This is a genomic window from Tautonia rosea (assembly GCF_012958305.1).
Lineage (GTDB): Bacteria > Planctomycetota > Planctomycetia > Isosphaerales > Isosphaeraceae > Tautonia > Tautonia rosea.
Genome location: NZ_JABBYO010000016.1, coordinates 1 through 115,343 on the forward strand (window position 1 = coordinate 1; position 115,343 = coordinate 115,343).

The window sequence follows — 115,343 nt, forward strand, 5'->3', positions numbered from 1 at the left end:
CGATTGAAGGCACGTGGTATGCCTTCGACTGCCAGCGCTGAAGGGAGCATGGTCGATGCCGCACGACCGACCAAATCTTGAGACTCTTCCCGTTACTCGTCGCGAGCTTCTCTGCCGATCCGGCATGGGGTTTGGGGCGATGGCCCTCGGCGGCCTCTTGACTGAATCGGGAGTGCTGGCCCATTCGCAGCAAGCAGATGCGACCGTGCAATCGTCGCTTGCACCCAAGGTTCCTCCCTTGGTTCCTCGTGCCAAGCGGATTATTCATTTATTTATGAATGGTGGACCTTCGCAGGTTGACACGTTTGACCCGAAGCCGATGCTTTCCCGGTACGCTGGGAAAGAACTTCCCACCGAGAACCTCCGGACCGAACGTCGTACTGGAGCGGCCCTTGGCTCTCCGTTCAAGTTCAAGAAGTTCGGGGAGAGCGGAATCGAGGTGAGCGAGCTTTTCACAAACGTTGCCGAGTGCATCGACGACCTCTGCGTGATTCGTTCCATGCATGCAGATGTTCCGAATCATGAGCCTTCTCTGATGCTCATGAATTGCGGCGATGCGCGATTGCCACGACCGAGTGTTGGCTCATGGGTGCTTTATGGGTTGGGAACGGAGAATCAGAATCTTCCAGGATTTGTGGTCCTCTGTCCGGGAGGATATCCGATCGCCGAGTCCTCGAACTGGAAGTCGGCCTTCTTGCCCGGAATTTATCAAGGAACTCACATTGATCCGAATCACACGAGTATTGATAAGCTTATTGAATACATCAAGAATGATCGGCTCGCGACACCGGCACAGCGAGCTCAACTCGATCTGCTCGCAGCGTTGAACCAGCAGCATCTGGAACGCCGTCAGCGCGATGCCGAACTGGAAGCCCGTATCCAGTCGTTTGAACTGGCCTTTCGCATGCAATCAGAGGCAGCTGATGCGTTTGATGTCTCGCGGGAGCCGGAGCACGTCCGCCAGCGTTATGGGGAAGGAGTTCATGGAAGGCAGTTACTCATCGCACGTCGTTTGCTCGAACGTGGTGTTCGCTATCTTCAGGTGTATCACGGCAACGGTCAGCCCTGGGATAACCACGACGACATCGAGGATGGGCATCGTCGGCTTGCGGGTCAGTGCGATCGGCCGATTGCGGCCTTGATCAAAGACCTCAAGGAACGAGGAATGCTTGATGAGACCCTGGTGATCTGGGGAGGAGAGTTTGGACGGACCCCAACCGTCGAGCTCCCCACCCCCGGAGCTAACGCTGGCAAGATGAATGGCCGGGACCACAATCATTACGGGTTCACCATGTGGATGGCCGGAGGTGGTGTCAAGGGAGGGCATGTTCACGGCGCAACCGACGAGTTCGGCTTCAAGGCGGTCGAAAACCCTGTGCATATTCACGATCTGCACGCCACCATTCTCTTCCTGCTCGGTTTCGACCACGAACAATTCACTTACCGCTACGCCGGTCGCGACTTCCGCCTGACCGACGTTCATGGTCGCATCGTGCACGAGATCATCGCCTGACCTACTCAACCAGGAGTCGAACATGAGGGCGATTGTCCGTCATGGCTGTGGTCTGATGCTTGCCCTGGCGCTCGTCGTAATGGGATCGTACGGTGCCTTTGCCGATGATGTCGAAGGCATTCGACCGAGTCCCATCAATCCTTCCTACTGGGAATATCAAGGGGAAACCGTCATCCTCCTGGGCGGCAGTGACGACGATAATCTCTTTCAATGGGAAGAAGAGAATCTTCGAACCCACCTCGATCGACTGGTGAATGCGGGAGGGAACTACATCCGCAACACCATGTCCAGTCGGGATGAGGGAAACCTCTGGCCCTTTGCTCAGAGAGATGATGGCCGTTATGACCTCAATCGCCCAAGTGAGCCATACTGGAAGCATTTCGAAACCTTGCTTCGGCTCGCTTACGAACGAGACATCATCGTTCAGATCGAGGTCTGGGATCGGTTCGACTTTAGCCGCGAACCCTGGCTCGTCAATCCCTACAATCCAGCCAACAACCGGAATTACTCTGTGGAGGACTCCGGCCTTCAAGCGGAGTACCCGAACCATCCGGGTCAGAATGACAATCGCTTCTTTTTCAGCGTACCGGCTCTCGACAAGAACACGGTGATTCTCCCCTATCAGCATGCACAGGTTGATCGAATGCTGTCGATCAGCCTCTCTTATCCAAACGTTTTATATTGTATGGATAATGAAACCAGTGGTCGACCCGAGTGGGGCGTATACTGGAGCAATTACATTCAGGAAAAGGCTCGGCAACACGGAGTGACGGTCCACACGACCGAGATGTGGGACCCCTGGAATCTCTCCCATCCGATGCATCGCAACACGATCGACCATCCCGATCAATACACGTTTGTCGATATTTCTCAAAACAATCATCAGCGCGGTCAGTCCCACTGGGACAATATGCAGAATTTTCGGAGCCGCCTCGCAGATCAACCGAGACCGATCAATTGCGTGAAGGTCTATGGAGCCGACACCGGGCGGTTCGGGACTGACCAGGATGGTCTTGAGCGATTCTGGCGGAATCTGCTTGGTGGGCTCGCCTCAACGCGTTTTCATCGTCCCGACTCCGGCCAGGGCTTGAATGATCGTGCTTTGCAGCATCTCCGATCGGCTCGGATGCTCGCCGAGGCTTTTGATGTCACCAGAGCCCAGCCGGATCATCACAGTCGATTGCTCTCTGACCGCGATGAGAACGAAGCGTATCTGACACGTATTCCAGGCGAACAGTACGTTGTGTTCTTCACCGATGGAGGTGGGGTCACGCTCGACCTCTCGAGAGAGGAGGGGACATTCACAATGCGATGGCTTGATGTCGGTCGAGCAGCATGGCAACCTGCAACCGAGGTCCAGGCCGGGCCCTCTCTTCCTCTTACCCCCCCGGGTGATGGTATCTGGGTGGGCTTACTGGAAAGCTTGCCCTGAGCGGGGTCGGCGTGACGCTCGGGGATCGACTGTCAGGAGTGTTTTACGATGCACCTTGCCGTCACGGGAGCAACCGGATTCCTGGGCCGATCCATCGTCTCGATCCTGGTCGAGCAAGGCCACACTTGCCGCTGCTGGTATCGAATGACCAGTGATCGCGGGGGCTTCGACGCGGTTGCCTCGTCTCTTGAATGGGTTCCCGGTTCATTACGTGACCCCGAGAGCGAGACGGCCTTGCTCAAGGGATGTGATGGCGTGGTGCACGCTGCACTCGACCGGCCCGGCTCTGGATTCATCGGGGCTGAAGGCGATCTGCTCAACTTCGCCGAGGCCAACCTGATGGGTTCGATTCGCTTGTTCCAGGCTGCAGAACAGGCTGGCGTTTCTCGATTCGTCTTCGTCTCGACCTGTGCGGTCTACGACACGATCCTCGACGATCGACCACTCGACGAAACCCACCCCCTCTGGCCAGGGAGCCATTACGGTGCGCATAAAGCCGCATTGGAAGCCTTTGTTCATAGCTTCAGCAAACGCGGTTTACCGATCTGCAGTTTGAGGCCAACCGGCATCTACGGCCTTGCCCGACCAATCAATCAAAGTAAATGGTACGGTTTGATTCGAGAGCTGATGGAAGGGCGTGATGTCACGGTTTGTCGCGGAGGCAAGGAAGTTCATGTGGACGACGTGGCGCGGGCCGTCGCCCTGCTGCTCGAGGCACCTGACGATCAGGTGATCGGGCAGTCTTTTAACTGTTATGATCGTTACGTTTCAGAATATGATGTGGCGTCACTCGCGCGTGATGCGGGCGCACCGGGGCGGGTGATCGGTGAACCCACGAGGCCCAAGCATCAGATTGAGACCGAGAAACTTCGATCGCTTGGAATGAGCTTCGGTGGCAGTCCGCAGCTGGAGCAATACGTTCGGTCCATCGTTGCCAGTATTGGGTGATTTCGCCTGAAGTTATTTCCAGGCGTGAACAACCATGCGGCCGAAGGTGCCGCGTTTGGCGCCAAGAACCGGATAATGAACATCGGTGACGGCCGGATAGGCCTCGATGCGGGTAAATCCTGCCGTGCGGAGCATGGCCTCAAGCGCGGGCTGGTTCGGTCCGCACCAGTTGGTCGGGTCGTTGGCACATTCCTCCGAGCCGTAGAACGCGATGGCCGGCCGCTTGATGTCGAGCAGGTCGACATGAGTTTCGAGGATGATCTGTTCGCGGGTGCATGCGGCGACCTGACAGATTCCGGCGAGCGGATTTGGCAGGTGGTAGAGCACTCCGAGGAACAAGACGAGATCGAATACGCCCGGTCGATCAGGGGTCATCTCGAGCACTTCCATCGTCACGTCTTCGACGCTGGAATTAAGGGCTCGACGGGCGTAGTCAAATCCTCTCCGCCCAATTTGGGGAGCATTCCAGACGCCGCCGTCAAGGGCCACCACTCGGCTGGCCCCTCGACGTTCGGCCTCGAAGGAAAAGAATCCGTCCCAGGCTCCCACATCGAGCACGGTCTTTCCCCGCAGGTCCTTGGGAAAGTGGATTTGTTCGAGTTTCGTCGCCGTATCATCAAGCCCAGGAGTCGTGATGCCATTTCCCAGGTCAATGCGGTGGAACCAGGGAATTGTCGTCAACTCATCGTCCATGAGTGTTGAGGGCATCGCTCCGCTCCCCTAGGCGACGCAGATCGAATTTCGGCCCAGTTCGGACCTTGATCAAGAGCCGGACGGTACCGAAAGTGGACCTTCAGAGCAAGGCGACTCGGAATCAGTCGTTCCGCTCCAGGTCTCGCAGGCGTTTTCGAAACGTCCGGAGCCACGAGGTAGGCAAGAGCTCCACCTCGACCGCTCGACGTAACAACTCAGGGTCGTGTCTCTCGATCGTCTCTAGTCGCGCGGCTTCGGCAACCGTGAAGTCGTACGGGGATCGAACAATCCGATCAATTGGATCGCCCAAGGCCACATGTCCCTCTCGTATCACCCGGAAGTAAAATCCAAACCGACCATTGGAAAGCATTCGCTTGACCATGTCCGTGCGATCGAATCGCAGGTTGAGCTTCCCGCAAGGGAGACGGGGTTGTGAAACCTCGAACTCGGCGTCTCCAATGCGGAAGCGATCGCCAATCTTGACCTCGTCTTCCCGCCACCCTCCTGAGCAGGTCAGATTTTCTCCAAACGCTCCCCAGGAGAGTTCGACGCCTGGCAGTTCGAGTTGCCAGGCGTCGTAATGCTCTACGGGATACGCATAAACGGCCTTGTCAGGTCCACCGTGAACTGAAAGATCGGCCTGTTGATCACCATCAAGATTTTCGAATCGAACGGCTACGGGCCCCTCAACAGGTCGCTTGATGATGGCGGTCGAGGTGGTCCGCCCCCGCCGTTGGAGGATTCGGGGACGGCCCACGTTGACGGAACAAACCCGACTCATTCGTCCGATTCTCCCGTGGCCGTGTCCTCGCTCGGATCGGCCCGGAACTCGTGAATCGGGGTGGAGACGTGGTAGGTGAGGCCATCGACCTCGTACGTGAGATCGAAGAACACCGCGATCGAGCCCGATTCCGGGCGATCCAACGTGTAGGTCCAGGACGAGCCTGAGTCGTCACGCTGGGATTCGACCGATTGCTTCGTGTATGAATCATCGCGAAGGTCGCGATCGTCCGATTGAGCCACCCAGGCGACGACCGATTTCGGACGAACGTTCGAATCAGTGGTCAACACGAAGCGGGTCGAGCCGTTCTCATCAACGGCCTTCCACTGGAACTCAGGAGCCTCCGTGTCGGTCGCAATGTGACGAACCAGAGCGCCGACGGCGTTGACGGCATAGTCACGATGCTCGTCAAGGCCGTGGCCAGCATTCGGAAGGTTAACGACGTACGAGGGTCCCTGGATCTTGTCCCAGTAGAATCGCATCGAGTCGTGGGTCCAGTAGCGGTCATTGGTCCCGTTGATTTGAACGACGGGGACAGTGATCCGGTCGAGGTAGAAGTACGGATCGACCATTTCCCAGAGCTTCGCGCCGTCCTCAGTCTCAAACGAGCTGGTCAAGCCTCGACGAGTGTAGTCGTCAATCTGCTCGCTGTACTTTCCCCAAAGGGCAAGTTGGTTTTTGGTGTTTTCCTTCATGTTCAGGGTCGGGATCACCATCGGAGCGATACCGACCACCCGGTCATCCATGGCCCCGGTAAGCCAGGTCGTCCAACCCCGTTTTGAGGCCCCTGTCACCACAAATCGCTTGACGGGTCGGCCGCGCTGATTCGCGTGCTCCTGAGCCGCATCCATCGCCTTGACAGCGCTCTTGACCATCGGTTGCAACAGGGGCCAATCCTGCTCACCGGATTGAAGAAAGTTGACAAATGTCTCAGCGATCAGGTCGTCTTCGTAACGATCTCCCAGCAGCGGCTGGTTGGGGACCTGCGGTAAAACGGCGACCCTGCAGCCCGCCGACCGGGCTAGTGCGAAGGCCAGGAGGTCATCCGTGGGCTTGTGCTCCGATCGGCTGCTGCCTCCGGTAATGAACAGCACCATCATGTCTTCATGATCGACCTGAGCCGGCTCGTAAATGCGAAACTGATGGTTCCAGGGATTCTCTCTCCAGGTCTGCGAGGTCAGCGTTAAATGGTGGACGGTCCCCAGCGCCGTGGTATCGTTTTTTGTCTGTTCCCAGGAGTAACTCGGATCGGGAGCCTCGACGTACGAAGGCAAATCGGCATGAATGACAGGTGTCATCAGCGCGATCAATGCTGGCACAGTCAACAATCGGCACATGGAGCGGAACTCCCTGAAGGTAGTCGAGTCAATGGATCGCGGGCACCCCAGAGTATAGTCTTATTCCACCGAAAGGTGCCCCTGAGAAGTCGATCCAGTCGGAAATTGACAACCCCCATCATGAGCTCGACCAGACGTTGATGCAACATGCCTTGCCATTCACTTGAGGTCATTCGGAATAGCCTCGAGCGTTGTTTGGGTGTTAGACACCTCCTAGCCGACTTGCTTGCATCGCCATCAGTTGTGTGAGGATGGGACGAAACCATTCATCCTGACACAAACGCACTGCGGCAGAGCTCCAGGCTTCCGACTCCGAAGGACCGTGACCAAGCAAATGATGGTCTTCGGGGTCAGGAAGGATCATCCACTCGCCGCTGGACTGACAACGGGCCAAGGCGTCCGGGAAAAGGGTTCGCACCAACTCCTGATCCGCCATGACTTTGTTTCCTTGCTTTGAGGTGCCTTGAACGGATTGAAGGCTGCGATACTGGAATTGAGCCCAGGATTCCGAGCCGTAACTCATTCTCAGTGAACCGGATCGGATCGCCGATCGCACCTGCCGAGCAATCCGATCCAGACCGAACTTCAGTGTCAGTTCCTCAAACAGGGCCTCGGCATGTTCGAGATAGAGGCCCAAACGTCCGGCCAGTTCTGGGGGGTCGCATCCCTCAGCGATCAAGAGCAAGGCACGACGCTTACGCAGCGGCAACCGTCTGCAAATCCTCGGCCTTCCCGGACTTCCGAGAATCTGCACCTCAAGCTCACTGTTGAGCCGGATCGTTCCCCGAAATCCGAGCTGGATCAAGGGGTGATCGTCTCCGAGGATCAAGGAGACTGTCTCCATTGTCCTTATCCCTTCGTGGTTCCGAGACGACTCGCCAAGGTACGGACGTTCCCCGATCGCCGCCCTGATCCGGTCGGGGGGCGATTCAACAACGACTCGACCTCAATCGGGACCATCCTGGCGATCGATGGCCCGGCGACCTCCGGAGCCAACCTCCGGTGCCGACTTGCGTCACACTCCCATACGTCGCCCCCCAGAGACTGTCAGAGCCTTTTTCAGATTTCTTTTCAGCGCGTTGGTCGACCTGGCGCAGCGGCCTCCATAACGACGTTGTCTGCCTCGTCTTCGAACCGGATTCCGAGTGTGAGCGCTCTTTCCAGAATCTTGGTCGATCTCGTAGACTCGACAAGTGTCTGATCCGATTTAGAGACAATCTAGGGCTGCAAGGCGAGGGAGGTCCTGTCATGCGAGACGAGCAGGCCCATCTCAGCCGAATTTCGACCGAGTGGGATCTGGTCTTCCAGGCACATCACGGTCCTCCCGACGAGGTTTCAGCCGCCCAGACGAAGCTCATGGTTCGTTATGCCGGCGCCGTTCATCGCTATTTGCTCGGGGCGTTGCGAGATCCGGAACTGGCCTCCGAGCTCAATCAAGAATTTGCCCTCCGATTCCTTCGAGGAAGTCTTCATCGGGCCGATCCAAGTCGAGGACGGTTTCGAGATTTCCTGAAACGTGCGCTCCGGAATTTGATGATCGATCATTACCGGAAGCAGCAGCGGGCACTGGGTTCAATCGACGGCCCTAATGTGCCCGAGCCAGTTGCTCCAGACGGCGGTCCTTCCGATTTCGATCAGCAATTCACCGAGAGCTGGAAGCGAGAGTTGATGGCCCAGGCCTGGGCCGCGCTGGCCAGGCATCAGGAACGGACCGGACAGCCTTTGCATACCGTTCTTCAGCATCGTGTGCGTCATCCGAACATGAAATCTCCGGAACTGGCGTCGCTGCTGTCGGCAATTCTGGGGAAGCCGGTCCAGGCCGGCTGGGTGCGCGAGGCGATTTCGAAGGCCCGAGACCATTTCGTCATTGCCTTACTCGATGGTGTGCGAGCCTCGCTTCAGGAACCTAGCCGAGAGGCGATCCTCGAAGAACTCGCAGACCTGGAATTGCTTGAATATTGCCGACCGACCCTGGAGCGACGCGGGATCATTCGCTGATCTCCGGCTTGTCCAGGCTCAGGGAATCGTACTGCCAGGATGCGGCCGGTTCAAAGGCAGATCGATCAGGCGTGATGGCGAAGCCAAACCCGACGCATTGAAGCGACCCGATCGAGAATCGGCCGTCTTGAACGATTGGGCCGATAAGTTGTCCCTGGCGGCCGTAGAGATCAGGATGAGCGTGCAGGGCAGCCTGGCGATCGACCTCAGGGAGATACGAGAGTCCCGGGTGATAGTGGTGGCCATTACGCTCAACGTGTGAGAATCCGAGCGTTGCGGCAAGACAGAGATCGGCCTGGACTGGGATCACACCTACCGAGCAAAGATCCTCACCCGTCATCACGAACTCTGACCTCCGTCCGCGATCGTTTCTCCACCAGATAAGTCCCGCATTGAGGATCGCCTTGGTTGGTCCTTTGCAGTTCTTGCTTGTGACTCCCCGATAGCCAAGTTCCATCGCCTGCCGGGCGGAATCGATCGTTGCGTCAGATTCGTCAATGATCACGGGTCGCCACTTGGACACGGCTCGGAGATCTGCCCCTTGATCCGCCCGGAGTGCGACCGATCGATCCAAGGGTTGCTCGATGACGAGGACATTTTCCCTCAAGGTTCGAAGGCGAGTGTCGGCTCGAAGGGAAACTACAAATGATCGAAGTACACAAACATCCTCATACAGTTCATTGCCATCGAGCGTCAGACGGTAATCCGCGCCTCGATGCCGTTCAAGCACTTCGGCAATCGATCTGAGTCGTTCGAGATCAGCCTCGGGATTCGCAGAAAGCTTGACCTTGAGATATCGAATCCCGGAGCGTTCCACATAGGTTTCCAGCGCTTGAGGCAAGCCATCATCGATCTCTTCGTTCGGCCTGAGCTCACAGACCCTCAAGGGATCGGCAAGCCCGACCGTGTGTCGCACAAAAACCTCGCTGCGAGGGGTTGCTGGGAGCCAGTCGGCTGGCCGGAGACCAGCCAGAGACGGCGCAACGCGACCAGGTTCGATGGCGAACAGGTCATTCCGTACGGCTTCGCCGAAACTCAGGTTTGCCACGCGGGCCAGGGCGTCCATCAGTGCTCGTTCGACCAAACTGACGCCGAACCCCACGAGCAGGTCGGGGTATCCTCGTCCCATTGCCTCGGATCGGCAATGGGAATCCGCCTCCTGCCAGCACTCGAAGAGTGTGATCGGCACTTTGGAAGCCTGTGCAAACGCGGATTGAGCCAGACCGATCCCGCCGATCAGGTCAGCAATCTGCTCGCGGTAGGATCGTCCCGGAGTCTTGTCGAACCAGCCAGGAGGAAGACAATCTCCCGACCAGCCTCGGTGCACGCGACCATTGACCTCAATCAGGACTTCGAGAATCGCCTGAGGGCATCGGCTTAACGTCGTTCTGCCATAGCAGAACGGCAAGCGAGTCACGGAGTTTCTCAGGCCGAGCCAAGACTCCTTCAAAGAGAATCGTAGGGACATCTTATCTCGATCAAGAACCAGGGCAGGGGGGAGCGAGCCACACGTCTTTTAGGTCGAGGGAACATGGTCAATCAAGGACCTGGCGTATTGAACTGGAATTGCGAACAATCCGAGCTTTCGGCTGACCTTCTCTGAGGGGTCGAGGCTCAATTCAACCTTCTCATCAGGGTTGAGGCTCGATCTGATGAACCTCCGGGCGACATTCAAACGGAAGGGGTGCCCTCAGGATTCGCGGTTCAGGCATTCAGCAATCATGACACCCTTTGTACGATTGGCATTGATCTTCGAACTTGGGCTTGCCGTCGTGGCCTTCGGGATCGGCTGGCCACTCGGAATCGACCCCTGGAGAACGCTGGAGCCGAATCTCAAGGGATGGGTCATCGGGATTGGCTCGGCTGTCCCGATGTTCGTACTTCTTGTCGTGTGCGATCGTGACGATTTCCCCGCGATGATCCGCATTCGGAGGTTGCTTGAACAGTTTCTCCTCCCACCGCTTCGAGGTTGTCGGTGGTGGGAGCTTGCCCTCATCGCAGCTGCAGCAGGTCTTGGCGAGGAAACACTCTTTCGAGGATTGCTTCAGGAAGCGTTGCTCGGGTGGCTCGGGGTCTGGCCAGCGCTGGCGATTGCCTCGATCATCTTCGGCTTGCTTCATGCGTTGACCCCCACGTACGCGATCCTTGCCACCGTGATCGGTGCTTACCTCGGGATGCTCTCCCTGATGACCGGAAACCTGCTCGTCCCGATTGTTGCTCACGGACTCTACGATCTGATTGCCCTGATTTACTTCCTCCGAACCTCGCCAGACGATACGATCAGGCTGTCTGAGCCTACCCCGCCGGAGGAGTTGCCTTCATGAGCCGCGTCACCTGTCAAATGATGATTCCCTGTCTGGCTGTCCTGGTGTGTCTGGGTGCCGACGATCCAAGGGAACTCTCGGAACGACCGATCACAGTCCGAGGCATCTACGGAGGTGTCCCTCGTCAGATCCTTGAGCGTGGCGAGACCCTGGCGGATTATGGCATCAACGCGATCTGGATCGGCTCGGGAGGACTTCGAAGTGAGGACATCGCGACCATGCGTGAGCAGGGTGTGCGGGTCTTCGCGGAGTTCAACACAATGCATGTTGCCTCGTTCCTCACGGAGCATCCCGACGCGACCCCGATCGGACCCGATGGCCGTCCAAGCCCTCCCCCCGAAGGTTGGCAAGGGGTTTGCCCGACCCATCCCGGCTATCGGTCGGATCGCATGGACGAGTTCCGCCGCGTGCTCCGCGACTTCGAGATCGACGGAATCTGGCTCGATTACCATCACGCGCACGCGAGCTGGGAGCGAGATAAACCGCTGTTGCCCGAGACGTGTTTCTGCGACCGTTGCCTCACCCAGTTTCAGCGAGAAACCGGACTCGATCTTCCCGACGTTCCGACCGCCGGACGGGCGGCGCTGCTCCTCGGCCCAATGAAGGAGCACTGGGTTCAGTGGCGATGCGACGTCTTTACCGACTGGGTCCGAGCTTTTCGAGCCATCCGAGACGAAACCCGACCCGAGGCGCTGCTGGGAACGTTCCATTGCCCCTGGTCCGACTCGGACTACAACAACGCCATTCGGAACTCGCTAGCCATCGACCTGAAGGCTCAGGCCCCACTCTTCGATGTGCTCAGTCCGATGCCCTATCACGCTCGATTCGGTCACGCGGACGATCGTGCCTGGATTTCTCGGCAAACGGCCTGGCTCGGTGAGTTTCTGGGAATTTCCGGGGCCCCCAACGATCGGATCGTCATCTGGCCGATCGTCCAACTCTCCGACTGGGGAGCGTCGGTTTCCCCCGAGGATGTAACTGACGTGCTCGACCACGGAACCCGAGGTCCCTCGACCGGTGTCATGGTCTTCGCCTGGAGTGGACTTCAGCAAGATTGGGACAAGGTCAAGAAACTTGGTGAGTTCTACCGTAAGCTGGCCCGCAACTCGTCTGGAGCGGATTGAGATTGCAGGCAGGGGATTGTTTTCGAGGGAAGGGTGAGAACCTAAGCCTCTTGTCCGTTGTTGATTGCTTGCTCCTGGCCTCTCAATTTCATTGAGTTCCGCCACGATCCGTGGAGAGATCAATTCATGAGCCCGACCGCTGACACGACAGGCCCTGGAGCCTCCGAGCGGTCGAGTCGGCTTGGCCCGAGCCTCTCCGTACTTGGTCTCGCGCTTTGGGTCGTGACAATCGCGCTCTATGTGCTGTTGAAGCCCGCGCCGAGTGTTCCGGGAGCACCGTTTCGTCAGGAAACGGCCGTTCAGTTATTGCTTTCGCTCGTACTCTCCGGGCTCGGGGTCTTTGCCGCATCAATCGTCGCGGCACTTGGGCTCTTTCTGAGCCTGAGCGAGCGTCGGAATCGGCCGGGATCGCGGGCCACCCGTGGAGTTGTGCTTGGGGCGATCGGTGTCGCGGCCCTGGGAATCGTCGTCGTCGAGATCCTCCGGGTCGCCTTGGAACGAAGCTGACTACTCTGCGGTGGTTCGGCGGCGATCTCAGGAGTCTGCTCCACCCCCGAATTGCGATCGATCGAGCGTCTCGTTCGGAATGGGTTTGTTGATCGAGGCGAGAAACCCGTAATGACGGGCGAATCGCCACTGGCGATAGCGAGCATACCAGGCTCGACGAGCAGGGTCTCGTTTTCGCCTGGATCGTGACGCGTCCATAAGTGCTCTCCTTACGATCCCCAAAGAAGTGGGACCTCTCTTTCAGAAGAGTAGAGCAGTATTTGCCAATTCGGACAGAAAATCCTGGTGACTGGACAGAGAAACGCCCCGGCGCAACAATGATTCGGAAAAGGCCCTCGGTTCGACGCACCACGCCCCGTTCCGACTCTTTGTTGGCATGTCGGCTTGATCCGGGATCATGCGCCGGATCACTTGACGTGTGCGCCTTGCGGATCTCCAATGGTTGCCGACTACTATGAGATGCTCGGCATTCGTCCAGACGCCGATCGAGCCTCGATCGAGGAGGCGCTCGCACGCTGCCAGCCGAAATGGTCGGCCGGAGCGAGAAATCCGAAACATCGTCATACGTTTCAATCGTATCTCGACCAGATTCCCGCCATCCGCGCGGCCTTGCTCGGAGATCTCGCCACGCGATCGGGCTACGATGCCGAATTGGCAGCCCAACGACGGCTTCAACTCGATCGCAAGCTCGACGAACTCCAAAGACTGATTCGGCTTCGATCTGCCAAGGGAGGGCTCACGGTCTCCGATCGTGACCGGTTGAAGGCCGAGGCTCAGCGGCTGGGAGTGCCCGACGACGCCTTCGCCCGACTCCTTGAGCCGATCCCCCCGTTACCCGAGCGTCCTCCCGAACCGATCGAGTCGGTCGATCCCCCGGCCGACGTCATTGACTCGGCGACTCGAGGGCAGATCCGGCGGACTCTGGATCACCTGCGTCGCCTCGACCTTTATGATGCTCTTGGCCTCCAACGAGACGCCCCTCAGTCCGAGATCCTCAACCGAGCCGATGAGGAACGGCAGCGATGGCGGCAAAAGTCTCGCGTCTCGGCCGAGATGACTGCGTGGCTCGAAGTCATTGCGTACGCCCAGTCGCACCTCGGAACCCCTGAGGCCCGATCACGCTACGACCGGACCCTGGAACGCGAGGCGGAGGATCGCTTTCGGATGGCGATCCGCTTCTGTCTCGACGGTGAATCCCGAATCGCCTCGGGAACACGATCCGCCTTGCTCGACGAGGCTGCCAGCCTGGGAATCGCTCCCGATCGGGCCCTCCGCCTGATCCGAAGAAGCTGCCATGAGTTGGGGATTGTCGGTGATCAGGCTGTTCCCTCGGATCCTTCGCCGTCGAGTCCGATGCGATTGCTACGGTGTCGATCATGCCAGGGAGTCACCGAACTGACGGAATCGGGTCGGAACACCCGGTCCTGTCGTCATTGCGGCGATTCGCTTCGATGGGAATGCCCGATTTGCCACCGGGATCATTGGGTTGATGAACCGCGATGCCCTTGTGGGTTTCGCCTGGAACTCCGCGAGCCGATGCTGCAACATTTCGAGGCGGCGCAGCGAGCCCACAAGGCTCGTGACTATGCCTCGGCTCTGGCCCATTTGCACCGCATTCAGGAGTTCGCCCCCGACCATCCCGGCACTCGGAAGGCCGTCGAGAAAGTCAAGGAACGACTCGCGCAGATCGAACAAACTCGATCCACCTTTGAGCAAGACCTGGCCCGCAGGCATCTGGTCGCTGCACAGATCGCCCTTCGGAAATGGGCTGCCCTGGTTGATCCGACCGATCCTGAAGTCCGCTCGGCCTTTGCCGAGGTCAATCGGGGACTCCGCGAGGCAAGGTCGCTGACCGCTCGTGGCGTGTCGTTGATCGGGACGGACCCGAACCAGGCCCGCTTGCTTCTTCAACGCGCCCTGCAATGGTCGGTTGATCTGACTGAGGCCGCAGAAGCTCTCCGTCGCTGTCCCCCCGATCCGCCCTTTGAGCTTCGGGCCGAGGTCGAACAGGATGCGGTCATGCTTCGGTGGTCGCCACCGGCCACCGACGGACTCGGACCCGTTTCCTTCCGCGTCGTTCGAAAGTCGCGAGGAATTCCCCATTCACCCGATGACGGCACACGGATCACCGAGACCCGAGCGACCCAGTGCAGGGACCCGAACGCAAGTCCTGGAGAAGTTGTCGGTTACGCCGTGTTCTCTCATCGAGATGGGATTCACTCGGTCGTCCCGAGCGGTGTTGGCCCCGTCTTGATCCTGGCTGATGTGATCGACGTTCGGGTCGAAGCCCGAAGCGGTGAGGTCGATCTGGCCTGGCGGCTTCCTGTCGGGGCGAGTGAGGTCCGCGTCGTTCGGAAAACCGGAAGCCCTCCGGCTCACCCGGACGACGGCACGCCAATCGACGCACTCCCCGAAGGAACGTGCGACCGAAACCTCACCGACGACACGGTTTATCACTACGTCATTTATGCCGTTTACCGAACTCCCGAGGGTAAACCGCGGCTCTCCAAGGGGATTCTACTTGCGGCAATGCCCCATCCCCCCCTGGCGGTTGTCGAGGCACTTCGTCTCGAACCGATGCCCGATGGAGCAGGGGTCCGAGTTTCCTGGGCCCCTCTGGAACGCGGTCAGGTCCGCATCCTCCGCACCGACCGTCCCCCTGCTGTGCTCGAAGGTCAACGGGTTCCGACCTCAACTGCCGAGGGATTGGAGGGGTATCGTTTACCGATGGCCGGTCCCGACCACGCGATCGACCGGAAGCCCCCCGCCTCGGGCCTCTGCTACTACGTCCCGCTTACCTCCTGGGGAGGCATGTGCACGGTCGGCCGGCCGATCGCCTATACCCACCTCCCCGACCCGAGTGACCTGCGAGCCGTCCGAATCGGTAGCTCGGGGCGCGTCCACCTTCGATGGCGATGGAGTCCGTCGAGTAACCAGACCCTGATCGCTTGCAAATCGGGAAGTCCTCCCCTGGGCCCCGACGACCCAGAGACCCTTCGGGTCTTCGTCACCGAGCTGGAGTACAGCCGGAGTGGTTACGCCTCCATTGACCTTCCTCCCGGAGAAATTGATCCCTACCATATCACGCTTTATAGCGTATCGGAGATCGATGGCCAGCAACTTGTGTCGCCGGGCCTTGAGCCAACAGCCCGGACGATTGTGCCGGGACCTGTCCCGGAAATCAGTCTTTCCTACACAATCCGACGACCACGATTGGCCAGCCGGTCCTGGACCCTCACCTTGAAGACCGAACCCCCGGGCGCTCCGATCCCGCCCTTGGTGCTTGTTGGCCATCCCCGGACTGTTCCCCTCTCCGCCGACGACGGTGAGATCCTCTCCGAGTTTCCCTCTAGCCGAGGCGGTGATTCGTTCCGATTCATCCCAGATGGACAAGTTCAATCCTGTCGCCTCCGCCTATTTGTCCACCCCACTGCCCCAGCCGATGAAATTTCCCCGATTCGCCTCCGTCATCCGGAGGCCGAACGGACGCGTGTCTGAATTGTCTCTGACCTTGATTGGCTCGGTGGGGATGGGTGACGGAATTCGATGAGAGAATCGTGCCATCGAGATGCTGTCGCGCGAAATCTGCACGCATGGTCGCATCATGTCGCGTGGAATCACCTTGGGATCACCCTGATCTCTCAATTCATTGCAACGTTAATCTCCAATTGAATTTGCGATCAAACCATTTTCCCGTCTCAACCGAATTGGAGCGAATGATGAAGGGGCAGCGAGGCGTGAAACGATCCGATTCCGTTACACAGCGAACGTGACTCGCTATAATGGTTCGGTTTGAGCACGGACGGCGACTCACGCCCGATCCCCGGCCGTCCCCGCCGGGAAAGTGAACCGGGCTCCCCTACGCGGCAGGACCAGACGACCATGAATCGGTTGCAATCCAACGCAGACGACTTTTACATCAACGTCAATCTGAACACGGAAATGGAGCTCCCGACCGCTCGGGACACGGTGCTGCACTTCTTTGAGCAGATGAAGAAGGGCTTCCCGGAGCTTCAGAACTTTTACACGAGAGAGAATGGCGATCTCGTCCTTGAAGGTGACAAGGATCGAGGAAGCTATCGATGGGTGGCAATCGAGCAGCGCCGGCTCTGTTCCGGATTCGTCAATCCACCGACCCCCGAGGACGCATATCGCCAGCACGAAATGGTACTGGACCTCGCTCCTCACCTCCTGACGATCAGTGTCCTGGACTGCGAGGCCCTCGACGTGATGTTCGGGTTCGATCTGACCTACGAGGGGAACCACGACGAAGTTGTGGCCGAGGCCCTCGGGATGGGATGGGGGCCGGAAGGGCTCGTGGACATCGCCGGGGGGCGAGTGATCCACTACGAGCCGTCGATCACGCTGGCCCTGGAGGAATCGTGCCGGTTGCAGTGCCGATTGAGCGTTGAGACACGGACCAACGCCTACCAGATCCGCACCGGCGAGTATCCCGAAGACCAAATCAGCGTCTACTTTACGATTCGACAGTACTGGGGAACCGGCCCAGAGCGAGGCTTCGTCGAGTCGTTTCAGCGCCAGTGTCAGATCGGCGAGGAGTTGGTTCAGCAACGGGTCATTCCTCGGATCGTCCAGCCGCTTGCCCAGGCGATTGCTTCGAAGTAAATCGAGAATCGATCGTTCTCTGACAAGTGCGCAGGGGCCTTGCCTCACCCCTTCAATCAACCGAGAATCTGAAGCGGTCTCCCTCCAGTTGTCGACCAACCGGGGTGAGGCCGCTGCCCTGCGCAGGTGGTTGCCACGGAATTGATCTGCCCTCTCGGCACCGACCCCCGGAACCCGTTGTCATGCCTCGACTCAGCTCTCTGGCTCAGAACTTGACGACCGAGACCGCGTTCAGCGTCCTCGCCGTTGCCCGATCACTCAAGGCCGCTGGCAAGGAAGTGATCGAGCTGGAGATTGGCGATAGCCCCTTCCCGAGCACTCCTCACGCCAAGGCCGCTGGCATTCAGGCGATCGAGGAGAACCGGACCGGTTATTGCCCGAGCCTTGGCTTGCCTGAGTTCCGCCGCGCGGCGGCAAGCTTCGTGGGGCGAGAGTTCGGGATCAAGGCCGAGCTAGACCACGTGATCGTGGCTTCCGGGGCCAAGCCATTTGAAACCTACTTCGCCGAGGCATTGCTCGAACCTGACGACGGAGTGTTGATCTTTGGGCCGCAGTTTCCGACGTACATTCCCAATCTTCAGCGCGTCGGGGCCCGGCCGGTGATCGTACCTCTCCGGGCGGAAGACCGATTCCGCCCCCGGCCAGAACAGGTGGCACAATTCCTGAAGAACGATCACCGCCCTCGCGCGATCTTCCTTAACTCACCGCACAACCCGACCGGAGGTGTGGCAACCGGCGAGGACCTGGACGCCATCGCCGAGCTTCTCCGAGGCTCGGATTGTGTCGTTCTTTCCGACGAGCCCTACTGCCACATGGTCTGGGAAGGGAGGCATGAGTCGTTACTCGCCCGGCCCGGCATGATGGAACACGTTGTCGCGGCCTATACAATGAGCAAGTCGTACAGCATGAGCGGCTGGCGACTCGGCTTTGCCGTGGCTCATCCTGAGATCATTCAGGCGATGGGCAAGCTGATCAACACCTCTGCGTCCTGCAGCCCGCCTTTCGTGCAGCTCGGAGCCTTGGCGGCACTGGAAGAAGACCTTGAGACGCGGAACGATTACATGGACCGCTTTCGTCGCAAGGTCGAGCGTCTGTCAGACGGTCTCGCAACGATCGAAGGGATCACCGTCGAACGCCCTGCGGGAACTTTTTACGTCTTCCCCGATGTCAGGGTTCTTTGCAACCGGCTTGGCCTGACCTCTCACGGTCTCGCGATGTTCTTGCTTGAAGGAGCAGACCAGAGCTTCGGCGTGGCCTGCCTCGGGGGCGAGTGCTTCGGTAGTGCCGGAGCCGGCTTCCTGCGATTTAGTTGCGCAGAGCCGGACGAGAAGATCGATCGGGCGTTGGAGTTCCTGCCCGAGGCCCTTACCCGTCTCGACCGAGCCCGTGCGTATCGAGAATCGCATCCCGAGCACGTACTCGAGCAGCCCTATCCTGGCTGATCGGATCAACGACCAGGGGGACGCGATTGGCCGAGCCTCTCGACCCGAGCCAGTTGATTCGTCGGCTTGGCGTCGAAAACCGGTGCGGGCAGGAGCAAGGGATCGGCCACAATTCGATCCCCTTCTGCGAGACCACTCAGGACCTCGGCATAACTCGGGTTGCTCACACCTAGGTCGAGCTGTTTCCAGGAAACCTCTCCGCCACGACCGGCGATTGCCGCATAGGGCTTTTTCTCGAACCAGCGAATGGAACCGACAGGAATCCGGGTCACTTCGATCCGATCACCGAGATGGAAGGCCACTTCAGCGCTGAGGCCGGGGCGAATTCCCTCGAAACCGCTCTCAATGCGAACGGTAGCCGAATAGAGCTTCACGTCCGAGACGAAGTTGGCCGGGGCCGGAATGGGCTTGATCTCTTTGATGGTCCCCAGAAGGGGGCGATCAGGAAACGCATCGATCCGAATGGTTGCGGTCATTCCTTCCTGAATGTGCCGGTATTTTGATTCGTTAATCTTTACCTGGACTTGCATATTTTCGGGATCGGGAAGTTGAATGACCGCCTGATTTTCTCGGACCGTGACTCCTTCGGCAATTTGATCCTCGACTCGTCCCCAGGTGTTGGTGCTTCGGGCATAAACCACCACGCCTTCGGATGGGGCGTAGAGCTGGCAGTTCTTGATAGCTCGCTCCAGTCGCTTGAGACGCTCATCTTCAACCTGAAACGCAGCCCGCTGACTCAGAAGGTCGGAGCGAACGGCTTCGAGCTTTGCCTCAAGGCTCTTCAGAATTCGCGTGCCGGTGTATTCAGTCAGACGTCGACGCATTTCCTGGGCGTTTTCGTATTCAATCTGCCATTGCTCGAAGACCAAGCGGTCGCCCAGAAGCTGCGAATCGGAACGGAGCCCCTGTCGAAAGAGATCTTGTGACCACTCGTAGGTTGAGCGGGCTTCTTGCTCCTTCGTCCGACAATTCTCTAGGTATTGATCCACGAGACGAATGTCTTGTAGGTAAATTCCGTCTCGATATTCGCGCAGTTCGATTTCGGCCACCTGGAAGATCGTCTCGGCTTGCTTGACCCAGGAGAGCGCCTGAGCGTGTCGGATGCGTTGAGTCGCCAGCTCGTCCTCGAAGGGAGCACTGTCCAACTCACACACCAGTTCGCCAGGTTTGACTCGAGTGCCTTCCTCGATGAGCCAGATGATTCGGGTGGAGCCGGCCTGTTCCTCAAACTCGCCGCCTCGATCCGACGAGTTGGGCGTCATCGTCATTGAACGATTACTGGACTGACCTGGCGTGCTCGAAGCCATCCTCAAGGGCATGTGAGGAGTCACTCGATACGAAAAGCTCCGAATGTTGGGTCGATCGGCCAGGGCCGAGACGGCTGAGCCGCCCCCTCCACCGAACCCGGAACCGCTTGCCCCTCCAGATCGTCCTCCACCTCCCGCCGAGCCGGCCCCTCCGGTCCCCCCGACCCCGCCTCCGACTCCCCCGACTCCGCTTCCTGTCCCCGCGACGCCGCCAGCGCCACCTCCGATTGTTCCTGAGCCTCCTCCCAGGTTACTTGATCCTGATGAGAAGGAGGATGAGCCACCACTTCCGCCGCCACCCCCGCTTCGCCCCCCCCCGAACGATCCGGAGCCTCCGGAGGGTCCCCCGACCGTGCCGAGGACTGCCTCCACTTCGCAATAGATTGTGGTGTTGTTGGCGCTTTCCAGTTCACCACTCTCGATCAGGAATGACCGCACGGGACCGCGATCAACGATCACGCTTGTGAATTGTAATCCCTCACTCTCAGAGGATAGCCAGGGGAACTTTTCGTCATTCACCCACCAGACGAGAATTCCCGAGCCCACGAGCGAGCACAGAAGAAGCAGTGTCAGCGCGATTCGAATCGCCTGGGAACGCCGTAGGTCCGAACGTTTCCTCGGTGCGGGGACATTGGACGACTGCCGAACGACCGTCGACATGCGAGCCTCTCCCTGAAGAACGGGACCGGACGATCGGTAGAATGACGCGTCACGATTCCGACGAGTGCCGGGATCTGAAGGTCGACTTGAATGATTGCGTGAAGAAGAACACGATCGGAGAATTCCCCTTTGAGTCATACCCGGGACATGACCGAAGGTCAAGCATCCTAGAGAACTTCGGGAGAATATCGGCGTTTGACGCACCCAGGAATGACCTGACGATCGGATTCGTATCCTAAGCCCTTTGGGCTGCTTTTCTTGAAGAGGGTTGCGCTCGGATCGATCCTGAGGGCGATGACGGTGATGATTTGAGCACGCGACGTGCCTATGCTATTCTAGCAAGCGATTGAAGCGGCCCGGCACAGAAACTGAACACTTCCCGGGTCGGTTACGTGAGCCTTCCGTCGACCCGGAATAGATTCGGACGGCTCGCGTTTCGAATTTCGACGTGCTCCGCACCTTGAGGAGAACTCCGTAATGGCCGACTATTCATTGCCCCCGCTTCCCTACCCCTCCAACGCGCTCGAGCCGCACATCGACGCCCAGACCATGGAAATACATCACGGGAAGCACCACAACGCCTATGTGACCAACCTCAATAATGCGTTGAAGGATCACCCTGATCATCAAGGCAAGCCGATTGAGGAGCTGATCGCGAACCTCGATGCCCTGCCCGAATCGATTCGGACCGCTGTCCGAAATAATGGAGGGGGGCATGCCAATCACTCCCTGTTCTGGACGATCATGCGGCCGAACGGTGGCGGACTTCCGTCTGGTGAACTCGCACAGGCCATCAATGACGCCTTTGGAAGCTTCGACGCGTTCAAGGAGAAGTTCTCCCAGGCCGGTGCGACCCGCTTTGGCTCCGGGTGGGCCTGGCTCATTGTTGACACGTCGAATCACGGCCGTTTGGCGGTCGTCTCGACTCCGAACCAGGATAGCCCGTTGATGGATGGCTCTGGCATCCCGATCTTGGGTTGCGACGTTTGGGAACACGCATATTACTTGAAGTACCAGAACCGTCGCCCCGACTACATCAGCTCCTGGTGGAACACGGTCAATTGGGCCGAGGTCGAGAAACGATTCAAGGCCGCTCAAGGCTGATCAAGATTCCGTCGGAGTCGGGCAGGCTAAGAACGCGAGACTGGCGAAACGATTCTGAGATGCCAGTCTCCCGTTTCGACAGAAGATGCCCAGGACAAACGAGGACGCCGCTGAGCTTGCTTGACGAGTTGCTCTAATGCCCCTTCTTCAAGCGAGCGTTCTTGGAGAAGGGGGTTCTTTGTTCCTGAACCAACTGGGTTGACCAAGGACGGCGATTCGGTATGATCTCGACGCCCTACGGGTCGGACCCACTGGGGCATTCTTTCGTCTGCGCCAAGCCTCCGGGCCCGTCTCGATGCTCAAATCGAGCCTTCATCTCGATCGACCCCACCCGGCCCGGTTGTACCGTGCTCATTCTAGCCCTTTTGCACTATGCGAAGGGGCCATTGACGCCCGGTACCTTTCAGGAAGGGAGGGACTTGCCGATGGATCGGCTCTTGTTGAAGCGTAGTCTGATCGCCGTGAGCGGTCTGGCTCTGATGGTGAGCGCAACGGGTTGCCGCGATCGGAACTTGAATGTTCCCCCGCCGGCGCATTACACGGATGGTGTTCAGAGCATCCCCGAAGCAGCTCCATATCCCGGTTATCCACCGATGTCGAGCGATTCGACGGCAATCGACCCCTACGCCAGGGCCAATCTCGGCACCCCTCGAACGTTTGATCCGGCGACGACACAAACCTCAGGGGTCTCCGAAGGGATGGGTCATTCCCCTGGCTCCCCGGCGGCTCCAACCTACGCTCCTTCGGCCGGTTTCGGCGTACCGCCGGTTTCGGGACTGGCGGACCCGGTGAATGCCAGCGGGCCGTTCGCCTCTCCCTCGTCGCCGAATCCTTACGCGGCTGACCCCTACACAACAGGAGCTGGAGCGGATCCTTATGCCGGTATGAACACCGGTCAAGGAGCATCAAGCTTCATGCCTCCTGCCGGAACAAACGGGGACACGTCACTGCCCGTCCCGAATCAGTTTCCCGGCCTCGACGGTCTGAACAGTACTCCTCCGATTCCGGACCGACTGCCCGAAATGCCTTGATTTTGGTTGTGGGGAGTCTTCTGATCGGCCGATCCTCCTCTGATCGCACTTGCAACCCCATTCCGGGGGGTGATGCCTCTTCTGATCGACGAAACGGCCACCCCCCTGGCGACTCGCCGTGCAGCACCCATGACCGACCCGCGTGATTCCCTCCCGACGATCCTCTTTGAAGACGTTCATTGCTTGGCAGTGAATAAACCGGCGGGGATCCTGACGCAAGGAAGGCCGCGTGAGGGAACAAGTCTGGAGGGGCTTCTGCGACGATATCTCGATCCGGACCAACCGGATCGAGTCTATCTCGCCGCCATTCACCGGCTTGATCGTCCCGTGTCCGGAGTGATGATCTGGGGCAAAACTCCCAAAGCTGCCCGACGACTCCACGAGCAGTTCGCACGTCGAGACGTCGAGAAACACTACTGGGCCATCGTGCCCGGTCAGCCGACGCCGGAGGAAGGTCTCTGGGACGACTGGCTTTGCGAGGAAGACACCGGGCTTGGACCAATCGTCCAGGTCTGCCACCCTGAAACGCCGCGCGTTCGGCACGCCCTTACTCGATACCGTGTCGATCGATCAGGCAGACTACCTGAAGGGTGCAACCGTCTGCTCCTCTGGCCCCGAACAGGCCGGACTCACCAGTTGCGCGTCCAGGCCAACGCTCGGGGTCTTCCAATCCTGGGAGATGCCACGTATGGCTCAGATCGACCGTTCCCGATCGGCATTGCCCTTCATGCCCGATCGTTGAAAATTCGTCATCCCATCCTTCGCACGGAACTTCGATTCGAGTCCCCGGTTCCCGAGCACTGGCGAGACGCGGGGATCGTGCTATCGGAAGATTGAATTGAGCGGCGATTGAGTTGGGAGAGCGAACCGAAGGATGGGCGCTTGTACTCAGTCCTCGGCAATTGCAATCTCAAGAACCTTGAACTTGATGGTCCCCTGGGGGACCTGAATCTCGGCCACTTCACCGACCTTCTTTCCGATCAGGCCTTCGCCGATGGGGCTGCTGGTCAAGATGCGGTTGCGGTCGTAATCTTCATCGCCAGGGCCGACGAGGGTGAACTCTTCCTCGTCGTCAAGGTCGAGGTCGATCACCTTCACCTTGGAACCGAAGACAACCCGGTCGGTCGGCAGATTGCTCCGATCGACGATGTAGGCTCTCCCCAGTTGGTCTTCGAGCAAGGAGATTTTGGCCTGAAGCTCACCCTGCTTTTCCCGGGCCGCATGATATTCGGCGTTTTCGGACAGGTCCCCAAAAGCCCGGGCTTCGGCCACCTGCTCGGTAATTTTAGACATCTCAACATTCTTGAGATGATCGAGCTCGGCCTTCTTCTTCTCGTACCCTTCTTTCGAGATGGGGATGCGGTCCGTGGACATGCCGCGAATCTCCTGGTGCGATGCGATCCCGTCAAGCACGAGGAACGGGAACGTCAGCGAAGACGAATCGAAGCGGCCTCTGCCGCCGTAAAAAAACGAGCCCAATGAGCGACGGCTCAGGGGCTCAGGAAGCATTGAAATGCAAAAGACCGCGACCCGGACCAGAGGCCCGGGACGCGGCTCAGGGCAAATCATTTCTCAAAACAGACTAGTCCTTGGTCGTTCTCAACGCAAGGCCAAGCCGTCCTGAGACCTCGACCACGATGGGCCGCTTATTCATGCCGGAGGGCCTCGATCGGGTCCATCTTGGCCGCTCGATTGGCGGGGTACAGGCCGGCAACGATGCCGACAAGCACCGAGACACCAAACGAGAGCATCACGGAGCTGGGAGTTACGACCGCCTTGATCTCGGAGAACTGGGTGATCAGCGGGGGGACAAAGACACCAATGGCGACTCCAATGAGGCCACCAATTCCCGAGAGCACCACCGTCTCGATGAGAAACTGCTGCGTGATGTCACGGCGCTTGGCTCCCAAGGCGCGACGAATCCCGATCTCCCGGGTCCGCTCGGTCACGGTGGCGAGCATGATGTTCATGATGCCGATACCGCCAACGATCAGCGAGATCGCAGCAATCGAGCCGAGCACAAGGCTGAAGATCGCTGCCTGCCGTTTGGCCTGCTCGAGGAGTTCGTACGGGACGACCATGTCGACGTCCTTCTTATCCTCGTGGAACGGCTGAACCGCCGCCTCGATGACGGGAGCGGTCATCGGAACCTCATCGATTTCCTTGACCTGAAGCGTGATCTGAGACAGCTGTGTCTCCTCAGCCTCCTGAGAACCGGCTCGGCTCGAAAGAATTCGCTCACCGAAGCGGGCTCGGCAGGTGTTCAGCGGAATATAGACGTCCTTGTCGTACTCCTGAGCGGCCATACTCCCGCCGATCGCTGCGGTCGAACCTCGAGGTTTGGTCACACCGACGACCGTGTAGTAGTCGGAACCGATCTTGATCGACTGTCGAAGCGGATTCTCGAAGGGAAAGAGGGTTCGAGCCGTTTCGGCCGCGAGCACGCAGTAATTTTCATAGTGCTCGTTATCTGAAGGGAGAAGGAACCGACCACGCTCAATCTGAAGGCGATTGAATTCCTGATAGTCGTGCGTCGTGCCAACGACCCGAGCTTCCATCGCGTTGTTCGAGCGCCGCACTTCTCGCTTGATTTCTCGGATCGGCAATGCCTTGGTGATCGTGGGAACGGTGGCAAGGATCCGATCGAAATCATCGTATTTCAGGCCGTAGTTCAAGACCCGAGACGGACGCCCCCCCGACTTCTGGCTCTGGGCATCCTGGCTTGGCTTGACCGATCGGTAAATGATATTTGTTGCACCGAGTTGCGCGATTTGCTCCTGGGCGTCTCGAGCAGCCCCTTCACCGACAGCCAGCATCATGATGACGGCGGCCACACCAAAGACGACCCCAAGGATCGTCAACGACGATCGGAGTTTGTGCAGGAGGAGGCTTTTTACCCCCAAATTCACGCTTCGCCAGACGCGTCCCATCGGTCGGTTCTCTCAGCTCGGGGGATCGATCAGACAGGGGCGAGTTGCGAACCCGGCAAACCGGTGCCGAGTCCGAGGCCGACGACCTCTGGCGGCGCGTCTTTCATCCGGTCGCTCGGGGCGTCAGAAATGATCTGACCATCCCTCATCCGGATAACGCGTCGGGCATGCTCGGCGATGTCGTCTTCGTGAGTAACCATGATGATGGTCTTTCCGGCCTGATTGAGCCGTTCAAGCATCGCCATGATCTCATCGCTGGTCGCGCTGTCCAGGTTCCCGGTCGCCTCGTCTGCAAGAATGATATACGGATCATTAATCAGGGAACGGGCGATGGCCACACGCTGCTGCTGACCACCGGAAAGCTGATTCGGTCGGTGGTCCATTCGGGAACCCAGACCAACCATTTCGGCCAGTTCCAGGGTCCGATCCTCGTCTTCCTGAGTCAGCTTCCCTGACCCCTGGTACGTCAGCGGTAGCTGAATATTTTCATGCACAGTGTACTGCTGAATGAGATTGTACGCCTGAAAGATGAAGCCGATAAATCGACTCCGGACTTCCGAAAGGTCGTCGTCGCTGAGGTTCGCAACGTCCTGATTACCGAGCAGATACTGACCACTCGTTGGGCGGTCGAGGCAGCCAAGCAGGTTGAGCATCGTGCTTTTCCCAGAGCCCGACGCTCCCATGATGGCCACGTACTCGCCCGGGTAAAAGTCGACTGAAACGCCTCGGAGCGCATGAACGATGATTGCCTCCTGGCGACTGGAGGCTTTCCCCATGACGTACTGCTTGCGAATGTCCCGAAGCCGGACGATCGGCTGGACTCGGGATGAGTCCAGCTGATCGCCCATGAGTGGGAAGTTTTGCATCTGGGTCACTGTTGCGGCCCTCCACCCCCTGGACCGCCACCGCCACCAGGACGTCCTCCACCACCGAAGCCGCCACCCCCGCCGAAGCCGCCACCGCCACCGGCTCCCATGCTCTGACGCATCTGATCCATTTGCTGAATCTCGGCGTCGGTAAAGCCGGCTTTTTTCATGATGGCCTTACGCTCATCGTCGGAGGCATCGCGGAGTTTCTGACGATCTTCAGGGCTAATGTTCTGGAACTTCTGGAACATCGCCGGATTGGGCCGACCGCCCCCCGCACCAGGGGCCCCACCCTCAGCCTTGGCCGCTTCACGAGCCGAGGGCTGTTCGCTGGCGGTTTTGGCCGAAGCAGCCTCCTCGTCACTCCAGTTGCCGAGTTCCTCAGAGCCCTTACGTTCGCCACCAGCGCCGAAGGCGTCACGATTCTCAGCTTCGGTCATGATTGCCCGAGGGTTCAGGGCGACGCGCTCGCCTTCTTCAAGCCCTTCGGTAATCTCGACGTACTTGGTGTTGGTCATCCCGACCTTCACCACCCGATTGTCCCATTTCCCATCACCCTGATAGACCCAGACGTGATGAGCACCGCCGTATTCAATGATCGCCTGGACAGGAACGCTCAGGACATCCTCCAGGCGGGCGATGAGGATCGTCACCTCGGCGGTCATGCCGGGGCGAAGCCCTTCATTCGTATTGTTGATTTTGACGAGAGTCGTGTAGACCTTCACATCGGAGCTGAAGAAGCTCGTCGGGTCGGGAAGCGGCTTGACCTCCATAACAGAGCCGACCAACTCGTTATTCGGGAAGGCATCGACTCGGATCCGGGAACTCATGCCTGGCTTGACCTTATCGATCATCGACTCATGAACCTTGGTGTTCACCTGCATGTTGTCGATGTCCGGCAGCTTGAAGATGGTCTGCCGCTCTCGGACGGTCGCGCCTTCCATGATCGAGGGCCCGTCCTGGCTGCCCCAGCGGCCTTCTTCCTGGTGATAGACAACAATCCCGTTGCCAGGAGCGTAAATCTTGCACTTCTCGATCATCCGGCGGAGACGCTCTTCCTTCTCCTTCTCCAGCTCGAAGGTCGATTGCTTGGCCAGTTCGTCGGCCCGAGCCTTTTCGACGTCACCTTCGAGTGATTTGATCTGCTTCTCGAAGGTGTATTCCTTGAGCACCTCAAGACGCTTCTCAGCCTGGTCCAGATTGAACTCGGCTCGCTGCAAGTCGTACTTGTCGCTCAGGTTCTGGGCCTGACTGATGTAACCAAGCTTCAGCATGTCTTCCGACCAGTTGAGCCGGTCCTTCGAGCGTTCCAATTCTGACTGAGCGAGCTTGATCTCGCCCATGATGGTTTTTTCTTCTTGCGGGTAAACGCCCTCAATGTATTCACGAACATTGATCTCGGCGACCTCTCGAGTCTTGATGGCATTCTGGTAATCAGCCTGGGCTCGCTCTGTAGCGATCTGCTGATTGGCCAGGTTGTCCTTCAAGGCGGCCGAGTCGAGCTCGCAGACGAGTTGATCCTTCACGACCCGAGTTCCCTCGGGGAGGATCATGATGATGGTTGTCTGCCCCTCGACCTCGCTCTTGGATTCGAGGTTGTTGGTACTCTCCAGATTCCCTCTTTCGCGAACGGTGACGACCAAGGGGCCTTTTTTCGACTCGTAGGTCAGGACCGTCGGTGCCGCCGGAGCAAGCCACTTCGAGAGGCCGGGCAAGGTCGACAGCGTGGAGCCGCCGACCTCATCCGTCGATGTGAGTGCGAAATAGCCTCCGGTACCGACCACGGCCGCGGCCATGGTCAGCACCGCAAGGCGTCGGCCGAGCTTAGAACCCGAACCCCGCTTCTTCGGCGCCGGCACCCGGCTGGCCGAAGACGGCGGCTGGTTCGAGTTCTGGAGCGGGGGCAGGTCGTGCTCCGGCGCCGAGGCCGGCGGCTGAGGGGCTTGCTGAAGGGAAAAGTTCATAGAATGCCTCCCACTCCTCGTAGGGCATGATGCCGAGATCGCGATAAAGATTCAGGCGAGTCGTCTGGAACTGGACCCAGCGTTGAATCAAGCCGTTCTGGGCCGAGTTCACGCTGTTCAGTCCTCGAAGCAAGGTCAGCACGAGTTGGCTACCTGCAGAAGAACCACCTCCGCTACGAGGCGGCTCAAGGAAGCGCTGGAACGACTGGTCCAGCGTAACAAGAGCGACAACGTATTGCGTCTTGCTAATTTCGTATTGCTGATATTGTAGCTGGAGATTGCGGATGGTCTGACGGAGCGAGTTCTTCAAAGAGTCCTCAATCTGCATCAGACCACGACGAGCTCGCTGGTAGGCAATTTGTGCGGAGAGGAACTGATTCCGTTCGGCGACTCGAATCAAGGGCAGCTCGGCCTGCAAGGTGAGGGAGAACTGCTTGCTCTGCTGATCGAATCCAAACGGATTGTTCGTTGTTGGCGGGGTAATGAACTGGTTGGACAGTGTCGTGTTGAAGACACCGAGCAACTGGTTGGCCGTCACGGCCAACTGTCGCCATGCATCATAAAGCTGTGCCCGGGCATTCATCAAGTCGAGTCGGTTTTCCAGGGCAACACGTTGTGCCGATTGAAGCAGATCTTCCAGCCGCTCGTTGGCGAGAACGAAGATTTCCCGTTCCTGAGCAATCAAGCGGTTGATCTCCTCGCGATCTTTCACGTCGAGCGCGGGGTTGAGCAAGGCAATTTCGCGCTCGGTCGCTTCGAGATCACGACGCAATTCGTCTTGTTGCTCCGGACCGAGGAGCCCCTGACGCATGGCGTCGAGCAAGAGCGTTCGCTTCTGTTCTGCGGTGGCTCGGGCGAGTTGACGATCGGCAACCCGTTGCTGAATGGGTCGACGCTGGCGAGCAATTTCGGCTGCCTGTCGATACAAAGCGATGACAGGACGACCGTCGATGACCACGTCTTCCAGTGGCGGCAGCTTTTCGACAAGTTCTTCGAGCAAGGGACGAGGTTTCGTCTCCAGGCCATCAATCTCATCGAAGACCTGCCGAAAGCCCTGGAGGAGGTTTGTATCAGGCAGAATCGGGAGGTCTGGAGGCAGGCCAAGCTGCTGCTTGAAGTTGTCGAGCTGGTTCCGATAGGTCACGCTCGACTGCAGCAGACTCAGCCGCTGGCTCTGCAAGTCGATCTCGACATTCACAAGGTCAAGCGGGGCAACAGTCGAAGCGGCACCTCGGGAAAGTTCCTGGAAAACCTCAAGCACCCGCTCGTATGCCGCAACGTTCTTCGTATTGTTCTCGACTGCCTGGAGCACCCCCAGCACGGTCAGGTAGCCTGTCAGCGGGTCACCACCGCCACCGCCTGAGAGTCCGCCACCGGCCAGTACGCTGACAAAGAACTCCTGACGGAATCGGCCGAAGTCTCGAATTGCGTAGAGCAGGTTTCGCTCGGCCTGCGTCAAGGGTTCCAGCGCGAAGGCCCGACCACCACCCCGCAGGAACCGGATAACGATGTTCAACGGGAGGAACGATTGCGAGGTCGTCGAAACTGCATTCGGACCTCCGAAATTGATCACCGTCTGGTTGGCGAAGTTCCCTGTCACCGAGGTGCCGAACGAAAGCAGTTTGCCGAAGCCCGCCAACGTGCCGACATTTAACAGCGAGGCCGGGGTGCCGGTTTCCTGCGTCCGGTAGAGGTACGAGTTTCCAGGGTTCGGGCCAGTGAATCCGCCGAAGGTCGGACCGCCTGGAGAGGCTCCGGCGGCAAACTGCGGCATGAACTGGAACCGCTGAAGCGTCACGGCGAGACCCTGAAGGTAAAGATTCTCCAACTGAAATTGATAGGCACGACTGTTCTGAAGGGCCAGGGTCAAAATTTTACGACCATCGACAATGTACGGTTCCACGTCCTCGCCGTAGCCGTACGCCGCCGCTTCGTCAAAGACGATTGCCTCTGGCTTGAGGATGTCGATCAGGTCGCGTCCCGTATCGGGAGGCACATCGACAATCCCCGAAACTTCCTCCGGGGTGAGGCCCGGACCGAACGGATCCCGGGGATCGATGTCGCTCCCTGGACGCAGCGGATCAGGAATCTGCAAGGCAACAGCCTGCACGGCGTCATCCTGCCTTGGCTGAAGGGAAAGGTCGTCCGGTAAAGGGGTTGCGTCGATGGACGGGCGGCGTGGGTCAGGAGGAGCGAATTCTTCTAGCTCTCCATCAGGAATAGGCGACATCCTGGGGTCGCTCGGCCCTTCATTCGGGTCGAGAGGGAAGGGGGAAGGAGATTCGGGCGGCGGAGGGGCTTCCTCGCGGACCGTAGGCCCGGTGTCGATGGTGACATCGACGAGGCGTCTTGGGCCTTCCTCGCGGCGCCACTGCTCCAACAGGTCGAGGTACCCGGTCCCCTCGGCCGGGGAAATCAGGCGGTGTCGGGGCATCTGTGGCTGTGGCGAAAGTTCTTGTGCTGCATAGTCATCGGGCGGGGCAGGGGGGCGATCAGGATCGTACGGATCGGCGAATCGAGACATGGCCGGTGGGGTAATGGTGAACAGATCAACCCGAAATCTCGGGTCTCGGCTCTTTTCGAAAATCGCCTCGGTCACATCCTGGTCCGCCCAGTTGCGGAAGAATTCCCGAGTGCAACCCGTCGAGGCCGCCAACGCCGCGATGACCATCGCGAGCCGAGCGCTCCAGCCTCCGGTCGTCCTCCGCGTCTTGGACGTGTTCACGATCCTGATCCTCCGCGCTCTGAAAGCCCTGGCAAGCCTCGCGGTCCAACCCTTCGCCGGACCTGGAAGCCTCCTCGACTCGAAATCCGAGAGGGGTCCCGATGGACCAACCCTCCGACTCCTTGGTCGTATCTCGATTTTGGGTATCGGTTGCTCCGGTTGTTCGGGATGAGCCGATTACGACAGCCGAAGTCTGCTCGGCCCTCATCGGGCCGTTCAGCAGCCAGCGGGCCGGGGCCGAAAAACCATTCCAGAATCAAAGGACCGCGCGGGGCCATTGCGCCGGCTTGGCGGGATTGAATCGTTGCCTGCTCTCGGGGAGTTTTCCCTCGGAGACGAACGAATCAGTAGGTCCGCGGCGCGTGTTGGTCCCGGTCGGTGCCTTGCTTGCCGCCGCCTGGGGCCGTGGCATGGACGCGATCGGTCTTGGAGGTTGAGGAAGGAGTCTCCAGATGCCTTTCGGCTTGCCCAGTAGCCGCCCACCGGCATGGCGCCGACGTCGGCACCGCGCTCAGATCGGCGGCCCGTTGTCTCTCGAACGACGTGACCTGCTCACCGTGATCAGCTTGATCAACGGTGTTCAGGCCGGACCAGATGCCCTGAGCATCGATGGTTTCCCTACTGCGCCGCCCCCTCCCCGTGTCGTTCCACCGACGGCGCTCGGCATTCAATTCACCTCGACGACCAACCAGACCCGTGCCGGGTACAGTGTGGCGGTCGCCGGTGACGTCAATGGAGACGGGTTTGACGATTTCCTCGTCACCCGTCAGTTGACCAGCCTCTTGAGCGATCCCGAAACGGAACGAATCAGCGGCATCGTCTCACTCGTCTTGGGGTCCCGAGCCGCTGACCCCACGGTCTCGCCAACGAACTTTCTGTCACTCATCAATGCCCGAGGCAATGACGGCGTCAATCCGCCCATCTTGCCGGTCAACGAACGCGTCGCGGATCTGGCTCAACTTGGCAACCCCATCCAGAGCTCTCCCGCAACCGGGGGACCGACCTTCCCCTTCGATGGTCTGACCTTTACCACGAGTCTGACCTCGAACGACGACTTCGGCTTCGCCGTTTCGGGACTGGGAGACGTCAATGGCGATGGTCTGGCTGACTTCGCCATCTCAGCCCCCGGTGCCAATGCCGACTCGGGTCGGGTCTACGTGGTTTATGGCTCTCGTCAGTTCGATCAGATCCCCGACGGCCTGGATACGGTCGACTTCGATCGACCAGCCGATATCAATGCGGCCGTTCGTTTCACTGTCATCGAGAACAACCAGTTCCCCGGCGCCCGCTTTGGTGCCTCGGTAGCTGGTGTTGGCGATGTGATCAACAACACCTTCGCTGATTTCGCCGTGGGTGCCCCTCGGGCTGACGTCGGAGTCGGATTGGTCGATAACGGTGCGGTTTATCTGTTCAATGGTCAAACCTTCCGGACCGCGAATCCTCCGGCCGTGGTCAACCTGGCCGGGTTTGGCTCGGTCGGGAATAATCGAGGGATCCTCTTCGCAGGTGCCGCAACCGGTAGCCGGGCTGGTTTCTCGGTGGGTCGGGGTGGCAACTTCGACGGCAACCCGGGTGGCGAGTTGCTGATTGGAGCCCCGTCTTCGCCTGGATCACTTGATCTCAATGAAGGTCGAGCCTATGTGATCTACGGTGCCTCGAACCTGTTGAGTCAGTTCATTACAAACGGGGTGGCGCCGACCGTCTCGCTTGGTGCCTTGAATCTGACCGTCAATAGCACGACGGTCGAAGGTGTCTCCTTCGCCGGCGAGGCCCCTGGCGATCTGACCGGCTTCTCCGTCGCGGGCGTGGGCAATTATGACGGCACCGCTCCCGATGATATCCTGATCGGCTCTCCTGGGTTCGGTCCGGATACGGGACGAGCGAGTCTGGTGATGGGAGGACCTCGCCCAGCTCTGGCGAACCGCAACCTCCCGCTCACCGGTCTGAATCCGGCAGTCTTTGTTTCGAGCAACTTTGTCGGCATCAATCCTGGCGATGGGACCGGATTCTCGGTGGCCGGCGTCCGCTCGCTCAATGACGACAACCTTTCCGAAATCCTGATTGGCGCTCCTGGATTTGGGAATGATGCCGGTGCAGCGTATCTCGTTGCCGGCACCTCTCAGGCCTTGCCTGCGAACGTTAGTCTAGTGAGTGTTGCCGCAGGGGCAGCGGGATTGCCTCCCGGCATTCAGTTGACCCTGCCTCGGGGTGAGGGGCGTCTGGGGTGGTCCGTTTCCGGGGTGTCTCCCTTCAGCACGAGGAACGCAACGGTCGACTCTGACCGACGGGGCGACTTCTTGATTGGAGCTCCGCTTGATGCTCCGCCGTTCCCCGGATTCGGGAGCGCGTTCCTGCTCCAAGGGGCTTTTGTTCCACTCGCCACCCCAGCGCCCGGTCCTGGCCCTGGCCCTGGACCTGGACCCGGACCCGGACCGATCCCCGGTCCGATTCTTCCGACCGTCCGGTTCGAGTTCCCGGGGGTCAATGCCGCTGCTCCGCAATACGGCGAAGCCTTGGTGCCGACTCCCGAGACCCTCTCGGCGGGACTCTCCTTCTATCGCCCGCTGCCATTCGGACCGGCGACCTTCCGTCAGTTCTACGCTCGGCCGGGCTTCGCTCAGCGGTTCACGAACTACTTCCACCCGGAATCGGCCGTCAATCGCCCGGTCTCCTCGCCGTACAGTAACCGGCCCGATGGGATCTTCACGCTCCCCAGAAACGTCTTCACTCGGGGACGATTCAAGGTCGGTGAGATCCCCGGACCGATCAACCACGGCGTGCGAACGATCCCGCTTCAGCAATTCCGATCCGCAACCCCGGGACTCATTCCAAACCGGGCGATCCACCTGAACCGAGGCGGGCTCCGCTAAGTCGCAATTCGAAGGTCGTTCGCATTCGCGACACGGCCGTCCCATGCTCCAGCCTGGAGCATGGGACGGCCGTCAGTCATTTGAGGTCGCAGGGCAAGTTACGTCCCGAACGACAGGTTCGCTCAGATCTTCCCCGCGAGCCGTTCGGCAAGCCGCTCCAGGGCTGGGCTTCTATCCATTGCATCGAGATGCACATTGATCAGCGTGTAACTCTCCGTATTTTCCCACGCCTGTGTCAGGGCGACGTCGAGTTCGTCCTCAGTTCGAGCCTCCAGGCCAAGTCCCGCCCCGAGCAATTCGGGAACTCGATGGTACGACCAATTCAAGATGTCGTTGAACGGTCCATCGAGGATAAACCGTTCAGTCGTGTAACCCTTGTTGTTGAGCACCACGACGATGGGCGCCAGACGATTGCGGACCACCGTTGAAAGCTCCATCCCGGTCATCTGGAACGCCCCGTCTCCCACGATGACCAGTGGACGCAAGGCCCGGTTGGCTAGCCCAGCTCCGACCGAGGCCGGGACCGCGAATCCCATCGACGTGTAATACGCCGGACTGAGAAACTCCGTGCTCCGACTGATGCGGAGCTCTGCCGAGCCGAACAGTGAATCGCCAATGTCGGCGATCACCATCACATTCTCATCCATCAGATGATTGAGTCGGGTAAAAAGTCGAGCCGAGGTCATCGGTACTCCCGGCTGCGCCGACCAGGGCGCAATCGGCAATGGCCGAGACGGGGGAGCAGGCACATTCAGGGAGAGTCCCCGTGCTCGCAATCCCCTCAGAAAGTCATCGAGCCGAACATCCCGGTAATGATGATGGCGAATTCGCAGATCCTCACTCGTTGCATCGATGCATCGAGACGGGTCCAGCTTGGCCGTGAAGATCCCTAGATTGATGTCCGTGAGGAAGCATCCGAGCATCAGTAGGCAGTCTGACGCCTCCACATATTCCGTGACGGCCGCTCTGCCCATCGCCCCTTCGTAGATTCCGGCAAAGAGCGGATGCTCTTCGCTGATGACACTCTTCCCGAGCAAGGTGGTCGCGATCGGCAATCCCGTTTCCTCAGCCAGTGCAATCAACTCGCGTTGGAGTCCAAATCGGTGAATCTCGACGTCGGCGAGGATCATCGGCCGCTTGGCCCGTCCGAGCATCGCCTCGGTTTCGTCGAGCGCCTCGCGAAGGGCATCGGGATCGCTCGGAGGCAATGGCCCCGGAATAGTATGCGGATAGACCTGCTCGACGTGCAGCATGTCGCGCGGCACTTCGAGATAGACCGGCCGCTTGTACCGCAAGGCCGCCGCGAGTACCCGGTCAATTTCCGAAAAGGCCGTCAACGGATCATCGAGCACTGTTGCAGCAGCCGTAAATTGCTTGAACACCTGATACTGCGTATCAAACTCCTTGACCTTATGGTGCAACAGCGGATTCCGCTCCCGCTCCGAGAGACCTGGCGATCCCGTCAACACGACCACCGGCGACTTCTCGGCATAGGCCCCGGCAATGCTGTTGCACGCGCTCAGGCCTCCAACGCAATAGGTCACGGCCATGCAGCCAAGGCCTCGGACCCGAGCATAGGCATCGGCCGCGAATCCAGCGGCGTCCTCCCGCGTCATGCCGACGACCTCGATCGGACTATCGTCGAGCATCTTGTACAGGTTGAGGATGTAATCCCCTGGAATGCCGAACAGATGTTCGACTCCATGCGACTGCAACCGATCGATTAGGTAGCGGCCGACCGTCGTCGGCTGACTCGACGCGTGCAATCCGTCTCGAGACGGTGCGGCGATGTTGCTAGCCATGGTCGTTCCCTCGATTCGTCGTTGGTTGAGCGTGTTTATCGGCCGTCTATCCGACTCAGATTGATCCGGGGCCCTTCCCAACGAGTGAGCGGCCCCAATGCCCACGCGGGAACCGGGTGCGGAAAGACATAAACCCACGCCTCCCGACCCCTCAGGGTGCGCAAGGTAACACGGCGAAACTGTCCGTCCCCCACACCTTCATACGGATCGAACACCTCAATCAGTTCGATCGGCTCCACCGATCGCACATGGCCTTCGACCCATCCTGCGGTTGAATCCTCCCAATCGATCAGTGCTGGATATGGCCCCAGATCGTACAACCTCCCTCGAACCGCGTCGTCCTGCCAGCCTTCCCGAACAGCCTCGCGAACATCCGAAGGCCCCAGGGTCCCGTAGGCAAACAACCATCTCGGTCCGGTCACTCCCGAGGAAACGTCCATCGGTCATTATCCCCTTCCCAGCAAATCAACTTATTCTCCAAACCAATCACCCATGTCGATCTACGTCAAAGGGACCTGAGCCTTGACCGCACCTCCAGCGAGTCCGTCTCCGCGATGCGTGCGAAGACATTATATATAGGCTCTCTCCCGGCAGGTGAGGAAAACCCCATGTCCTTATTCTCGATTCATCACCGGACTTAGAGCGTTTGTTCTTGCGTCAGAACTTCCGGTGGCACCGACTTCGATCGTTCGGGAAGTGATTGCGCCAACGCGTCGGTTCGAGGCCCTTCCAGGTTCGGTTCCCGATCGATACCGCCGACCTGGAACGTGCAAGCTCAACGACTCGCGTCGGCTGATCGGTTCTGGTATCTTTCTGGAGCGTGAGATCACACCATGGATTGATGGAATTTTGTTTGAGATTCATGCCATGCGCTCCTTGACCTTCCGGCTGGGTCTTGCGGTCCTGTGCGCCGTGATTCTGAACGGTTGCGCAAAAAAACAGATCAACTCCGAGGGCAAGAAGCCCGATCAGTCGGACAAGCCCCCGATGGTGGCCTCGGTCGGGAGCCCACCAACTGAAGAGGAATGCTGGGAGTACGGCGAGGGGTTCGAGGATGCAATCTTCCAGGCCGATGGCGAGGCCATCTCTCGGATGATCGACTGGCAAGCAGTCGTGGACGAGGCCACGGACGGGGTCGATGCCCCGGCGGCAGTGAAACGTGATTTTTCACAAAGCTTTGTTCAGTCCAGCTCAAGTGGGCAAAGCGGCCTGGTCTCCACGTTGATCGAAACCATCAACCAAGGGGGACGGTTCTCACCGATTCACGTCATCGGCGGCAAGGCTCAGCATGGCGTGCGATTCCGATTGCTCACTGCCGACGGGGGACTCAACTACCTCGATTTTTTCTTGGCCCGCCGGAACGATGGCTCAATCAAGGCCGTGGATGTTTTTCCATATTCCGTCGGCGAGTCGATCGCTCAGAGCACAAGACACTTTTATCTTTCCGCCGTAGCCGAATCGCAGCGCAACCTGATCGATCGGCTTACCGGCAAGGAGCAGGTTCTTCTGAAACATCTGCCCACGCTTTTGCAGATGAACGAGAATCTGCGGACCGGACAGTTCGAGGCCGTGCTCTCCGCCTACCGAAACTTGCCCGAATCGCTCCAGCGCGATCGTCTGTTCCTCGTTCCACGCTACACGGCGGCAGCCGAAATTGACGACGAGGAATACGCCGCAGCTCTGGCCGACTTCCGCAAGTTCTATCCCAACGACCCCAGCGCCGATCTCTTGATGATTGACGCCCATTTTCTCCAGGGCGATTTCGACGAAGCCCTGGCCGCGATCAATCGGCTCGACCAGTCGATTGGAGGCGATGCCTATCTACATGTACTCCGGTCGAATATTCACCTCGAACGTGACGACCATGCCGCGGCGAAGAGTGCCATCTCGCAGGCCATTGACGAGGAGCCCTGGCTCATCGAGGCGTACTGGAGTTTGCTCGGCCTGTCTCTCTCGGAGGAGGACTTCGAGGAAACCGCCCGCCTGCTCGATCTGATTGCCGAGAACTTCGAGATCGAGTTCAACGACCTCAGCGAGGTCCCTGAATACGCCGGCTTTGTTGCCTCTCCGCAGTACGCCGAATGGGTCGCTCGACAGCCAACCTCCACATCCATTCCCGACGAGCACACAGGCGATTCGAACGACTCGACTGGTTCCAATCCCTCCGACTTCTGATTCCTTGCTCGTCCATGCTCGGGATCCAACACAACCCATCCTAGCCTCGATCCATCGAGCCGGATTTGCTTTCCGCAAACATCCGGTACGTTGCAAGTTGGTTCGGCTTTTTTCCAAAGTGAATTGGCCCGAGCCCAGAGAGCGGGTAGGCTCTCGATGTCGAACTAGACCGATCACCGAAGCGAGACGTGAGATGGACTGGAAGGCGATCCGAGACGCCGAGTTCCCCGTGGCCGAGCGCTGGGCCTATCTCGATCACGCCGCCATCGCCCCTATCCCCCGGCGGGCCGGCGAGGCGATGCGGGCCTGGGTCGCCGAACAGGAAACCAACGGTTGCATTCACTGGATGACCTGGCGAAAGGAGCTGGAAGTGGTTCGCCAGCGGGCCGCTCAACTGATCCATGCCGAACCTACTGAGATCGCCTTCATCACCAGCACAACCATGGGCATCGGCCTGGTAGCCGAAGGCTTCCCCTGGTTTGAGGGGGACAATGTTGTCACACCGGCCGAGGAGTACCCCTCGAATCTGTTCCCCTGGATGAACCTTGCCTCGAGAGGAGTCGAAACGCGAGCAGTCCGAAGCCGGGACGGTCGGATCTGGATCGACGATTTGCTTGCCGCAATGGATGATCGCACCCGATTGCTCGCCATCAGCCATGTCGAGTTCGCGTCAGGATTCCGCAACGACCTCGACGCCCTGGCCGAAGCCTGCCATCAGCGTGGGGTCGCGCTGTTCGTCGATGCCATTCAGGGGCTCGGACCCTTGACGATCAACGTCCGCAGGACGCCGATCGACTTCCTCGCCGCCGATGGGCACAAGTGGCTGCTTGGACCCGAGGGAGCCGGACTTCTGTTTGTCCGATCCGACTGGATCGAGCGCGTTCGTCCAATCCTCGTCGGCTCGAACAGCGTGACCAGTTCCTACAACGACCCCGAACCCGCCTTCACCTTGAAGCCCGATGCTGGTCGATGGGAAGGGGGTTGCTACAACGTCGCTGGATTGCTCGGCTTCGGCAATAGCCTCGAACTTTTCCTCGAACTCGGGCCAGAACGTGTTTCCGAGCGGATTCTTGATCGGGCCGAAGGTGTCCGCGATCGGGCCCGATCAGCAGGCTGGACAGTCCTCGGTTCCGACCTCCCCGCGGATCGCTCGGGGATCGTCGTTCTCGATCGTCCGGGGACCGACCCCAACGCGATTGTCCGCAACCTTCGCGTCTCAGGGGTCGCGGTCAGTGCGCGACGGGGTCACCTGCGGATCAGCCCCCATCTCTACAACACTGACGACGACCTCGACCGCCTGGCTGAGGGACTTTGCGAGTTTTCCTGACCGCACCCGTTGCCTACGAGTTCCTACGCTGCTCGTTCAATCGTATTGTCGGGGATGTTCGATCATGGAACTCTCGTCTCGAACGGCCGTCTTCACCGGAACGTTCGACCCGATCACGCTTGGGCACCTCGATGTCATCTCCCGAGGGCGATTACTCTTCGAGCGATTGATCGTGGCAATCGGTATTAACCCGACTAAGCAGGTCCTGTTCCCAATTGAAGAACGGGTCGATCTTGCCCAACGCGTCCTCGGGCAGTTCGACAATGTGGAAGTCCGGGCTTTCGAAGGCCTGACCGTCGATTTTGTGCGGAGCATTGGGGCCCGAGTGATCCTCAGAGGCTTGCGAACGCTTTCCGACATGGAATATGAATTCAGCATGACCCTGACCAACCATCGGCTTGATCCGGGGATCGAAACCGTGTTTCTGATGGCCGACGGAGAATATGCTCACGTCTCGAGCTCCTTGATTAAGCAGGTCGCTCGCTACGGTGGGCCGGAGGCCCTCGCTCGTTTCGTACCCGAAGCACTGGTCACACCGATTTTGGATAAGGTTCGAAGCTCGATTGGCTAACCTAGCCTGATACTCGGTCTCTTCCTCCATCAACAAGGATGCTTTCCCCGATGCGACCCACCGAGACGATCGCCTTGCGCCGAGAGCCTGGCCATGTGATTCGGAGTCTCGTAGCCTTACTGCTTCGAGTGGGCCTCGGCATGATCTTCCTCATGGCCGGTTTGCAAAAACTTGACGACATGAGCAAGGACCAGGATCCTCCTCTCGCCGAGGTCGAGGACCTTGTGGTCGATTCTGACGAAGCGGAGGCGCCGGCCACACCCCCGGTCGCAGTCGAGTCTAAAGCTCCGGCCGAACCTCGCTATCCCGAGACGATCCGTAGCATGTTTGCAGACACATGGCTCGGCCGGGATCTCAAACCCGCGCTCGACCTCTATACCGCGTTTCTTCCCATGCTCGAAGTCGCCGTGGGAGCGCTCCTGATCGCTGGGCTCTTCACCACGCTCTCAGCATTCCTCTCAGGTCTGCTCTTGCTAAGTCTCACCTTCGGTTGGATCGTGCTTCAAAACACAAGCATGTACCCGACAATGATAATATACTTGCTTGTCAATTCAAGCATTTTGTGGCTCTCACCAATCACGAGTAATTATCTCTCGCTCGACGGCCTTCTCTTCGGCTGGTTCTGGAAGCCGAGCGATGAGGGAGAATATCGTCGAGAATATGAGGCCCCGATTCGGTCGTGACCGGGGCTTACTGACACCATTCAGGAAATCGACAGGCCCCCACTCATTCCCCCTCAGGACGAGTCGGCCCACGACTTCTTCGGCTCGATCAGTCGAACGCCTGCTCGACGAGGGCAACGACCCTGCCAGACGGCTCTCGCACGTAGAGTTCCCGAACGCCGAAGTCCGACTCGCGTTGCGGCACAACGATCTCCAGACCTTTCAGACGGGGCAACAGTTCATCCAGGTCAGAGACGAGCATCGAAAGAATCACCCAGGGTGAGTGATCGCTCGATTCGACGATTCCAGGACTTTGGGATTCTACGCTCGCTCGGGTTCGATAGAACACCTCTGCCTCATCTCGGCTCACCCGGACGAAATCGAGACCGTCTTCTCCTGGGATTTGCAAGGTCACCTCGAAACCGAGGCGATCGACCCAGAAGTCGAGACAGGGCTCGATACGATCCACCAGGAACACCGGAGTCATCCGGCGAAAGGTCGAGCGTGGCCGATCGGTCAGCGCAACCGCCTTACGAGATGCGGTCGGGGCCTGCATCGTGCCTGTACTCATCAAAATCATCCTTCGCGAATCGCTTCGAAAAACGGAGGGAAGACTAGCCGGGTACGAAGTATGGCTGAGATGTCGGGGCGACGGATTGGGAGTCGAAGGGGAGCGAACGGGCCGACTCCGCGAGAATCTCGTGCAGCACTCCCGGACATTTCTTTAATGAGTAGCGAACCGCGAGCCGAATTTCTCTTCCCTGACGAGCTTTTCCAGAACCTCAGCCCAGAACACGAGTTCCGCCACGAAGATTCCGGCGGGCTGGGGGCGAATATACTCTGGTACTGCCCGGCATTCCAACCGCCTTGCCTGTTCCATGAGCAGGACGGGCTGATCAGCCTCTCTCGGTTGACTCGACCTTGGCGATGTAGATCGAATGATCATTCCGAAACGGATCGGGCAGGGGTAAGTCGATCCTGGGCGAGTTCGATCGCCTTGATCATGCCTCGGGCCTTGCTGACCGTTTCTTCGTACTCGGTCGCGGGATCGCTATCGAAGACGATTCCGGCTCCTGCCTGGATGTCGGCCAGATTGCCTTGCACGACCAGCGTCCGCAAGGCGATGCACGTGTCCATGTTCCCGGTCGAATCTATGTAGCCGACGGCCCCGCCGTATGGTCCTCGACGAGTCGGCTCAACCTCATCGATGATTTCCATCGCCCTGACCTTCGGCGCACCGCTGACCGTCCCGGCGGGCAACCCGGCCCGAAGGGCATCGAAGCAGTCCTTGCCGGCTTCGAGCGTTCCCACCACGTTCGAGGAGATGTGCATGACGTGACTGTAGCGCTCGATTTTCATGACTTCGGTCAACCGCACGCTCGATCGCTCGGCGACGCGACCGACATCATTGCGGCCAAGGTCGATAAGCATGACGTGTTCGGCTCGTTCCTTCGGGTCGGCCAGTAACTCCTCGGCCAGGGCTTGGTCCTCCTCCTCGTCCTTGCCTCGGCGACGAGTCCCAGCCAACGGTCGGATCGTCACCTCTCCGTCTTCGACACGCACCAGAATCTCGGGAGACGAGCCGATCAGGCAAAACTCTTCGAACGGCAGATAAAACAGAAAGGGGCTCGGATTGACGACCCGCAAGGCCCGGTAAATATCAAACGGCTCCGCGGTTGTGTCGACCCGAAACCGCTGGCTCGGTACCACCTGGAAAACGTCTCCGGCTTTGATGTATTCCCGACACCTCCGCACCGCATTTTCGAACTGCTCACGCGTCATGTTCGAGGCGGGTTCCAGCTTGGGGGCACCTTTAGTGTCAAGATCGACCGGAGGCAAGTCGGGACCCGGCCCTGAAAGCCGCTCGACTAACTCCTTCAGTCGTTCAGCGGCTCGATCATATGCGATCGCTACGGACTCAGGATCGTTCGGGATCTCGGGCCGCGCCTGAGCCACCACCAGAACGGTCTTTCGAATATGATCGAAGATCACCATCCGGTCGAAAAAGGCGAAGGCAAGATCCGGCAATCCCCGATCGTCTCGAGGTGGGTTCGGTAAGCGTTCGGTGTACCGAACCGCGTCGTACGAGGCATAACCAACCGCCCCACCGCAAAAGCGTGGAAGACCCGGCAGATGGATCGACCCGTACTGCCGGACCAGTTCTCGAAGATTCTCAAAGGGGTCGGCTGATTCGAATTCCTGGGGCTTCCCAGTACCATCGGTCGGGACGATCGAAACGTGAAGTCCTCTGGCCTCGAATCGCAGGAACGGCTCGGTGCCGAGGAAGCTGTATCGTCCGACCTTCTCCCCTCCGACAACGCTCTCAAACAAAAAGGAGGGGCCGGGCCGGGCGATGCGAGCAAATGCCGAAACGGGGGTCAATCCGTCGCTCGTCAATTCCCGATACACCGGAAAGCCCGGTGCCTGGCCGATCAGCGTAGCAATGTGATCAAGGCTGGGATGGAGGATCGGCCTGGCGGGTCGCGAGTCGCTCATGAGCGGAGATCGATTTTCGAAGACTTCGAGACAGGAAGGCACCTCAGTATGACCGGTTGACTGATCTTATCAGCCTCCTGATTCCTTCGGCAAGCTGGGCTCCCGCCAGCTCTGGCTTCCATCAAGAGATACGCTCGGCTTCAATCGGTGTTCCTGCGCTGGCAATCCCGGTTGCTTGACAGGTCGGGGGGCATCATTACAATGGAACGCGATCGTCAATGCTGATGAAACACGACCCCCCCGCGCCGTGTCCTTGACCGATTCTCGCGGAGGGTCCGGCCGATCTCGCGGCGGGGTCCGCCGGTTCTGATCGGGTCCGGGGACCGCGGCGATGAAATGCCAGAAGTGCTCCAAGCCGGCGACCTACCACATTACCGACCTCGACCCCGAGGCTCCGGGTACGTTCGCCGTCTTCCATTTTTGCGATGAGCACGCCTTGCAGCATCTCGCTCCCGCTGCATCTCAACCTGAAAGCCTCCCGGTCGGGCAGCTTGCCAAGGACCTGGTTTCCGGCTCCGGCTCGACGCTCGAATCCTCGCCGGCCGATGCCCTGAGCTGCCCGAACTGTCAGATCAGCTTTGCCGAATTTCGGAGCACCGGCCGCCTCGGTTGCCCTTACGATTACGAGGTCTTCCGAGATGAATTGATGCCCTTGCTCGAAAATATTCATGGCGAAACCCGCCATTCGGGGAAGGCTCCCAAGCGAGCGCCTCGAACGAGCCGACTCCAAAATACTCTGATCCGGCTGCGGAACGATCTGAAGCGCGCGATTGCCGCCGAAGATTACGAGGCCGCCGCCCGGCTTCGTGATGAGATCCGCACTCTCGAACAGGAGCAGGGGCGTTGACCCGAATCGGCCTCGTCGGGATCGTCGCCTGCTTTCCCATGACCCTCGCCCGCAACCCAAGGAGCTGCCTGCCATGACTTGCCAGCGCTGCTCCCGGGAAGCCTCGGTTCATCTCTCAGAAACGGTGGATGGTCAGCGCCGCGAGTTGCATTTGTGCGGACCTTGTGCTCGCAAGGCCGGACTGACTCCTCCGGATCCGCCTCCCAACGCCGCCCTTGAAGCCATTGTCGATCACCTGATTGTTCAGCACGTTGGGGAACTCGTTGGAGAGTTGGCCAAGACCTCCTGTCCCCTCTGCGGATTAAAGTTCATGGACTTCCGCACCGGCGGTCGCCTCGGCTGCCCCAATGATTATGAAGCCTTTGCGACGGGCTTGCTCCCGCTGCTCCGGACGGCTCACGGTGCCTCAAGACACGTCGGAAAAATTCCCCGCAAACGAACCCCGCCGAGCCGCTCTCCTCGACTCCGGCTCCGCGCCCGGCTTCGGGAGGCCATCGCCCGAGAAGATTACGAGCTGGCCGCGACCATCCGGGACCAGCTCCGCCAAGAGGATGCCGACCAATGAACCTTGATGCCCTGACGCGCACCTCCGGCGAGTGGCTTCGCGGCACTGGACCCGAGAGCGACATCGTTATATGCTCCCGCATCCGGCTCGCCCGCAATCTGGCCGATTTCCCTTTCACCAATCGAGCCAGCGACACCGAGAAGACCGAGATCGAACGCATCTGCCGGGCCACCATGGACAAGGCCGGCCTGGAACTCGATTACCAGTCGGTTGTTAACCTCGATACCCTCGACCGCCAACTCCTCGTCGAACGCCAGCTCATCAGCCGAGAGCTGAGTACCGGCGAAGGTCCCCGAGGGGTCGCCATCGGCCCCCGGGAAAACGTCTCGGTCATGGTCAATGAGGAAGACCATCTCCGCATCCAGGTCATGAACTCCGGCTTCAGCCTGGCCGACGTCTGGGAACAGATCAACATTCTCGACGATCAGATCGAGGAATATCTCCATTACGCCTTCAACCCCCAACTCGGCTACCTGACCGCCTGCCCGACGAACGTCGGCACCGGAATCCGGGTCGGCGTCATGCTTCACCTGCCCGCCCTGGCCAATACCAAGCAGATCGAAAAGGTCTTTCGAGCCCTCCACAAGCTCAACCTTGCCGTCCGAGGGCTCTACGGCGAAGGGACGCAGGCCGACGGCGATTTCTACCAGATCTCCAACCAGCAGACCCTCGGTAAGAGCGAGCGCGAGCTGATTCGCAACCTCTCCGAGGTCGTTCCCCAGATCATCAACTATGAACGTCAGGCCCGCCAGGAGTGGATCGGTCAGCGTCGCCAGCACCTGCACGACCAGGTCAGCCGCGCCTACGGCGTCCTCAAGACGGCTCACACCATCTCCAGTTCCGAGACCATGCACCTGCTCTCGAGCGTCCGCATGGGGGTGAATCTCGGCTTGATCGACGACCTCGAAATTCGAACCGTCAACGAGCTGTTCATTCACACCCAGCCGGCCCACCTTCAGAAAATCCAAGGTGAGCCGCTGGAAGTCGACGAACGCAACATCGCCCGAGCCGGCTACATCCGGCGCCGCCTGGCCAGCGACAACCAGGCCGCCGAGGAACGTGATTGATTCTTGAACATCGATCGGGGCACCATCTGATTCTGCCCCGCTTGCTGCGTTCATGTGTGGACACTGTCACCACAATCAGACGACCTCGTAAGAAGATCGACTCGAATCTCCGAAGCGACCTGTCATTCCTTTAGGTGACACCGCCGGAAGTCGAACCAGGGCCGAATACGGCAAGATTCACGATCGACTCTCGCGGAGCAATTGTTTGCACTCGGAAGGCCGTTTCACGAGGTCAACCGACCCCGTCATTTCGTGATGGATGTCGTCCTCAGGTCCGACCCTCAGGATTCTGACTCACTTTTCTTGATGCTGTGTGGCATGCGCGATGCTCGAAGGTCTTCCGATCGACCCTCATACCGTACTCGGCATCGCACCGGACGCTGACGCCGAGACTATCCACGAGGCGTTCCGTCGAAAGTCGAAGAAGCATCATCCTGATGTTGGCGGCGATGAGTGGGCATTCCGAATCGTCGTCCGTGCATACGAACTTCTGACACAACGACCGACTGGGTTCGTCGCTTCTCCCTCTCCTTACGACTTTGACGACCCCGATCTCGACCACGACTCCCACGTTGACCCTTCTCGCGACTGGGCCGCCGAATCCGAACGCGTGCGTCCGGGGGTCCGGGACAAAGACTATCCCCCCGCTCGCATGGTCCTGGTTGAGGTCCTCTGGTTCCGCATGGAAATCTCTGACATCTACGCCCTTCTCGACCGTACGGAGGCCAGTTCGTTTAGTGGTTCTCTCCACCTCACCTGGCCTGATCCCGACACTCCTCTCGACCAGCCTCTCGACCCGGTCGAACTTCACGCTGTCCTCCGCGAGTTGACCGACGCGTTTGACCAACTTCGCTCTCGTCCTAACGTCCTCAACGCCTCCAGCCGCGCAGACCTGGGTCGCTTCGAGGCCTGGCTCAGCTATGACTCCGGCCGAGACGCCTGGAACGCCTTCACCTCCCTGCGCCCCTCCCTGAATTCTCGAGGCCTCGGCGTCCGACAGCTCACCCGAGAGCTCACCATCCCCCGTGAGCCTCCCTCGCGTTAGCTCCGAGGGTCATTGCTGCTGAGGGCTCTCGTCGGCATCCACGATACCTGCCATGAAGTCACCAATCTTCACAGCTTCAGCCTGTTGATGATCGTTCTGCGTGTTCTGGCTGTTTCTCGTCTCGACACTTTTTTGTCAGGCTGATCCGCAAACCTCTCGGTGGATCGGGGACAATGAAGACAAGCCTGATGCCGTCGATCGAGGTCGCGCCCTCGACTTCACTGGAAGCGTCGGGCTTGATCAATCAAGCCGACGGTCGAATGAATCGAAGACTTCGGAATGCTCATCGAGCTTTTTCGAGAGAGGAGAGTTCAGTGGCAATCTCGGGTGTGTTCCAATCCATTGCACCAACCTCTCGACGGACAATCCGTCCGTCGGGATCGATCAGGAAGGTGGCTGGGATGCCGCTTGTGCTGAACTCCGCGGGAGGGTTCGACGCGGCGACAAGAACATCAGCCTCTCCAACATCCGTACGATCGAGGAAGCGTCGGACCGGATCGAGGCCGTCATCAACCGAAACGAGCACGACGGCCACGTTCGCGTTCTTGAGTTCTGGACGCTCTGAAAGGGCAATGAGGGACGGCATCTCCATCATGCAAGGAGGGCACCAGGTCGCCCAGACATTGAGCAAGACCGGACGACCTTTGTAACTGGCGAGGTCGACCGGTGCACCGTCGGGATTCACGACCTTCCACGAGTACTGGGTCCTACCACCACCACCACCGGCATTGGTCCCGAGCATCTCTCGGTACAGGACAAAACCTCCGGCAAGAACCGCCAACGCCATCAAGAAGATCCGGAGGCGCTGAGTCGACTCAAGCTTTTGGGCCGAGGATGGCGATCCCGATTCGTCCGGCGTCATCTCAGGGGCCGTGGAAGAGTCTTTGGACATAGGGGCCCACCTTTCGGGAGTGAGAGAAGTGGCTTGCATTCAACCGAGTCGTCTCCGAGCCCTGTACGAATCGGACCGCTCTGTGGTTCGAATTGGGCCGATCCCTTATTCAGTTCCCCGGGTCGCGGCGACCGGGGCAAGCAAGTTGTCGACCGGAGCATAGTCGTCATTGAGGATGATTCCTCGCGATCGGACGCGGAGCGCATCTCGATGCTCAGGCGTGTAGGGATCAGGATGGAACGGCTCTCCCGACTGCTCGAATTGAGGGTCGCTCGAACGTTGTCCCAACTCATTCAGATCGATTGGCGATTCAGAGGCGACCACCACGAAGGTCTCTCGAAACCCGTTGCCGGGTGTGTCGGTGCCGAAGACCTCGACCTCGGGGAACGTCAGCCTGGCCGTCTCCGTCCAGGCCCCGAGGAAGGCCCCGAGGCTCCTCGCCTCCATCACTCCTTGGGCCGCGATTCGAGTGATCTGAGTCGCATCGCTCCCAACAGCGCGGGCGGCTTCGGCCACTTGCCGAGCCAGGTTGTCGAGTTCTCCCCGGATCGCCCTCTCCCCGAGGGCCTCGGCCACGGCGTTTGCATAGTCCTCTGAACCTCGGCGGACTCCGAGCTCTCTGAGCTTCCGGGAGATCGCTTCAGGCTGCCGGGCTTCGGCTCGCTGGGCTGAGGTCATCTTTCGCTGTTCGTCGGCCGGAGTCGAGAGGCGATGAGCCAGCAAGGCAGGACTTTCCTTCAGATCCGCCTCAACGGCTTGCAGCGCCGCATCGATCTGCTGGGCCAGTCCTTCGACGTCCGTGTTGGGGTTGATCGCTTCAAGGAGGTTGACAATCGTACGGGTTCCACCGAACCAGACCTCGACAATCGCCTCGGCAACCTCCTCGGACTGGCGAGTGACTCCAGCCGAGCGAAGTAACTCGACGGTCGCGGCGACCTTTTTCTGAGTTAACATAGCGGTCAGAGCATCCGCCGTGGCGTTCTGATCACGCTGCGCCTGGGCTCGGGCCAGGGTGTCGAGCGTGACCTCGGTCAGTTGGTCCGCATCTCCTCGGAACGGCGTTTCGAGTGCGGCGATGGGATCGCGTAGGGCCGCTTCAATGTCAGATCTGTTCCGGGATCCCACCCCCTGAAGTGCGTTCTCGACCGTCTCACCGATCAGGCCAAACCGACTCCCTAGCGGCTCCCCTCGCCATGCAGTCCGAATGGCTCGGGCTAGTACCTCGGCCGAGTCTTGCACGTTTCCGGCATTGCGGAATACAGCGGTGACCGCATCGATCTGTGCCTGCTCCAGCGCCCGCTCGGCGGCGATCTGGTCAGCCCGGTAGACATCAATGATATTGATCATGTATGCCCCGCGAGGGTCGAGCAACTCAGCGAGCAGATCGTTGAACTCACGGGTCGTCAGGTGCCAGGGAACCGAGAAGTCATTAAACGCGTCGCCAAAAATCAGGTCGTAGGGTTCAGCTCCTCCGAACCGCTCGACGAACTGACGAGCGTCTCCCCAGTGGGTTTCTATTGACGTGTCTTCGGGCAATCCCAAAGCCACATGATTGGCCCTGGTCACGGCTGGGTCGATCTCGGCTACATCGCAGTGGGCATTGGGGTAGAGATGCTGAAGGTACCTCGGAAACGTGTACGAGCCTCCCCCCAGGAAGAGTGCCCTTAGCGGTACCTGAGATGGATCATCCAGCCCAAGCCTGGCTGCTTTTGCCTCGGTAATTCGTCGCGCCACCTGAGCATAAATGAATTCATAATCATATTCAATATGCTCTGGATGGCCCAGGATAAAGTAACCGTGGATCAAATTATCCAGCACCAGGGTTCTTCGGATCGCCGTGGGAGCATCCCCAGAATCGCCGAGAACTTCCTCGGGGTCGCTGGGTATGGGCACCACCTCACTCTCGACCTTGATGTAGTAATAATTGCTCTCATCAAGGTACGCGATCCCGTTCTCAGCCGCGGGATCCCCCGAGACATTCCGAATGCCCCAGGCAACCCCCTGGCGCTGAAGCATCGGCATTGGGGCGAGTGCAATGAACGAGAGCCCGAGCGGGATCCCCGCCCAGGTGGCGTGGCCAATTCCTCCCAGCAATGTGGCAACCAGGGCCATCACCGTTGAGATGGCCAGGAGGACCCCCTTGGTGCCGAGCAAGTCGATCAGAAGAAATCCGGCCAGGAAGGTCCCCAGGATCGAGCCGACCATCCCCCAGGCATAGACCGATCCGATCGCCGTGCCGGTGCGGTTCGACCGCCTTAAGCGATCCACGGCCAGCTTTGTCACGACTGGGCTAACCGTTCCCATGGTAATCGACGGCAGGAAGAACATGACCGCAACGACGGTCAAGACGCGTAACGCCCAGGGCACGCCATCCATCGAAGACACATAGGTCAGCAACGACGATCCTGCCAACTCGGGACCGAAAAACGCCGGCGGCGTTTCCAAAAAGAGGATCACCAGAACCATGGCCGAGGCAATCAGGAAAAGCCAACTCGCCTGTTTTTCGCTCGAAACGGCGTCAGCCACCTTGCCTCCGATCAAGTTCCCGAGGCTCAAGCCACCGAGCATCACGCCGATGATGCTCGTCCATCCATAGACGCTCGATCCGAGATGCCGGGTTGTCATCCGACCGGCGACCATTTCCAGGCTCATGAACGCCAGGCTAATGAGGAATGCCAAAGCCGCCAGATCTCCCAGTCGAGTGGGACGGTCCGAAGACCTTGAATCGTCGATACTCGGTTCGCTCGTGGTCGAGATCGCAGGCAGGGTCCGTCGAACCGAGAGGATGCGGACCACTCCCACTCCTCCCGCAATCAAGGCCAGACCATGCCCAATGAGGACCAGGAGATTCGGAGCGATCGTCCTTGAAACCGATTCAAGCGAGGGAAGGGCGTCGTCAACCCTCTCGATCGAGCCGACCGCCAGACTCCCGGCCGCGAGCAAGGCGACGAGACCTCCCAGCGTTCCCTCCATCAAGCCAACGGCCGGAACCAGTAAGGCGGCGGCGACAACGGTCACGATCACCGAGGTCGGGAACTCGTAGATCAGGACGAACCCGGTCAGGAAGGTCCCGACGATCGAGCCGACCGCCCCCCAGAAGTAAACATCTCCGATCGCGCTTCCTGTTCGTTCGGCCTGATCGACTGCCACCTTGGCCACCACCGGGCCGATCAACCCAAGAACGGTAGCCGGAACCAGGAAGTTGAGTGTCACCACCACCAGTGTCCGAAAACTCCAGGGCATCACCTCCAGACCAGGTGTTCGGCCGACGATCGAGTTCATCCACAAAGTCCAAAGGGTCAACACCGCTCCGATCGCGAACAATGGCCCTACGATGTGTCGGACCGCGGTCTGGTCGGCCAGTCGTCCACCGAGGAAGTTTCCCAGGCAAATCCCACCCAGGATTACCCCGATGACGCTCGTCCAGACATGGAGCGACGCTCCGACATGCCGCGCCACCAGCCGGGCGGCGACAAGCTCCAGCGACATGATGCAGAGACTGGCGAAGAACGCCAGAGCATACGGAAGAAAGCGAGCCAGCGGTCGGCCGGTCATCGACATCGGGCGGGGCTCCGGTCGGAATTCGGGCAGGGCAGGGAAGGTGCACTAAAGGAATCGGGGCGACCTTCCCAGGATATGCAACCACGAGTCGGTCAAACAACCGACCCCTCCGGAGCAACCCCTCATTCTTTTTTCGGGCCAAGCCGTTGCTCTTGACCGAGATCCGGGGAAAATACTCTTTACTCAACCTCTGGACCAATCGGCCTGGCCCTCCACGCGATCTCGCATCGACTCGGCCGATCGGTTCCCTCGATCGCTCAACGCCGCTTACCTACGGCGTGAGGTCGTTCGATCCCCCCTTTGCGTCGGGCCGGTTGTCGCCCCGACCGCTTCCGAACCACGCCGTGATCCAGGTCGAAGATGATCCTTTGCGTTACCTTGAATCCCTGCCTGGACAAGACCCTAAACGTTCCCTCCTGGAGGCCCGGAGATTCGGTTCGTGGCCTGTCCATGTCGGAGGTCGTCGGAGGCAAGGGAAACAATGTCGCCCGGGCGTTGAAGCGACTTGGTCGCGAGACCAGACCAGTCACCTTTCTGGGAGGACCGGTCGGAGACCGCTGCGCCGCCTTGCTGCGAGACTCCGAAGGATTCGATCCTCTGATCGTTCCATGTCAGGCCCCGACTCGGACAATCCTCACGGTCCGAACCGAGGGATCGTCTGAGCAAACCGCCTTTTTCGATCCTGATCCCGAGATCCAGACCGAGGAAGCCGACGAACTGCTCCAAGCCGTCGATCAGGCCATCTCGGCCGGAAGCATTGAGGCAGTCACCCTCTCTGGCTCTAGCCCTTCAGAAGCCACGCACGGGCTGTATCTCGATCTGATTTCGATGGCCCGGATGCGTCGTCTTCCCGTTTTCCTTGACACCTACGGCCCACCGCTCGAAACCATCTGGGGATTCTGGCCCGACGTCATCCAGCTCAACCGCCGGGAGTTGAGTCAGCATCTGAAACGCGACTCCCTTACCGACCAAGAGATCTTCGCCACGCTCGGTACCTGGGCCTGTCATGGCGTTCGCATTGCCGTAGTCACCGACGGTCCCGAAGCGGTTTTGATTCAGGCCGAAGGCCAGTTCTATCGGGCCTATCCTCCAGAGATCGAGGTCGTCAACCCGATCGGATCGGGCGATTGCCTGCTGGCGGGAATGGTCGAGAGCTGGCTCGCCGGACTCGATCTTGAGACAATCCTTCGCCGATCAATCTCCTGCGCCGTGGCCAATGCCTTGGTCTGGGATGCTGGAGCTATTGATCCCGAGGAAGTTGCTCGTATCGAGCAAGAGATCGAGCTGGAACCCGTCACTGATCTTGGTGACACTTCTGGAGAACGCCCGGGAGACGCCCAGGGGTTTCTCCGCGTCGGGGTTTATGGTCGGTCCACCAGTAAATTCGGTCGAAAATGAGGACGCGGGTTGTTGCTGATTGATGAACACCCGGTTTGAGAATGAGGTGGTCGAGAGGCGATTGAGAACGACCCTGGATACCCCAGCGACGCGAGACCGTCTCAAAGCAAGTGTCGAGCTTTGACGTCGAGGTACGTGTTGATCAAGGGAGCGGTCAGATCCTCGGGAAGCACGTCGAGGGCAAGTGCTCCTCGCTGTCGGATTGCGCTGATCACCCGTTCTCGCCAGTTGAGCATCGCTGCGGCGGCAGCCGGAGCGTACAGCCGATGCTCAGTCACTTGCACTGGGTCTTCGAAAGGATCAAGGCCGGCATCGGCCAAGGAAAATAAATCCGCATCGCGAAGAAAAACCCCGAGCGGAAGGTGCCGGCCTACGATGTTCCCAAGATGATCGAGGACCTGACGCCCCCCGACCTCGTCGATAACGTTGGTGATCAGCACCACCAGAGATCGTTTTCGGCATCGACGTTCCAGATCCACAAATGTGCGGTCGTGGCGCGATTCAACGAGCATTGGGAAGAGGTTGTGGACTGCGTGGACCAGCCGCTCGATTCGCTTGGGTCCACTCGAGGGAGGCACATAGGCCCGGACCCGGTCGGCATAAACCATCAATCCCACTTGATCGCCACGGACCAGGGCAACATGAGCGAGCATGAGCATTGCGTTAAACGCATGATCGAGCGGAGAAAGGCCACCGCCGGTATCACCGGCCATCATTCGGCCGCTGTCGATGAGAAAAATCACCCGCTGGCTCTGGTTGACCTGATAATCCCGCACTGTCACCTTCCGACGTCGGGCGGTGGCTCGCCAGTCGATCCGACGAGGCTCGTCGCCGTCCGCATAGTCGCGGAGTCGCTCAAATTCATTGTCGGTGCCGGCGCGTCGTGATCTCCGAAGCCCCATCACACTGAGTCGATCTCTCCGCGCGAGCAACGTGTAGCGATCGATCTGACGGACATCGGGATAGACTCGCACGCCTGTCTCAAGAGTGAGGCGTCTCGACCGTTGCCAAAGCCCCCAGCGACTGAACTCGAGGGCATACACCCTCCGCAGCGCGAAGGCCCCTCGCTGACCTGGGGTCATCTGGTACTCCAGGGTGGCGAGTCCCCGGGCTGGAAGGGAAACGAGGAACTCGTCGGGGGCTGCCTTGAAGGAATCGGGAACGTCGTCCCTGATTCTGACCCGTCTCGAGCGACGTGCCTCATTGGTGATGGTTAACTCAACCGGGTGGGGCTCGCCAATCGAAGCCGTGATCCCGCACCGTCTCGCGGCACGCATCTGGAGTGATGCAAGCAAGCTGGTCATGTCAATGAGAGCGATCACAAGAACGATCGCATCCAGGCTCAGAAGTGCCGCCCAAAGCACCCTCGACCCTGGAAGCAGCAAGGTCAGAGACAACAGGCTCGGAACCAGGAAGATCAGTGCAAGGTTCCGGGTCGGCCAGATCATGCAACTTGTCCTTCGCGACCAGGCGATTCGAGTCTTCGCGGAATCGAAGTGAACTGAGTGTATCCTCTCGGGAAAACCGCTCCAAGCAGGCCGCTCTGTGAGCCTTCATCCCACCCAGAGCCGTTGAGAGCGAACTGAAGTCAGGGAAAGACCCGGTTTTCCCTGCGAAGAAAAACTCAGTCAATCAATCTGGATTTCGGAATTGACTGCCCCTGCTCATGTCCTATGGTCCTCATTGAGAGCGTGAGACGGACATGCTGCACGACGGCGTCCAGCACAGGGACCGGGTCTCCGAACGATCGCCACAGCTCAAGGACTTCACCATGTCGACCCGCTCCGCACGTCGGGAGGTTATCTCTCGGACCCCGCTTCAAATCTACTTGCAGGACATCAATCAAACCGCGTTATTGACGGCTGACCAGGAACGTTCGCTCGCGCTTCGGATTGCCGAGGGAGATCGGGAAGCCCGCGAGCACATGGTCAAGGCCAATCTTCGGTTGGTGGTCAACATTGCCCGTGGATATCTTGGCAAAGGGCTGAGTCTCGAGGATCTGATCGAGGAGGGAAACCTCGGGCTGCTCCGCGCAGTGGAGGGGTTTGACTGCTCAATGGATACCCGATTCAGCACCTACGCCAGCTACTGGATCAAGCAATCGATCCGACGCGCGGTGATGAATAACGGAAAGCCGATCCGGCTTCCAGCATACATGGTCAATCTTCTGGCCAAATGGCGACGGGCCTCGATGGACCTTGGAGATCGCATGGGTCGCATCCCCACTCCCGATGAGGTGGGGACAGAGCTGAAACTGACGAACAAGAAATTAAATATCGTCAAGAAAGCCTTGCATGCCAACAGTTTGACTCCCCAGCCGGAAGCCGCGGGAGATGATGGCTTTGCGATTGACAGTGTGTTGACCGACGATCGCGCCCGAGCTCCAGAAGACCTGTTGATCGAGGCGGACGATCTGGAACGCACGCTCAACGGGATCGAGCAACTCGACGATCGCGAACGCACGGTCCTTCGAATGCGATTCGGTCTTGATCCCTACCTGCCGATGACGCTCCGAGAGGTGGGAGAATCTCTCAAACTTACGAGGGAGCGCGTCCGTCAACTCGAGGCTCAGGCCCTCGCCAAGCTGAGCATCGCGTTGGGAGGGGCGGATCGACATCAGCATCTCCGCCGTTAACTCAGCGTTTGTGTGTGTATGATGCATGCTCTGCGGGCTGGGGCCTTCCAATCGATCAGGCCCCGGCATCCTACTTGAATCGATGATCTCCGACACTGAATGCAATGTTCTGCGCTATTGTCACTTCAGTAGAGATTCAGCACCAATCTTGCAACCTCCCTCCATGCACTGCTGAATCATTCAAAATCAGGGAGATTCCGCAAGACGCTCTCGCTTCCTTGATCTTCTGACGATATACTGAGCCTATTCGACATCTCGCGAATACGCTTTGCCCTTTCCACAGTGCTGGCTCTATAACGCGGTGATGTTCTGGAAATTTCCTGAGTTGTTGTGACAACATTCCTGGGAGATGAAGCCATTCTTGGGGCGGTAGCTCAATTGGGAGAGCGCAGCGTTCGCAATGCTGAGGTTGAGGGTTCGATCCCCTTCCGCTCCACTAACCCTTGAAACGACTTAGGGCGAGAGTAAGATACACCCGGCGGCCACTGGCAGAGTTTGGTGGCAGAGTTACCGGGTGGATCCATGCCGAGGAAGCATCCCCAGCCGTTCTGGCGCGAGGCCCGTCAGTGCTGGTTCGTCCAGATCCGGAAGCGCCAAATCCGCCTCTCCCCCGACAAGGATGAGGCCTTCCGGCTCTATCACGAGCTGATGGCCCGGCCGCCGGAGGCGCGGGCCCCGGAGCCGCCGCCTTCGGCGCTGACCGTCGTCGAGCTGATTGACCTGTTCCTCGAATGGGCGTCGCGGAACCGCGAGCGGCTGACCTACGAGGCCTACCGGCGACGGCTGCAGGCGCTGGTCGACGCCATCCCGGCCATGCTGCCGGCCGGAGAGCTGAAGCCCTACCACGTCACCCGCGTCATGGACGCGAAGCCGTGGAACGCCAACACGCGCAACGACTTCGCCGTCGCCGTGCAGCGGGCCTACAACTGGGCGGTCCGGCAGGGCCTGATTCCCCGCAACCCGGTTGCGCACGTCGAGAAGCCGGGCCGCGAGGCGAGGGAGCTCGCCATCGGCCCAAAGGATTATGCCGAGGTGATGGCGGCGGTCGCCGAGCCGCATTTCCGGACGCTGCTGGAGCTGGCGTGGGAGACCGGTGCCCGGGTCCAGGAGCTGCGCAAGATCGAGGCCCGGTACTGCGACCTCGCCAGCAACCGGATCGTCTTCCCGCCGAGGGAGGCGAAGGGTCGGCGGCATCACCGGGTCATCTATCTCGGCACCGCCCGGGCGCGTGAGATCGTGGCGGAGCTGTGCGAGCGGCACCCGGCCGGCCCGATCCTGCTCAATTCGAAGGGGAGGCCCTGGACCAAGGACGCTATCAACTGCGCCTTCTGCCGCTTGCAGAAGAAGATCGGCCGGAAGCTGCACCTCGGGGCGTGGCGCAAGGGCTTCGCCACCGAGGCGCTCAAGAACGGCGTGGACGTGCACACCACGGCCCACCTGCTCGGGCACAGCGACTCGGCCATGCTGTCGCGGGTCTATGCCCGGGTCCAGGCCGACCCGGAATTCATGGCGCGGGCGGCCCGGCGGGCGCGGGGCACTACTCCGGAAGCCTGACGTGCCTGAGCACCGGCCTGCGGGCGACGGACGGCGCGGCTTCCCTGCCGCGCTCGGCTCCCTCGAGGAATTCGGCGATGTGCTCCTCCGAGATGCGGATGGCACCGCCGATGCGGTAGTGCTTCAGCGAGCCGGAGGCGACCAGCGCGTAGCAGGTCGATCGGCTGATCTCCAGCCGGCTCGCGGCCTCGCGCACCGTCATCACAGGTCATCCATCGGGTTGTGCTTCGGCCCGAACATGGTTTCGTTCGCGCCCTGCCGGCTCACGCACTTCACCAGCAGGTACACGAGCAGCAGCGTGCCGATGAGCTCGATCATGGTGCCTCCCCGGATAATCCGACGAAACGAGCGCCGGCAGGGGCGGCGGCGCAGAAGGGAATGGTGCGTCTCACGGTTCGATCTCCCTTCCGGGTTCCGGTGCGTGGTTCGCTGCGGCTTCCATCGCGGCATGAAGCGGGTCGGTGCCAGTGGCACCCCAGGAGCGGGATCGTTCCAGTGCCCCGATGTCGCGTTCCCTCGCGGCGGCGTAGTCCTGGCGCCATTCGGCGAAGAGCGCCTTCTCTTCTCCAGGAGTGAGCTGGCGTTCGTCGTCGGGAGGCGAATCGGGCGATGCCATTCCGGGAGCCGGACGGGCTCGCGGCCAGCTCGCTTCGATCTCGCCCAGGGCGGTTTCGAGTTCCGGATCGAGGCCGGGCGCACCAATCTCCGCAAACCGACTGCCCTCGTAGCGGTACGGCGTGCCGCACGGATCGACGATCACGTCGCCGGGCCCGGTGCCGCGATAGGGCGCGTCGAGCGATTTGCGCACGCCCTCATTCTCGGAATACGACGGGTAGCCGCCGCCCGGCTCTGGCAGCCCGGCGGTCTTCCCCGCCGCCTCGCGCAGGCTGTTCGCCCGCACGTCGGCGAAGCGTGTGTAATCCTCCGGAAAGTGCGACGCGCCGGGATCGTTTGCGTGCCACACCTGATACGTCTTCTGCCCGGCCTTCGGCGGCCCGGGCTGTTTGATCGCGCCCATGGTCACGGTTTCTCCCGGTTAACGTCGGATTCGGCAGGCGGGATGCACGGCTCCCGCCGCATGGCGAAGTAATTGCGGAATTCATGGCGGGCGGCCTGCGCCACGTAAAGCTTCATGCGTTCGATGAACGCTTCCATCGTCTCACCCGGCTCGCAGAACTCATCCCCGAGCGTCCGGGCGGCGACGGATCCGACGCGCCCGGCGGCCTCGATGGCGAACGGGTCGAGCTCGCACGGCGGGCAACGTTCCTCCTCAGCGTCCAGGAACCCGTAAACGGCCTGCCTCGCTTCCTGCACCTCATCCCAGAGGATGTGCGCGCCGGTTCGCGCCTGCGCCCGGTCGTAACGCTCGCGGGAGCAGTAATATCGCCAGAGGTGCGGGAATGCCCGCAGGCGGAACATCTCCGGCAGCGCCTCCGGCTCGGTCGGCTTGTCGGCGTTCATTCAATGCTCCTCAGTAATCGATGCCGAACCGGGCCAGCTCCTCCGACGCCGGGTCGAAGCGCCGCTCGGTCAGTTTCTCCAGCAGCATGCGGATTTTGTCGCGCTCCCGCCGTTCGAGTTCCGCATACCGCGCCGCATGCTGGGCACGGCGGACCCCCGCCATGTTCCGATGCAGCTCGGCACGCCGGGCGGCGTATTTGGCGATGAGCGCGGACGCCTCGTCGATTTCCTCGTCCGCCAGCGGCCTGCCCGGTGCGCCGATGGGGGTATCGCCCCCGGCGCAACCGGCCAGCAGCAGCAGGATGATGGGGAGCTTCCTCATGGTCGCGTCTCCCGGTTGTAGAAGCGCTCCGCGTTCTGCGCGAAGCCGTCGGATTCGAGCACGGCGCGGGCGGCCATGTAGAACTCGTTACAAGCGACGGCGATCTCCTCCTGCCTGAGAAGCGGGCGGATGATTTCGGTGCACGCCTGTGCGATCCGGATCGCCTTGTCGTGAATCGCGGGATTAGCCGCCTCTGACTGAATGAACGGCATATCAAAACCTCCTCAGCCTGAGATATTTCCCGCAGAGCATGGTCAGTCGCAGCGCGACACGGACGATCCTGGAGCGCATCTCACCTCCGTTCTCTTCGCGGCCTCACGAACGAGCATCACCCCGGCGAACAGCGAGAGCCCGCCCCACGTCATCGCGCCCCAGCGATGGTCGAGCGCCAGCAGGCAGGCTCCCAGCGCCAGCACCCCGTTCGACGGCTGGCAGTATTTCCCCAGCCGCCTCGATAGCCTCCGCATCTTCCGCCTCCCGGATCGCCTGTTTGAATTGCCCGGTTGCCCACGCGAGCAGGAACACGGCAAGGATGTAAGCGCAGGCCGGTGGCCATCCGAGCAGCAGCACCGCCAGCAGGACGCCAGCGGTGCCGCGCCCGGCGTGCGACGACAAGAACCGCGTCATCGCCTGCCTCCGAACATGAACTGGTTCATCCGCTGCCTGCCCTCACGTTCACGCTCCTTCCTCCGCTCCAGCGCCGCCTGGCGGCTCCGATGGATTTCCTCCTGCTTCATCGCCTCCGCCTGTTCCGGCGTGGGCGGGCCGACGAACGGGATCTCCGGCTTAGGCGGCGTGATGCCGGTGAACCCGGCCACGTAGCCGCTGATCGCCTGCCTGCGCCTGCTGCCCTTCATCAGGGCCGCGTCATAGGGCGACATATCCGGCGGGGGGCCGCCGTTCTGGAGGAACTGATACATCCCCGCGCCCATCTTCGCCTCGGGCGACATCTGGGCACCGGCCATCGCGGCAATGGCTTCCTGCGACATCGGCTGTGGAGGTGCGCCGGGGTGAGATGGCAGCACGGGCAGGGAAGGCTGAGCGGTCACAGGCTGAGAGGGATGCTGCATCGCCAGCCGCGCCGCGATGCCATCCACGCTGCTCTTGAGCTCTTCCTTCGCCTCCGTCACCTCCGTTTTGACTTCCTCCGCCTTCTGCCTCGCCGGGTCGATGACCTTGTCGGCCACGGCCTGCCCGGCCTTCTCCTTCGCCGCCAGCACCTTCCCCGCGATGCCGCCCGGCGCTTGCTCCCCCTCCGCCGTGCCGATGACGGTGGAGATGTGCTTCTTCATGGATTCGGACGCCTCCGGCGGGCCGTTCACGGCGACGATCACCGAGGCGATCCACACGATGATGGCGCGGATCCAGCCGAGGCTGCTCATCACGCTGACGAGCACCGTGGCCAGGAACGTCATGAAGAGCCTGCCGGACAGCACCGAGAGGAACCGCTTCAGCAACGGCGGCCTGGGTGCGGCCCCGTACAGGCCCAAATCATCGAGGTCGCGGGCATGATTTTCGAACATGGCACGGTCTCCGTGGTAAGGCGCATCCGTGCGCGGTTCGCTCCTGCCGGCGGCCACATGGCCGCCGGGAATGGGTTCTCAACGCTCCGGTTCCTGCTCCATCTGCTTGTCAGTCTCGCGTTCCTGCGAGACGCTGGCCGCCTCCTTCGCGGCCTGCAGCGGGTCGGGCCCAAGCTGCTCCTGTTGCTGCGGCTGCCGCTCCATGGCCTGATCGGCCTTCGCCTCCGTGCGCTGCTCCGGCTGCCCTGGTTTCGCCATCTCGTTCCTCCCGTGGATGCCGTATTCGCCGTAGGGTGTCTGGTGGTGCTTGTCCTGATAGACTTCGAGCTGCGTGGGGTTGGCGATCGAGCCGGGCTCGGAGACGCCCGGCAGCTGCTGGTTCGGGAACGCGGGAATCAGGTTGTTCTGCAGGTCCTTGAGCCCCTGACGCCAGGCGGCCCAGAGCACCGCGCCGGTGTTGGGCGACTGCTCGCCCGCCTTTTTCAAATGCTCGTCGATCATGACCCCGAGGTTTGGTTGTCGGGCCATGGAAATGATTCCTCCTTCATGGTTGCGGGAAACTGGTGCTTGCCCGGATGCGTCACCGGCGACGCATCAGAAGAGCGTGATTTGCACGGGCCGCGGTTCCGGCTTCGGGGCGAACAGGTCCGGCCGGTTCCTGGCCTCCTCGATCCGGCGGCACATCAGGTCGAACCAGCGCGGGTCGCGCTCGATGCCAATGAACCGCCGCCCGAGGCGGATGCACGCGACGCCGGTGGTGCCCGATCCGGCGAAGGGGTCGAGCACCGTTTCTCCCGGATCGCTGAACTGCTTCACCCAGTCGCTGATCAGCCTGAGCGGCTTCTGCGTCGGGTGCTCGCCCTGCTCGATGTTGCATTGCCAGACGGCGTGATGGCCGCCGCCGTTCCAGCGCTTCCTCCCCTCGCGGTGGAGGATGGCGACGGCTTCCCAGCCGGTGCCCGGCCGGTCCCCCGTGAATTGCGGCGCGCCGTTCGGCTTAACCCAGACGCCGAGCCGGACGAGCGGCAGGTCGCTCGCCTCCAGCCGCGCCGCGTGCTGCCAGGCGCAGGTCATGACCACCCAGCGCCGTGCGACCGAGACGAAGCGCCGCGTGCAGGCCATGAATTCCTCCGGGGTGATGCTGTCGAAGCAAATCGGCCGGTCGGCCAGGTCTTTCAGCGTCCGCGCCCCCCGGTGCGTGGCCTCGCCATACGGAGGGTCGGTGATGATGACATCGGCCGCGACGGAGCCCAGCAGGTCGCGGCAATCGGCCCGGTACAGGGTGCAGCTGCCAATCTCGACACGGGTGGTCATGGGGCTCGGGCTGTCCTGCACTCAGAAGGTGTTTATCCGTGGTTGTCTCTTCCCGGCCTCTCAGCGCGGTCAGCGCCGCCAGCTCCGGAAATCCTCGCGGAAAATCTGAGCTTCCGACTGGGCGTCGTAGGCGTTCTGGGCCATGCGCACCTGCCGCAGGTGGATGAGCCCGATGTGGAGGGTGCCCGCCACCGTGACGAGGAGCAGGTAGATGCCGAAATTGGCGCTCAGCGGCATCAGGGCCGCCGAGAGGGCAAGGCTGCATACCGCCTCCCCGGCCCAGAACGCGTCGCCGAGGAACGAAAACCACGAGCGGCCGATATACTGCGAGTGCCGCCGGGTGAGATTGATCTGCGTGCATGCGCCCTGGAACATCATCAGGCCGAGCTGGGCCAGCCAGAGACGGTAGCCCCAGGTGTCGGGCGGCATGGCGGTTCGCTGCCCGGTCAGCTCGATGAAGAGCGGGAACCCGCCGACGGCCGTGATGGCCGCGCCGGGCCCGATATAGCGGCGGCCGAACGTGCCGGGCACGCGCCAGAGGAGCTCGTGCTGCACGGCGAACCAGTGGATCACGCCGGCGAGGATGCCGAGCGTACCGACCGCGCCCTTGTAGGGGTTGGGCGGCGTCATGCCGTCCTTGTAGGGGGATTCCATCAGCGCTTCTCCTTCAGATCGAGGAAGCGGTAGCGTCCGCCCGACATCAGGACACACTGCCCCACGTCGAACCGGGCGAATTCCTCGGGACGAATGATTGGTTGATATTGTTCCGAATAGCCGTAGCCCTGGGCGCATCCGAGCACGTCGTCGAGCGAGCTGATTTCCTTCGGCTGCTCCGGCCTCGGCTGGGCGGACATCATGAAATCCCGCTCCATGCCGATGAGCTTCGAGACATATTCGTTGGTCTTCGGCTCGTTGTTGCCGAAGGCGATCAGCGTGCGATGCTGGCTCGCGAACGCCTGCGCCTCGCGTTCGGCCTTCATGTCGCCTCCGAGGGCCGATTCCAGGACCTCGAGCCCCTGGACGGCGTCGATGTGAGAAAGCATGTGAGAACGTGCAACCGTGGCGACGTTCCAGTCCCAGTCGGGAATCAGGAACTGGGCCGCCTCATCCCTGCAGATGATCAGCGGCCTGCTGACGGTGCTGGCATCCCTCCTGAGCGCGTACATCTGGAAGAGCATGATGAAGGCGGCATTCACCACCTTCCCGGCGACGTCGTGGGTCAGCACCGGCGCGTCGATGGGCATGACCCAGCCCTCGCGCTCGGCGCGGGCGAAGTCGAGCGTGGTCTCGGTGCAGAACAGGTCGTGGAAATCGACGAGCAGCCTGCCCGTCAGTCCCGAATTCATGCTCAGGACCGCTCCGCGGCCCTTCGATCCGACGGTGGCCAGCTCCCTGAGGAAGAAATCGACGACGCGTTCGTATCGCCGCTCGGTCCTCGGGTCGCGGGTGCCGGCGTCGAACTCGCGTTTCCGGAGCCGGGACGCGGCCTCGAGCATCTGGCCGCATTTCGACGCCTTGTACGCGTCGGAGTTGATCTCTTCCCGGCTGGCGGGCGAGGTGGCGAGCGCGTCGTAGGCGTCCTTCAGCGTGCCGGTGCCGTAGGCAAGCCTCGGCAAATCGAGGCTGCAGTTGGTGCCCTGCTCGAACAGATTCGCCCAGTAGGCCTCGTCACCCCGGGAGCCGTCCTGCCGGACACTGATCTCGTTGAGCCGCATCAGGAAGCGGGTGGCCTGGGCGGTCGAGCCGCCCGGCATGGTCATCAGGTAGTCGGCGAGATTGACCCTGAGCGGCCCGTCCGGCGTGATGGGGTGGTAACGATCGAGTGCCCCGGCCCGCTCGCAGATGCGGCGGATCTGGGCAGCCTCCGTGAATTTCGCGCAGGCGACGATGATGCAGCAGCCCAGCCGGATGAGCGCCTCGATGATCCTGTACATCGTGTGCGACTTCCCCGAGCCGGTGCCGCCCGTGAAGAGAAGGTGCCGGGTCAGGGCGTCGGTATCGAGCGGAACCGGCCCGATGGACGGACCGGGAGCGCGACGGCGAGTGAGCATGGCCGTTGAACCTCGCATTCGTTGGGATGGAAGAGCGTGATCAGCCTGGCAGGTACTGCCAGCCCTCCGGCGGCGTATCCGGGAAGCGCCTGAGCCGGTCAATCAGCGCTTTCAGATCCTCGATCAGCGCGCCGGCGTTATCGTCCTTCAGCGACTGGACGACGAGCTTCCTGCGGCCGACGGTGAAGCTGACCTGCTTCGCCCTCTTCTCCTTGTCGCCCTTCATACGCTTGATGAAGAGAACCAGCTCGTCGCGCTTTCTCGGTTTCCCGTCCGGACCGGGGGTGGTGGCGAAGCTGATGGCTTTAGCCTTCTGCTCGCCGCACAGCGGCGCGATAACGGAGAGCGAAGAGTGGCAAACACCCTTCTCCAGAAGCGCCTTCCTTTCATCCTCAGGAAAGAGCGAAAGGCTGAGCGCCCGGCTGATCGTAGCCTCGGAACGGTCGAGAAGCCTCGCCGCCTCTGCCTGCGTCATGCCTTCGTCCAGCAAGGCCGCAGCATCTTCGGCGATCTGATCGAGGGTGAGCTTCTTCTTCAGGTCGCTCGTATGCTTGATGCGAAGCGCCTCGGACCGGGAGACCGGCTTGTCGAGCACCAGAGCCATGAACTCCCTGTCGCGGGACAGGCACCAGGCGAGCCTCCGGTTGCCGTCGAGGCAGAGCAGCGGTTTTCCCGGATTGGGATTCGGGCAAACCATCCCGGGAAATGTCTGTCCGTTTGTGTCGAGCGACGGGGCGATATCGGAGAAATCCCTCTCACGGCCGTTGTTCTCGGCGAGGAAATCGACGTCCCGGGGGGGTATGGCCCGGACGGGTAGCACGTCTCCTGGCATCGCATCCTCCATCCACGGAAAGGCTGAAAATCGTCCGCCAGCGCCCCGACTGGCATTGCCATCCTGTGTACGCCTGTTACACTATAGGAGTGCAGCTACCATAGGAGCGACACTCCTATAGTAGCGTCACTCCTAGGCGGTGCAAGCCGTCGGCACGGTTTTTGCGCAGGTTCTTTCACGGGGGTGTTTCACCGACATGGAGGCCGACACCAGAAAAATGCTGGCCCGGCTCGGAACGCTGAATAAAGACGAGCTGGGCACAGTTCTGAAAATGCTGGAAACTGTTATTGGTGAAATGATCGAAATGCGTGCCGCTCTCGTCGAGGCGAGGACCGGGCATGCGGATAACAGCAAGCCCAAAAAAACACGGAACAACTTCCGGCAATTTCACACGGGAATCCGGCTGTTACGTCATGTTGTATCAGATATTGATGTGGCTCTTGTTGAGTACCGGACGAACCGCGACCTTGAGCGCCGCGTCAAACACTCGGGAGATTCCGGTTTTGCAGAAAAGAAGAAAATCGTCGGGGTGATAGGCAGAGCATTAGAATCCGCCGGGGCACATCTCCTTAACCCAAGCACAGGAGAGCCCGCAAACATCTATGCAAACGCAAGCCCTGATGGCAAAGGCAGATACCTCTACGAAGATAAAAAAACAAAGAAGCGATCAAATTCCAGTGATACTATTCTGAAGCTATTGCCCCTGCATTTTGCTACGATTGTTCCCGGCGATGCTGATGAGGACGACGACGAGGACGGAGTGCCAGAAAGCAAGGGCAGCATAAATGAATAGAATGTCAGCTGTTGTTTCTCGCTGACGTTGCACTGGCAGCCTGTCGTGGTGGTATCGGTACAGCTTCCGGCTACGGCCGCAGATATTGATACAGCGTCTCCCTGCTGATGCCGTATTCCCGGGCGAGCGCCGTCTTCTTCTCGTCGCCTGCAGCCCGGCGGCGCAGTTCAGCCACCTTCTCCTCCGTGAGTGCCTTGCCCCTGCCCCGATAGACGCCTTTCTGTCTGGCGATCGCAATGCCTTCCCGCTGCCGCTCGCGGATCAGGTCACGCTCGAACTGGGCGACGGCACCGAGCACCGAGAGCATCAGGTCGTTCATCGGCGAGGCCTCGCCGGTGAAGCTGAGATTCTCCTTGATGAAGCGCACCCTGACCCCCCGCCTCGTCTGCTCCTGGACGATGCGGCGCAAATCATCGACGTTGCGGGCGAGCCGGTCCATCGAATGCACGACGATGGTATCGCCCTCGCGCACGTAAGCGAGCAGCGCCTCCAGCTCCGGCCGCTTCGCGTCCTTGCCCGATGCCTTGTCGGTGAAAACCCGATCGACGGTGACGCCCTCCAGCTGGCGCTCCGTGCTCTGGGTAAGGCTGCTTACCCTGATATATCCGACCTGTTGCCCGCTTCCTGCCATGAGACCCTCCTGAATTGTCAGGAAAGGTCTAAGACCCTCCGGCGCTTCTGTCAAGTTATTATAATTGCAACCCTATCCTGACAGGTTTCGCCGAAAGCTCCTGACGTCAGGTTAGGGTGTACCCTATCCGGACAGGCCGAAGGTATTCATTATGGTTGCGCACGAACCGGACTTAGTTTATATTAGTCACAACTAAGCTAAGGCGGACTAAGACTATGACTCTATCGAACATCCACGAGGCGAAGACGCAGCTTTCGCAACTGATCAACAGGGCCCTTGCAGGCGAGGAAGTCGTCATTGCCCGGGCAGGAGAGCCGCTGGTGCGGCTGATGCCGGTCTATCCGGACACAAGGCCGCGTCAGGGCGGGCAGCTTCAGGGCAGGATCCGCATGAGCGACGACTTCGATGTCTTCGGCGAGAAGCTCGAGGAAATGCTCTCCGCCGGGGAGGGTGCTTGAAGCTGCTGCTCGACACCCGTGCCCTGCTGACCTGGCTCGATGATCCGGCGCTGATGCAGGATGAGGCCCGGCTCGCAATCGCCAACGGACGGAACACGGTCTACGCGAGTGCGGTATCAATGCAGGAGATTGCCCTGAAGGCATCGCTTGGCCTGCTCGATGCGCCGGAGGATCTGGCAGGAAGCCTTGAAGCATGCCGGTTTACCGGGCTGCCGCTGACGGTGGCCCATGCCGCCGCTATCCGGTCGCTGCCGCCGATTCACCACGATCCATTCGACCGGGCGCTCATCGCCCAGGCGAAGGCCGAAGGGCTGACGATTGTCACCTCCGATGCAACCATTTGCCGGTACGACGTGCCGGTACTTGCGGCCTGAACGGACGAGGGAAGGGAGACCTGCCATGAACGTCTTTGCTGCAACCCTGGAGGCCTGCGACCCGGCGAGGGGGCATTACCGGGCCTACCGGCTAGAAGCGGGAACCGACCTTTTCGGGGCATGGCTGGTCGACGTGACCTATGGCCGGATCGGGGCGAGGGGGCGCACCATCCGCTATCTGGCCCGTGATGAAGCAGAAGCAAAGAAGCTGGTCAGGCAGAGCCTCCGTCGGCGCGGCACCGCTCGGAAGCGTATCGGCGTTGGATACGAGCTACGAGAGTTGGTGGATCCGGGCGAATGGCTCGAATGCTTCGACAGCGAATTCCGGGAGGGCTGAACGACGAGGCCAACGAAATCCCATGAAGGATGGTCCTCACTATCGCTATGAACGAAGGCCCATCTCACAGGCTCTGCGGGCAGGAGCTCTTACGCGAACGTGAAGTCGGCGCTGGTCAGATTCCCCAGAGTGACGTTGCTGAGCGTCAGCGTATCGCCATTGCCGAAGTCAATGACGGTATCGCTGCCGACCTGCGAGGCAAGGGACATAACGCTGCTGAAAGAGCTGACGCCGGAAAAGCCGGAGAGCTCAATCGTGTCATCCGTGCCACCAGCTAGGAAATCGGTGATGACGTCCTGGTCGTGGCCTGAGTGGAAGACGAAGAGGTCGTCGCCCTGCCCGCCGATCAGGGTGTCATTACCAGCCATGCCGTTCAAGGTGTCCTGGGAATTCCCGGCATAATCACCACGCAAGGTCTGATCCGCTGCATCGCCAATCAGCACATCGTCGAATAAGGTTCCGCTAAATTTTTCAATGGAGATAAACGTGTCGCCATACGCGAATCCGGTATAATAGCCCGTGGTGAGGTTGATAGTGATACCTTCCGGCGCATCCTCGTAGAGCGACCAGTCGAGCCCGTCACCACCATCCAGCGTGTCGAAACCGCTTCCGCCGTAGAGCACGTCATTGCCGCCCATGCCATAGAGCGTGTCGTAGCCATTGCCGCCACTTAGCGTATTGCTGCTTGCGTTACCAGTGATCGTATCTGAAGCGTGACTGCCGGTGACATGCTCAATATTCACAAAGGTGTCACCAATGGCCTCACTGTCAGATGGGCCGGTGCCTGTTCCAGCGGTCAGATCCACGATCACAGCCACTCCGGAGTTTTCATAATACACGGTGTCCTGGCCTGAGCCTCCGTCAAAATGATCGGCTCCAAAGCCACCGGTAAACTTATCGGTTCCGGCATTGCCGTAGAAACTATCGTTGCCGCTGCCACCAAGCCAGAAATCATCGAAGGTGCCACCACCGATGAAGGTGTCTGCGTAAATGCTGCCGTAGAAACCTTCGAACCCGGTGAACGTGTCACCTGCCGCATCGCCAGTATGCACGCCGGTTGAGAAGTCAAGGGTTACGCCTGTCAGGGCATCGCCATAGGAAGCGAAATCAAACCCGCTTCCCCCATCAAGTGTGTCAGCTCCGCTACCGCCCATCAGCGTATCTGAACCTGCGCCGCCGAAGAGTTGATCGTCACCACCCGCTCCCTGCAAAATATTATTGGCGCTGCTACCTGTTATCGTGTCGGAACTTTGCGACCCTCGGATGTTATTTATATTGACATAAATATCTCCATTAGCATGTCCGCCGGTATGGACGCCGGTCGCCAGATTGATGGTCACAGCCTGGTTGCTGTCATCGTATTGAGCAAAATCTCCACCGGTTCCACCATCGATAATATCGGCTCCGGCACCGCCGAACAGGTGGTCGTTACCACTGCCGCCGTTGATCTGGTCGTCACCAGCATCGCCGTACAGCCAGTCGATTCCATCGCCCCCGTTGAGCGTGTCGTTGCCGTCGAAACCGAGGATGCGGTTATCACCAGCATCGCCTGTAATGGTGTCAGCCCCGTCGGAACCGTGCACGTTTTCGATGCTGACGAAAATGTCGCCTTCCGCGTCGCCGCCGGTGTTCGCGCCCGTGGCAAGGTTGACTGAAATCCCAATGCTGGAATCCTCGTAGCGTGCATAATCGCTGCCGCTGCCGCCATCAAGAATGTCGGCTCCGTCACCGCCGAACAGGCTGTCGTTGCCATTGCCGCCATACAGCTCATCGTCTCCCGCGCCGCCTTCCAGCCGGTTGTTCGAATCATTGCCGGTAATGACATCGGCAAAAGCAGAACCAGTCACATATTCGATGCTCGTGTATGTGTCACCCTCGGCCTCGCCGCCGCTTCCCGTTCCGGTCGCAAGATTTACCGTCACGCCAGCGGACGAGTTCTGATACTTCGCGTAGTCGGTGCCGCCGCCGCCGTCGAGAATATCCGCTCCCGCACCGCCTTCAAGAGTATCATTGCCGCCAAGCGCGGTTATATGATCGTTCCCGGAGGTGCCGACAAGGTTATCCACTCCCTCCGTACCCTCGATGAGGTTCACCAGACTGGCTTCATAGAGCTCCTGGAGGTTGTATTTGGTGCCGTCGGAGAAACGAACAAATTCCACCTGTTGGAAAATGCTGATAAAGTAGCCTGCGATGGTGATGCGGTCGCCCGTCCCATAGTCAATGAGCAAATCATCGGGATTCGTTGACGATTGAGTTATTGTGATCAGACCCGGGTCGCTTACGTCGTTGAAATGTATGACATCTCCCGCCCCGCCAGTATCAGTGACGGTGTCCTGGCCGTCCCCCGTGGTAAAGACAAAGGTTTCCCACCCGGTGTTCCCGTTAAGCGTGTCGTTCCCGGTGCCGCCTTCGAGTGCGTCACTCCGATTACCAGCGTTGAGCGTATCGTCGCCGCCCAAACCTTTAATCCATCGGACTAAGGCATTATTTCCGGATAATGTTTCACCCGAAGCGGTACCCTCTAGCACCGGAGCCTTCTGTTGAATCAAATCCCGCAATTTAATAGTCTGATTATCGGAGAAGATTACGTCAAAATTCGGTCCGTAATTTATCGTGCTTTGATTGGTAAGTATACGAACCTTTTCACCTGATGGGCCATATGTGAGTTCCGGATGCCAGACAGAGCTAAAATAGTAAAAACTAACGGAGATATCCTCATAGGAAATGTCCGGCCCGAAATAGATGGTGCCTGTGTCAGATGTTGCCCGGATGCGGTTTTCGCCTGTATCTGCCGCGAAATAATAGATGTCGTTTCCGCCCCAGTAACCTAATTCGTCTTTCCCATTACTGGCGATAAAGATGTCGTCGCCATGGCTGCCCTTCGAACCGTAGAGGAAATCAAGATCTGGCTCCGCTATCAAGAGCCGTGGTGTGTACAGATCGCTATTGTCGGACGACCACCAGTCCCTGACACCAAGTACATTATGTTCAATAGCAGGAATGTATTTACCTGCTGCTTCTGTGAGCGCATTTTGCACTTCGGCACCACTCAGGCCAAAATCTTCCGGGTTTTCAAGAAGAATCGAACCCAGGGATTGCCAGAACATCAAATTGCTGAACGCATCCTCCGGCTGTACGTCCGAGGCATTTTGCAGGACAGTTTCAAGCGTATCCTTAAACACCATGCGGTCCGAAGCAAAGTCATAATGAGACTCAATGAATACATCCTTGAAAACGCTCTGCGCGAGTAGGCGATCTTTCAGTTGGTCATAGAGCATAGAGTATGAGAGTTGCGTCTCGGCACGCTCGTCGGCATGGTTTGCCCCGGTCGGCACATAATCAACGTAGCTACTTACCCCATCCCAAATCTCAAGGGGTACACCCATCGCTTTTTCGAGAAACGTTATGGTATCAGCATCGAACGCGCCACGCTTGCCGGTGAGGCCGTACGTGCCCGCCCATTCGGTCAGGAAGTCTTCCACATCCTGCAGGGCCTGCAGCACGTCGCCGGTGCCGAGCGTCATAAGGTTTTGCGCCTTTGCATGCAATGCCGAATTCTGAGCATAGGCATAGTGTAGAGACGGCAGCTCACCATAGCCCCGCGACATGGGCAATTCACCGGCATCGTCTGCAACGGCCAGCGATCCTGCCGTGCCATCTCCGATGTACCAGGTGTCCATAGCATTCGTTTCGAAGAGCACATCGTAGTAGAATCTCACATTTGGATCGCCCTGAACGTAATACTGAAGGTTCCCCTGAACAATCTGGCCATCATGCGTCCACAGGCCGGTCGGATCGGTTGTGCCGACTTCAAACCCGGTGATTTGATACGTCGAGAGCGAATTCAGCTCCCCACTGTCCACGTGACCGTTGCTATTGAGATCACGCCAGATGCGAAGATTTGCGAATTCGGTGTCAGAGGCATCCAGTACCCCGTCGCTGTTATCGTCGAGACCACGAAATTTCGTCCACGCGCTGGTTCCGCCGTCGTTGCCGAACATCTCGGTGATGTTGTCTATCTCACCGTTGCTGTTTCTATCGCGCACGATGAACCCGTCGTCAGGCCCGAGCCAGGCTGTGCGTTGCGCAAATCCGGTGTTGTCCAGGTCAAACCAGACACTTCCCTCATCAACCTGCAGGAAATCATACAAATCCCCCGTGGGATATCCCAAATCTATGAAGAGTGGCGTGTGGTACGGCGTGCCCTCGTAATGCTCCGACGCCTCGTCGTCGGCTTCATCCCTTTCTTCCAAACGAATGCTAAGTTTGCCGTTATGAAAATTTTTGATGGTAATTGCATCGCCTGAAGGCGGTGAGAGTACAAGATCACCGTTGCTCTTTTCCAGTCGCCAGGTATTTGACCCGATCTTCAGCTCCCAGTACGTCGCCTCATGGTTTCCGTCCGGCTTGTAGGCGTCTCCTTTTATCTTTAATCCGTCGACTTCGAGGACGCCTTTGCCATCTTCGTCGTCAACAATGTCCGCACCGTATGTACCGGTGAAAATGTAGGTGTCGAAATGTTTGCCGCCTATGAGAGTGTCTTTGTCTTCATCATTGGCGCCTCCGATGAGGGTGTCATCCCCGCCATAGCCGTAGATTGTATCCTCACCGTCCATGCCTTCCAGACGATTTTCGCCGTCGAAATCGTTATAGCTCGCTTCTCCGACTGAGTTTTGTCCAGTCCCTTTTACAGGGCTGTTCCCATGAATGGTGTCATTACCTAGTCCTCCTTTCGCATTCTCAATGCTGGCATGATAAGCTACAAAAACGTATTCTTGTCCGATCTTAGAATGAAACTGATTTCCATTTGTGTCGAAACCTGCACGCAAATCGATCAGGTTTGAGGCGTAAGCGTTTGCAACGCCTTGTGAGGCGTCCAGTGTATCCTCACCACCGCCATCCCAAATGGTCCGAGCAATGTTTGCGCCTGTGAATGTGTAACTTGTATCTGTTGCATTGAAGTTTTGATTTGCACCGTACATTTTTTGAAGAGTAGCGATGTCAAAGATCATTGGGGTAGTCGGAACAGCGCTTCCGCTGTTGTATGACATGATTGTGCTGTCGGTGTTATAATCAGGGTCTGTGCCAAACTCCAGGTGTTTTGGATGGTCTAACCCCAGTGAGTGGCCGATCTCGTGGAGATACAGGCTTAGCGGCTGGCCTGATTCCATAAAAATTCCGGAATAGTGAATCCATTGATAGCCAGTAAATGGGTTTGTCAAAAATGGTGTAAATGATGCACCCTCAATTGTTTGTCCAGGTCCGTCCGTGACGCTAGGAGTCCCCAGTATTCCAATGTTTGCATCTTCCGGATCGGAAGCCAGGCTAAACGAAAAGGGGGCTACAGCCCCCCACAAGTCGAATGCCTGCTGGCCCAGCGTGCTGTTCCCGGTGGTAACTGGAGTTGTGATTGTACCTGAAGCTCTTGATTGCAGGTCGCTATTAGATGTAAAGAATAGCGTGTTGAATGTGTAAGTTATATTTAGTTGTAAGGTTCCATTAATGTCAGTCCACTTGACGGGGTCTTCCAGTTCGCTAATTGCGGTGCTCGGGTCAGTTATCATCGTGTGATATGTCCATTTCCGTTAATTTCTTTACTATGTCGTCGCCCTGTGTGGTTTTTATCACAGGAGGGCAATTGGTCGGGTCGCCTTCATCACCGTTGCGGGCCGTAACGAGATGATGTGAGTCTGATCCAAGATGGGGGTCATTAACCTTGTATCCCATAATGATGTAGCTGTTATTTTTCTCGAAATAGCACCTTTCGCTGCTACTAAGTCTGTTCTGCGGCTTGCCCGCTGTGTTGTACAGTCCTTCTACCCATATTTGCTGTTCAACATCGCCTTTGTATGAGGTTTGAACGTTGATGAGCGCCCAACAGCTGTTTGAGTAGTAATTTGTCGCGTGGTGTTTTGCTGCAACTTCAAGAACGGTGCCAGAAACAATTACCGGAACATGATCAACCCATTCCTCCAGTGATAATTGACTCGGGGAGCAATAGTGCTGCAAACTGCTTTCGATGTATGTCGGGATAGTATCTTCAAGGGAACAGGCGGTAAGAAATACTGTAGCCAGAGCAACTGGGGAAGCTTGTAAAACAGAATTTAGTTTCAGCATTGAATGTTCGGAGGCTGATAGAGTGAAGTATGGTTCCCTTAAACCATTAGTTGCCGCAGCTGTCTATCAAAAATTGACTTGATATTTATTGTATTGGACTTTTTGCTTATGCCGTGTTTACGCTTCTTCCACTACAATCTCTGTCACCACCGTCGCCCCCTCGTCCTCTTCGAGCTCTTCGCTGTCGTCACTCTCACGCACCCAGGGCACGCGGCAGCGGAGCAGGCCCTCGTAGAGCCGGGCCGTGCTGCCGTCCCGCCTGCCGTTCAGGTTGAGCCCGGTGATGGTGACCCGGACGATCGTGCCGTCGCCCTGGACGATCTTGAGGCCGATTCCACGGGACGGATCATACGTATAGTCGGAAATCGTCGCAACAGGGAAAGCCCTGCGGTTGCCGTTTCGGAAGCGAAGGTCGAGCGTCTCGGCCCGGTCGCGGATGCCCCGGTACCAGCCGAAGGACCCGCAATCCTGTTCGCCGGTCGTTTCCTCCTGGTCGCGTCCGGTCGCCTCGATGAACGAAACTTCGCGCCTGATCTTCTCGAGCGGGTCTTCGGCCAGCCCTGTCTGCATCGCAACACCCCGTGCCACGTGAATCGGTTGAACCTGTCTGCCGCCTGCGATGCTGCGCCCTGCTCTGGAATGGCGGGCGCGTTGTAAGTCGAATCTCTTTATCCCGTTACGGTTGATTTCTGATTCTGTCAACGGGCAAATTCCGCCTGCCGGCTGCGGTTCCGCTCGAAGGTCTCACGCACCTGCCGGACCCGCTCCCGGAAGGCTCTCACGAGCTGGAACCGGTAGCGGCGGAGGCGCTCACCCGCCTGCTCCGCCAGGCCGTCGAGGGCGGCGGGCTTCGCTTCCGAGCGGGCGAAGGCATCGCGCAAGTCTCCCGCGTCCGGGCAGTAGAAGCGGCAGGCCTCGCGGGCCCTGGTCGCCGAGACATAGAGCTGCTCGGCCGAGGTTGCACGCATGGATTCTCTGCCTTGCGCAACGAAGGCGAGATCGACGGTTTTCCCCTGCGCCTTGTGCGAGGTCATCACCCAGCCACCGGCGAGCTGTCCGTAGCCTTTGTCGATGGTCCAGCCGTTTGCGAGCTTCAGGTGCCCCTCCTTCGTGAACCCGGCGAGCTCGTAACAGGCACCGGAAGTGAGCCGGTGGCCGTCCCGGCTTTTGCCTCCGGCCGTGATGCGGATGCGGTCCCCTTTGGCAAGCGTTAGCTTCTCCTCTAGGAAAACCTGAAACCGCTCCGCCTGATCAAGCGGCAGGCTGTCGCGGTTTTCTTCCGTCACGGTCAGCCGGCTGCCCTTCCTGAATCCCCGCCTGCCGTTCTGGTGGAAGACCAGCACGTCGCCCGGCTCATAGCGGACAGGGTCCGACCGCTCCGCTTCGGTCAGGTGTTTCGGCTTCAGGGTGATGACTTCACGCTCCGCCCCGAGCCGGCCGGCGGCTTTGAGTTCTTCCCGTATGGCCCGCTCTAGCGCCTCGCCCTCGTGGTGGGTCGGGCAGATGACGATGGCCTCCTTCCCCGCCTGCAGGCTTTCGGTGAATTCCCGTGCAAGCTCTGCGTGCCGAACGGCTTCCGGCAGCTCGCGGATGAAGCCCAGCGCCTCCAGCCGGTCAAAGCCCTCCGTCAGCCTGCCGGCCGCCAGCGCCCTCGCCGCCTCGCGGTAGCCGCCGCGCTGGCGGCGGATGGAGGAGAGTTCCGCAACCGGCAGCCCGGCCCTCGTCTCGAGCAGCCGGAGCGGCGAGCCACGCTCCACCGGTGCGTGCTGGCGGATGTCTCCGGAGAGGATGATGCGGGCGCGTTTCGCCTCCGCCAGCCTGAGCACGCTGGCGAGCGTTTTCGTGCCGAGCATCCCGGCCTCGTCGATCCAGATGGTCTGGCGCTCAATCCGCTCCTGCAGCTTCGGATCGACCAGAAGCCGGGCGACGGTGGAGGCTTCGAATCCCTCGGCCGCGAGCACCTTATTCGCCGCTTCGGCGGTCGGGGCGAAGGCGAGGATGTCCCTGCCCCGCTGCTCGCAATACGCCTCCGCCACCTCGCGCATGAGCCTGGTCTTGCCGGTGCCCGCCGCGCCTTTGAGCAGCATTACCCGGTCGGTCGAGCGCATGAGCGCCTTAAACGCTCTCGCCTGCCCGGCATCGAGCGTCTCCGGGACGCTGAGCGGCCGGTCGAAGCGGGCCATCGGCAAGCTCGCACCCCTCCCCTCGCGGGCAATCGCGAGCATCGCCCGCTCCTCGGTAATCACCTCCTTCGTCGTCACAGGCCTGCGTTCACCCTTCAGGTGCACGATGCCGTGGCGTTCTGCGCCCGCTTCCTGCTTCACCTGCTCCGGCGTGACCGAGCCGGTGCCGAAGCGAAGCGCGGTCTCGAGAAGCGCCCGTTCGGGCACGCAGGCGTCGCGCTCGAAGCAATGGCGGATGGCGTGATCGAGCGCCGCTTCCGCCGTGATGGCCTTCCCGCCGCCGACGCTCCGGGAAGCGACCGCATCGATGGCTTCCCGCTCCTGCGGGCCCAGGCGCTCCATCCAGCGGCCACGCAGCTCCTCCATGGATAGTGCATCGGCCTTGCGGCTTCGGGTTTTGGCCCCGAGCCGGTCCTTCTCCTTCGCACTGGTAATGCCCTTCGTACCGGCTTCCCGCTCGATCGCTTCCGTCCGCCGCGAGAAGGCCTTTAAGGTTTGCTCCGGGATGCCCGCGATCTCGAAAGCCTTCGCCTTCCGCTCGATCCCGAAACCGGCTTCCGCCAGATTCCGGGCCAGCCGGGCATGGAACGCCGCCTCGAAATACGGAGCATCGGCCTGTATGGCCGCGATATCGATCGCCTTCCAGCGTTCTTCCTTCGTGCACCAGGCCGCGTTCGGCACGAAGCAATGGGCATGCAGATGCGGATCGGGAATGCCCCCTTCGGGCCTTGCCGTCAGATGCACGTACAGGCCGTAGGCCCAGTTACCGGAGATATGCTCCGCCTGCTGCCCGCCCTTCCTGATGCGGGTGCGGACGTCCGCTTCCATCTCCTGCATCGTGTCGCTGACCGCATCCCGGAAGGCGGTGAGGATGGCCTCATCCCGGGTCAGGCCGTAGAGGAGCGAGACGGATTTCGGGGCGTGGAAATTGATGTCGTAGCCGGCCCGGCGTTTCTCACGCGTGCGGGCGGTGAGACGCTTTCCCGTGTTCGGGTCGAGATTATCACAGAGCGCAGAGAATGCAGCCTTCGTAACCTCGCCGGCGAGTCCCAGCCGTTCGGCGGCACGCCCGCCCCAGCGGCCGGGAAGCTCCTGGCCGTGTTCCCTGTCTTCGCCGGGCGCGTAATAGTCCCCACGGGTGTAATACCCCTTCGCCGCCCCGGCATGATCGCACTGGATGACGCGCAGCATGCCGCATCATAAACCGTTCCCGCACCGCGTCAACGGATGAAGCTATGCGATTGCCTCCGTGAAACGGAATCTTTCACGGGGGAAGCTGAAGCCGAAGGTCCAGACCAAAGCGTTCAGGCCGCTATCCGATAGCGGGAAACCGCATCGTCGAAGGCCCGTTGCAGGCGCACGAAGCTGGTGTGGTCGCCGCCCTGATCGGGGTGGTAGCGCATCGCGAGCTTCCGGTAGGCACATTTCGCTTCCCGGTAATGTGCCTCAGAGGGCTCGCGCCTGAGAATCGCGAAGGCCTGCCAGTACGCGGCTTCCTCCGCCCGCCGTTCCCGCTCGCGTCTCTCCGCTTCGGCGGCCTGCTGCTTCTTCAGATGTAGCCGGATGAGAGAGAGTTTCGCCTCAATCGCCCTGATTGTTTGTTCCGCCTGCGTCCGCCGCTCGCCCCGGTAGGCCTCGCAGGTGCGGAGGGCCTGGCGTCGCTTCTCCTGCCAGTGAGCAAGCGCCTTCTCCAGCGTATCCACCCCGTCGTACTCGCGCCCGAGATAGCAAAGCGTGCGCTTGCGCGATCTGCCGGACTCGTCGCGGTAGCTCTCGACGAGGTAGTAGCTGCTTGTGGTCCGGGTCCGGCGAAGGGTGATGAATGCCATGACCATCTATCTGCCAGAAAAGCATCATCAATGCAACAAAAACAGATACCACGCGTTCCCGAAGCCCGTGACCTCCCTTGTCCGTCCTGATCCTTTGCTATCCCGCTGAAGCTTCTCCGTGAGTCCGAAAGAACAGATACCACAAACCGACAGGGGGACGAGGACTTCGCGGAGACCGGGACGAGGTCTGTGTCCCGCTGTGGTACCTGCAAAACATCAATGTATGCGGAAATTCCGGGGGAAACGTGTTCGCCTGCGTTTGGGGGAGCGGGATCATCCCTGGGGAGTCGTGAGACGTCCCTTGCCTCTGTGGTATCTGCAGGCGGCGGTTTTTTCCGCTCAGCACATCGGGATGGCCGGTTCCTTTGCCTGACCTGCCTGCCAGGGCACCCCGGCCTTCAGGCCGGCCGCGTGCTCCCGGGCTCCGCTTCCGCTCCGGTCCTTGTTCAGGACGGCCGCAAGCGGCCCCCTCCTGCCCGCTGGTGCGTTGGTTGAGAACATGGCCGGCTCAGGACGGATCGACCACCGCCTCGTCAGGCGTCGTGTCCATCTCTTCGGCCTGCCGTCGATCCTGGGCAATCACGGCCTTCAGATCGGCGATATGCTTCTTCGTAAACCAGATCGTGAAATTCTGCTGCGCCAGAATCACATCCAGCTCGTTGCCCTCAATTTCGAGGAACATCTCCAGCATCAGATCCTTCGAGCCGTTCGCATGCCGGAACATGGCGGCGTGGTTCGGGCAGAGCGCCAGATAATTCTGGTAGTGGTGCTGCTGCAGCTCCCGCAGGAACTCGATCTTCTCGAAGTAGAAGCTCCCGTTGTCCAGCCGGAACGGGAGCGGCTTCTTGCAGATTTGGCAGACCATGACGCCGTCGCTGGTATATTGCTGGATGAGATAGGGCGCAGCCTCCGCCTTCACCCCGTCGCGGGCGACGGAGACGGAGCGTTCCCTCACCTCCGACTGACGTTCGGGCGCATCGGCGGCGGCCTGGGCCACCCGGGCGGCCCTGCGCTCCGGGTTGGACGGCTCGTCGTCCGAAAGCTCGAATTCCCGGGCGCGGATTGCTTCTGCCAGGATGGCCTCCTGCTCCTCCGGCGAGAGCAGTTCGGCGATGCGACGAGCCCGCTCCAGGCTCTCGGAATCGCGGAATCCGAGCCCCGCAGCGGCGAGCTGCTTCATCTGCTCCGCCTGCGAGCGCCGCATGGCGTCCTGGCCGAACTGGATCGCCTCGATCCACTCCCACCCCTTGTCGATGGTGAACCCTTCAGGCAGTTCCTCGAAGGACGCCTCGGCCGGCCGGACGAACGTGCCATCGGTCTGGGGAATCCACGCTGCGGTGCGCAAACGATGGACGAGCCGTGAGGAGGCCGTCCGGGACGGGTAGCTTGCGTTCTTGCGATAGGTGGCTCTGAGATATTTCTTCTGCGAGGCATGATGCCCCATCGTCCTCCAGATAAGCTTCGAGAGGGCTACGTTCGGCTCCGCCAGGAGCTTCTCCAGATGCTCGATCGTGTAATCGTTGTTCTCGCCAGAGTAGGTCTCCCGATGGCCTGGCGCGTCCTGGAGGAAAGCCCATTCAGGATTTCCGGAGCAGGAAACCCTGATGATCTCGAGGCGGGTGATCGCGCCGACGGCTACCGCAAACTTTACGATCTGCTCCTTCTTCATCGGCAAACGGAGATAGAACTCGTCGAGCGGGTAATGATCTTTGTCCCCGATCGCCCCGAAATACGCGGAAAGCCCGGTCTCCTTGTACGGGCTGTCGAGGAATATTTCCTCCGGCCTGCACCAGACCTCACCGGTTCCCCTTAGCACGTGGAAGCGCCCGAACAAGGACGCGGCGTCGGGCTCCTGCTCGACCAGTCGGATGAAGCGCTTCAAATGTCTCAGATAAGCGGTCTCCGACGGCACATCCGCCTCGAACGTGTAGTGCCGTTTCAAAATCATCTCGACCTGTTCCTGTTCACCGACCTCGCGTACGCCGAGTTCTGCCAGGCATTTCCTCGCGTTTTCCTGCTGTTCCCGGTTCTTCCCCGAGGTATAGACCGCAGGCTCCACGTAAGGGAACCCGTCCATCCGGCCATTGGCCTCGCCCGAGAAGAAGCATTCATGGCCCTGCTTGTAGCCGCCTTCGGCGATCCGGACGATGCGGCCGCTTTTGAGGTTCCTGATGCCCGTGACCTTCAGCTCTTCGAGGAGCACGGCGTAGAGCTGCTGGTGCCACTCGACGGGCTTTCCCGCCATCCAGGCCAGGAACTGCAGATCGACCGTTCCAAGCAGGCTGCCTCCGGTCTTCCGTCTGAGCAGCTCCACGAACTCGCCGATGTCCCAGCGGCGGATGGCAAGGCTCCCGAGCAGGTAATCCTGGCGGCTGTTCCTGATCGCGCCGGCCGCCCATTGCAGCGGCTCATCGGCGTTGCCGACCAGCGAGGAGAGATCTTCGTCGGTCAGCAGATTCTTCAGCTGTACCCGTGCCTGCAGCAGGTGGCGGGCCGGGGCATGTTTTCGCTGGTGTGTCGGCGTCAGCGGCTCCTCGTTCATCTCCTCAATGATCGCGTCACGAATGCACCGGTAGCGCTCGGGCAGCGTGTCCTGCGCGTTCGGGAGGACGGCCAGGAAATCCTGCGTGAGCAGCCCGAGACGGCGAATCTCGTGGAGGGAGGAAGCGGCGAGCGCGGCGAGTTGTCCGAACAGCGGCAGGTTGTCCGGGGTTTCCTTGATGCTGGCCCGGCTCAGCTCCGGTACGAACGGAGCATGCAGGTGGAATTTCAGGTTCGAGGTCTCTTTCTCCGCCGGGAAGAAGACCGCGACATGGCCCGGCGTGGCCGGAATGACCTTCATCCGGGCAACGAGCGGCTTCCCCGGCTCGAACCCGGGCACGCCCGGCAGGAATTCGAGCGCGTAGGCGATCGCAACCCGGTGCTTGTCGAGCTCCTCGACCTGCCGGTCGAATTTCAGGAAATGCGAGCTCGTGTCCTTCCTGCCCCCGATTTCCCTGAGCACCTCGTAGTGATGCGGCGAATGCCGGTGACGCATCACGATGCCTTCTCCCTGCCCCTCGACTTTCCAGCTGATCGACTCAAGACTGCTCAGAAACAGAAGCGTCGTCTCGGCGAGCGCCCCGAGGCCGGCCGCCACTTCTGCGAACGCCTCCTCCGGGGATTTGCGCGGATTGTTGAAGGGCAGCCAGAAGGTTGTCTTCCCGGTGGCCTGCCCGTCGCGGACGACCGGCTCCGGGAGCACCTGCTGCACGATGCGGAAAGCAAAATCCCCAGAATACACGTAAGGGGTCGAAGTGTATACAAATACGGATTTAAATCCGACACCGAACTTGCCAATCTGGTCCTTCTGATCGCGCTTGGTGCTGCGGTGGATGCCTGTGATCGATTGTACGTCGTTTTCGTCGAAGAGTTTTTTACCGTCATGCACCACAAGGCATCCGTCGCGCTTCAGGTGGAACGTGACGTCGCTCGCCTCCGCATCCTCGGCGTTTTGCAGGAGCTCGTAGACGAAATGCGCCTGGTCGGGATAGAAATCCTCGAAAATCTCGAGATTGATGTCTCCCTTGTTCGCCTCGATGCCGTCGAGGAACTTCCGCCGCTGCGCCGCGAGCTGCCCGAGGAAATCGCTCATAACGGTCACTCCATCACCTTCAGCGTGCCAAAGACCACCGGCGTTCCGTGGATGTCGCCCGAATTCGCCGCCTGCTGCAACTCCGCGATACGCCGGTCGAAATCCGCGTGCGCCCGGGCCAGCTCACCCTGCTTCATCCGCCGGATGTTCTCGTTGCTGGCCTGCGCCAGCTGATCCTCGATGGATTTGCAACGGGCCCGGTGGCTGACGGTGAGGCTCTGGATGCGGTGGTCGGCGAGTTCGCGGTTCTCGGCGATGTGACTGGCACGCGCCTCCGACCACCTGGCGTGATGGCGGGCGTCGAGCGCATCGCAGGCGGCACCGTCCGGGAGCGTCGCGGCATCCGACGCACGGGCAGACTGGAGCAGGACCAGAAGCCGCTCTTCGACCGCCATATCCTCCGCCACGCCAATCAGCGTCTCGTCAGGACGGATGCCCTGCCGTGCCCAGCGATAGAGGGCGAAACGATAGGTCCCGGGCGCGACCTCGCTGCTGTCCACTTCTCCCGCGAAGCAGGCCGGTTCGGTCAGTTCGAGGTAACGGGCGGCCTGACGGACGAGCGGGTGCAGGATTGAGAGGTATACCGCCTCAGGAGCGTCGGAAGCGGCTTCCTGGTCAAAGGTTACGCTTAAGGTCTGCTGATCGCCTTTCAGCCATTTCTCCCAGGCGCGGGCGGTCGGTTCTACAGAGCGTGGAAGTCGGCGGTAATCCTCGAGCAGGAGGTTGCGCGCCTCCTGGCCCAGGCGAAGCGTCTTTGCCGCCTTCTCCCCGAGGAAGTGCTCCGAATCGCTTGCAAGCCGCGTCGCAAGATAGGCCGACACGCAGCGCAGGATGGCTTGCGGTGTGAGCCAGAAGGTCTGGGCTGCTTCGACCTCCTCACGCCAGGCCTGGCCGGGCACGTTCAGGCCGAAGAGATCGGCCTGGCGGGCCTCCAGCTCCTGCTCTTCGCTGATCTGGCGGATGCGGTTATCGGCAAGCTGCTGGAGCCGGTTGGCGCGTTCCCCGGCGCTGAGTGAGAAACTCTCGGCGATGTCGTGGATTTCCTGGGTGATTTCCCCGAGGATTTCCTCGCTGGCCCCGACTGCGTGGTGGAACACGCCGATACGCAGCAGGCAACGGTTGTAGATGTCGGCATCGACCGTGCCCGGTGTGATGAGGTTGACAATCGCCACCGCCTCGCTCTTCTGGCCGTAGCGGTCGATACGGCCGATGCGCTGCTCGATGCGCATCGGGTTCCAGGGCAGGTCGTAATTGACGAGGAAGTCGCAGAACTGGAAATCCAGGCCTTCGCAGCCCACCTCCGAGGAAAGCAATACGTCGATCGCCTCGGGATCCTCCTTCGGCAGCGCGAAACGTTTCCTTATACGCCGCCGGTCTTCATCATGCACATTGCCGTGGATGAGGCCGACCCTGAGTCCGGTCGTGGCCAGCCGGGCATCGAGATAGGCAAGCGTGTGGCGGAAGGTGCTGAAGACGAGCGCCTTGTTGTTTGCGAGCCGGTTCTTCTCCAGCAGCACTTTTACGAAGGCGTCGCGCTTCGGGTCGTCCGGGTCGAGGTTTTTTGCCTGTTCGATGAGGGAGGCAATGTCGGCGCGGATATCCGGGACGATGCCGATGTCGTCCTCACCCTCGCTGTCGCTCGCTTCCATCAGCTCAAGCTGGTCGAGCTTGCCGTTCAGGATGTCGGCGAGCAGCGGCGCGAGCCCGTAGAGACAGCTTGCCGCCTGGCGGCGGATGGTGGTCATCATGAAGCGGACATTCTGCTGGCCATGGCAGCGCGTGAGGATGCGCTCGATGACGTCGAGAAGGCCGTCGTGCAGCTGCTGCTGGGAGGGTGTGAACGGAACGGTCAGCGTCTCGGGCCTCCTTGTCGTGAATTCCCCGATGTCGCGCCTGCGCGTCCGGTTGATGAGGGAGCTGAATGTGTAGAGCTCCTCGATGGAACGGATAGCGCCGACCCGCTCCACGTCGGAGAGAGGCTCTCCGTGCAGACGGTCATAGATCCCCTGGAAGGCGGGCGATTCCCGGAGGAACATGCGCCCCCATTCCGTCCGGGCCACCTCGTCGAGGGAGGCCGCCGCCTCCTGCTGCCAGCCATCCGCCGCCCGTCTCACCGCCTGAGCCGCCTCGTTGATGTGGCGGTTCGGCCCGGCCATCTGCTCGAAGCTCGGCCGGTCCATGATCAGATCGGGCCGGAGCACGTTGAGCAGGGTGAAGAGGTCCTCGCTGCCGAGCTGCACGGGCGTCGCGGTCATCAGGAGCACGGCCTGGGCGTGGTCGCAGAAGAAGCGCACCCCGTTGTGCAGGAAGGTGCTGGTGTTGCGGATGTGGTGCGCCTCGTCGACGATGACGAGATCGAATTTCGGCGGCGGGTCGAGGCCGAGCAGGCCCTGCCCCTTCTTCCGGTTCCGGCTGCTGCCGTTTCCGAAGACGAGGTCGGAGTCAAAGAGCGAAAACGGCAGGATGACTTTGGAATATTGCTCCGGCCATTCGCCTTCGAGATCCGTCTCCCGGAGGCAGTGGCGCAGCAGCTTCCCGTCGAGCGCCGTGAAATGCTCGTCGAAACGCTTCATCTCCGAGAACCATTTCTGCTCGGCGACCAGCGGCTTCGGGCAGATGACGAGCACCGAGGAAATGTCCATCCGCGCCCGAAGCTCCTTCAGGATGAGCCCGGCCTCGATGGTCTTGCCGACGCCGACCTCGTCGGCGATCAGCAGGCGCGGCCGATCGGCCCGGATCAGCTTGAGCACCGGGCGGTACTGGTAGGGGACGAACTGTACGCGTCCCGAACGCAGCGAAAACAGGTTCGCCGTCGATGGTGACAGCAGCTGCAGACTGGTCAGGTGGGCATGGAGCGCGCGGGGCGAGAGCGATGCCCGTTCATCCTCCTCCGCGACCGGAGCCTGGAGCTGGCTTTCGTAATAGGTCGCCTTCGCGTTGTTTTCGAAAACCCGGTAGCGGCATTCCGCACCGCCAGGGATGACCTCGATCACGGGAAGGATGACGGACGGGTTCGACCGCAGCGCGACGAGGTCGCCGACTTTGAACAAGGTCGTTTCTCCCTGAGGACGGGGAGCCTCACGCTCTTCCGCCTGAGACGGGGCCGGACCGGAGGGCCGGGCCACGCTGCCGGCCATCTGGCTCAGGGCCGTTGCCTTGGCGGATTCGACGGCGGCCAGCGCGTCCTCCCCGGCACCGAGGGCGGCAAGCAGGCGGCCGAGCGTGTCGGCATCGCGCCAGGTCTCGCTGGCGGGCACCGCCTCGGCCGAGAGGTGCGCCCATTTGTTGCGGACGCCCTGCAATTCCTTGACCCATGACCGCGCCTCCCGTGGCAGGCTCATCCGCCCGGAGAGCTCGAACCAGTTCTGGTCGAGGATGCGCAGCAAAGCCGCGAAATCGAGCTGCTGCAGGCTGGTGAATCCCCGTTCACGGGCCGTACGCTGCTGCTGGAAGCTCAGGCGGTCGATGACGTATTTTTCCCACCAGTCCGGCGAGAGATCGGGCAGTTTCTCCGACAGGATGCGGGCAAGGCAGGCCGTACCCTGGTGCAGCAAGTCGTTCATCGAGGCCTCTCCTTCGCCCGGACGCCCCGCGTGCCGGAAGATACGTTCTTAAGCATAGGTCATGCTCCCACTTCTCTCCCGCAGCCGGAGACATCACGCACGCCATCGTGCAATCTTTTATGCAACCATAATACTTTGGTTAATGCCATTGGTGCGACAGGTCAACGATTAGTAACAATTACCAGCGGTGCGGCGGCCGGACAACCCCCGGGCATACCATCCGGCCCGCCCTGGTCCCTTCTGCTGCGAGGCTCTTCCCGCCAGCGCCTAATCCGCCTCGTGTCAGGCACCCCGGCCTGTCAGCCGGCCGCGTGCTCCCGGGCTCCGCTTCCGCTCCGGTCCCTTGCGGGACGGCCGCAGGCGGCCCCCTCACGCCCGCTGGTGCTTCGGATCCAGGGGGGGGCTCCCCCCGGTAGCGTCAAGGATGCCCTGACGGCGGGCGGCGCGGTTTCCCCCCAGCCTTCCGCGCCCCTGGCCATTCGCGTTCTGACCATTGCCTGCCAGGGGCTTGTGCAGGCCGGTGCCCCCCGCGCCGCCCGTCCCTGACGCCCCTCCCCCCATTCGGGGTTTTGCCTTCGTTCCGGGTGAATGCGCCGCATTCAACCCGAACAGAATCAACCATTTACGGAGGCAAGACCCATGACCACCAGCCGCAACGACCTTTACGCCCGCGTGACCGACCGCATCGCAAGCGACCTTGAGCGTGGCGTCCGCCCGTGGCTCAAACCCTGGAACGCCGAACACGCGAGCGGCCGCATTACCCGGCCGCTACGCTCGACCGGCGAGCCCTACAAGGGGATCAACATCCTGATGCTCTGGGGGGCGGCGCTGGAATGCGGCTTCTCCGCCCCGATCTGGATGACCTTCCGCCAGGCGAAGGAGCTCGGGGCTCATGTCCGGAAGGGCGAAAAGGGCTCGATGGTCGTTTATTCCGACCGCATCACCCGCACGGAGACGAACGACGATGGCGAGGAGAGCGAGCGCGACCTCTGGTTCATGAAGGGCTATACCGTCTTCAACGTCGAGCAGATCGAAGGCCTGCCCGATCACTATTACGCGCTCGCAGAGCCCGCGCTCGACCCGCTCCAGCGCATCGAGGCGGCCGACCTGTTCTTCGCCAATACCGGGGCCGACCTCCGGCACGGCGGCAACCGGGCGTATTACAGCGAGAGCAGCGACCACGTTCAGATGCCTCCCTTCGAGGCCTTCCGCGACGCAGAATCCTACTGCGCCACCCTCGCCCACGAGCTCACCCACTGGACGAAGCACGGCACCCGCCTCGCCCGGGAATTCGGGAGGAAGAAATTCGGCGACGAAGGCTATGCGAGAGAAGAACTCGTCGCGGAAATCGGCTCGGCCTTCCTCGCCTGCGATCTCGGCATCACGCCCGAGCCCCGGGAAGATCATGCCGCCTATATCGATCACTGGCTCAGCGTGCTGAAGGAGGACAAGCGGGCCGTCTTCCAGGCCGCATCGCATGCACAGCGTGCCGTCGATTACCTGCACAGCCTGCAGCCGAAGCCGGAAGGCTGATGGGCCCGAAACGTCAGGGACCGCCGGCGGGAGCCCCCCACAGAGCTCAGAGCCGGCGGCCCCTGACGCAAGTGGGACAATCCCACTTGCCCCTTTTCCCCAATTGTGTAATAATCAGAATTATTAAATATGAAACCAGGATATTGATTATGGGCATGGAAACACGCTCGATCGACGCGAAGGGGCGAATCAGCCTGCCGAAAGCCTTTGCCAACGCAACGGTCGTCATGGAGCAGGTGAGCGATTCGGAAATCCGCATCCGGAGGGCGCTGGTCATCCCGGAAGACGAGCTCGGCTTCTACGAGGAGAAAATGCAGCCGCTTTCGGATCGCGACCGCGACCGGTTCCTCGAGCTGCTCGACCATCCGCCCGCCGCGAGCCCTGCCCTGACCAGGGCTGCCGCCAGACACGCCGGACGCTCCGCCGCCGTCGATGACTGACTGGCGGATCGAACCGCTTGCCCGCGAACACGACCGGCAGGCGTTCGCCTGCGGTAAGGCACCCCTCGACGAATTCATCCGGCGGCTGGTGAGCCAGTACGAGAAGCGCAATCTCGGCCGCACCTACGTCGCCGTCCGGCCCGGGAATGCGGCCGTTTGCGGCTACTACACGCTCGCCTCGGGGGCCGTCCCTTTTGCGAACTTCCCGCCAGACGCAGCAAAGAAGCTGCCCCGGCACCCGGTGCCGGTCGTGCTGCTGGCCCGGCTCGCCGTGGATAAAGCCGCCCAGGGACAGGGCCTCGGCGAGGCGCTGCTCATCGACGCCCTCGGCCGGTCGCTCGCGCTCGCCGATGCAGTCGGCATCCATGCGGTCGAAGTCGATGCCATCGACGGGCAGGCAAAGGCCTTTTACGAGCGATACGGCTTCGTCGCCCTGCCCGATACGCCGTCCCACCTGTTTCTCCCCATCGCCGTCATCCGCTCCGTGCCCGGCCTGAAAGCGTTCCTGACCCGGCCGGCCGGGCCCGATGAGCCGGAACTCACCCGCGATCCGAGCCCGATGCGGGATGTCGGTATGTGAGGGTGCTGCCCGATAGCTGCGCGCACTCTGAGCGTCATCTATCCGTAGGAAAGCCCGTCAGCGGCCTGAATACGCACTCATGGCCGAAGGAACGCCCCGAAAGCAGCCTGCAAGTCCTCCGTTGATGCTCCCGCTCGGATTGCCAGCCGGCAGCGTAACGCTCATTTCCCGGCCAGACCGAGCATCAGCGCCAGTGAACGGTTCAGGCGAAGCAGTGTCTCGTCATCGAGCGTACCGATACGCTCGCGGATGCGCCCCCTCGGAAGGGCAAGCAGCTTATCCACCATGATTTGCGAAGGGCTGAGCAGGCCGTTTTCACGGGAAGGCGAAAGCGTCAGGCGAAAGAGCGGCGCTTCAATGCTCTCCGAGGTGAGCAGGCAGACGAGCAGGCTGGCATGGGTCGGGTTGAACAGATCCGACTGGACGATGACGGCCGGCCGTGGTTTGCCGTAGTCGCCCGGAGCGACGGCGAGCACGATGTCGCCGCGTTTCACACGCTGCTACCCATATCGGCGGTTGCTTCAATGAAGGCTAGAGCCTCTTCTTCCGCCGCTGCACCTGCCGCGAGCCTGGACTGCCGGGCAGCCTCCGCTTCCAGCTTCGGCTGACGGACATCCGGCACCCATATCTGCACCGGCCGGAGTCCTGAGGCCCGGAGCCGTGCCCGGTAGGAGCGCATCCGTTCCGGCGTATTCCCCTGATCTTCAGTTCCTGGCATGGCGTTGGCATCCTGACTGTGTTGTTAATTTTGTAACATGTTACACTGATTACTTATCGAAGTAAAATGGTTTTGCGCTAAGCCTTTCCCTCATTCTGTACGAGAAGCGCAATTCCGGCCGCACCTGTTCCTCCCTGTCTCCGTCATCCGCTCCGTGCCCGGCCTGCAGCGCTGAAACCCGTCGCTGCCTGATGCGCCCTGACGGTACGGGCCACCCATGCCCGGACGCCGAGGATGCAACCGGCCGCCGTCGCCATGGCAAGACAGGCATTGCCGTATGCTTCCTGAGCAAACGCCAGGGCAGCGATTCCCGCCATCAGCAGGCCGAACCAGACGATCGCGACCCATGAGGCGAACCGGGCTCCCCTGGCCAGCCACAGAGGGAAAATCCGCAACGCATCACCGCCATCCCTGTTCGTGCTTATCATCGTGCTCTCCTCCCCGGCCGGCAGTGAATCCCGTTCCCGGCACCGGTGCCCGTCGCCTGGCCTGCAGGGGTTCATCGAATCTTACGGAATAGCTCAGTTTCCGGAAATGTTCTGTCCGTCCGTCAACCGCTCGCCCCGGACCTGGCTCTGTTCAGGGCAGCCCGGACACAAGCTCCCTTCCCTCCTCTGTTCCTGCCCAGCACGTGGCCTTGAGAAGTGGCCCGTGTGAAGCCGCCGGCGTGCCGGTCAAGCTGCCAGGGCCGCTTTCCGCAAGGGCGGAAGCCTTCGGCCCTTCGCCTGACCGGTGCGCTGCGCCACGGCCTGGGGCGGCTTCCTTTCCGTGCCACAAGGCCCCGATGGCGGGGCCGGTAACCAAACGGAAAGGAATCTATCATGTCTCAACCCGCACACAAGATCCGCATCGGCAACCTCTCGGTCACGATCTGGCGCAACCATTCGGAACGAGGTCCCTGGTACAGCGTCATCCCGACCCGCAGCTACCGCCAGGGCGACGACGCCTGGCGCGAGACCGAGAGCCTCGGATTCGATGATTTGCTCACGATGAGCAAGCTGCTCGACCTCGCCCATACCTGGATCATGCACCAGCAGAAAGCCGACGCGAAGGCCCGCAAGGACGCCGGCCCGACCGCGAAATGAAACGGAAACCGTGAAAGGAGTCACACCATGACATCGAACGTCATCTTTGCCTACACCACCGATCAGGCCATCGCGGACGGCATCCTCCAGGATGCCTCCGACCTCGCCTGCCCCGGGAATCCCGCCTTCCCGCTCGGGCGGCTCATCATCACGACGAACGCCCGCGAACAGCTCACCGCTGACGAGGCAGCCGCAGCGCTCTCCCGACACGCAAGCGGCGACTGGGGCAAAACCTGTCCCGAAGATGCGGAGGCGAACAACGAGGCTCTGGCCGAGGGATACCGGCTGCTCTCCGTGTACGAGAGCTCCGCCGGTGATTTCTGGATCATCACCGAAGCCGACCGTTCGGCGACCACCATCCTCATGCCCGACGATTACTGAGCTGACCAACTTGCGGGCGGGCCGGAAGCCCGCCCATAACCTGAAAGGAATCAGATTATGACAACGCAACAAACCATTACGTACAAAGTCTGGATCGACATCGAAGAGTACAACGAGGAAACCGGGCAAGGCGTGGAAACCGACGCGCCCGGCGGGGCGATTGCTACGTTCGACACATGCGAGGAAGCCTGGGCATATGCGGCGCATGTCACCCAACTCGCCTGCGGCGAAATCGAGCAGGAGCGCATCTGCAAGGCCGCTCCGAAGCTGCTGTCTGTGCTGGAACGAGCGGAGTTCCTGATGCGCCGGATAAGCGAAGGCGACCATCATGCCCTCGAAAACCTGGGTGACGCCGCCGAACAGGCCCGCGCCGCTATCGCCGATGCAACGGCGGCCGGCATCAGGCCGAAACTTCCCGACCACTCTACCTGCTTCGCGTTCACGCACGAACCGGAGAAAGACCCTGATCGGGCCTGCGTCCATGTCGAGGGCGGGTATGGTATCGCCATCATCCGCAACCCGGAAGGGCTCATCATCGACGTGTATCCGAACGACTGGATGGAGCCCATCGAAACGCTGACCGTCTGGAATGACGACGTTGCGGCGGCAGAATCCGACGATGACGCAGCATAAGGAGCAACGAGCATGGAAGCCATCGAAACCAGAACCGTCGAAGCCGGCGGCCGCACATACCGCATCAGCGTTTTCCCTGACAGCGATGCCGAATGCCCGAGCGAATGGGAGGGCTGGCGGCTCGTCTCGTTCAGCCACCGGCACCGCTCCTACGAAGCGCCTGAGCGCTATTGCAAGGGACTCGATGAAGCGGGTTACCCGCTACCGGCCCATATCGGCCTGAGCCGGATGCTCGATACCGGCACCGCCTTCTGGCTCAGCTACTACGAGCACGGGCTCTGCCGCTGGTCGCTGATGGGCGAGGGGCCTTACTGCCGCTGGGACAGCACCCGGGTGGCCGGCATCCTGCTCTGGGAGCGGCCGCCGCCCGAGCTTCCCTCTGGCTACCAGCCGCGTGAAGCGGATGCCCGACGTTTCCTCGACATCTACACCGACTGGGCCAACGGCCAGGTCTATGGCTACGACATCGAGATTCTCACCAGCTGTGCCAGCTGCGGAAGCGAGCAGGCCGGGCTGGTGGAGAGCTGCTTCGGTATTTACGGGCTGGAAACCGCCTTAAGCGAAGCCGAAGCCCAACTTCAACCACCCTCAAAGGAGTAACCACCATGAAACCATTCGACAACTACGAAATCTCCGGCTGCCAGCGCCTCGATGATGCTGGCACACCCGACCCGAATGGCAGCATCACCGTCACCTGCGACGACGATGAGGCGGAATTCTGGACGCTCTACGGCCATGTCCAGGGCGTGCGCGTGGAAGCCCTCGGCGATTACTCCAGCCGCGAAGCGGCGGAAGAGGTGTACCAGTGCATCACCGGCCAGCCGTTCCCAAACCTCTACGAGAGCGACCCACATATCCGCCGCATGCACCTTGCCGCCGAGGCGTTCGCGTTGCTGGAGCGTGCTGCCAGCGAACTCGAAATCTGGCAGATGAGCTGCGGCCCGGAGGGCGATCCCGACACGCAGGCCATCCTTGGCGAAATCCGCCACCTGTTTGCCAGGGCAGCAGGCGATGGCAGCGATGAGCCGGCTCCATCCCGGGACATCGCCATCACCTGGTCTGTCGAGGATGTGCTGGAAATCCGCCCGGACTTGAGCGAAGTGCAGGCCATCCAGGTCCTGCAATGGGCGAAGCGAAAACACGACGCGACCATCGGCATCAACTGGGAGGTGCTCGCCTGCCACGCGGAGTTCCTCTTCGGCGATGCACCGGCAACACCGTTACGCTTGACGTAAGGCGTAAGTATGATACAATTTATGAATGATAGTAAGCTATGGGGACAAGCGCACCCGGAGCTTTGCCGAGGGCAGGCGCGTCAAAGCGTTTGCCGGCATTGAGCGCAAAGCACAGATGCGGCTGGACCGGCTGGAAGCGGCCACTTCACTGCTCGACCTGGACTTGCCCGGCAACCGCCTGGAGGCACTCAAAGGCGACCGCAAGGGCCTGTTCAGCATCCGCATCAACGATCAGTGGCGGATTTGTTTTGAATGGCCCAACGGTTCGCCCGGCCCCTGTAATGTAGAAATTGTCGATTATCACTGAGAGGACGCTATGACACGACCACCGATACACCCCGGCGAGCACCTTGCTGAAGAGCTTGAGGAGCTGGGCTTAAGCGCGAGCGAGCTGGCACGCCGCCTGGAGGTGCCCGTTAACCGCGTGACCGCCATCCTGAACGGCCAGCGGGCGGTTACGGCCGACACCGCGCTCAGGCTCGGGCATTTCTTCGGCACCAGCGCGGAATTCTGGCTGAACCTGCAAAATCTCTATGAGCTTCGGCTCGCCGAAGCGGAAATCGGACCTGCCATCCGCCATCTCCCGATCCTGGAGAAACCAGCCCGCTTTCAACCCGGCTGAAGGAAGCTGCTGGCTGGAATCCGTTTCCGGGCCTCCGCTCCAGCCGCTTCTGCATTGCTATCAGCAGCATCACCGGGGCTCCAGGTCAGGGTGGCGGCCAGCGCCGCCCGTTGCTCTTTCGCTCAGCCAGAAGTTAGCCCCTCCGGCCCGGAGGGCGATCCCGACACGCAGGCCATCCTACGCGATGTCCGGGCCCTCGTTGCCAGGGCTTAGGGCAGCGGCAAGCTGTCTCAACCGGCCAGCATCTGACGCCGGGCTTCCAATCGCGGAAGCCCCCCTGTCCTGCCGGCTTCGGGTTTGCCCAACCGGCAGGTGAACTCTCCCGGCCTGGTTGCTTCGGCATCGACGGCCGCCGTATTGCCCGGGCATTCGCCCTGAGCCCCACCTCTCCTTCGGCCGGTAGACTCACCGCTCCCTCGGGCACGACTGGGGCATCAGCACTGGCCATTGCTCGACCATGGCAGCTTCGGAATAACCGCCACCCCCCATCCCTGCCCCCTCACCCGGTTTCAGCCCTGACGTCGGCAGTCTTTCCCCTGAATCGGCCCCTCGACGGACCATGGAGCCGGGCAGGCTCTGTTTTGTTTTTTCGTGTCAGACATCTCTCCTATGCACTGCATAGGGGGTGGTTTCACCGTGGAAGCCGCTTTCGGGCAATGGTTTAGGGCGAGGGGTTCAGTCAGGCGACTGACCGTCAGCGTATCAGCTCGATGGCAACCCTGGCATCGAGCCGCTTCCATGGTTTCAGGCCACCGCCTGGTCGCAATGGTCCCACATCGGACACGGACGGCACCGGGCCGGGCCGGGTCGTACGGCGATAGGGCGCTGAATATCCTGCCGGGCCTCGCGAATCCTGCCGGCGATGGCCAGCACCTGCTCCCGCAGCTCCTCCGTGTTCGCTACGCGGTGGCGGGTGCCATCGCCCAGCACAACGAAGCCACAAGGCGGCCGGACGCCGTAATGCTCCTCGATCAGGATGAAATACGTCCCGAGCTGGGCAAGGTGCCAGGGGTGGAGCTGGCGCGAGCTTTTCCATTCTTCGGGAAGTATGCAGGAGCCTGACCGGATCAGCCGATCCGGCCGGCCTCGCAGGCCGTAGCGCCTGGACGTCATCGTGAACCCGTCGAGCGAGACCGTCTCCGCCTCACTCAGGCCCGCATCACCCCGGGCTCCCTGCCCTGTGCGGCGCAGGCGGGAGCTTGCGATCATCAGCAGGATCGCAAGCGCGAGTAGCCAGAATTCAGGATTTTCCATCATTTGGAAAGCAGCCGCTCCAGGAACAGTCCGAGCAATACGAGCCAGGCGAGGGCGATCAGCATTCTTCCGGCACCGATGCCCCGTCCTGCCCTGCGTTCTGCGGCGGCCAGCCGCTCGTGGTGCGCATCACCCCGGGCGAGGTGCTCGCGGTTGACGGGCGGCAGTCCGAGCCCCTGCTGCAGCCGCCACTGCTCGGGGCAGCAGGCGAAAGTTGTGATTTCGCTCGCCGTCACGTACCAGCTTCCGGGTCTTTGTTTCTGCTTCATGGAGCCTCCCTGACCGCTTGCAGCATGGCACGAAGATGCTATTCTGTCCACGCTCCGGTACGGCAGGATTTGCGGCTTCAACGGCCTTGCCTGTCAGCCGTATTTCATGACTTCTTTCCGTCATGTAATATTGCTTACTTGTAATCATGGCGTCCGCTCGTCCTGCGTTCTTTCCATCCGTGTTGCCTGCCGTGTTCCTGACTTTCCTTCTGTGCGTCCACGCGTCAGGAAAGATTTCCTTCCTGATGGAAGACCGGTGTGACGGCTGGTCAGCAAGTATGTCGCCCTTGCTGACGGCTGGTAAGTACGCTGACTGACAGGTTGTGCTGCCGCACTACAGGAAACACAACATGATGTATTTAACGATTGCAGGCCGTGCGGAATGGCTGTATAGCTTCCGGCATGATTATCGTTGTCGCAAATTCGAAGGGGGGCGTCGGCAAGTCCACGGTGGCTGCCCATCTGGCCGTCTGGCTGCAGGAGCAGGGGCACCGGGTCATGCTGGCCGACTGCGATACCCAGCATTCCAGCTCCGAATGGATTGAAGAATCCTTCCCCGAGATACGCACGGTGCGGCTCGGCACGCCCGACCTCATCCTCGACAAGCTGCCTGAGCTGGCCGGGGAGGCGGATTTCGTCATCGCCGACGGCCCGGGAAGCAACACGGAGACAAGCCGGGCACTGCTGCTCAGGGCCGATTTCGCCATCGTGCCCTGCAAGGCGAGCATGCTCGAGGTCCGGGCGCTTGCCCAGGCGACGCTCGCGCTGCGCCAGGCCCAGGACATCCGCGGCGGCAAGCCCAAGGCTGTGATCGTCCTCAGCATGGTCGGCAAGCACTACCGACTGACGCAGGACATGAAGACGGCAGCAGCCGAGCTCGGGCTCCCGGTCGCGGAAACGCCGATCGGCCTCCGCCAGGTCTATGCCGATGCGCCGGGGCAGTCCACAGTGGTCTGGAGGATGGGCGCAAGGGCGAAGGATGCCGCCGACGAGATCCGGCTGCTCTTCAGCACGATCCTGCCCTGGGCCATGCCTTCCGTGAAGCCGAAACTCGGCCGCACCAGGGCGAAAACCTCGCCCGAGCTGGCGGAATTCTAATCAGGATGGAGGAAGCAATGACCGAACGCAGATCGCTCGTCGAGGGGCTGAAATCCCGACCCGAGACCGACCGCAGCCTTGAGGAGCAGTTCATCTACGGCAACCGGACGCCACGTGCCGAGGAGCCGCCGAAGACCAGGGCCCGGCCTCAGCGTCCAAAGGCGGCAAAAGCCCCGACGGCCCCGAAAGGCGAGGAAACACCAAAGGTTGACACCGCAGAGCCGGCGACATCGAAGCCAGCGAAGCAGGAAGCCGGCACCGCGACCGCTACCCGGCCGGCAGCGATCGTCTCCCGCGTGCCGTTTACCACCAGGCTCCGCGCCGACATGGCACAGGCCGTGAAACGTGCCTCGCTGGAACGCCAGCTGGAAGGCGTCGAGCCGAATACCGTCCAGGAAATCCTGGAAGACGCGCTCGAGCCGTGGCTCAGGGCGAACGGCTACCTCCAGTGACCAAACCGGCGACCCGCAAGAAGTCCCCGGCCGAGCAGCTGCTCTTCAGCCGCACCGCCGAGCGTCTTCTCGAGGCATCCGCATCCATCCGGAGCGAGCCGCCCGATCGCATCGACTTCCTGCATACCGTCCAGTGCCAGTGCGGCATCCCCTACCGCAATCCCGGCGATGCGATCCGGGAATGGGACCGGAAGCAAGGCGGGGCGGCGCTCCGCATCGAGGCGGGTTCGGCCATCGATCCCCAGACCGGGGAATTCGTGAAGCTCGGGCTTCCCTTCGGCGAGAAGCCCCGGCTCGTGCTCATCCACCTCGCGAGCGAGGCGGTCAGGACCGGTTCGCCCGTGGTCGATGTCGAGGATTCCATGACCGCCTTCGCCCGGTCGCTCGGCGTCGAGACCAACGGCCAGCAGCTCCGGTCGCTCAAGGACCAGCTCGCCCGGCTGTCCGCATCGACGGTCCGGATGGGCATGGTGGAGGAGGGAAGGGCCGTGCAGGTGAATACCCAGATCGTCACCGCCTTCGACCTGTGGTTCCCGAAACAGCCCGACCAGCGCGTGCTCTGGCCCTCGACGGTGCGTCTCGGCCATGAATTCTTCCAGAGCCTCGGCCGCCATGCCGTGCCGCTCGATCACCGCGCCGTGGCGGCGCTCTCCTCATCCTCGATGGCGCTCGACATCTATGTCTGGCTCGCCCAGCGCCTGCACCGCGTACCGGTGGCCAGGCCGCAATTCATCCCGTGGACGGCCGTGTACGAACAGTTCGGCCAGGGATACAAGCGGCTCCGCGATTTCCGCCGGAATTTCATCCAGACGCTCAAGCACGTGCAGGCCACCTACCCGGATGCCAGGATGGACCTGAACGAGGAGGGGCTCACGCTGGAGCACAGTCCGCCGCCGGTTGCTCCGAAGACGGTCAGCATGCCCGGTTTCGGAAAAGGGAGCCACGGTAAGTTGGTCGCGCCCCCCTCCCGGAAGACCGAAAACGAACCCGCCGCGTGAGCCGGGAACCGGGAAAACCCCGCGTCCGGCCGCAGGAAGAGCAGAACTGCGGCGGCTCCGGCTGCTCTGTGGACATCCGGCGGGACAGAGAAACTTATCCACGGTAAGTTAGTCGCGCCCCCCACGGTAAGTTGGTCGCTGCCGATCACGGGTTTCTGCGGGTTCCACCACGGTAAGTTGGTCGCACAAACCTATATTATATCCTATAATAAAAACCTATAGCTGTGGCACCCTCCCTGTGGATAAAGGATCTGCCCTTCCGGAAAGGCTGCGATACGGCAAGGCGAAAGGCCGGAAACCATGGAAGAGGAGCGAATCCGGACCGGAAAAGGGTGGTTCGCAGGCGGTATTTCCGGATGCGTAACGGTTTGAGAGCCTGATTCCGATGACGAGCTGCCGATGATCCGGGAAGGAACAGATCAGCGGGATTCGGATAAAACCGCCAGAGAAGGGGCAGGAGAGGCGATCGTGTCCGGGTCAGTCCTTACCAGCCAAAAGGCGGAGTTGGGTGCTCAGAGAGGCTGAAAATTCGATTACGACCCATTCCATGCACCGGGATCGATCCGTCTGCTCCAGGCGTCGCCCGAAACGCCATCCGGTGACGGGGCCACGGTAAGTTGGTCGCGCCCCCATCAGTAAGCTGACCGACCAGGCGTATCAAAGTCAGGCGACCGGCCGGATGCACTCCGGGCGGTTCACCATCGTCGATACCGCCAGGCTTCCATGACATCGGCCGGGAAGGGGCAGGCACCGCCTGACCCCTCCTGAGGCGGCAGGAATGACGCTCAGATAGCAAGACCCGGCCGGTTGCGGCAGCCGTGCAGGGCCCGGTGCGAATGAAAGAGCCCCTCAATAGCCGGCATCCCGTGCGCTTCTGGATGGCGTTCGGCCCATCCCAGAAAGGCAGCGATCGCATCCCGGTTGCTCCAGTCTCTGCCGATGCAGAGCATACCCCCGGCGTCCATCGAGCTGATGACCGTTCCTGCGAAGAGCAGGCACCAGGAGTTGTCGGACCCCTCCGATGGCTTGGCGCAGGAGCCTTCCGGCCTGCAGCTTCGGCAGGCATCGGCCAGTTCCGCCACGGTCGTGTCGTCGCTGATGGCCTCGCTCCGGGTGATGAGCCAGACCATTGCGATCATCGCCGCCAGCCCAACGGCGATGCCGGCGGCAAAAGCGAAAAGGAGGCGGGTACGAGCAGGAAAGGTTACCATGCAGCGACTATAGCAGTGAACTACTAACGAACATCTGAAAAATTCGGGGAAAGATTGACCCCGCATGTTTAACATGTTAAACATATTGATGTAATGGAAACAAGGGGACATGTATGCTGGGTGTACGACTGGAGCCGGAAATCGAGCAGCGCCTGACGGCGATTGCGAAGCAAACGGGGCGTAGCAAGAGCTACTACGTCCGCGAAGCTATTTTGCAGCTGATAGAAGACTGGGAAGACAACGCCGCCGCCATTGAAGCCCTGGAAAACCCGGGGAAGCGATGGACGCTTGAGGAGCTTGTGGAAGGCCGCGATCTCGAGGGTAAATGACCTGGCGTGTTGAATTCGACGACCGCGCACGCCGGTCCCTCCGTAAGCTCAACCCTCATATCCAGGAGCAGATTCTGGAGTATCTGCGTTCCCGTATCGCCACCGCAGAGGACCCGAGGCGGTTCGGCAAGCCGCTTTCCGGAAGCAAAGCAGGGCTATGGCGCTACCGCATTGGCGATCATCGAATCATCTGCTCAATAGCAGATGACAGACTTGTCGTGCTCGTAGTAGCGCTCGGGCACCGCAAGCTGATCTATCAGTAAACCGGGCTCAGCCCAGCGGCCGGATGCACTCCGGGCGATTGTTCGCCGGCCGGTTCACCATCGTCGATACCGGCCACGCTTCCATTGCTTCGGCAGGGAAGGGGACGAGGAGGGGCTCAAGCCGTTCCGGTTCCTGAACTTCCTGGCTGAGCCAGAGCCCGTATGCGTCGTTCGCCACGATCACCGGCATCCGGTCATGAATCGGCTCCATCAGCGCGTTCGGCTCCGTCGTTATGATGGAGCACGACTCGAACGCACCGTCCGGGCCTTCCCAGTAGTCCCAGAGCCCGGCGAAGCCGAACGGGCTGCCATCCTTCAGCCGGATGAAATACGCCTGCTTCCGGCTGCCCTCACGCTTCCACTCGTAGAAACCATCGGCGATCACGAGGCAGCGTTTCCGCCGGAAGGCATGGCGGAAGGCGGGTTTTTCGGCCACCGTCTCGGCCCGGGCGTTGATCATCCGGTTGCCGATGGAGGGGTCCTTTGCCCACGACGGCACCAGCCCCCAGCGCATCAGGTCGCACCGCCTGGCTCCGGAGTCGGGATCCCGCCGCACCGCCGCTACCGGCTGCGTCGGCGCGATATTGTAGCTCGCATCAAACGGCAGCGGGTCCGGGAGCTCGAACGCTTGCGCGATGCGTTCCGGCGATGAGGAGAGGGTGAAGCGTCCGCACATGGTCCTGAATATCGGCAGTGCCGGACCGGCCTTCAAGGGGGAGGGACGCTGGCCGGCCGGAGAAAAGCGTTGTATGCTTCGCGACGGTCTGGCACGATGTCGACGCCTGTTCACTGCAACTTCCGGACCGCAACCCATGCCGCAACCGCTTCAGCTCGAATTCTTCAGCCCGTACTCCGCCGGCCCGGTGCCACGGCCGCTGGTGGCGTTTCCGGTCTCGGCGGGTTTCCCGTCGCCGGCCGACGACCATCTCGAGGGCCGGATTGACCTGAACGAGTACGTGCTCACTCATCCGGCAGCCACGTTCTACGTCCGGGTGAGGGGCGATTCGATGTGCGGGGCCGGCATCCATGACGGCGATTTGCTCATCGTCGATCGTGCCGCTGAGTATGTGAACAACAGCATCGTCATCGCCCGCATCGGCGACGAGTTCACCGTCAAGCGCATCCGGGTGAAGGGGAAACGCATCTTCCTGATGCCCGAGAACGAGGCCTACGCGCCGATCGAGCTGAACGGCGAGGCCGACTGCGAAATCTGGGGCCGGGTGGTCGGATCGCTCCGCAAATTCTGAAGGCGGGCATTCCATGTTCGCCCTGGTCGATTGCAATAATTTCTATGCGTCCTGCGAACGCGTGTTCAATCCGACGCTCCGGGCCCGGCCGGTTGTCGTACTCTCCAACAACGACGGCTGCATTATCGCCCGCAGCCAGGAGGCGAAAGACCTCGGCCTGAAGATGGGCCAGCCGTATTTCGAGGCCCGGCCGCTCATCACAAAGCATGGCGTCGCCGTATTTTCCTCAAATTACGCCCTCTACGGCGATATGAGCCGCCGGGTCATGGAGACGCTGGAGCGGTTCTCGCCGGGGGTGGAAGCCTATTCCATCGACGAGGCCTTCCTCGACCTGACCCACGTGCCCGCCGGCCGGCTGATCGAGCACGGCAGGGAGCTTCGCGAGACCGTCGCCCGCTGGACCGGCATCCCGGTCGGTGTCGGGATCGCGCCGACGAAAACGCTGGCCAAGATCGCCAACCATCGGGCCAAGCGTGACCCGGAAGCGGCAGGAGTTGCAGCCCTGCCGGACAGGGCGGCATGGCAGCCGGTGCTCGAAACCTTCCCGATCGAGGATGTCTGGGGCATCGGCCGGAGATGGGCCGCCATGCTGTCGAAGCATGAAATCACCACCGCCGCGGGATTCGCGGCCATGCCCGATCTCTGGATTAAACGCCGGACGAGCGTCATCGGCCTGCGTACGGCATGGGAGCTTCGGGGCGAGCCTTGCCTTGAGCTGGAGATGGCCCCTCCGGCCCGGAAATGCCTGATGGTCTCGCGATCGTTCGGGAAGAAGCTGGAAGCACTAGAGCCCATCGCCGAGGCGCTCACCGCCCACGTTGCCCGCGCCGGCGAGAAACTCCGGGCGGAAGGCCTTGTCGCCCGGCACTTGATGGTGCTCCTGCAGACGAGCCGGCACGCCGACCCCGGCCGGCGATATTCGGCTACGGCCCAGGCGTCTCTGATGTACGCGACTTCCACCACGCCGGCCTTGCTCAGAGAGGCTATCCCGGCGCTGGAGCGCATCTACCGGCCAGGCTTCCTGTACGCCAAATGTGGCGTCATGCTGACCGAGCTCACTCCGGCATCGTCGGCCCAGCCGAGCCTGTTCGAGGGAGGCGACACGCCGGACGACAAGGCGGTCATGGAAGTTGTGGATGGTCTCAACCGCCGGATGGGGAAGGGGACGATCGCGTTCGGTGGCTCGGGCCTGGCAGGTCGGCCGTGGCACCTTTCCGCACGCATGCGCTCGCCCCGTTTCACGACGCGAATCGAGGAAGTGCCGGTTGCAAATTGCCACATCGCAAACACTTAGAGAAACCAGATGAAGGGAATTGAAGACCTAGGGAGATCATGGCATAGTGGATGGGCCTGAGACAGGCTCCGAACGCAAACCCTTGCAATTTATACGATTACCGATGAGCTTCGACGACACATAATAATCGCACCTTCCTTTCGCCACCTCAGCCTAGTTTACAGGATGCAAGATGATTGTTGATTGCATTTAACAATTGCTCTTTGTGAACGAGCCGATAGTATCTCTTCCTTAACTATGCGAGATCAGGGATTACGAACGATGTTCAGTGCTCCACGAGGGCGAGTTCCACACGTTGAAGGTAGGTGGTGAGGATGTCCAATCCTTTTTTTGACCATCCCATATTGAACTCTCCCTATGAGTGCCCGGGCCGTCACTGGGAGCTCGACGAGCATGGCCAGCCCACGCAGAAGATAATCGAGGCCCGCCGGCGGGCCGAGTTCATCACGCCGATTCCAAAGCCGAAGAAGCGGAAGAAAACCGGCACGCAGCAGAGTTTTGTCTTTGATGAAGGCAAAGGACTTTCGACGAAAGAGCAGCAATACGATCCTACCTCGATCATCAACGAGGTCAGAGGCTACGTGGATCGGTGGCGATCATGGCCAAATCCGGGCGATTGGCAGGTAACGCCCGAGACAGCACGCCTCCTTCAGCACTGGCGACATCATGACTTCTCCGGGCTTCGGCCCTTCTTTTGCCAGGTTGAGGCCGTTGAAACGGCCATCTGGCTGACCGAGGTCGCGCCGCAGTCGAAGGCAGGCAAACGAATTCTCGATCACCTCGCGGCCGCCAGCAAGGATGCCAATCCCGAGCTGTTCCGCATCGCGCTGAAGCTTGCGACCGGTTCGGGAAAAACGACAGTGATGGCGATGCTCATCGCGTGGCAGACCATCAACGCTGTGCGCCGGCCGGGCAGCAGACAGTTCACACGCGGCTTCCTCGTCGTTGCACCAGGCCTGACCATCAAGGATCGCCTGCGACTCCTTCAGCCGAACGATCCTGACAGCTACTACGCCAGCCGTGAGCTTGTGCCGGGCGATTTGCTCGAAGACATCAGCCGCGCGAAGATTGTCATCACGAATTACCACGCCTTCAAACTGCGCGAGCGGATGGAGATTTCCTCCGGCGGGCGGGCGTTTCTGCAGGGGCGGGGGGAGCCGCTCAACACGCTCGAGACCGAAGGTCAGATGATCCAGCGCGTCATGCCCGAGCTGATGGGCATGAAAAACATCATGGTGCTAAACGACGAGGCGCATCACTGCTACCGCGAGAAGCCGAAGGAAGAGGATGACGAAGACCTGAAAGGCGACGAGAAGAAGGAAGCCGAGAAGAACAACGAGGCGGCCCGGCTCTGGATTTCCGGCCTGGAAATGGTCAAGCGCAATCTCGGGGTCGCCCGCGTCATGGACTTGTCGGCGACGCCTTTCTTCCTGAGCGGCTCGGGCTATGCCGAGGGGACGCTCTTCCCGTGGACGGTGAGCGATTTCTCGCTCATGGATGCGATCGAGTGCGGCATCGTCAAGCTGCCTCGCGTTCCGGTGGCGGAGAACATCCCAGGCAACGAGATGCCCGTCTACCGGAATCTGTGGGAAAACATCCGGAAGGATATGCCGAAGAAGGGGCGAGGGAAGGCGAAGGAGCTGGACCCGCTCAAGCTGCCGACCCGGCTCCAGACGGCGCTCCAGGCACTCTACGGCCACTACGAGAAAACGTACAGACTCTGGGAGCAGAAAGGCATCAGGGTCCCGCCCTGCTTCATCATCGTCTGCCAGAATACCGCGATTTCCAAGCTGGTTTACGACTTCATCTCGGGCTTCCACCGCGAGAACGAGGACGGCACCACGACGCTCGAAAACGGCCGCCTGCCGCTGTTCCGCAACTACGACGAGACGACCGGCAACCCGCTGCCGCGGCCGAACACGTTGCTGATCGACAGCGAGCAGCTCGAAGCCGGCGACGCGCTGGACAGCAATTTCCGTAGCATGGCGGCCGACGAGATCGAGCGCTTTCGCCGCGAGATCGTCGAGCGGACCGGGGACCTGCGTGCCGGGGAAAGCATCAGCGACCAGGAGCTGCTTCGTGAGGTCATGAATACGGTCGGTAAGCCCGGCCAGCTCGGCGGCTCGATCCGATGCGTCGTCTCGGTCTCGATGCTGACCGAAGGCTGGGACGCGAACACGGTGACCCATGTGCTCGGCATCCGGGCGTTCGGCACCCAGCTGCTCTGCGAGCAGGTGATCGGCCGGGCGCTACGCCGCCAGTCCTACGATCTCAACGAGGAGGGGCTCTTCAACGTCGAATACGCCGACGTGTTCGGCATCCCCTTCAATTTCACGGCAAAGCCGGTCATCGCGCCGCCCCAACCGCCGCGCGAGACGATCCAGGTCAAGGCGGTGCGGCCCGAGCGCGACCATCTGGAGATTCGCTTCCCCCGGGTCGAAGGCTACCGTGTCGAGCTGCCGGAGGAGCGGCTGACCGCGGAGTTCAACGACGATTCCATCCTCGTGCTCACGCCGGATTTGGTCGGCCCGTCAATCACGCGGAACGCGGGCATCATCGGGGAGGGGGTGGATCTGAACCTCGAGCATCTCGGCGACATGCGGCCTTCGACGCTCGTCTTTAACGTCACCCAGCGCCTGCTCTATACGAAATTCCGCGATCCCGGCGAAGAGCCAAAACTCCACCTGTTCGGACAACTGAAGCGCATCACGAAACAATGGCTGGATAACTGCCTGGTATGCAAGGGAAACACTTATCCTGGCCTGCTGATGTACCAGGAGCTTGCGGACATGGCCTGCAACCGCATCACGACAGGCATCACTCAGGCATTCCTCGGGGACCGTCCCATCAAGGCATTGTTAGATTCGTATAATCCAACCGGCTCGACCATGCACGTGCGGTTCAACACGTCGAAGGCCGATCGCTGGGAAACGGACGCGACCCGCTGCCATGTTAACTGGGTGATCCTCGACAGCGACTGGGAGGCCGAATTCTGCCGGGTGGCGGAATCGCACGAGCGCGTCCGGGCCTATGTGAAGAATCACAGCCTGGGTCTCGAAGTGCCGTACCGCTATGGCTCGGAAATGCGCAAGTATAGACCGGATTTCATCGTCCTGGTCGACGACGGGCACGGAGACGACGACCTGCTTCACCTCGTCGTCGAGATCAAGGGCTATCGCGGCGAGGACGCCAAAGAGAAGAAGGCGACGATGGAGACGTACTGGGTCCCGGGCGTAAACCATCTGAAGACTTACGGGCGCTGGGCCTTCGCCGAATTCGCCGAGGTGTATCAGATCGAGGCGGATTTCAAGGCGAAAGTCGAGCGTGAATTCAACAGCATGATCGATGCCGTCGCAGCTGAGCCGGCGGAGCAAGGAAGCTAATCATGGCAAAATCGACGAAACAAAAGAGTGTGGAAACCCTGACCCATGAAGCGGACAGGCGGAAAAACATACCGACCGCCGAATATCAATCGGTCGTGAGAGAAGAGCACCAGAATCCGGTCCGGGTGGCCTACGAACGCCGCAATCGTGATCTCGATCCGCAGCTGGTCTGGCGCGGCAAAGATGAGCAGGACTGGAGCGACCTCGTCGTTCATGCGCCGCCGCTCTACATCCAGGAGAAAGTGCACCCCAAGGCGCTGATCGACGACTTGCTTCGCCGGACGAAGGAATCCGAGCAGGCGGCAGACCCGCAAGGGCTATTAATCCCTGATATATTCGCTGATTTCAACGGCATCGCTGAGGGAGCCGATAAGACCGAATTCTACCAGCACGACCAGAACTGGTCGAACCGCATGATCCTGGGCGATTCGCTCCAGGTCATGGCCTCGCTCGCCGAACGCGAGGGCCTGCGCGGTCAGGTGCAGTGCATCTATTTCGACCCACCGTACGGCATCAAGTTCAACAGCAACTTTCAGTGGAGTACTACTAGCCGAGATGTTAAGGATGGGAATACAGAGCACATCACGCGTGAGCCAGAGCAAGTCAAAGCCTTTAGAGATACTTGGAAAGATGGTATTCACAGCTATCTCACATACCTTCGAGATCGACTAACCGTTGCGAGAGATTTGCTTGCCGATCCTGGATCTATATTTGTTCAGATTGGCGATGAAAATCTGCATAGAGTTCGGTCTCTATTAGATGAAGTGTTTGGCGAAGATAATTTTTTATCACAAATTGGTGTTGTTAAAACATCAGGATTATCTGCCGCAGACAGAATGAGCTCAGCCACTGATTATATCCTATGGTACGCGAAGAAAAGAGAAACCGTAAAATACAGGCAGCTGCTTGTAGAAAAAGACATAACCTCAAGTTCTGGATCTATGTATCGTTACGTTTGTGATGAAGCTGGGGTTCCTCGACGACTCGCAGGATCAGAAAACGCCGATCCAAGATCTGCTTACAGGCTCGACAATATTACCAAGCCGGGTCCTGGGAGTCGCTATACGGTCAGTTACCAGGGGAGAAACTACACGCCAGGTGGGAGGTGGTGGGGGACAACTGAATTAGGAATGAGTCGAGTAATCAAAGCATCTAGATTAGCGTCGAGCGGGAATACAATTTCTTTTTTTCGTGCGTGGCAAGACTATGCAGCGATTCCTTTAAACAATCTCTGGACCGACACGGCAACCGGAGGGTTTTTGGAGCAGAAAGTGTACGTCGTGCAAACAACTGAAAAGATAATACAACGTTGTATGCTAACTGCTTCCGATCCTGGTGACCTCGTGCTGGACCCAACATGCGGTTCCGGCACCACCGCCACCGTCGCCGAACAATGGGGCCGCCGCTGGATCACGATTGACACTTCCCGCGTGGCGCTTGCCTTAGCCCGTGCCCGCGTCATGGGCGCTCGCTACCCCTACTATCTTCTCGCCGATTCCCGTGAAGGGCAGGAGAAAGAAGCGGAAGTCACACGAAGTGCCGCCTCGACGCAGCCCGTGCATGGCAACATCCGCCATGGGTTCGTCTATGAGCGTGTGCCGCACATTACGCTCAAATCCATTGCCAACAACGCCGAGATCGACGTCATCTGGGAAAAGTGGCAGGAGGAGCTCGAACCGCTCCGCGAATCTCTGAACGCTGTTTTAAAAAAGAAATGGCAGGAATGGGAAATTCCTCGCGAAGAGGATGAAAACTGGCCTCAAGAAGCGAAGAAGCTGCATGCAAAATGGTGGGATGCCCGCATTGCGCGGCAGAAGGAGATCGACGCCTCCATCGCCGCCAAAGCAGAATTCGAGTATCTCTATGACAAGCCCTACGAAGACAAGAAGAAAGTGCGAGTTGCCGGACCGTTCACGGTCGAAAGCCTCTCGCCGCACCGCACCCTTGGCGTCGATGAGAACGACGAGCTGGTCGACCCTTTAAGCAAGGCTGCCGACGACGGCCAGGGTTTCGAGCAAGTTATCCTTGAGAATCTGAAGCTTGCGGGCGTCCAGCAGGCCCACAAAGAGGATCGCATCACCTTCACCGCGCTCAATGCGTGGCCCGGCGAGATGGTCTGCGCCGAAGGCCGCTACATGGAAGGCGATGCCGAGAAGCGGGCCGCCATATTCATCGGGCCTGAATTTGGAACCGTGCAGCGTGCCGACCTGGTCGCCGCGGCCCGCGAGGCCGGCGACGCGGGTTTCGACGTGCTCATCGCCAGCGCCTTCAACTACGAGGCGCATACGACCGAATTCAGCAAGCTCGGCCGGATTCCCGTGCTCAAGGCTCGCATGAACGCCGACCTGCACATGGCGGGCGACCTGAAGAACACCGGCAAGGGCAATCTGTTCGTCATCTTCGGCGAGCCGGACATCGAGATCATTGAGGAGCCGGACGATCGCATCAGCGTAAAGATCAACGGCGTCGATGTTTTCCATCCGAACACCGGCGAGGTCCGGAGCGACGGTGCCGAAGGCATCGCCTGCTGGTTCATCGACACCGACTATAACGAAGAGAGCTTCTTTGTCCGCCACGCCTATTTCCTTGGTGCCAACGATCCTTATAAGTCCCTGAAAACGACGCTCAAGGCCGAGATCGACGCTGAAGCCTGGGCGACGCTGAACAGCGACACTTCCCGGCCCTTCGCAAAGCCAAAATCCGGCCGCATCGCCGTGAAAGTCATCAACCATCTCGGTGACGAAGTGATGAAAGTGTTCAGGGTCTAGGCTGATGGAATTCCGCATCGCTGATACGTTTACCGACAGTCTGGGTCGCCTGACCGCGGACGAGCAGAAGGCGGTCAAGACCACCGCCTTCGACTTGCAGCTCAATCCGGCCAGCCCCGGTATGAGTTTCCACAAGCTCGACCGGGCGAAGGACAAGCAATTCTGGTCGGTGCGGGTTAACGCAGACATCCGGCTCATCGTGCATCGCACGGCCGGCAGTCTGCTGCTCTGCTACGTCGACCACCACGACAAGGCCTATGAATGGGCGGAGCGGCGGAAGCTTCAGACGCATCCCAGGACCGGCGCTGCCCAGCTCGTCGAGATTCGGGAGACGGTGCAGGAAATTACCGTCCCGGTCTATGTCGAGGAGCAAAAGCCGAAGGCGGCCGAACGTAAGAAACCGTTGTTCCCCCACATCGCCGACGACGCTTTGCTGGATTACGGCGTCCCCGTCGATTGGCTGGACGACGTCAGGGCCGCGACGGAAGAAACACTCCTGACCCTGACCGACCATTTGCCGAGGGAGGCGGGCGAGGCGCTGCTGGAACTGGCAACTGGCGGTACGCCGCGAATGCCTCAGACGGTTCAGACCGTCGATAATCCGTTCGAGCATCCGGACGCGCTACGCCGTTTCCGGCTGATGTCGAATGTGGAGGAGTTGCAACGGGCACTGGATTATCCATGGGACAAATGGACCGTCTTCCTGCACCCCGACCAGAGGGAACTGGTCGAGCGAGACTATAACGGCCCGGCGCGGGTCTCCGGCTCGGCAGGCACCGGGAAGACGATTGTGGCGCTGCACCGCGCGGCCTGCCTGGCCCGCTCCCATCCCGACACGCGTGTATTGCTTGCCACCTTCACCGACACGCTGGCCAGCGCCCTTCACACCAAATTGCTCCGGCTGGTCAGCAGCGAGCCCCGACTTGCTGAGCGGATCGACGTCCATTCGCTCGACGCGCTGGGTCTGCGCCTCTACAAAGCCCATTTCGGACCGGCAAAGCTCGCGGATCGTGCTCTTATCCGCGGCTTGCTGCGTGATGCTTCCACCGCAGTCGAATGCCACCGATTCAGCGAACGCTTCCTGCTGACGGAGTGGGAACAGCTCGTCGATGCGTGGCAGCTTCAGAACTGGGAAGAATATCGCGATGTGGCCCGGCTCGGCCGCAAGACCCGGCTGCCGGAGGCGCAGCGGGCAATCCTCTGGTCGATCTTTGAGCGCGTTATCAAAGAGCTGGACAATCGGCAGACAATCACCCAGTCGAAGCTATTCACTTCTCTTGCTTCTGCACTCTCAAAGAGTAGAAATTCCCCGTTCGATTACGCGGTTATCGATGAGGCGCAGGACCTGACCGTCGCCCAAATGAAATTCTTCGCCGCGCTTGGCGCTGATCGACCGAATGCGCTTTTCTTCGCCGGCGATCTCGGGCAGCGGATATTCCAGCAACCTTTCTCATGGAAGTCGCTCGGCATCGACATTCGCGGCCGGTCACGGACGCTCCGTGTGAACTATCGCACCTCCCACCAGATTCGCATGCAGGCCGACCTGCTCCTCGGCCCCGAAATCCGTGACGTAGATGACAATGCCGAGAAGCGGAGCGATACGGTCTCCGTCTTCAACGGTCCGGCACCGTCAATCCACGCCCTGAATGATGCTTCGGAAGAGGCCCGGCATGTCGCCGGATGGCTGAATGAACTGTCAGAATTGGGCGTACATCCGCACGAAATCGGTTTGTTCGTCCGCTCCGAAGCTGAAATCGACCGTGCGGTGGCGGCGGCGACCGAGGCCGGGCTGCCCTATAAGGTGCTCGACAGGAATGTCAGCACGGTTAGCGGCTACCTGTCAATCAGCACGATGCACCTTGCCAAAGGGCTCGAGTTCCGTGCGGTCGCCGTCATGGCCTGCGACGATGAAATCGTCCCGCTCCAGGGGCGCATCGAGGCAGTAGGGGACGATGCCGATTTACAGGAAATCTACGACACCGAGCGTCACTTGCTCTATGTAGCCTGCACGCGTGCCAGGGATCACCTCCTCGTAACGTGCGTCGAGCCGGGCTCGGAGTTCCTGGACGATCTCAGGCAATGAACGATCATCAGCCAGAATCTTATGATCCTGAAGCGCTCGGAGGAGGCCGGTGAACTATCCCCTTCGTCATCTCTCCATCCGTGTCCCGTGGCATGATTCCGGCTGGACGGGAAAGATATGCGACGCTCCCCGTCTGAACGGGGCCTGCGCGAAGCTGAAGCGGATCGCCGCCGGGAAGGATGACGGGTTCGAAGAGGGCATCGCCGGGCGCAGCTTCGATGGGCTGGAACGCGAGCAATGGCCCTGCTGCGTCGAGGAGCGGTCCGCGTTCATGGCCCCGTTCGAGATGCACCAGGTGAAGCGCCACGCGCTTGCCGCGAGCGACCCGGCCCATTACGGACATTTCACTCCGACGGTCCAGCGCTATCCGGCCTATTCTGCCGGAGTTGTGCCGTTCTTCTGGCTGATGCGCGACAATCTCGGGACCTATCGCGATCTGCTCGAGCTCGACGTCGATCCCGAGCGCGAGCCGGAGCTGAACTACCAGACGAGCTGGATACACGAGGCGGAGAACCAGAAGGCGCTTCTCAACGGATTCGCGGCGCACCTCCGCTCTGAGGAATCGCTCACCCTCTTCTATGCGAAGCACGTCCCCTTCGTGGAGGGCACCGGCCGCATCCTCATCGGTGCCGGCCGGATCAGGCATATCGGCGACCTGACCGAATATGACCGGGCCGGTGACGGCCTGCGGGGGATGATCTGGGATCGCCCGGTCCAGCACTCCATCCGGCCGAAGGGCAGGGATGGGTTCCTCATGCCCTATCACGAGGTGCTCGAGCGTGCGGAGCAGGACCCTTCCCTTGATCTGGAGCGTTACACGGCTCACGCCCCCGAAGGGCACTGGAGCGAATTCTCCTATGCCAGCGAGCTCGTGACGCATGACGGTGCTATCGCGGCACTGCTGTCGATGGAAGTGACCCTTGGCCGCATCGAGGCGGAGCTGGGCATCGCGACCGGCTGGCAACGCCAGTGGCTTCACGACGAACTCATCCGGCTCTGGAAGGTGCGGGGCCCGTTCCCCGGTCTCGGAGCGGTCCTCTCCTCGTTCGGACTGTCCCGCGGCCTCTTCGTCGCCCACGCCCTGCAGCAGAAGGCCGGGGACAATGCGAATCCCTGGCCGCTCGTCGATCAGGCATTTGCAAAACCCGAAAACCTGCTCCCTCCGGAGCTCAGGCGGGATCTGAAAGAGCTTGCCCCGACCTGGCGCAGCCTGCCGAAGGAACGCCGCGAATACCTGATGCTTCTGAGCCGGTTCGAACTGACGGTCGATCAGGCGCGGGACCTGTATGACAAGGGCTCCCGTTCGAAGAAGGGCTGGGGTGCGACCGATCGCGAACTCCTCCAGAATCCGTACCTGTTCTATGAAATCAGCCGCCACGAATCCGACGGTATCGGCCTGCTGAACGTCGATCGGGGGATTTTCCCGGAGGATACGGTCCGACTCCTGCATCCCCTGGACGAACCAACGCGTCTCGATTCTGCCGTCGATCTGCGGCGTATCAGGGCTTTCACGGTCGATGCGCTCGAACGGGCGGCTGTCAGCGGGCACACGCTCCTTTCCTGCGATGCGATCGTCGAATCTGTCGGCAACGTTGCAGTCCGGCCTCCTTGCGCAGTCACCACCGATATGCTCACCGCCAGGGCCGGCGACATGGGGCCGGTCGTCACTGCTGCCGATGCTGGTGAGGAGCCCGGGCTGCAACTGGAGCGATATCGCGATATTGGCGAGCTGGTGCGGAAACAGATCGTCGGTCGCGTGGAGGGTAAACGCCATGCTCCGGTGTTTGACTGGGCCGCGCTTCTGGAGGCCAGGCTTGGTGTTGCGGAGGAGGATGACGAGGAGAAGCGGGCCAGGCTCGAGAAAATAGCCGCCCTTAAAGAACTGGCAGAGTCGCGGTTCAGCGTTCTCGCAGGCCCGGCCGGTACCGGGAAAACGACGCTGCTCGGCCTGCTCTGCGCACAACCCGATATCCGTGCCGGGGGCCTGCTGCTTCTCGCCCCGACGGGCAAGGCACGCGTGCGCATGCAGGAACTCGCCGGTCACACCGGATCCCGTGCCCAGACCATCGCCCAGTTCCTGAATCAGTGGCACCGCTATGACGGGCGGACTGGCCGATACCGGCTGAGCAGCGACCGGCCGAGGGCTAAGGGTTACGGGACGGTGATCATCGACGAGGCGTCGATGCTGACCGAGGATATGCTCGGAGCCCTGCTCGACGCGCTCCAGGGCGTCCAGAGGCTGATCCTCGTCGGCGACCCGGCCCAGCTCCCCCCAATCGGGGCGGGACGGCCCTTTGTGGACATTATCGCCCGGTTACGACCCCCCGATTATGATTCAGCCTTTCCCCGAATTGCCCCGGGATACGCCGAGCTGACCATCGAACGGCGTCAGGCGGGCGCTGATCGGCCTGATCTCCGGCTCGCACGCTGGTTCAGCACGACACCCCCATCCGCTGGCGGAGATGATGTGTTCTCTGCAGGCGACCGTGAGCATCAGGTCCTTCGCTTCGTGCAGTGGGAGACGCCGGACGATTTCCAGGAGAAGCTGACCGAAGTGCTTGTCGAGGAGCTCGGGCTGGACGGTTCCGGGGATATCCCCGGGTTCAATCGTGCCCTCGGGGCAGTCGCCCATAAAGGTTACGACTATTTCAACGCGACGCGGGCGGGAAAGCCGGGCTCCATCGAGGCCGTTGAAGCGTGGCAAATCCTGAGCCCGCTGCGCGGGATGCCGTTCGGCGTGAGCGACGTAAACCGACAGATTCACGAACGGTTCCGGGCCGGCTTCCTGGAGCTGGCAGGCCGGAGGCAGCGTTCCATCCCGAGGCCCATGGGCGTGGAACGGATCGTGTACGGCGACAAGGTCATCAATCTCGCGAACCATCAGCGCGACGGGCACAGGGTCTTTCCCAGGGAGGGGGCGCTCGGATATCTGGCCAACGGTGAGATCGGACTTGCCGTCGGGCAATGGAAATCGAACGGGTATCCGCGGATTCTCAAAGTCGAGTTTTCCTCGCAGAAAGGCTATACCTATGATTTCTACGCCGGTGATTTCCGCGAGGAGGGAGATGCTGCACTCGAACTCGCCTATGCGCTGACCGTGCACAAATCGCAAGGCAGCCAGTTCGGCCTGGTCATCCTCGTACTCCCCGAAGCTCATCCGATCCTCTCTCGCGAACTGGTCTATACCGCCCTGACGCGGCACCAGGAGCGGGTCGTCATCCTGCATCAGGGGCCGAGGACGCTCCTGAAGGATTTCGCCGCTCCCCATCGGAGCGAAACCGCCCGTCGTATGACGAATCTGCTCCGTCCATGCCGGATGACGGAGATACCCCTGCCCAAAGGGAGCGTGTTCCTGCAGGAAGGGCTCATCCACCGGACGAGCAAGGGGCAGGCCGTCCGGTCGAAATCCGAATTGCTGATTGCCGAGGCGCTCATCAGCGGCGGCGTATCGTTCGAATACGAGAAGGCCCTGACACTCGGCGGCTCGACCCGCTACCCAGACTTCACGATCGAAGACGAAATTTCCGGGAACACCGTCTACTGGGAGCACCTCGGGATGCTCGACCGTGAAGAATACTCCCGAAGCTGGGAGAAGAAACTTGCATGGTATCGGGCCAACGGTGTTCGCCCGGTGGAATATCCCGATCCAGACCCCGATCCAAATCCCGAGCCGGGAGCTGCGCTGCTCCTGACGACGAGTGATTCACCTGGACAGGGCCTCGACATGGGCCGGGTCAGAAGCCTGATCCGGGATCATTGCGGCGGCTGACCGGCCCCATCGCAATACGGGTTGAACGCATACTTGTGGATGCTATTGTGACGATCTGTTGAATTTTAGGGTTCCTGTTGCAATGCCTTACGTGCCAGTTTCATCCCTGCCATCTACCCTGTGGAGGGAAGGAAGGTATTACATTGCTCGTCCGCTCCAGGCCTCGTACGTGAGCCTGCTGGAGGCGATGAACCTGCTGGAAGCAGCCCGTTCAAAAAGCCAGAAGAAGAAGGTATTTGGAGGAAAGACTAAAGAAGAGTCAGAGGAACATTTCACGCATCGATTCTGTGCATCCGCAACGCGAATCCAGAACGTTGTCCTTGATGCCAATGACAAGTTCGATGACATCCCGAAGGATGTGCTGCTCACGTTTTCTTCCCACGACGTCGCTATCCTTGACATTCCCAGCGGCCACGGAGCGAGCGGCCTATCTCTTCTGTCGATGATTCACGAGCTCAGGGCCGCGAAAATTATTCCTCAGATTTCTTTGAATGTTTATTTGCTTGCCGGAGACTATTCGGAAACATCCCTGGAACTTTATCGGGAGATGATTGATCGCATCGGCCCCGAGCTCAGCAGGACAGGGATTGAGGTCCACCTTGAAACCATGCTCTGGGATGCTCTGGATCTGGTGAGCACTAATCGGTTGTGTTATCGGTGGGAAGAGCTTGCCGAAGGAATGACCGAGGGATTCGTGCTGGTGACAAATTTCAGCGGAGATGGGAAGAACCTGCTCGACGAACTGTCTGAGCAGATTCGACACATTTCGGTAAGGGCAGAACACAACGGCTCGACGATTCTTTGGGTTGAGCCTGGCGATCCGGGTGGAAGAAAGTTCCTGGCAAGAATCGGCAAAGCGATTGCATCTCTCTTTGGAAGCCCCGCCGTTGAGGAGAAGGACATCCCGATGAGCGAAGCGAAATGGTGGCATGAGCTCCATGAGTGTGAGCACCCGGTCCGATCCGCAGTCCAGCAGTATGTGCGGCCCCGATGAGTACCCATGCAGCCAGTCCCGGGAAGCTGTTACACCTTCGCTCGCTGAATTATCTCCGTCGCGACTACGCGCTCAGCTACGTTGGCAGCAGGCTGCTCGTCGATGGCTTGGATCCGTCGATACTCGACGACTGGACCGATACCTACCTGATGAGGATGGCTCGCACGGGCAGAAATCCGACGTACTGGCAGCATAAAATTTTTAAGTCTGTTCAAGGTGACGGCACTATTGATTACCGGAATTGCCTCGCCGGAAGCCCTGTGACTCATCTGCTCGAGGTGTGGGCACTCTGGAAGCTGAGTCAGGAGGAGGCGTTTAGGAGTGCTCCCTGTATTTACAGCTATCGATGGTCAAGTCCGCAGAGCCACCATGTCTTCCAGTATTTCATGGCGGGCTATCGCGAGCGGGAGCAGGCGATTACGTATGCGGGAAAGCAGCTGAAGAAGCCCCATGTGCTGATCTTCGACCTGAAGGGCTTTTATCCGAGCATTGATGTCGAGCGAGCGTTCAGACTCTTCAGGCATCGCGCTGAGAACTCTTCCCTCAGCGGGACTGATCTCGAGACGGTTCTCTTCAGCGCCGAGGGCGTCTGCCAGGCAAAGAAGCGGGGAGGCCTGCCCGTCGGGCCGCCGCTGGCGCATGTGATCGCCAATCTATATCTGGAGCGGCTTGATGCCTTGTTGAGTGTCCATTTTCCCGGCCGGTATTTCCGCTACGTTGATGACATCGCCATCGTCGTCGAGTCGTCGGAGATCGAGCGGGCCAAAGGAATTTTTGCTGCCGAAGTTGAGCGAGAGGGGCTTGAGATTAATCAAGAGAAAACGGACATACACGCCCTGAAGCTCTGGGACAGGCGGCTGGAAACACTCACAACTGAAGATTCCTCGGTCACGTTCGGCGATCTCGTGGTCAATCTGATTCATTATCTTGCACACAATCCAGGCGATTTCGATTCGCTGCGGGCCAGGTTCCATGCCGAGGGGTTCCCCCTTCCGTTTTCTCGGGTCAGGTCCACGGCGAATTACCGTCCGGTCCGATGGTACCTACAGCGAGCTTGGGTCATCGGCCTTCGGAGGCTCGGCTATTCGTTCACACTGGATCGCCTGATTCGGGATGCTCACCGGCTGAGGTCGCGATTCGTGGAGCGTGCACAGGCTCTTGCTGATTCGGATCTCCCTTCCGAGGGTATCGAACGGCGATGGGCCGTGCAGAACCTCCGCTACACTTATAATCGCCTGCTTTACCTCGTCCCGACCGGGGAACTGGATCGTTACAGGACACTGATCCCTGAATCGCACGAACTCATTCAGACTAGAGAAATCTTCGACGCGCTGATCACCGGAGATGCCAGCAGGATCGTCCGTTTCCCGGGTCCGGCCCTGGCGGCCTTCGCCCAGCTCTGGAAGGAGAACCGTGAGGGGAGCCCTACCATCAACTGGTCAATCAAGCCTGAGCTGCATGAGCGAGATGCTGCCATCACGCTCGCGTTGCATGGCCTGGCTGATATTCCGTCCGGGTGGATGGGGGCATTCCCCTCAGATACCGGTTACAACATGACGGCCCTGAAACTCGCGTCCCACCCCCATCCCCAGGTGCGTTCGCATCGGGATTGTTCCTACATCGACGAGGTCGAATCGCTGTTCCTCAACAACGACATTCCGGCGGCAGAATGGCTGAACACCCGCTATGACGATAACGAAGATGTGGTCCTCCCTGCGTTGGCCATGGATGGAGGCTCTGGCGCGGGATTCGATGTACCCTATTAATTATTATTCGGCTCTTAACACCTTCACAACCGTCGCCAGTGGCAGGAACAGATGGCTGGTACATCCCAGCTTGCGGCCACGGTATACCTGGTCGACCGCCAGCTGGCCAACGCGGGCGACCGGAACGCTCGGATAGCGGGACAGCTTCTTCGCCGTTGCTTCCAGCATTTCAGCCTGCGCCAGCCTTTGGTGGTCCTTGTCAAAACTCACGATTAATCCCTTATAACCTTGTATTCTTTGCTATTGTTCGGGCTCAATCGGACCGCGAGCACTGTGGCGAATCCGCAGCACCCAGACGGTTTCGCCCTCGATGGAAAACAGAATTTTGAAGACGCCGTGCCGGCGGCCGTAGAGCCTGAGCCGGATCTCACGACCCAGAGCTTCGGAATCATCCTCCGATACTGGGCACCGCGTTGGTTGCGATTCAAGCGTCTTCAAGGCACTTTCCAGCCCCTGATACCAGCGACGGGCCACAGCAGGCGAACGTTCGGCGTACCAGCGCAAGGCTTCCATCGCCTCCGCGTCGGCTGTCCGGGTGACGATAACGCGATAGGTCACTGCCGCGGGGCCTGCTCATCCAGTATTTTCCGCATCTCAGCCAGCATCTCCTCCGCAGGGCGGCCCTGCCCGGCTTCCATCTCGGCAAGCGCACGCCGGGTTGTTTCCACTTCCTCGGCGTACTCGGCCAGCTCCAGAAGCTTCTGGTAGGATTTTGCATCCTGGACCACCAGCTCCGC

Annotated in this window: 102 protein-coding genes and 1 tRNA gene (1 of these 103 running past the window's edge); 54 read left to right on the forward strand and 49 right to left on the reverse strand. The window is 60.5% G+C overall.

The genetic code is table 11. From position 1 onward, the window contains the following. Positions 1–55 precede the first annotated feature (55 nt). The 3 genes from HG800_RS22205 to HG800_RS22215 are packed head-to-tail and all read left to right on the forward strand — an operon-like array spanning position 56 to position 3,893. Positions 56–1,513 carry a DUF1501 domain-containing protein gene (locus tag HG800_RS22205; RefSeq protein WP_169979665.1) on the forward strand — a complete coding sequence of 486 codons (1,458 nt, stop codon included), beginning with the start codon at positions 56–58 and terminating at the stop codon, positions 1,511–1,513. A gap of 22 nt (positions 1,514–1,535) precedes the next feature. Next, the gene (locus HG800_RS22210; protein WP_169979667.1) at positions 1,536–2,945 is read left to right on the forward strand and encodes a hypothetical protein; all 1,410 of its coding nucleotides are present in this window, start codon (positions 1,536–1,538) and stop codon (positions 2,943–2,945) included. 48 nt (positions 2,946–2,993) lie between these two features. Continuing rightward, entirely contained in the window at positions 2,994–3,893 is a 900-nt protein-coding gene (locus HG800_RS22215; protein WP_169979669.1) for an NAD-dependent epimerase/dehydratase family protein, read from the forward strand. 12 nt (positions 3,894–3,905) lie between these two features. On the opposite strand, the gene HG800_RS22220 is transcribed toward HG800_RS22215, so the two are convergent. The 4 genes from HG800_RS22220 to HG800_RS22235 form a co-directional block, all read right to left on the reverse strand. Then, entirely contained in the window at positions 3,906–4,601 is a 696-nt protein-coding gene (locus HG800_RS22220) for a class I SAM-dependent methyltransferase (RefSeq protein ID WP_169979671.1), read from the reverse strand. A gap of 106 nt (positions 4,602–4,707) precedes the next feature. Then, entirely contained in the window at positions 4,708–5,367 is a 660-nt protein-coding gene (locus HG800_RS22225) for an MOSC domain-containing protein (RefSeq protein WP_169979673.1), read from the reverse strand. Then, positions 5,364–6,704: a PhoPQ-activated pathogenicity-related family protein gene (locus HG800_RS22230; protein WP_169979675.1), complete on the reverse strand. Its 1,341-nt coding sequence runs from the start codon at positions 6,702–6,704 to the stop codon at positions 5,364–5,366. The genes HG800_RS22225 and HG800_RS22230 overlap by 4 nt, the downstream gene beginning before the upstream one ends. A 202-nt stretch (positions 6,705–6,906) precedes the next feature. Continuing rightward, entirely contained in the window at positions 6,907–7,548 is a 642-nt protein-coding gene (locus HG800_RS22235; protein ID WP_169979677.1) for a hypothetical protein, read from the reverse strand. 404 nt (positions 7,549–7,952) lie between these two features. Between HG800_RS22235 and HG800_RS22240 the strand changes: the two genes are divergently transcribed. Continuing rightward, on the forward strand, positions 7,953–8,702 hold the full coding sequence (locus HG800_RS22240) for an RNA polymerase sigma factor (protein WP_169979679.1): 750 nt from the start codon (positions 7,953–7,955) through the stop codon (positions 8,700–8,702). Here HG800_RS22240 and HG800_RS22245 read toward each other — a convergent pair. Continuing rightward, positions 8,692–10,119 (reverse strand): enolase C-terminal domain-like protein, encoded by a 1,428-nt coding sequence (locus tag HG800_RS22245; RefSeq protein WP_169979681.1) that lies wholly within the window; start codon positions 10,117–10,119, stop codon positions 8,692–8,694. The two genes, HG800_RS22240 and HG800_RS22245, sit on opposite strands and share 11 nt — an antisense overlap. A gap of 304 nt (positions 10,120–10,423) precedes the next feature. On the opposite strand from HG800_RS22245, the gene HG800_RS22250 reads away from it, so the two are divergent. From HG800_RS22250 to HG800_RS22260, 3 genes are all read left to right on the forward strand, one after another. Further along, positions 10,424–11,026 (forward strand): CPBP family intramembrane glutamic endopeptidase, encoded by a 603-nt coding sequence (locus HG800_RS22250; protein ID WP_169979683.1) that lies wholly within the window; start codon positions 10,424–10,426, stop codon positions 11,024–11,026. After that, positions 11,023–12,150, forward strand: coding sequence for a hypothetical protein (locus HG800_RS22255; protein WP_169979685.1), 1,128 nt, complete (start codon positions 11,023–11,025; stop codon positions 12,148–12,150). The genes HG800_RS22250 and HG800_RS22255 overlap by 4 nt, the downstream gene beginning before the upstream one ends. Positions 12,151–12,276: 126 nt before the next feature. Beyond that, entirely contained in the window at positions 12,277–12,657 is a 381-nt protein-coding gene (locus HG800_RS22260; protein ID WP_169979687.1) for a hypothetical protein, read from the forward strand. A 27-nt stretch (positions 12,658–12,684) separates the two neighbouring features. Here the strand turns inward: HG800_RS22260 and HG800_RS22265 are convergent, their stop codons facing one another. After that, entirely contained in the window at positions 12,685–12,855 is a 171-nt protein-coding gene (locus HG800_RS22265) for a hypothetical protein (RefSeq protein WP_169979689.1), read from the reverse strand. A 240-nt stretch (positions 12,856–13,095) separates the two neighbouring features. Here HG800_RS22265 and HG800_RS22270 point away from each other — a divergent pair, with 240 nt between their 5' ends. From HG800_RS22270 to HG800_RS22280, 3 genes are all read left to right on the forward strand, one after another. Further along, positions 13,096–16,155 carry a hypothetical protein gene (locus HG800_RS22270; RefSeq protein WP_169979691.1) on the forward strand — a complete coding sequence of 1,020 codons (3,060 nt, stop codon included), beginning with the start codon at positions 13,096–13,098 and terminating at the stop codon, positions 16,153–16,155. A gap of 384 nt (positions 16,156–16,539) precedes the next feature. After that, the gene (locus tag HG800_RS22275; protein WP_169979693.1) at positions 16,540–17,283 is read left to right on the forward strand and encodes a hypothetical protein; all 744 of its coding nucleotides are present in this window, start codon (positions 16,540–16,542) and stop codon (positions 17,281–17,283) included. Between the two features lie 182 nt (positions 17,284–17,465). After that, positions 17,466–18,725, forward strand: coding sequence for a pyridoxal phosphate-dependent aminotransferase (locus HG800_RS22280; protein ID WP_169979695.1), 1,260 nt, complete (start codon positions 17,466–17,468; stop codon positions 18,723–18,725). A 5-nt stretch (positions 18,726–18,730) separates the two neighbouring features. Here the strand turns inward: HG800_RS22280 and HG800_RS22285 are convergent, their stop codons facing one another. Beyond that, positions 18,731–19,987, reverse strand: coding sequence for an efflux RND transporter periplasmic adaptor subunit (locus tag HG800_RS22285; RefSeq protein ID WP_235963883.1), 1,257 nt, complete (start codon positions 19,985–19,987; stop codon positions 18,731–18,733). A 1,182-nt stretch (positions 19,988–21,169) separates the two neighbouring features. Between HG800_RS22285 and HG800_RS22290 the strand changes: the two genes are divergently transcribed. The 3 genes from HG800_RS22290 (at position 21,170) to HG800_RS22300 (ending at position 23,664) form a co-directional block, all read left to right on the forward strand. Continuing rightward, positions 21,170–21,796, forward strand: a complete 627-nt coding sequence (locus tag HG800_RS22290; RefSeq protein ID WP_169979699.1) for a superoxide dismutase — start codon at positions 21,170–21,172, stop codon at positions 21,794–21,796. 425 nt (positions 21,797–22,221) lie between these two features. Further along, positions 22,222–22,827, forward strand: a complete 606-nt coding sequence (locus HG800_RS22295) for a hypothetical protein (RefSeq protein WP_169979701.1) — start codon at positions 22,222–22,224, stop codon at positions 22,825–22,827. A 72-nt stretch (positions 22,828–22,899) separates the two neighbouring features. Next, positions 22,900–23,664 carry an RluA family pseudouridine synthase gene (locus tag HG800_RS22300; RefSeq protein WP_169979703.1) on the forward strand — a complete coding sequence of 255 codons (765 nt, stop codon included), beginning with the start codon at positions 22,900–22,902 and terminating at the stop codon, positions 23,662–23,664. Positions 23,665–23,715: 51 nt separating this feature from the next. Here HG800_RS22300 and greA read toward each other — a convergent pair whose 3' ends face one another. The 5 genes from greA to HG800_RS28300 all read right to left on the reverse strand — a co-directional run bounded on the left by greA (position 23,716) and on the right by HG800_RS28300 (position 31,312). After that, complete coding sequence (gene greA / locus HG800_RS22305; RefSeq protein ID WP_169979705.1) at positions 23,716–24,201, reverse strand: transcription elongation factor GreA; 486 nt, start codon at positions 24,199–24,201, stop codon at positions 23,716–23,718. A gap of 272 nt (positions 24,202–24,473) precedes the next feature. Then, positions 24,474–25,757 carry an ABC transporter permease gene (locus HG800_RS22310; protein ID WP_169979707.1) on the reverse strand — a complete coding sequence of 428 codons (1,284 nt, stop codon included), beginning with the start codon at positions 25,755–25,757 and terminating at the stop codon, positions 24,474–24,476. Between the two features lie 29 nt (positions 25,758–25,786). Next, on the reverse strand, positions 25,787–26,605 hold the full coding sequence (locus HG800_RS22315; RefSeq protein WP_169979865.1) for an ABC transporter ATP-binding protein: 819 nt from the start codon (positions 26,603–26,605) through the stop codon (positions 25,787–25,789). A gap of 23 nt (positions 26,606–26,628) precedes the next feature. Further along, positions 26,629–28,419, reverse strand: a complete 1,791-nt coding sequence (locus HG800_RS27660; RefSeq protein ID WP_315852093.1) for an efflux RND transporter periplasmic adaptor subunit — start codon at positions 28,417–28,419, stop codon at positions 26,629–26,631. 28 nt (positions 28,420–28,447) lie between these two features. Next, positions 28,448–31,312: a TolC family protein gene (locus tag HG800_RS28300; RefSeq protein WP_169979709.1), complete on the reverse strand. Its 2,865-nt coding sequence runs from the start codon at positions 31,310–31,312 to the stop codon at positions 28,448–28,450. Positions 31,313–31,764: 452 nt separating this feature from the next. Between HG800_RS28300 and HG800_RS22325 the strand changes: the two genes are divergently transcribed. Beyond that, entirely contained in the window at positions 31,765–34,182 is a 2,418-nt protein-coding gene (locus HG800_RS22325) for an integrin alpha (protein ID WP_169979711.1), read from the forward strand. A gap of 122 nt (positions 34,183–34,304) precedes the next feature. Here HG800_RS22325 and HG800_RS22330 read toward each other — a convergent pair whose 3' ends face one another. Then, a complete protein-coding gene (locus HG800_RS22330; protein ID WP_169979713.1) occupies positions 34,305–35,984 on the reverse strand; it encodes an alpha-keto acid decarboxylase family protein in 1,680 nt (559 codons plus the stop codon). Between the two features lie 35 nt (positions 35,985–36,019). Further along, positions 36,020–36,424, reverse strand: a complete 405-nt coding sequence (locus HG800_RS22335) for a gamma-glutamylcyclotransferase family protein (RefSeq protein ID WP_169979715.1) — start codon at positions 36,422–36,424, stop codon at positions 36,020–36,022. A gap of 427 nt (positions 36,425–36,851) precedes the next feature. Between HG800_RS22335 and HG800_RS22340 the strand changes: the two genes are divergently transcribed. The 4 genes from HG800_RS22340 (at position 36,852) to HG800_RS22355 (ending at position 40,740) form a co-directional block, all read left to right on the forward strand. Continuing rightward, positions 36,852–38,159: a tetratricopeptide repeat protein gene (locus tag HG800_RS22340; protein WP_169979718.1), complete on the forward strand. Its 1,308-nt coding sequence runs from the start codon at positions 36,852–36,854 to the stop codon at positions 38,157–38,159. A 193-nt stretch (positions 38,160–38,352) separates the two neighbouring features. Continuing rightward, complete coding sequence (locus HG800_RS22345; protein ID WP_169979720.1) at positions 38,353–39,486, forward strand: aminotransferase class V-fold PLP-dependent enzyme; 1,134 nt, start codon at positions 38,353–38,355, stop codon at positions 39,484–39,486. A gap of 64 nt (positions 39,487–39,550) precedes the next feature. Further along, the gene (gene coaD / locus HG800_RS22350; protein ID WP_169979722.1) at positions 39,551–40,057 is read left to right on the forward strand and encodes a pantetheine-phosphate adenylyltransferase; all 507 of its coding nucleotides are present in this window, start codon (positions 39,551–39,553) and stop codon (positions 40,055–40,057) included. Positions 40,058–40,107: 50 nt separating this feature from the next. After that, complete coding sequence (locus HG800_RS22355; protein ID WP_169979724.1) at positions 40,108–40,740, forward strand: DoxX family membrane protein; 633 nt, start codon at positions 40,108–40,110, stop codon at positions 40,738–40,740. A gap of 88 nt (positions 40,741–40,828) precedes the next feature. Here the strand turns inward: HG800_RS22355 and HG800_RS22360 are convergent, their stop codons facing one another. Together HG800_RS22360 and trpE are read right to left on the reverse strand one after the other, a co-directional pair. Next, positions 40,829–41,290 (reverse strand): VOC family protein, encoded by a 462-nt coding sequence (locus tag HG800_RS22360; protein ID WP_169979726.1) that lies wholly within the window; start codon positions 41,288–41,290, stop codon positions 40,829–40,831. Positions 41,291–41,661: 371 nt separating this feature from the next. Then, positions 41,662–43,215 carry an anthranilate synthase component I gene (gene trpE, locus HG800_RS22365; RefSeq protein WP_169979728.1) on the reverse strand — a complete coding sequence of 518 codons (1,554 nt, stop codon included), beginning with the start codon at positions 43,213–43,215 and terminating at the stop codon, positions 41,662–41,664. A 331-nt stretch (positions 43,216–43,546) separates the two neighbouring features. Between trpE and HG800_RS22370 the strand changes: the two genes are divergently transcribed. The 4 genes from HG800_RS22370 (at position 43,547) to HG800_RS22385 (ending at position 46,739) form a co-directional block, all read left to right on the forward strand. Continuing rightward, complete coding sequence (locus HG800_RS22370; RefSeq protein ID WP_169979730.1) at positions 43,547–44,062, forward strand: UvrB/UvrC motif-containing protein; 516 nt, start codon at positions 43,547–43,549, stop codon at positions 44,060–44,062. A 73-nt stretch (positions 44,063–44,135) separates the two neighbouring features. Continuing rightward, complete coding sequence (locus tag HG800_RS22375) at positions 44,136–44,627, forward strand: UvrB/UvrC motif-containing protein (protein ID WP_169979732.1); 492 nt, start codon at positions 44,136–44,138, stop codon at positions 44,625–44,627. Continuing rightward, positions 44,624–45,694: a protein arginine kinase gene (locus HG800_RS22380; RefSeq protein ID WP_169979734.1), complete on the forward strand. Its 1,071-nt coding sequence runs from the start codon at positions 44,624–44,626 to the stop codon at positions 45,692–45,694. The genes HG800_RS22375 and HG800_RS22380 overlap by 4 nt, the downstream gene beginning before the upstream one ends. A 325-nt stretch (positions 45,695–46,019) precedes the next feature. Beyond that, a complete protein-coding gene (locus tag HG800_RS22385) occupies positions 46,020–46,739 on the forward strand; it encodes a J domain-containing protein (protein ID WP_169979736.1) in 720 nt (239 codons plus the stop codon). A gap of 283 nt (positions 46,740–47,022) precedes the next feature. On the opposite strand, the gene HG800_RS22390 is transcribed toward HG800_RS22385, so the two are convergent. Together HG800_RS22390 and HG800_RS22395 are read right to left on the reverse strand one after the other, a co-directional pair. Next, complete coding sequence (locus HG800_RS22390; RefSeq protein WP_169979738.1) at positions 47,023–47,526, reverse strand: TlpA family protein disulfide reductase; 504 nt, start codon at positions 47,524–47,526, stop codon at positions 47,023–47,025. Positions 47,527–47,736: 210 nt separating this feature from the next. Then, a complete protein-coding gene (locus tag HG800_RS22395; RefSeq protein ID WP_235963885.1) occupies positions 47,737–51,192 on the reverse strand; it encodes a fused MFS/spermidine synthase in 3,456 nt (1,151 codons plus the stop codon). Between the two features lie 360 nt (positions 51,193–51,552). Between HG800_RS22395 and HG800_RS22400 the strand changes: the two genes are divergently transcribed. Further along, the gene (locus HG800_RS22400; protein ID WP_169979740.1) at positions 51,553–52,590 is read left to right on the forward strand and encodes a 1-phosphofructokinase family hexose kinase; all 1,038 of its coding nucleotides are present in this window, start codon (positions 51,553–51,555) and stop codon (positions 52,588–52,590) included. Positions 52,591–52,691: 101 nt separating this feature from the next. Here the strand turns inward: HG800_RS22400 and HG800_RS22405 are convergent, their stop codons facing one another. After that, positions 52,692–54,038, reverse strand: coding sequence for a DUF58 domain-containing protein (locus tag HG800_RS22405; RefSeq protein ID WP_169979742.1), 1,347 nt, complete (start codon positions 54,036–54,038; stop codon positions 52,692–52,694). Positions 54,039–54,361: 323 nt separating this feature from the next. Between HG800_RS22405 and HG800_RS22410 the strand changes: the two genes are divergently transcribed. From HG800_RS22410 to HG800_RS22420, 3 genes are all read left to right on the forward strand, one after another. Further along, positions 54,362–55,225: a sigma-70 family RNA polymerase sigma factor gene (locus HG800_RS22410; protein ID WP_169979744.1), complete on the forward strand. Its 864-nt coding sequence runs from the start codon at positions 54,362–54,364 to the stop codon at positions 55,223–55,225. Positions 55,226–55,588: 363 nt separating this feature from the next. Beyond that, positions 55,589–55,661, forward strand: a tRNA-Ala gene (locus tag HG800_RS22415). A gap of 86 nt (positions 55,662–55,747) precedes the next feature. Next, a complete protein-coding gene (locus HG800_RS22420) occupies positions 55,748–56,779 on the forward strand; it encodes a tyrosine-type recombinase/integrase (RefSeq protein ID WP_169979746.1) in 1,032 nt (343 codons plus the stop codon). On the opposite strand, the gene HG800_RS22425 is transcribed toward HG800_RS22420, so the two are convergent. The 12 genes from HG800_RS22425 to HG800_RS22480 all read right to left on the reverse strand — a co-directional run bounded on the left by HG800_RS22425 (position 56,763) and on the right by HG800_RS22480 (position 64,282). After that, entirely contained in the window at positions 56,763–56,981 is a 219-nt protein-coding gene (locus HG800_RS22425; protein WP_169979748.1) for a helix-turn-helix domain-containing protein, read from the reverse strand. The genes HG800_RS22420 and HG800_RS22425 overlap by 17 nt on opposite strands. A gap of 186 nt (positions 56,982–57,167) precedes the next feature. Then, a complete protein-coding gene (locus HG800_RS22430) occupies positions 57,168–57,797 on the reverse strand; it encodes a hypothetical protein (protein WP_169979750.1) in 630 nt (209 codons plus the stop codon). Positions 57,798–57,799: 2 nt separating this feature from the next. Further along, positions 57,800–58,240, reverse strand: coding sequence for a hypothetical protein (locus HG800_RS22435; RefSeq protein ID WP_169979752.1), 441 nt, complete (start codon positions 58,238–58,240; stop codon positions 57,800–57,802). A gap of 10 nt (positions 58,241–58,250) precedes the next feature. After that, complete coding sequence (locus HG800_RS22440; RefSeq protein ID WP_169979754.1) at positions 58,251–58,562, reverse strand: hypothetical protein; 312 nt, start codon at positions 58,560–58,562, stop codon at positions 58,251–58,253. Then, a complete protein-coding gene (locus HG800_RS22445; RefSeq protein WP_169979756.1) occupies positions 58,559–58,774 on the reverse strand; it encodes a hypothetical protein in 216 nt (71 codons plus the stop codon). Before HG800_RS22445 ends, HG800_RS22440 begins: the two co-directional genes overlap by 4 nt. A gap of 42 nt (positions 58,775–58,816) precedes the next feature. Next, complete coding sequence (locus tag HG800_RS22450; protein WP_169979758.1) at positions 58,817–59,029, reverse strand: hypothetical protein; 213 nt, start codon at positions 59,027–59,029, stop codon at positions 58,817–58,819. A gap of 156 nt (positions 59,030–59,185) precedes the next feature. Further along, positions 59,186–60,085 (reverse strand): hypothetical protein, encoded by a 900-nt coding sequence (locus HG800_RS22455; RefSeq protein ID WP_169979760.1) that lies wholly within the window; start codon positions 60,083–60,085, stop codon positions 59,186–59,188. Between the two features lie 78 nt (positions 60,086–60,163). Next, positions 60,164–60,613, reverse strand: coding sequence for a hypothetical protein (locus HG800_RS22460; protein ID WP_169979762.1), 450 nt, complete (start codon positions 60,611–60,613; stop codon positions 60,164–60,166). A gap of 66 nt (positions 60,614–60,679) precedes the next feature. Further along, positions 60,680–61,399 carry a DNA-methyltransferase gene (locus tag HG800_RS22465; RefSeq protein WP_169979764.1) on the reverse strand — a complete coding sequence of 240 codons (720 nt, stop codon included), beginning with the start codon at positions 61,397–61,399 and terminating at the stop codon, positions 60,680–60,682. A gap of 69 nt (positions 61,400–61,468) precedes the next feature. Then, positions 61,469–62,053 carry a hypothetical protein gene (locus HG800_RS22470; protein ID WP_169979766.1) on the reverse strand — a complete coding sequence of 195 codons (585 nt, stop codon included), beginning with the start codon at positions 62,051–62,053 and terminating at the stop codon, positions 61,469–61,471. Next, positions 62,053–63,468 (reverse strand): helicase HerA domain-containing protein, encoded by a 1,416-nt coding sequence (locus HG800_RS22475; RefSeq protein WP_315852091.1) that lies wholly within the window; start codon positions 63,466–63,468, stop codon positions 62,053–62,055. Before HG800_RS22475 ends, HG800_RS22470 begins: the two co-directional genes overlap by 1 nt. A 22-nt stretch (positions 63,469–63,490) precedes the next feature. Then, complete coding sequence (locus tag HG800_RS22480; protein WP_169979770.1) at positions 63,491–64,282, reverse strand: helix-turn-helix domain-containing protein; 792 nt, start codon at positions 64,280–64,282, stop codon at positions 63,491–63,493. 196 nt (positions 64,283–64,478) lie between these two features. Here HG800_RS22480 and HG800_RS22485 point away from each other — a divergent pair, with 196 nt between their 5' ends. Continuing rightward, positions 64,479–65,075: a hypothetical protein gene (locus tag HG800_RS22485; RefSeq protein WP_169979772.1), complete on the forward strand. Its 597-nt coding sequence runs from the start codon at positions 64,479–64,481 to the stop codon at positions 65,073–65,075. A gap of 70 nt (positions 65,076–65,145) precedes the next feature. Here the strand turns inward: HG800_RS22485 and HG800_RS22490 are convergent, their stop codons facing one another. Beyond that, positions 65,146–65,706: a recombinase family protein gene (locus HG800_RS22490; RefSeq protein ID WP_169979774.1), complete on the reverse strand. Its 561-nt coding sequence runs from the start codon at positions 65,704–65,706 to the stop codon at positions 65,146–65,148. A gap of 215 nt (positions 65,707–65,921) precedes the next feature. Here HG800_RS22490 and HG800_RS22495 point away from each other — a divergent pair, with 215 nt between their 5' ends. Genes HG800_RS22495 through HG800_RS22505 form a run of 3 tightly spaced genes read left to right on the forward strand, consistent with a single transcriptional unit; the run spans position 65,922 to position 66,875 of the window. Continuing rightward, a complete protein-coding gene (locus tag HG800_RS22495) occupies positions 65,922–66,164 on the forward strand; it encodes a type II toxin-antitoxin system Phd/YefM family antitoxin (protein ID WP_169979776.1) in 243 nt (80 codons plus the stop codon). Beyond that, the gene (locus tag HG800_RS22500; protein WP_169979778.1) at positions 66,161–66,538 is read left to right on the forward strand and encodes a type II toxin-antitoxin system VapC family toxin; all 378 of its coding nucleotides are present in this window, start codon (positions 66,161–66,163) and stop codon (positions 66,536–66,538) included. Before HG800_RS22495 ends, HG800_RS22500 begins: the two co-directional genes overlap by 4 nt. Positions 66,539–66,563: 25 nt before the next feature. Continuing rightward, positions 66,564–66,875: a WGR domain-containing protein gene (locus tag HG800_RS22505; protein ID WP_169979780.1), complete on the forward strand. Its 312-nt coding sequence runs from the start codon at positions 66,564–66,566 to the stop codon at positions 66,873–66,875. A gap of 89 nt (positions 66,876–66,964) precedes the next feature. On the opposite strand, the gene HG800_RS28305 is transcribed toward HG800_RS22505, so the two are convergent. The 7 genes from HG800_RS28305 to HG800_RS22540 all read right to left on the reverse strand — a co-directional run bounded on the left by HG800_RS28305 (position 66,965) and on the right by HG800_RS22540 (position 84,201). Further along, positions 66,965–72,439: a calcium-binding protein gene (locus tag HG800_RS28305; RefSeq protein ID WP_169979782.1), complete on the reverse strand. Its 5,475-nt coding sequence runs from the start codon at positions 72,437–72,439 to the stop codon at positions 66,965–66,967. Beyond that, positions 72,429–72,992, reverse strand: coding sequence for a hypothetical protein (locus HG800_RS22515; protein ID WP_169979784.1), 564 nt, complete (start codon positions 72,990–72,992; stop codon positions 72,429–72,431). Before HG800_RS22515 ends, HG800_RS28305 begins: the two co-directional genes overlap by 11 nt. 117 nt (positions 72,993–73,109) lie before the next feature. Next, positions 73,110–73,694: a hypothetical protein gene (locus tag HG800_RS22520; RefSeq protein WP_169979786.1), complete on the reverse strand. Its 585-nt coding sequence runs from the start codon at positions 73,692–73,694 to the stop codon at positions 73,110–73,112. Next, a complete protein-coding gene (gene mobF / locus HG800_RS22525) occupies positions 73,691–76,366 on the reverse strand; it encodes a MobF family relaxase (protein ID WP_169979787.1) in 2,676 nt (891 codons plus the stop codon). Before mobF ends, HG800_RS22520 begins: the two co-directional genes overlap by 4 nt. Before the next feature lie 113 nt (positions 76,367–76,479). After that, positions 76,480–77,004, reverse strand: a complete 525-nt coding sequence (locus HG800_RS22530) for a hypothetical protein (RefSeq protein WP_169979789.1) — start codon at positions 77,002–77,004, stop codon at positions 76,480–76,482. 508 nt (positions 77,005–77,512) lie between these two features. Beyond that, positions 77,513–80,638, reverse strand: coding sequence for a sacsin N-terminal ATP-binding-like domain-containing protein (locus HG800_RS22535; RefSeq protein ID WP_169979791.1), 3,126 nt, complete (start codon positions 80,636–80,638; stop codon positions 77,513–77,515). A 5-nt stretch (positions 80,639–80,643) separates the two neighbouring features. Beyond that, entirely contained in the window at positions 80,644–84,201 is a 3,558-nt protein-coding gene (locus tag HG800_RS22540) for a DEAD/DEAH box helicase (protein ID WP_169979793.1), read from the reverse strand. Positions 84,202–84,480: 279 nt separating this feature from the next. On the opposite strand from HG800_RS22540, the gene HG800_RS22545 reads away from it, so the two are divergent. The 4 genes from HG800_RS22545 to HG800_RS22560 all read left to right on the forward strand — a co-directional run bounded on the left by HG800_RS22545 (position 84,481) and on the right by HG800_RS22560 (position 86,754). Further along, positions 84,481–84,747, forward strand: a complete 267-nt coding sequence (locus HG800_RS22545) for a hypothetical protein (protein ID WP_169979795.1) — start codon at positions 84,481–84,483, stop codon at positions 84,745–84,747. A gap of 93 nt (positions 84,748–84,840) precedes the next feature. Further along, on the forward strand, positions 84,841–85,734 hold the full coding sequence (locus HG800_RS22550; protein WP_169979797.1) for an ArdC family protein: 894 nt from the start codon (positions 84,841–84,843) through the stop codon (positions 85,732–85,734). A 155-nt stretch (positions 85,735–85,889) separates the two neighbouring features. Next, positions 85,890–86,174: a type II toxin -antitoxin system TacA 1-like antitoxin gene (locus HG800_RS22555; protein ID WP_169979799.1), complete on the forward strand. Its 285-nt coding sequence runs from the start codon at positions 85,890–85,892 to the stop codon at positions 86,172–86,174. Further along, on the forward strand, positions 86,167–86,754 hold the full coding sequence (locus HG800_RS22560; RefSeq protein ID WP_169979801.1) for a GNAT family N-acetyltransferase: 588 nt from the start codon (positions 86,167–86,169) through the stop codon (positions 86,752–86,754). The genes HG800_RS22555 and HG800_RS22560 overlap by 8 nt, the downstream gene beginning before the upstream one ends. Before the next feature lie 161 nt (positions 86,755–86,915). Here the strand turns inward: HG800_RS22560 and HG800_RS22565 are convergent, their stop codons facing one another. From HG800_RS22565 to HG800_RS22575, 3 genes are all read right to left on the reverse strand, one after another. Further along, a complete protein-coding gene (locus HG800_RS22565) occupies positions 86,916–87,248 on the reverse strand; it encodes a type II toxin-antitoxin system PemK/MazF family toxin (protein WP_169979803.1) in 333 nt (110 codons plus the stop codon). After that, entirely contained in the window at positions 87,245–87,472 is a 228-nt protein-coding gene (locus HG800_RS22570) for an antitoxin MazE family protein (protein ID WP_206352399.1), read from the reverse strand. The genes HG800_RS22565 and HG800_RS22570 overlap by 4 nt, the downstream gene beginning before the upstream one ends. Positions 87,473–87,615: 143 nt before the next feature. Beyond that, positions 87,616–87,900, reverse strand: coding sequence for a hypothetical protein (locus HG800_RS22575; RefSeq protein ID WP_169979805.1), 285 nt, complete (start codon positions 87,898–87,900; stop codon positions 87,616–87,618). A gap of 393 nt (positions 87,901–88,293) precedes the next feature. Between HG800_RS22575 and HG800_RS22580 the strand changes: the two genes are divergently transcribed. From HG800_RS22580 to HG800_RS22610, 7 genes are read left to right on the forward strand one after another with little or no spacing between them, the layout of a single operon-like run. Next, the gene (locus HG800_RS22580; protein WP_169979807.1) at positions 88,294–88,557 is read left to right on the forward strand and encodes a hypothetical protein; all 264 of its coding nucleotides are present in this window, start codon (positions 88,294–88,296) and stop codon (positions 88,555–88,557) included. A gap of 27 nt (positions 88,558–88,584) precedes the next feature. Beyond that, positions 88,585–88,938, forward strand: a complete 354-nt coding sequence (locus tag HG800_RS22585) for a hypothetical protein (protein WP_206352400.1) — start codon at positions 88,585–88,587, stop codon at positions 88,936–88,938. A gap of 57 nt (positions 88,939–88,995) precedes the next feature. Further along, positions 88,996–89,571, forward strand: a complete 576-nt coding sequence (locus HG800_RS22590; protein WP_169979809.1) for a hypothetical protein — start codon at positions 88,996–88,998, stop codon at positions 89,569–89,571. A 12-nt stretch (positions 89,572–89,583) separates the two neighbouring features. Next, positions 89,584–90,171: a hypothetical protein gene (locus HG800_RS22595; RefSeq protein ID WP_169979811.1), complete on the forward strand. Its 588-nt coding sequence runs from the start codon at positions 89,584–89,586 to the stop codon at positions 90,169–90,171. Between the two features lie 5 nt (positions 90,172–90,176). Continuing rightward, positions 90,177–90,806, forward strand: coding sequence for a hypothetical protein (locus HG800_RS27015; protein WP_206352401.1), 630 nt, complete (start codon positions 90,177–90,179; stop codon positions 90,804–90,806). A gap of 25 nt (positions 90,807–90,831) precedes the next feature. Next, positions 90,832–91,113: a type II toxin-antitoxin system RelE/ParE family toxin gene (locus HG800_RS22605; RefSeq protein WP_169979813.1), complete on the forward strand. Its 282-nt coding sequence runs from the start codon at positions 90,832–90,834 to the stop codon at positions 91,111–91,113. A 9-nt stretch (positions 91,114–91,122) separates the two neighbouring features. Next, the gene (locus tag HG800_RS22610; RefSeq protein WP_169979815.1) at positions 91,123–91,428 is read left to right on the forward strand and encodes a HigA family addiction module antitoxin; all 306 of its coding nucleotides are present in this window, start codon (positions 91,123–91,125) and stop codon (positions 91,426–91,428) included. A 744-nt stretch (positions 91,429–92,172) separates the two neighbouring features. Here the strand turns inward: HG800_RS22610 and HG800_RS22615 are convergent. Both HG800_RS22615 and HG800_RS22620 read right to left on the reverse strand, forming a co-directional pair. After that, the gene (locus HG800_RS22615; RefSeq protein ID WP_169979817.1) at positions 92,173–92,685 is read right to left on the reverse strand and encodes a CRISPR-associated protein Cas4; all 513 of its coding nucleotides are present in this window, start codon (positions 92,683–92,685) and stop codon (positions 92,173–92,175) included. Beyond that, positions 92,682–92,951, reverse strand: coding sequence for a PD-(D/E)XK nuclease family protein (locus HG800_RS22620; protein WP_169979819.1), 270 nt, complete (start codon positions 92,949–92,951; stop codon positions 92,682–92,684). Before HG800_RS22620 ends, HG800_RS22615 begins: the two co-directional genes overlap by 4 nt. A gap of 402 nt (positions 92,952–93,353) precedes the next feature. On the opposite strand from HG800_RS22620, the gene HG800_RS22625 reads away from it, so the two are divergent. The 3 genes from HG800_RS22625 to HG800_RS22635 are packed head-to-tail and all read left to right on the forward strand — an operon-like array spanning position 93,354 to position 95,499. Beyond that, the gene (locus HG800_RS22625) at positions 93,354–94,049 is read left to right on the forward strand and encodes a nucleotide-binding protein (protein WP_169979821.1); all 696 of its coding nucleotides are present in this window, start codon (positions 93,354–93,356) and stop codon (positions 94,047–94,049) included. A gap of 17 nt (positions 94,050–94,066) precedes the next feature. Continuing rightward, complete coding sequence (locus HG800_RS22630; RefSeq protein ID WP_169979823.1) at positions 94,067–94,501, forward strand: hypothetical protein; 435 nt, start codon at positions 94,067–94,069, stop codon at positions 94,499–94,501. Beyond that, the gene (locus HG800_RS22635) at positions 94,498–95,499 is read left to right on the forward strand and encodes a replication protein RepA (RefSeq protein ID WP_169979825.1); all 1,002 of its coding nucleotides are present in this window, start codon (positions 94,498–94,500) and stop codon (positions 95,497–95,499) included. Before HG800_RS22630 ends, HG800_RS22635 begins: the two co-directional genes overlap by 4 nt. 785 nt (positions 95,500–96,284) lie before the next feature. Here HG800_RS22635 and HG800_RS22640 read toward each other — a convergent pair. Then, on the reverse strand, positions 96,285–96,710 hold the full coding sequence (locus HG800_RS22640; RefSeq protein ID WP_169979827.1) for a hypothetical protein: 426 nt from the start codon (positions 96,708–96,710) through the stop codon (positions 96,285–96,287). A gap of 113 nt (positions 96,711–96,823) precedes the next feature. Here HG800_RS22640 and relB point away from each other — a divergent pair, with 113 nt between their 5' ends. Both relB and HG800_RS22650 read left to right on the forward strand, forming a co-directional pair. After that, entirely contained in the window at positions 96,824–97,039 is a 216-nt protein-coding gene (relB, locus tag HG800_RS22645; protein WP_169979829.1) for a type II toxin-antitoxin system RelB family antitoxin, read from the forward strand. Beyond that, complete coding sequence (locus HG800_RS22650; RefSeq protein WP_169979831.1) at positions 97,036–97,302, forward strand: type II toxin-antitoxin system RelE family toxin; 267 nt, start codon at positions 97,036–97,038, stop codon at positions 97,300–97,302. Before relB ends, HG800_RS22650 begins: the two co-directional genes overlap by 4 nt. Before the next feature lie 7 nt (positions 97,303–97,309). Here the strand turns inward: HG800_RS22650 and HG800_RS22655 are convergent, their stop codons facing one another. Continuing rightward, entirely contained in the window at positions 97,310–97,978 is a 669-nt protein-coding gene (locus tag HG800_RS22655) for an SOS response-associated peptidase (RefSeq protein WP_169979833.1), read from the reverse strand. 136 nt (positions 97,979–98,114) lie between these two features. Here HG800_RS22655 and HG800_RS22660 point away from each other — a divergent pair, with 136 nt between their 5' ends. The 8 genes from HG800_RS22660 (at position 98,115) to HG800_RS22695 (ending at position 114,606) form a co-directional block, all read left to right on the forward strand. Continuing rightward, positions 98,115–98,549, forward strand: coding sequence for a LexA family protein (locus HG800_RS22660; RefSeq protein WP_169979835.1), 435 nt, complete (start codon positions 98,115–98,117; stop codon positions 98,547–98,549). A gap of 13 nt (positions 98,550–98,562) precedes the next feature. Beyond that, positions 98,563–99,843 carry a Y-family DNA polymerase gene (locus tag HG800_RS22665; RefSeq protein WP_169979838.1) on the forward strand — a complete coding sequence of 427 codons (1,281 nt, stop codon included), beginning with the start codon at positions 98,563–98,565 and terminating at the stop codon, positions 99,841–99,843. Positions 99,844–100,157: 314 nt separating this feature from the next. Then, positions 100,158–103,226 carry a BPTD_3080 family restriction endonuclease gene (locus tag HG800_RS22670; protein ID WP_169979840.1) on the forward strand — a complete coding sequence of 1,023 codons (3,069 nt, stop codon included), beginning with the start codon at positions 100,158–100,160 and terminating at the stop codon, positions 103,224–103,226. Between the two features lie 2 nt (positions 103,227–103,228). After that, positions 103,229–105,994 carry a site-specific DNA-methyltransferase gene (locus HG800_RS22675; RefSeq protein ID WP_169979842.1) on the forward strand — a complete coding sequence of 922 codons (2,766 nt, stop codon included), beginning with the start codon at positions 103,229–103,231 and terminating at the stop codon, positions 105,992–105,994. Positions 105,995–105,998: 4 nt separating this feature from the next. Further along, complete coding sequence (locus tag HG800_RS22680) at positions 105,999–108,077, forward strand: UvrD-helicase domain-containing protein (RefSeq protein WP_169979844.1); 2,079 nt, start codon at positions 105,999–106,001, stop codon at positions 108,075–108,077. Between the two features lie 49 nt (positions 108,078–108,126). Continuing rightward, on the forward strand, positions 108,127–111,846 hold the full coding sequence (locus HG800_RS28310; protein WP_169979845.1) for an AAA family ATPase: 3,720 nt from the start codon (positions 108,127–108,129) through the stop codon (positions 111,844–111,846). A gap of 169 nt (positions 111,847–112,015) precedes the next feature. Beyond that, on the forward strand, positions 112,016–112,840 hold the full coding sequence (locus tag HG800_RS22690; protein ID WP_169979846.1) for a hypothetical protein: 825 nt from the start codon (positions 112,016–112,018) through the stop codon (positions 112,838–112,840). Further along, on the forward strand, positions 112,837–114,606 hold the full coding sequence (locus tag HG800_RS22695; RefSeq protein ID WP_169979847.1) for an RNA-directed DNA polymerase: 1,770 nt from the start codon (positions 112,837–112,839) through the stop codon (positions 114,604–114,606). The genes HG800_RS22690 and HG800_RS22695 overlap by 4 nt, the downstream gene beginning before the upstream one ends. A gap of 3 nt (positions 114,607–114,609) precedes the next feature. Here the strand turns inward: HG800_RS22695 and HG800_RS27020 are convergent, their stop codons facing one another. The 3 genes in view from HG800_RS27020 to HG800_RS22710 are tightly spaced (at most 30 nt apart) and all read right to left on the reverse strand, a layout consistent with a single transcriptional unit that may run on beyond the window. Then, on the reverse strand, positions 114,610–114,816 hold the full coding sequence (locus tag HG800_RS27020; protein WP_182830387.1) for a hypothetical protein: 207 nt from the start codon (positions 114,814–114,816) through the stop codon (positions 114,610–114,612). A 30-nt stretch (positions 114,817–114,846) separates the two neighbouring features. Then, positions 114,847–115,164, reverse strand: coding sequence for a type II toxin-antitoxin system RelE/ParE family toxin (locus HG800_RS22705; protein ID WP_169979849.1), 318 nt, complete (start codon positions 115,162–115,164; stop codon positions 114,847–114,849). Further along, positions 115,161–115,343, reverse strand: partial view of a type II toxin-antitoxin system Phd/YefM family antitoxin gene (locus tag HG800_RS22710; protein ID WP_169979851.1) — the 3' portion only. It continues 117 nt past the right edge of the window; only the last 183 of its 300 coding nucleotides appear in the window; its start codon lies beyond the right edge, outside the window; its stop codon occupies positions 115,161–115,163. The genes HG800_RS22705 and HG800_RS22710 overlap by 4 nt, the downstream gene beginning before the upstream one ends.

Excerpts from the sequence above, each read along its gene's own strand:
- HG800_RS22435 (WP_169979752.1), bottom strand. The coding sequence starts at position 58,240 with ATGAACGCCGACAAGCCGACCGAGCCGGAGGCGCTGCCGGAGATGTTC.
- HG800_RS22625 (WP_169979821.1), top strand. The coding sequence starts at position 93,354 with ATGATTATCGTTGTCGCAAATTCGAAGGGGGGCGTCGGCAAGTCCACG.
- HG800_RS22425 (WP_169979748.1), bottom strand. The coding sequence starts at position 56,981 with ATGACGGTGCGCGAGGCCGCGAGCCGGCTGGAGATCAGCCGATCGACC.
- HG800_RS22410 (WP_169979744.1), top strand. The coding sequence starts at position 54,362 with ATGTCGACCCGCTCCGCACGTCGGGAGGTTATCTCTCGGACCCCGCTT.
- HG800_RS22650 (WP_169979831.1), top strand. The coding sequence starts at position 97,036 with ATGACCTGGCGTGTTGAATTCGACGACCGCGCACGCCGGTCCCTCCGT.
- HG800_RS22430 (WP_169979750.1), bottom strand. The coding sequence starts at position 57,797 with ATGGGCGCGATCAAACAGCCCGGGCCGCCGAAGGCCGGGCAGAAGACG.
- HG800_RS22340 (WP_169979718.1), top strand. The coding sequence starts at position 36,852 with ATGCGCTCCTTGACCTTCCGGCTGGGTCTTGCGGTCCTGTGCGCCGTG.
- HG800_RS22210 (WP_169979667.1), top strand. The coding sequence starts at position 1,536 with ATGAGGGCGATTGTCCGTCATGGCTGTGGTCTGATGCTTGCCCTGGCG.
- HG800_RS22460 (WP_169979762.1), bottom strand. The coding sequence starts at position 60,613 with ATGGCCCGACAACCAAACCTCGGGGTCATGATCGACGAGCATTTGAAA.
- HG800_RS22595 (WP_169979811.1), top strand. The coding sequence starts at position 89,584 with ATGGAAGCCATCGAAACCAGAACCGTCGAAGCCGGCGGCCGCACATAC.
- HG800_RS22295 (WP_169979701.1), top strand. The coding sequence starts at position 22,222 with ATGGATCGGCTCTTGTTGAAGCGTAGTCTGATCGCCGTGAGCGGTCTG.
- HG800_RS22330 (WP_169979713.1), bottom strand. The coding sequence starts at position 35,984 with ATGGCTAGCAACATCGCCGCACCGTCTCGAGACGGATTGCACGCGTCG.
- HG800_RS22270 (WP_169979691.1), top strand. The coding sequence starts at position 13,096 with ATGGTTGCCGACTACTATGAGATGCTCGGCATTCGTCCAGACGCCGAT.
- HG800_RS22345 (WP_169979720.1), top strand. The coding sequence starts at position 38,353 with ATGGACTGGAAGGCGATCCGAGACGCCGAGTTCCCCGTGGCCGAGCGC.
- HG800_RS22395 (WP_235963885.1), bottom strand. The coding sequence starts at position 51,192 with ATGTCGATGACCGGCCGACCGCTGGCTCGCTTTCTTCCGTATGCTCTG.
- HG800_RS22485 (WP_169979772.1), top strand. The coding sequence starts at position 64,479 with ATGGAGGCCGACACCAGAAAAATGCTGGCCCGGCTCGGAACGCTGAAT.
- HG800_RS22640 (WP_169979827.1), bottom strand. The coding sequence starts at position 96,710 with ATGGTAACCTTTCCTGCTCGTACCCGCCTCCTTTTCGCTTTTGCCGCC.
- HG800_RS22360 (WP_169979726.1), bottom strand. The coding sequence starts at position 41,290 with ATGAGTACAGGCACGATGCAGGCCCCGACCGCATCTCGTAAGGCGGTT.
- HG800_RS22535 (WP_169979791.1), bottom strand. The coding sequence starts at position 80,638 with ATGAGCGATTTCCTCGGGCAGCTCGCGGCGCAGCGGCGGAAGTTCCTC.
- HG800_RS22355 (WP_169979724.1), top strand. The coding sequence starts at position 40,108 with ATGCGACCCACCGAGACGATCGCCTTGCGCCGAGAGCCTGGCCATGTG.
- HG800_RS22515 (WP_169979784.1), bottom strand. The coding sequence starts at position 72,992 with ATGCTGAAACTAAATTCTGTTTTACAAGCTTCCCCAGTTGCTCTGGCT.
- HG800_RS22590 (WP_169979809.1), top strand. The coding sequence starts at position 88,996 with ATGACAACGCAACAAACCATTACGTACAAAGTCTGGATCGACATCGAA.
- HG800_RS22470 (WP_169979766.1), bottom strand. The coding sequence starts at position 62,053 with ATGGAATCCCCCTACAAGGACGGCATGACGCCGCCCAACCCCTACAAG.
- HG800_RS22390 (WP_169979738.1), bottom strand. The coding sequence starts at position 47,526 with ATGGCGTTGGCGGTTCTTGCCGGAGGTTTTGTCCTGTACCGAGAGATG.
- HG800_RS22620 (WP_169979819.1), bottom strand. The coding sequence starts at position 92,951 with ATGAAGCAGAAACAAAGACCCGGAAGCTGGTACGTGACGGCGAGCGAA.
- HG800_RS22490 (WP_169979774.1), bottom strand. The coding sequence starts at position 65,706 with ATGGCAGGAAGCGGGCAACAGGTCGGATATATCAGGGTAAGCAGCCTT.
- HG800_RS22675 (WP_169979842.1), top strand. The coding sequence starts at position 103,229 with ATGGCAAAATCGACGAAACAAAAGAGTGTGGAAACCCTGACCCATGAA.
- HG800_RS27015 (WP_206352401.1), top strand. The coding sequence starts at position 90,177 with ATGAAACCATTCGACAACTACGAAATCTCCGGCTGCCAGCGCCTCGAT.
- HG800_RS22380 (WP_169979734.1), top strand. The coding sequence starts at position 44,624 with ATGAACCTTGATGCCCTGACGCGCACCTCCGGCGAGTGGCTTCGCGGC.
- HG800_RS22205 (WP_169979665.1), top strand. The coding sequence starts at position 56 with ATGCCGCACGACCGACCAAATCTTGAGACTCTTCCCGTTACTCGTCGC.
- HG800_RS22375 (WP_169979732.1), top strand. The coding sequence starts at position 44,136 with ATGACTTGCCAGCGCTGCTCCCGGGAAGCCTCGGTTCATCTCTCAGAA.
- HG800_RS22325 (WP_169979711.1), top strand. The coding sequence starts at position 31,765 with ATGCCTTTCGGCTTGCCCAGTAGCCGCCCACCGGCATGGCGCCGACGT.
- HG800_RS22260 (WP_169979687.1), top strand. The coding sequence starts at position 12,277 with ATGAGCCCGACCGCTGACACGACAGGCCCTGGAGCCTCCGAGCGGTCG.
- HG800_RS22405 (WP_169979742.1), bottom strand. The coding sequence starts at position 54,038 with ATGATCTGGCCGACCCGGAACCTTGCACTGATCTTCCTGGTTCCGAGC.
- HG800_RS22580 (WP_169979807.1), top strand. The coding sequence starts at position 88,294 with ATGTCTCAACCCGCACACAAGATCCGCATCGGCAACCTCTCGGTCACG.
- HG800_RS22370 (WP_169979730.1), top strand. The coding sequence starts at position 43,547 with ATGAAATGCCAGAAGTGCTCCAAGCCGGCGACCTACCACATTACCGAC.
- HG800_RS22655 (WP_169979833.1), bottom strand. The coding sequence starts at position 97,978 with ATGTGCGGACGCTTCACCCTCTCCTCATCGCCGGAACGCATCGCGCAA.
- HG800_RS22250 (WP_169979683.1), top strand. The coding sequence starts at position 10,424 with ATGACACCCTTTGTACGATTGGCATTGATCTTCGAACTTGGGCTTGCC.
- HG800_RS22665 (WP_169979838.1), top strand. The coding sequence starts at position 98,563 with ATGTTCGCCCTGGTCGATTGCAATAATTTCTATGCGTCCTGCGAACGC.
- HG800_RS22605 (WP_169979813.1), top strand. The coding sequence starts at position 90,832 with ATGATAGTAAGCTATGGGGACAAGCGCACCCGGAGCTTTGCCGAGGGC.
- HG800_RS22465 (WP_169979764.1), bottom strand. The coding sequence starts at position 61,399 with ATGACCACCCGTGTCGAGATTGGCAGCTGCACCCTGTACCGGGCCGAT.
- HG800_RS22400 (WP_169979740.1), top strand. The coding sequence starts at position 51,553 with ATGATCCTTTGCGTTACCTTGAATCCCTGCCTGGACAAGACCCTAAAC.
- HG800_RS22475 (WP_315852091.1), bottom strand. The coding sequence starts at position 63,468 with ATGCGAGGTTCAACGGCCATGCTCACTCGCCGTCGCGCTCCCGGTCCG.
- HG800_RS22335 (WP_169979715.1), bottom strand. The coding sequence starts at position 36,424 with ATGGACGTTTCCTCGGGAGTGACCGGACCGAGATGGTTGTTTGCCTAC.
- HG800_RS22630 (WP_169979823.1), top strand. The coding sequence starts at position 94,067 with ATGACCGAACGCAGATCGCTCGTCGAGGGGCTGAAATCCCGACCCGAG.
- HG800_RS22420 (WP_169979746.1), top strand. The coding sequence starts at position 55,748 with ATGCCGAGGAAGCATCCCCAGCCGTTCTGGCGCGAGGCCCGTCAGTGC.
- HG800_RS22550 (WP_169979797.1), top strand. The coding sequence starts at position 84,841 with ATGACCACCAGCCGCAACGACCTTTACGCCCGCGTGACCGACCGCATC.
- HG800_RS22220 (WP_169979671.1), bottom strand. The coding sequence starts at position 4,601 with ATGCCCTCAACACTCATGGACGATGAGTTGACGACAATTCCCTGGTTC.
- HG800_RS22555 (WP_169979799.1), top strand. The coding sequence starts at position 85,890 with ATGGAAACACGCTCGATCGACGCGAAGGGGCGAATCAGCCTGCCGAAA.
- HG800_RS22570 (WP_206352399.1), bottom strand. The coding sequence starts at position 87,472 with ATGCCAGGAACTGAAGATCAGGGGAATACGCCGGAACGGATGCGCTCC.
- HG800_RS22680 (WP_169979844.1), top strand. The coding sequence starts at position 105,999 with ATGGAATTCCGCATCGCTGATACGTTTACCGACAGTCTGGGTCGCCTG.
- HG800_RS22480 (WP_169979770.1), bottom strand. The coding sequence starts at position 64,282 with ATGCCAGGAGACGTGCTACCCGTCCGGGCCATACCCCCCCGGGACGTC.
- HG800_RS22495 (WP_169979776.1), top strand. The coding sequence starts at position 65,922 with ATGACTCTATCGAACATCCACGAGGCGAAGACGCAGCTTTCGCAACTG.
- HG800_RS22455 (WP_169979760.1), bottom strand. The coding sequence starts at position 60,085 with ATGTTCGAAAATCATGCCCGCGACCTCGATGATTTGGGCCTGTACGGG.
- HG800_RS22385 (WP_169979736.1), top strand. The coding sequence starts at position 46,020 with ATGCTCGAAGGTCTTCCGATCGACCCTCATACCGTACTCGGCATCGCA.
- HG800_RS22225 (WP_169979673.1), bottom strand. The coding sequence starts at position 5,367 with ATGAGTCGGGTTTGTTCCGTCAACGTGGGCCGTCCCCGAATCCTCCAA.
- HG800_RS22560 (WP_169979801.1), top strand. The coding sequence starts at position 86,167 with ATGACTGACTGGCGGATCGAACCGCTTGCCCGCGAACACGACCGGCAG.
- HG800_RS22240 (WP_169979679.1), top strand. The coding sequence starts at position 7,953 with ATGCGAGACGAGCAGGCCCATCTCAGCCGAATTTCGACCGAGTGGGAT.
- HG800_RS22585 (WP_206352400.1), top strand. The coding sequence starts at position 88,585 with ATGACATCGAACGTCATCTTTGCCTACACCACCGATCAGGCCATCGCG.
- HG800_RS22215 (WP_169979669.1), top strand. The coding sequence starts at position 2,994 with ATGCACCTTGCCGTCACGGGAGCAACCGGATTCCTGGGCCGATCCATC.
- HG800_RS22280 (WP_169979695.1), top strand. The coding sequence starts at position 17,466 with ATGCCTCGACTCAGCTCTCTGGCTCAGAACTTGACGACCGAGACCGCG.
- HG800_RS22290 (WP_169979699.1), top strand. The coding sequence starts at position 21,170 with ATGGCCGACTATTCATTGCCCCCGCTTCCCTACCCCTCCAACGCGCTC.
- HG800_RS28305 (WP_169979782.1), bottom strand. The coding sequence starts at position 72,439 with ATGATAACTGACCCGAGCACCGCAATTAGCGAACTGGAAGACCCCGTC.
- trpE (WP_169979728.1), bottom strand. The coding sequence starts at position 43,215 with ATGAGCGACTCGCGACCCGCCAGGCCGATCCTCCATCCCAGCCTTGAT.
- coaD (WP_169979722.1), top strand. The coding sequence starts at position 39,551 with ATGGAACTCTCGTCTCGAACGGCCGTCTTCACCGGAACGTTCGACCCG.
- HG800_RS22440 (WP_169979754.1), bottom strand. The coding sequence starts at position 58,562 with ATGAGGAAGCTCCCCATCATCCTGCTGCTGCTGGCCGGTTGCGCCGGG.
- relB (WP_169979829.1), top strand. The coding sequence starts at position 96,824 with ATGCTGGGTGTACGACTGGAGCCGGAAATCGAGCAGCGCCTGACGGCG.
- HG800_RS22265 (WP_169979689.1), bottom strand. The coding sequence starts at position 12,855 with ATGGACGCGTCACGATCCAGGCGAAAACGAGACCCTGCTCGTCGAGCC.
- mobF (WP_169979787.1), bottom strand. The coding sequence starts at position 76,366 with ATGCTGCGCGTCATCCAGTGCGATCATGCCGGGGCGGCGAAGGGGTAT.
- HG800_RS22530 (WP_169979789.1), bottom strand. The coding sequence starts at position 77,004 with ATGGCATTCATCACCCTTCGCCGGACCCGGACCACAAGCAGCTACTAC.
- HG800_RS22540 (WP_169979793.1), bottom strand. The coding sequence starts at position 84,201 with ATGAACGACTTGCTGCACCAGGGTACGGCCTGCCTTGCCCGCATCCTG.
- HG800_RS22255 (WP_169979685.1), top strand. The coding sequence starts at position 11,023 with ATGAGCCGCGTCACCTGTCAAATGATGATTCCCTGTCTGGCTGTCCTG.
- HG800_RS22285 (WP_235963883.1), bottom strand. The coding sequence starts at position 19,987 with ATGACGCCCAACTCGTCGGATCGAGGCGGCGAGTTTGAGGAACAGGCC.
- HG800_RS22235 (WP_169979677.1), bottom strand. The coding sequence starts at position 7,548 with ATGGAGACAGTCTCCTTGATCCTCGGAGACGATCACCCCTTGATCCAG.
- HG800_RS22610 (WP_169979815.1), top strand. The coding sequence starts at position 91,123 with ATGACACGACCACCGATACACCCCGGCGAGCACCTTGCTGAAGAGCTT.
- HG800_RS22695 (WP_169979847.1), top strand. The coding sequence starts at position 112,837 with ATGAGTACCCATGCAGCCAGTCCCGGGAAGCTGTTACACCTTCGCTCG.
- HG800_RS22450 (WP_169979758.1), bottom strand. The coding sequence starts at position 59,029 with ATGCGGAGGCTATCGAGGCGGCTGGGGAAATACTGCCAGCCGTCGAAC.
- HG800_RS22445 (WP_169979756.1), bottom strand. The coding sequence starts at position 58,774 with ATGCCGTTCATTCAGTCAGAGGCGGCTAATCCCGCGATTCACGACAAG.
- HG800_RS22505 (WP_169979780.1), top strand. The coding sequence starts at position 66,564 with ATGAACGTCTTTGCTGCAACCCTGGAGGCCTGCGACCCGGCGAGGGGG.
- HG800_RS22275 (WP_169979693.1), top strand. The coding sequence starts at position 16,540 with ATGAATCGGTTGCAATCCAACGCAGACGACTTTTACATCAACGTCAAT.
- HG800_RS22670 (WP_169979840.1), top strand. The coding sequence starts at position 100,158 with ATGTCCAATCCTTTTTTTGACCATCCCATATTGAACTCTCCCTATGAG.
- greA (WP_169979705.1), bottom strand. The coding sequence starts at position 24,201 with ATGTCCACGGACCGCATCCCCATCTCGAAAGAAGGGTACGAGAAGAAG.
- HG800_RS22575 (WP_169979805.1), bottom strand. The coding sequence starts at position 87,900 with ATGATAAGCACGAACAGGGATGGCGGTGATGCGTTGCGGATTTTCCCT.
- HG800_RS22660 (WP_169979835.1), top strand. The coding sequence starts at position 98,115 with ATGCCGCAACCGCTTCAGCTCGAATTCTTCAGCCCGTACTCCGCCGGC.
- HG800_RS22230 (WP_169979675.1), bottom strand. The coding sequence starts at position 6,704 with ATGTGCCGATTGTTGACTGTGCCAGCATTGATCGCGCTGATGACACCT.
- HG800_RS22315 (WP_169979865.1), bottom strand. The coding sequence starts at position 26,605 with ATGGGCGATCAGCTGGACTCATCCCGAGTCCAGCCGATCGTCCGGCTT.
- HG800_RS22300 (WP_169979703.1), top strand. The coding sequence starts at position 22,900 with ATGCCTCTTCTGATCGACGAAACGGCCACCCCCCTGGCGACTCGCCGT.
- HG800_RS22615 (WP_169979817.1), bottom strand. The coding sequence starts at position 92,685 with ATGATGGAAAATCCTGAATTCTGGCTACTCGCGCTTGCGATCCTGCTG.
- HG800_RS27660 (WP_315852093.1), bottom strand. The coding sequence starts at position 28,419 with ATGGCCGCGGCCGTGGTCGGTACCGGAGGCTATTTCGCACTCACATCG.
- HG800_RS22310 (WP_169979707.1), bottom strand. The coding sequence starts at position 25,757 with ATGGGACGCGTCTGGCGAAGCGTGAATTTGGGGGTAAAAAGCCTCCTC.